Annotated in this window: 107 protein-coding genes, 2 tRNA genes, 2 pseudogenes and 1 other annotated feature; of the genes and pseudogenes, 50 read left to right on the top strand and 61 right to left on the bottom strand. The window is 65.8% G+C overall.

Annotated features, from left to right (window positions below; translation table 11 throughout):
* The 3 genes and pseudogenes from IR187_RS08800 to IR187_RS08810 form a co-directional block, all read left to right on the top strand.
* Positions 1-549 (top strand): annotated as a pseudogene (locus IR187_RS08800) (RDD family protein); the annotation flags it as partial.
* 4 nt (positions 550-553) lie between these two features.
* Positions 554-1,225 (top strand): nitroreductase, encoded by a 672-nt coding sequence (locus tag IR187_RS08805; RefSeq protein ID WP_228765668.1) that lies wholly within the window; start codon positions 554-556, stop codon positions 1,223-1,225.
* Positions 1,226-1,227: 2 nt separating this feature from the next.
* On the top strand, positions 1,228-1,734 hold the full coding sequence (locus IR187_RS08810; protein WP_228765669.1) for a hypothetical protein: 507 nt from the start codon (positions 1,228-1,230) through the stop codon (positions 1,732-1,734).
* Positions 1,735-1,880: 146 nt separating this feature from the next.
* Here the strand turns inward: IR187_RS08810 and IR187_RS08815 are convergent, their stop codons facing one another.
* On the bottom strand, positions 1,881-2,315 hold the full coding sequence (locus IR187_RS08815; protein WP_194954243.1) for a hypothetical protein: 435 nt from the start codon (positions 2,313-2,315) through the stop codon (positions 1,881-1,883).
* Between the two features lie 107 nt (positions 2,316-2,422).
* Between IR187_RS08815 and gyrB the strand changes: the two genes are divergently transcribed.
* Positions 2,423-4,999, top strand: coding sequence for a DNA topoisomerase (ATP-hydrolyzing) subunit B (gene gyrB / locus IR187_RS08820; RefSeq protein WP_194954244.1), 2,577 nt, complete (start codon positions 2,423-2,425; stop codon positions 4,997-4,999).
* A 153-nt stretch (positions 5,000-5,152) separates the two neighbouring features.
* The gene (locus IR187_RS08825; RefSeq protein ID WP_228765670.1) at positions 5,153-5,539 is read left to right on the top strand and encodes a septal ring lytic transglycosylase RlpA family protein; all 387 of its coding nucleotides are present in this window, start codon (positions 5,153-5,155) and stop codon (positions 5,537-5,539) included.
* A gap of 42 nt (positions 5,540-5,581) precedes the next feature.
* Here IR187_RS08825 and IR187_RS08830 read toward each other — a convergent pair whose 3' ends face one another.
* Positions 5,582-6,511, bottom strand: coding sequence for a glutaminase (locus IR187_RS08830; RefSeq protein WP_194954246.1), 930 nt, complete (start codon positions 6,509-6,511; stop codon positions 5,582-5,584).
* A gap of 97 nt (positions 6,512-6,608) precedes the next feature.
* Here IR187_RS08830 and IR187_RS08835 point away from each other — a divergent pair, with 97 nt between their 5' ends.
* Genes IR187_RS08835 through IR187_RS08845 form a run of 3 tightly spaced genes read left to right on the top strand, consistent with a single transcriptional unit; the run spans position 6,609 to position 7,869 of the window.
* Positions 6,609-7,082 (top strand): VOC family protein, encoded by a 474-nt coding sequence (locus IR187_RS08835; RefSeq protein ID WP_194954247.1) that lies wholly within the window; start codon positions 6,609-6,611, stop codon positions 7,080-7,082.
* Complete coding sequence (locus IR187_RS08840) at positions 7,079-7,405, top strand: ArsR/SmtB family transcription factor (RefSeq protein WP_194954248.1); 327 nt, start codon at positions 7,079-7,081, stop codon at positions 7,403-7,405. Before IR187_RS08835 ends, IR187_RS08840 begins: the two co-directional genes overlap by 4 nt.
* Positions 7,402-7,869 carry an SRPBCC domain-containing protein gene (locus IR187_RS08845; RefSeq protein ID WP_194954249.1) on the top strand — a complete coding sequence of 156 codons (468 nt, stop codon included), beginning with the start codon at positions 7,402-7,404 and terminating at the stop codon, positions 7,867-7,869. The genes IR187_RS08840 and IR187_RS08845 overlap by 4 nt, the downstream gene beginning before the upstream one ends.
* 37 nt (positions 7,870-7,906) lie before the next feature.
* Here IR187_RS08845 and IR187_RS08850 read toward each other — a convergent pair whose 3' ends face one another.
* Complete coding sequence (locus tag IR187_RS08850) at positions 7,907-8,323, bottom strand: contact-dependent growth inhibition system immunity protein (RefSeq protein WP_194954250.1); 417 nt, start codon at positions 8,321-8,323, stop codon at positions 7,907-7,909.
* 264 nt (positions 8,324-8,587) lie between these two features.
* Here IR187_RS08850 and IR187_RS08855 point away from each other — a divergent pair, with 264 nt between their 5' ends.
* The 5 genes from IR187_RS08855 to IR187_RS08875 all read left to right on the top strand — a co-directional run bounded on the left by IR187_RS08855 (position 8,588) and on the right by IR187_RS08875 (position 18,814).
* On the top strand, positions 8,588-10,996 hold the full coding sequence (locus tag IR187_RS08855) for a ligase-associated DNA damage response DEXH box helicase (protein ID WP_194954251.1): 2,409 nt from the start codon (positions 8,588-8,590) through the stop codon (positions 10,994-10,996).
* An 84-nt stretch (positions 10,997-11,080) separates the two neighbouring features.
* A complete protein-coding gene (locus tag IR187_RS08860; protein ID WP_194954252.1) occupies positions 11,081-12,115 on the top strand; it encodes a retroviral-like aspartic protease family protein in 1,035 nt (344 codons plus the stop codon).
* A 40-nt stretch (positions 12,116-12,155) separates the two neighbouring features.
* On the top strand, positions 12,156-12,893 hold the full coding sequence (gene pdeM / locus IR187_RS08865; RefSeq protein WP_194954253.1) for a ligase-associated DNA damage response endonuclease PdeM: 738 nt from the start codon (positions 12,156-12,158) through the stop codon (positions 12,891-12,893).
* Between the two features lie 138 nt (positions 12,894-13,031).
* Positions 13,032-15,779, top strand: a complete 2,748-nt coding sequence (locus tag IR187_RS08870; protein ID WP_194954254.1) for a TonB-dependent receptor — start codon at positions 13,032-13,034, stop codon at positions 15,777-15,779.
* 248 nt (positions 15,780-16,027) lie between these two features.
* Complete coding sequence (locus tag IR187_RS08875) at positions 16,028-18,814, top strand: TonB-dependent receptor (RefSeq protein WP_194954255.1); 2,787 nt, start codon at positions 16,028-16,030, stop codon at positions 18,812-18,814.
* 105 nt (positions 18,815-18,919) lie between these two features.
* Here the strand turns inward: IR187_RS08875 and holA are convergent, their stop codons facing one another.
* The 4 genes from holA to IR187_RS08895 are packed head-to-tail and all read right to left on the bottom strand — an operon-like array spanning position 18,920 to position 23,571.
* Positions 18,920-19,951 carry a DNA polymerase III subunit delta gene (holA, locus tag IR187_RS08880; protein WP_194954256.1) on the bottom strand — a complete coding sequence of 344 codons (1,032 nt, stop codon included), beginning with the start codon at positions 19,949-19,951 and terminating at the stop codon, positions 18,920-18,922.
* 6 nt (positions 19,952-19,957) lie between these two features.
* A complete protein-coding gene (lptE, locus tag IR187_RS08885; protein ID WP_194954257.1) occupies positions 19,958-20,497 on the bottom strand; it encodes an LPS assembly lipoprotein LptE in 540 nt (179 codons plus the stop codon).
* Positions 20,497-23,046, bottom strand: a complete 2,550-nt coding sequence (leuS, locus tag IR187_RS08890) for a leucine--tRNA ligase (RefSeq protein ID WP_194954258.1) — start codon at positions 23,044-23,046, stop codon at positions 20,497-20,499. The genes lptE and leuS overlap by 1 nt, the downstream gene beginning before the upstream one ends.
* 51 nt (positions 23,047-23,097) lie before the next feature.
* Positions 23,098-23,571, bottom strand: a complete 474-nt coding sequence (locus IR187_RS08895) for a DUF3576 domain-containing protein (protein ID WP_194954259.1) — start codon at positions 23,569-23,571, stop codon at positions 23,098-23,100.
* 279 nt (positions 23,572-23,850) lie between these two features.
* Between IR187_RS08895 and IR187_RS08900 the strand changes: the two genes are divergently transcribed.
* Positions 23,851-24,564 carry a hypothetical protein gene (locus IR187_RS08900; protein WP_194954260.1) on the top strand — a complete coding sequence of 238 codons (714 nt, stop codon included), beginning with the start codon at positions 23,851-23,853 and terminating at the stop codon, positions 24,562-24,564.
* Between the two features lie 70 nt (positions 24,565-24,634).
* On the opposite strand, the gene IR187_RS08905 is transcribed toward IR187_RS08900, so the two are convergent.
* Complete coding sequence (locus tag IR187_RS08905) at positions 24,635-25,297, bottom strand: thiamine phosphate synthase (RefSeq protein WP_194954261.1); 663 nt, start codon at positions 25,295-25,297, stop codon at positions 24,635-24,637.
* A 56-nt stretch (positions 25,298-25,353) separates the two neighbouring features.
* Here IR187_RS08905 and IR187_RS08910 point away from each other — a divergent pair, with 56 nt between their 5' ends.
* Together IR187_RS08910 and IR187_RS08915 are read left to right on the top strand one after the other, a co-directional pair.
* Positions 25,354-26,016 (top strand): YggS family pyridoxal phosphate-dependent enzyme, encoded by a 663-nt coding sequence (locus IR187_RS08910; protein ID WP_194954262.1) that lies wholly within the window; start codon positions 25,354-25,356, stop codon positions 26,014-26,016.
* 79 nt (positions 26,017-26,095) lie between these two features.
* Positions 26,096-27,019, top strand: a complete 924-nt coding sequence (locus IR187_RS08915; RefSeq protein ID WP_194954263.1) for a hypothetical protein — start codon at positions 26,096-26,098, stop codon at positions 27,017-27,019.
* A 37-nt stretch (positions 27,020-27,056) separates the two neighbouring features.
* On the opposite strand, the gene IR187_RS08920 is transcribed toward IR187_RS08915, so the two are convergent.
* On the bottom strand, positions 27,057-27,569 hold the full coding sequence (locus IR187_RS08920) for a DUF4402 domain-containing protein (RefSeq protein ID WP_324187672.1): 513 nt from the start codon (positions 27,567-27,569) through the stop codon (positions 27,057-27,059).
* A 151-nt stretch (positions 27,570-27,720) separates the two neighbouring features.
* Here IR187_RS08920 and msrB point away from each other — a divergent pair, with 151 nt between their 5' ends.
* Positions 27,721-28,128 (top strand): peptide-methionine (R)-S-oxide reductase MsrB, encoded by a 408-nt coding sequence (gene msrB, locus IR187_RS08925; protein ID WP_194954264.1) that lies wholly within the window; start codon positions 27,721-27,723, stop codon positions 28,126-28,128.
* Between the two features lie 72 nt (positions 28,129-28,200).
* Positions 28,201-30,375 carry a transglycosylase domain-containing protein gene (locus IR187_RS08930; protein ID WP_194954265.1) on the top strand — a complete coding sequence of 725 codons (2,175 nt, stop codon included), beginning with the start codon at positions 28,201-28,203 and terminating at the stop codon, positions 30,373-30,375.
* Positions 30,376-30,428: 53 nt separating this feature from the next.
* Here the strand turns inward: IR187_RS08930 and IR187_RS08935 are convergent, their stop codons facing one another.
* The 7 genes from IR187_RS08935 to IR187_RS08960 all read right to left on the bottom strand — a co-directional run bounded on the left by IR187_RS08935 (position 30,429) and on the right by IR187_RS08960 (position 37,051).
* Positions 30,429-30,737, bottom strand: a complete 309-nt coding sequence (locus tag IR187_RS08935) for a hypothetical protein (RefSeq protein ID WP_228765671.1) — start codon at positions 30,735-30,737, stop codon at positions 30,429-30,431.
* Between the two features lie 207 nt (positions 30,738-30,944).
* Positions 30,945-31,019: transfer RNA gene (locus tag IR187_RS08940), tRNA-Glu, on the bottom strand.
* A 51-nt stretch (positions 31,020-31,070) separates the two neighbouring features.
* A tRNA-Glu gene (locus IR187_RS08945) sits at positions 31,071-31,146 on the bottom strand.
* Between the two features lie 92 nt (positions 31,147-31,238).
* Positions 31,239-33,008: a single-stranded-DNA-specific exonuclease RecJ gene (gene recJ / locus IR187_RS08950; RefSeq protein ID WP_194954267.1), complete on the bottom strand. Its 1,770-nt coding sequence runs from the start codon at positions 33,006-33,008 to the stop codon at positions 31,239-31,241.
* Entirely contained in the window at positions 33,005-34,537 is a 1,533-nt protein-coding gene (locus IR187_RS08955) for a PH domain-containing protein (protein ID WP_228765672.1), read from the bottom strand. Before IR187_RS08955 ends, recJ begins: the two co-directional genes overlap by 4 nt.
* Positions 34,534-35,064 carry a PH domain-containing protein gene (locus tag IR187_RS16760; protein WP_228765673.1) on the bottom strand — a complete coding sequence of 177 codons (531 nt, stop codon included), beginning with the start codon at positions 35,062-35,064 and terminating at the stop codon, positions 34,534-34,536. Before IR187_RS16760 ends, IR187_RS08955 begins: the two co-directional genes overlap by 4 nt.
* Before the next feature lie 25 nt (positions 35,065-35,089).
* Positions 35,090-37,051, bottom strand: a complete 1,962-nt coding sequence (locus IR187_RS08960; protein WP_194954268.1) for an alkyl/aryl-sulfatase — start codon at positions 37,049-37,051, stop codon at positions 35,090-35,092.
* A gap of 66 nt (positions 37,052-37,117) precedes the next feature.
* Between IR187_RS08960 and IR187_RS08965 the strand changes: the two genes are divergently transcribed.
* On the top strand, positions 37,118-37,606 hold the full coding sequence (locus tag IR187_RS08965) for an NAD(P)H-dependent oxidoreductase (RefSeq protein ID WP_194954269.1): 489 nt from the start codon (positions 37,118-37,120) through the stop codon (positions 37,604-37,606).
* A 24-nt stretch (positions 37,607-37,630) separates the two neighbouring features.
* Here the strand turns inward: IR187_RS08965 and IR187_RS08970 are convergent, their stop codons facing one another.
* Positions 37,631-39,127 carry a SulP family inorganic anion transporter gene (locus tag IR187_RS08970; RefSeq protein ID WP_194954270.1) on the bottom strand — a complete coding sequence of 499 codons (1,497 nt, stop codon included), beginning with the start codon at positions 39,125-39,127 and terminating at the stop codon, positions 37,631-37,633.
* Between the two features lie 60 nt (positions 39,128-39,187).
* Positions 39,188-39,243 (bottom strand) — a sequence feature (sul1 is cis-regulatory element that is thought to sense ions involved in sulfur or methionine metabolism; They are found in Alphaproteobacteria).
* 59 nt (positions 39,244-39,302) lie between these two features.
* Entirely contained in the window at positions 39,303-40,274 is a 972-nt protein-coding gene (glpX, locus tag IR187_RS08975; protein WP_194954271.1) for a class II fructose-bisphosphatase, read from the bottom strand.
* Between the two features lie 113 nt (positions 40,275-40,387).
* Here glpX and IR187_RS08980 point away from each other — a divergent pair, with 113 nt between their 5' ends.
* Positions 40,388-40,801, top strand: coding sequence for a hypothetical protein (locus tag IR187_RS08980; protein ID WP_324187673.1), 414 nt, complete (start codon positions 40,388-40,390; stop codon positions 40,799-40,801).
* Here IR187_RS08980 and IR187_RS08985 read toward each other — a convergent pair.
* Complete coding sequence (locus IR187_RS08985) at positions 40,798-42,117, bottom strand: homoserine dehydrogenase (RefSeq protein WP_194954273.1); 1,320 nt, start codon at positions 42,115-42,117, stop codon at positions 40,798-40,800. The two genes, IR187_RS08980 and IR187_RS08985, sit on opposite strands and share 4 nt — an antisense overlap.
* Positions 42,118-42,227: 110 nt before the next feature.
* The gene (locus IR187_RS08990; protein WP_228765674.1) at positions 42,228-43,037 is read right to left on the bottom strand and encodes a hypothetical protein; all 810 of its coding nucleotides are present in this window, start codon (positions 43,035-43,037) and stop codon (positions 42,228-42,230) included.
* A 339-nt stretch (positions 43,038-43,376) separates the two neighbouring features.
* Here IR187_RS08990 and IR187_RS08995 point away from each other — a divergent pair, with 339 nt between their 5' ends.
* The 5 genes from IR187_RS08995 (at position 43,377) to IR187_RS09015 (ending at position 47,164) form a co-directional block, all read left to right on the top strand.
* Complete coding sequence (locus IR187_RS08995) at positions 43,377-44,033, top strand: energy transducer TonB (RefSeq protein ID WP_194954274.1); 657 nt, start codon at positions 43,377-43,379, stop codon at positions 44,031-44,033.
* 61 nt (positions 44,034-44,094) lie between these two features.
* Entirely contained in the window at positions 44,095-44,907 is an 813-nt protein-coding gene (locus IR187_RS09000) for a MotA/TolQ/ExbB proton channel family protein (protein WP_228765676.1), read from the top strand.
* 127 nt (positions 44,908-45,034) lie between these two features.
* On the top strand, positions 45,035-45,553 hold the full coding sequence (locus IR187_RS09005; RefSeq protein WP_194954275.1) for an ExbD/TolR family protein: 519 nt from the start codon (positions 45,035-45,037) through the stop codon (positions 45,551-45,553).
* 36 nt (positions 45,554-45,589) lie between these two features.
* On the top strand, positions 45,590-46,015 hold the full coding sequence (locus IR187_RS09010) for an ExbD/TolR family protein (RefSeq protein ID WP_194954276.1): 426 nt from the start codon (positions 45,590-45,592) through the stop codon (positions 46,013-46,015).
* Between the two features lie 567 nt (positions 46,016-46,582).
* Positions 46,583-47,164 (top strand): superoxide dismutase family protein, encoded by a 582-nt coding sequence (locus IR187_RS09015; protein ID WP_228765678.1) that lies wholly within the window; start codon positions 46,583-46,585, stop codon positions 47,162-47,164.
* Positions 47,165-47,168: 4 nt separating this feature from the next.
* On the opposite strand, the gene IR187_RS09020 is transcribed toward IR187_RS09015, so the two are convergent.
* Complete coding sequence (locus IR187_RS09020) at positions 47,169-48,776, bottom strand: MFS transporter (RefSeq protein WP_194954277.1); 1,608 nt, start codon at positions 48,774-48,776, stop codon at positions 47,169-47,171.
* 106 nt (positions 48,777-48,882) lie between these two features.
* On the opposite strand from IR187_RS09020, the gene IR187_RS09025 reads away from it, so the two are divergent.
* On the top strand, positions 48,883-49,365 hold the full coding sequence (locus IR187_RS09025) for a low molecular weight protein-tyrosine-phosphatase (RefSeq protein WP_194954278.1): 483 nt from the start codon (positions 48,883-48,885) through the stop codon (positions 49,363-49,365).
* On the opposite strand, the gene thpR is transcribed toward IR187_RS09025, so the two are convergent.
* Entirely contained in the window at positions 49,278-49,889 is a 612-nt protein-coding gene (gene thpR, locus IR187_RS09030; RefSeq protein ID WP_194954279.1) for an RNA 2',3'-cyclic phosphodiesterase, read from the bottom strand. The genes IR187_RS09025 and thpR overlap by 88 nt on opposite strands.
* Positions 49,890-50,027: 138 nt before the next feature.
* Between thpR and IR187_RS09035 the strand changes: the two genes are divergently transcribed.
* The gene (locus tag IR187_RS09035) at positions 50,028-50,756 is read left to right on the top strand and encodes a Bax inhibitor-1/YccA family protein (protein ID WP_194954280.1); all 729 of its coding nucleotides are present in this window, start codon (positions 50,028-50,030) and stop codon (positions 50,754-50,756) included.
* 76 nt (positions 50,757-50,832) lie between these two features.
* A complete protein-coding gene (locus IR187_RS09040) occupies positions 50,833-51,729 on the top strand; it encodes a DUF2785 domain-containing protein (protein ID WP_194954281.1) in 897 nt (298 codons plus the stop codon).
* A gap of 53 nt (positions 51,730-51,782) precedes the next feature.
* Here IR187_RS09040 and IR187_RS09045 read toward each other — a convergent pair whose 3' ends face one another.
* Positions 51,783-52,418, bottom strand: a complete 636-nt coding sequence (locus IR187_RS09045; RefSeq protein WP_194954282.1) for a glutathione S-transferase family protein — start codon at positions 52,416-52,418, stop codon at positions 51,783-51,785.
* A gap of 104 nt (positions 52,419-52,522) precedes the next feature.
* On the opposite strand from IR187_RS09045, the gene IR187_RS09050 reads away from it, so the two are divergent.
* Entirely contained in the window at positions 52,523-53,284 is a 762-nt protein-coding gene (locus tag IR187_RS09050; RefSeq protein ID WP_194954283.1) for a competence/damage-inducible protein A, read from the top strand.
* Here the strand turns inward: IR187_RS09050 and IR187_RS09055 are convergent.
* Positions 53,257-54,507 carry a TCR/Tet family MFS transporter gene (locus tag IR187_RS09055; protein WP_194954284.1) on the bottom strand — a complete coding sequence of 417 codons (1,251 nt, stop codon included), beginning with the start codon at positions 54,505-54,507 and terminating at the stop codon, positions 53,257-53,259. The two genes, IR187_RS09050 and IR187_RS09055, sit on opposite strands and share 28 nt — an antisense overlap.
* A gap of 60 nt (positions 54,508-54,567) precedes the next feature.
* Between IR187_RS09055 and IR187_RS09060 the strand changes: the two genes are divergently transcribed.
* Positions 54,568-55,356, top strand: coding sequence for a transglutaminase-like domain-containing protein (locus IR187_RS09060; RefSeq protein WP_194954285.1), 789 nt, complete (start codon positions 54,568-54,570; stop codon positions 55,354-55,356).
* An 18-nt stretch (positions 55,357-55,374) separates the two neighbouring features.
* On the opposite strand, the gene IR187_RS09065 is transcribed toward IR187_RS09060, so the two are convergent.
* A complete protein-coding gene (locus IR187_RS09065; RefSeq protein ID WP_228765680.1) occupies positions 55,375-55,512 on the bottom strand; it encodes a hypothetical protein in 138 nt (45 codons plus the stop codon).
* 152 nt (positions 55,513-55,664) lie between these two features.
* Here IR187_RS09065 and IR187_RS09070 point away from each other — a divergent pair, with 152 nt between their 5' ends.
* Positions 55,665-55,955 (top strand): hypothetical protein, encoded by a 291-nt coding sequence (locus IR187_RS09070; RefSeq protein ID WP_194954286.1) that lies wholly within the window; start codon positions 55,665-55,667, stop codon positions 55,953-55,955.
* Positions 55,956-56,209: 254 nt separating this feature from the next.
* Here the strand turns inward: IR187_RS09070 and IR187_RS16765 are convergent, their stop codons facing one another.
* The 8 genes and pseudogenes from IR187_RS16765 to IR187_RS09105 form a co-directional block, all read right to left on the bottom strand.
* Positions 56,210-56,581: a hypothetical protein gene (locus IR187_RS16765; protein ID WP_228765682.1), complete on the bottom strand. Its 372-nt coding sequence runs from the start codon at positions 56,579-56,581 to the stop codon at positions 56,210-56,212.
* 41 nt (positions 56,582-56,622) lie between these two features.
* A pseudogene (locus tag IR187_RS17160) lies at positions 56,623-56,874 on the bottom strand (transposase); the annotation flags it as partial.
* 124 nt (positions 56,875-56,998) lie between these two features.
* Positions 56,999-57,355: an SMI1/KNR4 family protein gene (locus IR187_RS09080; RefSeq protein WP_194954287.1), complete on the bottom strand. Its 357-nt coding sequence runs from the start codon at positions 57,353-57,355 to the stop codon at positions 56,999-57,001.
* 266 nt (positions 57,356-57,621) lie between these two features.
* Positions 57,622-57,897: an HU family DNA-binding protein gene (locus IR187_RS09085; protein WP_088440085.1), complete on the bottom strand. Its 276-nt coding sequence runs from the start codon at positions 57,895-57,897 to the stop codon at positions 57,622-57,624.
* Positions 57,898-57,992: 95 nt separating this feature from the next.
* On the bottom strand, positions 57,993-59,453 hold the full coding sequence (locus IR187_RS09090) for a S41 family peptidase (RefSeq protein ID WP_194954288.1): 1,461 nt from the start codon (positions 59,451-59,453) through the stop codon (positions 57,993-57,995).
* A 142-nt stretch (positions 59,454-59,595) separates the two neighbouring features.
* Positions 59,596-60,300: an RlmE family RNA methyltransferase gene (locus tag IR187_RS09095; protein ID WP_194954289.1), complete on the bottom strand. Its 705-nt coding sequence runs from the start codon at positions 60,298-60,300 to the stop codon at positions 59,596-59,598.
* Positions 60,297-61,400 (bottom strand): Ppx/GppA phosphatase family protein, encoded by a 1,104-nt coding sequence (locus IR187_RS09100; RefSeq protein WP_194954290.1) that lies wholly within the window; start codon positions 61,398-61,400, stop codon positions 60,297-60,299. Before IR187_RS09100 ends, IR187_RS09095 begins: the two co-directional genes overlap by 4 nt.
* A gap of 226 nt (positions 61,401-61,626) precedes the next feature.
* On the bottom strand, positions 61,627-62,022 hold the full coding sequence (locus IR187_RS09105) for a glycine zipper 2TM domain-containing protein (protein ID WP_194954291.1): 396 nt from the start codon (positions 62,020-62,022) through the stop codon (positions 61,627-61,629).
* A gap of 164 nt (positions 62,023-62,186) precedes the next feature.
* Between IR187_RS09105 and IR187_RS09110 the strand changes: the two genes are divergently transcribed.
* Positions 62,187-63,185, top strand: coding sequence for an esterase-like activity of phytase family protein (locus tag IR187_RS09110; protein ID WP_194954292.1), 999 nt, complete (start codon positions 62,187-62,189; stop codon positions 63,183-63,185).
* Between the two features lie 37 nt (positions 63,186-63,222).
* Here IR187_RS09110 and rpmB read toward each other — a convergent pair whose 3' ends face one another.
* The gene (gene rpmB, locus IR187_RS09115; RefSeq protein WP_194954293.1) at positions 63,223-63,516 is read right to left on the bottom strand and encodes a 50S ribosomal protein L28; all 294 of its coding nucleotides are present in this window, start codon (positions 63,514-63,516) and stop codon (positions 63,223-63,225) included.
* Positions 63,517-63,657: 141 nt separating this feature from the next.
* On the opposite strand from rpmB, the gene tadA reads away from it, so the two are divergent.
* Both tadA and IR187_RS09125 read left to right on the top strand, forming a co-directional pair.
* Positions 63,658-64,113, top strand: coding sequence for a tRNA adenosine(34) deaminase TadA (gene tadA / locus IR187_RS09120; protein WP_194954294.1), 456 nt, complete (start codon positions 63,658-63,660; stop codon positions 64,111-64,113).
* A gap of 90 nt (positions 64,114-64,203) precedes the next feature.
* Positions 64,204-64,614: a hypothetical protein gene (locus IR187_RS09125; RefSeq protein WP_194954295.1), complete on the top strand. Its 411-nt coding sequence runs from the start codon at positions 64,204-64,206 to the stop codon at positions 64,612-64,614.
* Positions 64,615-64,652: 38 nt separating this feature from the next.
* Here the strand turns inward: IR187_RS09125 and IR187_RS09130 are convergent, their stop codons facing one another.
* Positions 64,653-65,357 carry an NAD-dependent deacylase gene (locus tag IR187_RS09130; protein ID WP_194954296.1) on the bottom strand — a complete coding sequence of 235 codons (705 nt, stop codon included), beginning with the start codon at positions 65,355-65,357 and terminating at the stop codon, positions 64,653-64,655.
* A gap of 118 nt (positions 65,358-65,475) precedes the next feature.
* Here IR187_RS09130 and dapB point away from each other — a divergent pair, with 118 nt between their 5' ends.
* The 3 genes from dapB (at position 65,476) to IR187_RS09145 (ending at position 68,696) form a co-directional block, all read left to right on the top strand.
* Complete coding sequence (gene dapB, locus IR187_RS09135; RefSeq protein ID WP_194954297.1) at positions 65,476-66,210, top strand: 4-hydroxy-tetrahydrodipicolinate reductase; 735 nt, start codon at positions 65,476-65,478, stop codon at positions 66,208-66,210.
* On the top strand, positions 66,207-66,863 hold the full coding sequence (gene nth, locus IR187_RS09140) for an endonuclease III (protein ID WP_194954298.1): 657 nt from the start codon (positions 66,207-66,209) through the stop codon (positions 66,861-66,863). The genes dapB and nth overlap by 4 nt, the downstream gene beginning before the upstream one ends.
* Before the next feature lie 459 nt (positions 66,864-67,322).
* Positions 67,323-68,696 carry a M20/M25/M40 family metallo-hydrolase gene (locus tag IR187_RS09145; protein ID WP_194954299.1) on the top strand — a complete coding sequence of 458 codons (1,374 nt, stop codon included), beginning with the start codon at positions 67,323-67,325 and terminating at the stop codon, positions 68,694-68,696.
* A gap of 34 nt (positions 68,697-68,730) precedes the next feature.
* Here IR187_RS09145 and IR187_RS09150 read toward each other — a convergent pair whose 3' ends face one another.
* Positions 68,731-69,321 (bottom strand): TetR/AcrR family transcriptional regulator, encoded by a 591-nt coding sequence (locus IR187_RS09150; RefSeq protein ID WP_194954300.1) that lies wholly within the window; start codon positions 69,319-69,321, stop codon positions 68,731-68,733.
* A gap of 33 nt (positions 69,322-69,354) precedes the next feature.
* Between IR187_RS09150 and IR187_RS09155 the strand changes: the two genes are divergently transcribed.
* Both IR187_RS09155 and IR187_RS09160 read left to right on the top strand, forming a co-directional pair.
* Positions 69,355-70,521 carry an aromatic ring-hydroxylating oxygenase subunit alpha gene (locus IR187_RS09155; RefSeq protein WP_194954301.1) on the top strand — a complete coding sequence of 389 codons (1,167 nt, stop codon included), beginning with the start codon at positions 69,355-69,357 and terminating at the stop codon, positions 70,519-70,521.
* 94 nt (positions 70,522-70,615) lie between these two features.
* Positions 70,616-72,220, top strand: coding sequence for a phytoene desaturase family protein (locus IR187_RS09160; protein WP_194954302.1), 1,605 nt, complete (start codon positions 70,616-70,618; stop codon positions 72,218-72,220).
* A 7-nt stretch (positions 72,221-72,227) separates the two neighbouring features.
* On the opposite strand, the gene IR187_RS09165 is transcribed toward IR187_RS09160, so the two are convergent.
* The 6 genes from IR187_RS09165 to IR187_RS09190 all read right to left on the bottom strand — a co-directional run bounded on the left by IR187_RS09165 (position 72,228) and on the right by IR187_RS09190 (position 83,851).
* Complete coding sequence (locus IR187_RS09165) at positions 72,228-73,532, bottom strand: amino acid permease (protein ID WP_324187674.1); 1,305 nt, start codon at positions 73,530-73,532, stop codon at positions 72,228-72,230.
* A 4-nt stretch (positions 73,533-73,536) separates the two neighbouring features.
* Positions 73,537-75,921: a TonB-dependent receptor gene (locus tag IR187_RS09170; protein ID WP_194954303.1), complete on the bottom strand. Its 2,385-nt coding sequence runs from the start codon at positions 75,919-75,921 to the stop codon at positions 73,537-73,539.
* A 154-nt stretch (positions 75,922-76,075) separates the two neighbouring features.
* Positions 76,076-77,890, bottom strand: coding sequence for a tetratricopeptide repeat-containing sulfotransferase family protein (locus IR187_RS09175; protein ID WP_194954304.1), 1,815 nt, complete (start codon positions 77,888-77,890; stop codon positions 76,076-76,078).
* An 8-nt stretch (positions 77,891-77,898) separates the two neighbouring features.
* The gene (locus IR187_RS09180) at positions 77,899-79,521 is read right to left on the bottom strand and encodes a DsbA family protein (protein ID WP_194954305.1); all 1,623 of its coding nucleotides are present in this window, start codon (positions 79,519-79,521) and stop codon (positions 77,899-77,901) included.
* A 55-nt stretch (positions 79,522-79,576) separates the two neighbouring features.
* Positions 79,577-80,980, bottom strand: coding sequence for a M48 family metalloprotease (locus IR187_RS09185; protein WP_194954306.1), 1,404 nt, complete (start codon positions 80,978-80,980; stop codon positions 79,577-79,579).
* A gap of 195 nt (positions 80,981-81,175) precedes the next feature.
* Positions 81,176-83,851 carry an Rne/Rng family ribonuclease gene (locus IR187_RS09190; RefSeq protein ID WP_194954307.1) on the bottom strand — a complete coding sequence of 892 codons (2,676 nt, stop codon included), beginning with the start codon at positions 83,849-83,851 and terminating at the stop codon, positions 81,176-81,178.
* Positions 83,852-84,507: 656 nt separating this feature from the next.
* On the opposite strand from IR187_RS09190, the gene IR187_RS09195 reads away from it, so the two are divergent.
* The 6 genes from IR187_RS09195 to IR187_RS09220 all read left to right on the top strand — a co-directional run bounded on the left by IR187_RS09195 (position 84,508) and on the right by IR187_RS09220 (position 92,692).
* On the top strand, positions 84,508-85,719 hold the full coding sequence (locus IR187_RS09195) for an N-acetylmuramoyl-L-alanine amidase (RefSeq protein WP_228765686.1): 1,212 nt from the start codon (positions 84,508-84,510) through the stop codon (positions 85,717-85,719).
* 70 nt (positions 85,720-85,789) lie between these two features.
* Positions 85,790-87,043: a D-arabinono-1,4-lactone oxidase gene (locus IR187_RS09200; RefSeq protein ID WP_194954309.1), complete on the top strand. Its 1,254-nt coding sequence runs from the start codon at positions 85,790-85,792 to the stop codon at positions 87,041-87,043.
* On the top strand, positions 87,040-88,176 hold the full coding sequence (locus IR187_RS09205; protein WP_194954310.1) for a DSD1 family PLP-dependent enzyme: 1,137 nt from the start codon (positions 87,040-87,042) through the stop codon (positions 88,174-88,176). The genes IR187_RS09200 and IR187_RS09205 overlap by 4 nt, the downstream gene beginning before the upstream one ends.
* A gap of 83 nt (positions 88,177-88,259) precedes the next feature.
* Positions 88,260-90,776: a penicillin-binding protein 1A gene (locus IR187_RS09210; RefSeq protein ID WP_194954311.1), complete on the top strand. Its 2,517-nt coding sequence runs from the start codon at positions 88,260-88,262 to the stop codon at positions 90,774-90,776.
* A gap of 72 nt (positions 90,777-90,848) precedes the next feature.
* Positions 90,849-91,976 (top strand): peptide chain release factor 2, encoded by a 1,128-nt coding sequence (prfB, locus tag IR187_RS09215; RefSeq protein ID WP_194954312.1) that lies wholly within the window; start codon positions 90,849-90,851, stop codon positions 91,974-91,976.
* The gene (locus IR187_RS09220) at positions 91,976-92,692 is read left to right on the top strand and encodes a class I SAM-dependent methyltransferase (protein ID WP_194954313.1); all 717 of its coding nucleotides are present in this window, start codon (positions 91,976-91,978) and stop codon (positions 92,690-92,692) included. Before prfB ends, IR187_RS09220 begins: the two co-directional genes overlap by 1 nt.
* Before the next feature lie 142 nt (positions 92,693-92,834).
* Here the strand turns inward: IR187_RS09220 and IR187_RS09225 are convergent, their stop codons facing one another.
* From IR187_RS09225 to IR187_RS09255, 7 genes are all read right to left on the bottom strand, one after another.
* A complete protein-coding gene (locus IR187_RS09225) occupies positions 92,835-93,200 on the bottom strand; it encodes a DsrE family protein (RefSeq protein WP_194954361.1) in 366 nt (121 codons plus the stop codon).
* Complete coding sequence (locus IR187_RS09230; protein WP_194954314.1) at positions 93,188-93,937, bottom strand: HesA/MoeB/ThiF family protein; 750 nt, start codon at positions 93,935-93,937, stop codon at positions 93,188-93,190. Before IR187_RS09230 ends, IR187_RS09225 begins: the two co-directional genes overlap by 13 nt.
* A 3-nt stretch (positions 93,938-93,940) precedes the next feature.
* Entirely contained in the window at positions 93,941-94,480 is a 540-nt protein-coding gene (dut, locus tag IR187_RS09235; protein WP_194954362.1) for a dUTP diphosphatase, read from the bottom strand.
* On the bottom strand, positions 94,452-95,714 hold the full coding sequence (gene coaBC, locus IR187_RS09240; RefSeq protein WP_194954315.1) for a bifunctional phosphopantothenoylcysteine decarboxylase/phosphopantothenate--cysteine ligase CoaBC: 1,263 nt from the start codon (positions 95,712-95,714) through the stop codon (positions 94,452-94,454). Before coaBC ends, dut begins: the two co-directional genes overlap by 29 nt.
* Before the next feature lie 58 nt (positions 95,715-95,772).
* Positions 95,773-95,937: a type II toxin-antitoxin system CcdA family antitoxin gene (locus tag IR187_RS16995; RefSeq protein WP_194954316.1), complete on the bottom strand. Its 165-nt coding sequence runs from the start codon at positions 95,935-95,937 to the stop codon at positions 95,773-95,775.
* A 43-nt stretch (positions 95,938-95,980) separates the two neighbouring features.
* Entirely contained in the window at positions 95,981-97,525 is a 1,545-nt protein-coding gene (ubiB, locus tag IR187_RS09250; RefSeq protein WP_194954317.1) for a 2-polyprenylphenol 6-hydroxylase, read from the bottom strand.
* A gap of 139 nt (positions 97,526-97,664) precedes the next feature.
* Entirely contained in the window at positions 97,665-98,402 is a 738-nt protein-coding gene (locus IR187_RS09255) for a class I SAM-dependent methyltransferase (protein WP_194954318.1), read from the bottom strand.
* A 94-nt stretch (positions 98,403-98,496) separates the two neighbouring features.
* Here IR187_RS09255 and mutM point away from each other — a divergent pair, with 94 nt between their 5' ends.
* The 3 genes from mutM (at position 98,497) to dnaA (ending at position 101,622) form a co-directional block, all read left to right on the top strand.
* A complete protein-coding gene (gene mutM / locus IR187_RS09260; RefSeq protein ID WP_194954363.1) occupies positions 98,497-99,309 on the top strand; it encodes a bifunctional DNA-formamidopyrimidine glycosylase/DNA-(apurinic or apyrimidinic site) lyase in 813 nt (270 codons plus the stop codon).
* A gap of 186 nt (positions 99,310-99,495) precedes the next feature.
* Positions 99,496-99,759, top strand: coding sequence for a 30S ribosomal protein S20 (rpsT, locus tag IR187_RS09265; RefSeq protein ID WP_194954319.1), 264 nt, complete (start codon positions 99,496-99,498; stop codon positions 99,757-99,759).
* A gap of 498 nt (positions 99,760-100,257) precedes the next feature.
* Positions 100,258-101,622 (top strand): chromosomal replication initiator protein DnaA, encoded by a 1,365-nt coding sequence (gene dnaA, locus IR187_RS09270; protein ID WP_194954364.1) that lies wholly within the window; start codon positions 100,258-100,260, stop codon positions 101,620-101,622.
* A 65-nt stretch (positions 101,623-101,687) separates the two neighbouring features.
* On the opposite strand, the gene IR187_RS09275 is transcribed toward dnaA, so the two are convergent.
* The gene (locus IR187_RS09275) at positions 101,688-102,230 is read right to left on the bottom strand and encodes a winged helix-turn-helix transcriptional regulator (RefSeq protein ID WP_194954320.1); all 543 of its coding nucleotides are present in this window, start codon (positions 102,228-102,230) and stop codon (positions 101,688-101,690) included.
* 200 nt (positions 102,231-102,430) lie between these two features.
* Here IR187_RS09275 and IR187_RS09280 point away from each other — a divergent pair, with 200 nt between their 5' ends.
* Complete coding sequence (locus tag IR187_RS09280; RefSeq protein WP_194954321.1) at positions 102,431-102,805, top strand: VOC family protein; 375 nt, start codon at positions 102,431-102,433, stop codon at positions 102,803-102,805.
* Complete coding sequence (locus tag IR187_RS09285; RefSeq protein WP_194954322.1) at positions 102,802-103,287, top strand: hypothetical protein; 486 nt, start codon at positions 102,802-102,804, stop codon at positions 103,285-103,287. Before IR187_RS09280 ends, IR187_RS09285 begins: the two co-directional genes overlap by 4 nt.
* 346 nt (positions 103,288-103,633) lie before the next feature.
* Here the strand turns inward: IR187_RS09285 and IR187_RS09290 are convergent, their stop codons facing one another.
* The 11 genes from IR187_RS09290 to IR187_RS09340 all read right to left on the bottom strand — a co-directional run bounded on the left by IR187_RS09290 (position 103,634) and on the right by IR187_RS09340 (position 112,166).
* Positions 103,634-105,010, bottom strand: coding sequence for an ammonium transporter (locus IR187_RS09290; RefSeq protein WP_194954323.1), 1,377 nt, complete (start codon positions 105,008-105,010; stop codon positions 103,634-103,636).
* A 17-nt stretch (positions 105,011-105,027) separates the two neighbouring features.
* The gene (locus IR187_RS09295; RefSeq protein ID WP_003043080.1) at positions 105,028-105,366 is read right to left on the bottom strand and encodes a P-II family nitrogen regulator; all 339 of its coding nucleotides are present in this window, start codon (positions 105,364-105,366) and stop codon (positions 105,028-105,030) included.
* A gap of 411 nt (positions 105,367-105,777) precedes the next feature.
* Positions 105,778-106,473, bottom strand: coding sequence for an endonuclease/exonuclease/phosphatase family protein (locus IR187_RS09300; RefSeq protein WP_194954324.1), 696 nt, complete (start codon positions 106,471-106,473; stop codon positions 105,778-105,780).
* Between the two features lie 4 nt (positions 106,474-106,477).
* Positions 106,478-106,723 (bottom strand): putative signal transducing protein, encoded by a 246-nt coding sequence (locus IR187_RS09305; RefSeq protein ID WP_194954325.1) that lies wholly within the window; start codon positions 106,721-106,723, stop codon positions 106,478-106,480.
* Positions 106,723-107,289, bottom strand: a complete 567-nt coding sequence (locus IR187_RS09310) for a pyridoxamine 5'-phosphate oxidase family protein (RefSeq protein WP_194954326.1) — start codon at positions 107,287-107,289, stop codon at positions 106,723-106,725. The genes IR187_RS09305 and IR187_RS09310 overlap by 1 nt, the downstream gene beginning before the upstream one ends.
* A 27-nt stretch (positions 107,290-107,316) precedes the next feature.
* Positions 107,317-107,892 (bottom strand): DUF924 family protein, encoded by a 576-nt coding sequence (locus tag IR187_RS09315; protein ID WP_194954327.1) that lies wholly within the window; start codon positions 107,890-107,892, stop codon positions 107,317-107,319.
* Between the two features lie 91 nt (positions 107,893-107,983).
* Positions 107,984-108,385 (bottom strand): hypothetical protein, encoded by a 402-nt coding sequence (locus IR187_RS09320; RefSeq protein WP_194954328.1) that lies wholly within the window; start codon positions 108,383-108,385, stop codon positions 107,984-107,986.
* 83 nt (positions 108,386-108,468) lie between these two features.
* A complete protein-coding gene (locus tag IR187_RS09325) occupies positions 108,469-109,677 on the bottom strand; it encodes a hypothetical protein (RefSeq protein WP_194954329.1) in 1,209 nt (402 codons plus the stop codon).
* Positions 109,678-109,835: 158 nt separating this feature from the next.
* Positions 109,836-111,278: a metalloprotease TldD gene (gene tldD, locus IR187_RS09330; RefSeq protein WP_194954330.1), complete on the bottom strand. Its 1,443-nt coding sequence runs from the start codon at positions 111,276-111,278 to the stop codon at positions 109,836-109,838.
* A 42-nt stretch (positions 111,279-111,320) separates the two neighbouring features.
* Positions 111,321-111,800, bottom strand: a complete 480-nt coding sequence (locus IR187_RS09335) for a DUF4402 domain-containing protein (RefSeq protein WP_194954331.1) — start codon at positions 111,798-111,800, stop codon at positions 111,321-111,323.
* Between the two features lie 168 nt (positions 111,801-111,968).
* Positions 111,969-112,166 (bottom strand): zinc-finger domain-containing protein, encoded by a 198-nt coding sequence (locus tag IR187_RS09340; protein ID WP_194954332.1) that lies wholly within the window; start codon positions 112,164-112,166, stop codon positions 111,969-111,971.
* Between the last annotated feature and the right edge of the window lie 8 nt (positions 112,167-112,174).

Consider the following 112,174-nt stretch of genomic DNA (forward strand, 5'->3'; position numbering starts at 1 on the left):
ACCCGCGTCGTCGCGCGCGACGGCGGCCGCCTGACCGCCGATGCGGTGGTCGCGCGCAACCTGATCCGCGAGCTCGAGCTGTTCCTGCCGCTGATGATGCTCGGCGTGGGCGCGGCCGAGGATGCGGTGTCGGGGTGGACCATGGCGGCGGGGGTGCTGTGGTCGCTGACGCTCAGCCTGTTCCTGCTGTTCAACCGCGACCGGATGCGGATGGGCGACCTGATCGCCGGGACGTGGGTGGTGATGGCGCAGCGGGTGAAGCTCGACGCCGACATCGCGACCGGCAGCGCGGGCGATGCGATGCAGTTCAGCGAGGCCGAGCTGTCGGTCTACGGCATCTTCGAATTGCAGGAGCTCGAACGGGTGCTGCGCGGCAAGGATGCGCGCGCGATGCGCGAGGTCGCCGACACGATCCGCGCCAAAATCGGCCGCCCGGTCGCCGAAGAGGATGACGTGTTCCTGCTCAGCTACTATCGCCAATTGAAATCCCGGCTCGAACGCAAATTGCTGTTCGGCAAACGGCGAGAGGATAAATATGCCAGCGACTGACCCGATGTCCGTAACCGCCGCGCTGCATCAGCGCCGATCGATCCGCAAATTCACCGACCAGCCCGTCGATCCCGCACTTCTGCGCGACATTTTCGCCGCGGCGCAGCGCGCGCCGTCAGGGGGCAATCTTCAGCCCTGGCAAGCGACGGTGGTCACCGGCGACCGCTGGGCGGCGGTCAAGGACGCGGTCGCCGCACGGCTCGCAATGGGGCGCGAGGGCTATGAGCCCGAATATGACATTTATCCCAAAGGGCTGACCGATCCGTGGGAAACCCGGCGCTTCGGGGTCGGCGAGGGGCTTTACGCCGCGCTCGGCATCCCGCGCGAGGACAAGGCGGGGCGGCTCGCTCAGTTCGTGGAGAATTACCGGGGTTTCGGCGCACCGGTGATGCTTTTCCTGCACTGCTCGCGCATCATGGGGCCGCCGCAGTGGTCGGACATGGGCATGTGGCTGCAATCGGTGATGCTGCTGCTCGTCGAATATGGCCTTGCCAGCTGCCCGCAGGAATGCTGGGCGATGTATGGCCAGACGGTGCGGGAGACGCTGGCGCTGGGCGACGACCAGATTTTGTTCACCGGGCTGGCGATCGGCTATGCCGACGAAGGCGCCGCGGTGAACCAGTGGCCGGTGCCGCGCGTCGGACTGGACGAAGTGATCGATTGGCAGGGATTTTGAATATGGATCGGCAGGCGATGTGGACACGATATGGGCTGATGGTGCCCGTGATGCTGGCGGTCGCCGGTTGCGCCGCGGTGCCGACCCCAGCCGCGCCCCCGCCGCAGCCCGCCCCGGTTGCCGCCGCGCCAGCCCCGGCGCCGCTGCCGACTCCGAGCCGCGGCTGGGAAGAACGCGCCGTCGATGCGGGTAGCTGGCGTTATGACGCGGGCAGCCGCGCTGCGACCTTCGTTCCGACCGGCAGCGCTAATCCGCTGCTGACGATGGCGTGTAGCGGCGGCGGCATTCGCCTGACTTCGGCGCTTACTGGCGATGTCAGCCTGCGGACCAGCGCCGGAACCGACCAGATCCGCTTCGATGGCGGCAGCGCGACGTTGCCCAGCCGCGACCCGCGGCTCGACCGCATCGCGTTCAGCCGCGGCCGCTTCGCGCTCGAAACGCCGGGGGGCGGCGCGCTGACGCTGGCGGTGCAGGCCGAGATCGGCCGGGTGATCGAGGATTGCCGGTAGAAAGATCCTCCCTGTCGCGTAGCGATGGGGAGGTGGCAGCGCGAAGCGCTGACGGAGGGGCGATTACACTACCGTCGCGGCCCTTCCACCCCTTGCTTCGCAAGCGGTTCCCCTCCCCATGGCTTCGCCACAGGGAGGATTGGCGGTTATCCCCCCAACTCCACCGTCCCGCCGCGGATCCATCCCCAGCGGCACGGCCCCTGATATTCGCGAGCGCTCGCCACCGACTTGCCAACCCCGCACATGTCGGGATCGGTCCCGGGAGCGGCGAACACCACCCCGAACCAGGCGTCGTCGTCGGTCGCCTCGCACAGCGACAGGCGTGCCCCGCCGGCCAGTTTGGCCTTGACCGCGCGCGTTTCGCCCGGCGCCCAGTATACATCGGTGCCACCCGCATTGACCCGGCTGATGCTCGAGCAGGCGGGCAGGCTCGGCCCCTCGGTGCCGATCATCACCGCGCGCGTCGCGAGCGGTTCGCCGGCGACCGCGGGCGCGTTTTCGGGTGGCGGTGCGGGCTGGCTGCATGCGGCGAGCGACAGGACGGCGAGCGCCGCAACGGCGGAAAGCGAAAGCTGTTTCATGGCGCCGAATCTAGCGGCCGCGCCGCGGCGGCGCAACGCCCCCTGCCAAAGCAGCAAGATCCGCATTTTCGCTTGGGTTTTGCGGCCCCCGACCCTATATAATCGATATGACGGACACGCCTGAAACCAGCGCGCCGAGCGCGCCTTCCAACCAGCCCAACACCAACGCCTATGGCGCCGATTCGATCAAGGTTCTCAAAGGCCTGGACGCGGTGCGCAAACGGCCGGGGATGTATATCGGCGACACCGACGACGGGTCGGGGCTGCATCACATGGTGTTCGAGGTCAGCGACAATGCGATCGACGAGGCGCTGGCGGGGCATTGCGACCTGGTCCTGATCACCTTGAACAGTGACGGATCGGTCAGCGTCGAGGACAATGGTCGCGGTATTCCGACCGGCATCCATGCCGAAGAAGGCATTTCGGCGGCCGAGGTCATCATGACCCAGCTTCACGCGGGCGGGAAGTTCGAGAACACCAGCGACGACAATGCGTACAAGGTGTCGGGCGGTCTGCACGGCGTCGGTGTGTCGGTGGTGAACGCGCTCAGCGAATGGCTGGAACTCACGATCTGGCGCGACGGCGAAGAGCATTGGATGCGCTTCGAACATGGCGATTCGGTTGCGCCGCTCAAGGTCAACGGGCCTGCTCCGGCGGGAAAGAAGGGAACGCGCGTGACCTTCATGGCGTCGACCGACACGTTCAAGAACGTCACCGAGTTCGATTTCGAGAAGCTCGAACATCGCTACCGCGAGCTCGCCTTCCTCAATTCGGGCGTCCGGATCAAGCTGGTCGACGCGCGCCACGCCGAGCATGTCAGCCATGATCTGTTCTACGAGGGCGGCATCGCGGCGTTCGTCAAATATCTCGACCGCAACAAGAATCCGCTGCTCCCCGATCCGATCGCGATCAGCAGCGAGCGCGACGGCATCGGCATCGACGTCGCGCTCGAGTGGAACGACAGCTATTACGAAAATGTGCTGTGTTTCACCAACAACATCCCGCAGCGCGACGGCGGCACGCACCTTGCCGCTTTCCGCGCGGCGCTGACGCGCACCTTGAACGGCTATGGTGAGAAGTCGGGCATCCTCAAGAAGGAAAAGGTCAGCCTGACCGGCGAGGATATGCGCGAAGGGCTCACCGCAATCGTCTCGGTCAAGCTGCCCGACCCCAAATTCAGTTCGCAGACCAAGGACAAGCTGGTGTCGTCCGAAGTCCGCCAGCCGCTCGAAAGCCTGATGGCCGACCGGATGACCGAATGGCTCGAGGAAAATCCCGCCTATGCCAAGGCGGTGATCCAGAAGGTCATCGACGCCGCCGCGGCGCGCGAGGCCGCGAAAAAGGCGCGCGAGCTGACGCGGCGCAAGGGCGCGATGGACATCGCCTCGCTGCCCGGCAAGCTCGCCGATTGCCAGGAACGCGACCCGGCAAAGTGCGAACTCTTCCTGGTCGAGGGCGATTCGGCAGGCGGATCGGCGAAGCAGGGCCGCGACCGGCATGTGCAGGCGATCCTGCCCTTGAAGGGCAAAATCCTGAACGTCGAGCGCGCGCGCTTCGATCGCATCATCTCGTCGAAGGAAGTCGGCACGTTGATCCAGGCGCTCGGCGCCGGCATCCGCGACGAGTTCAACATTGAAAAGCTGCGCTATCACAAGATTGTGATCATGACCGACGCCGACGTCGACGGCGCGCATATCCGCACGTTGCTGCTCACCTTCTTCTATCGCCAGATGCCCGAGATCATCGAGAACGGGCACCTCTACATCGCCCAGCCGCCGCTCTACAAAGTCGCCAAGGGGCGGAGCGAGGTCTACCTCAAGGACGACAGCGCGCTCGAAAATTATCTCGTCGACGGCGGCATCGACGCGCTGATGCTCGAAACCACCGGCGGTGCGCGGTCGGGCGCCGATCTGCGCAGCCTGATCGAACATGGCCGTCGCCTGCGTGCGCTGATGCGCTATGTCCCGCGCGGCCATAATTACGAGCTGGTCGAGGCGCTGGCGCTGAACGGCGCGCTCGATCCGGCGCTCGACAGCGCGGGCCGCACCGCCGCCGCCGCGCGCGCCGCCGAATGGCTCAACGCCGCCGAACGCGCGCTGACCGGCGGCGCCGAGGCGAAATGGACGATCACGGCCGCGGGCGGCGGCTACACACTCGAAAAACGCTGGCGCGGGGTCAGCGACCATCATGCGATCGACGCCGCGTTCCTGGCAAGCCAGGAGGCGCGCCGACTCCACACGCTCGCCGCCGAACAGGCCGAAACCTATGCCCATCCGGCGCGACTGGTAAAGGGTAGCAGCGCCGCGGCGCTCGCCGCCGATGCGGCTGCGATCGCCGCGGCCGAAGCCGCCGAGGACGATGCCGAAGCGAGCGACAGCGACCTGCCCGCCGCCACTGTCGGGAAGGTCACGCCGATCACCCGCCCGTCGGAGCTGCTCGAGGCGATTTTTGCGCATAGCCGCAAGGGCTTGGCGATCAGCCGCTACAAGGGGCTGGGCGAGATGAATGCCGAGCAGTTGTGGGAAACGACGCTCGATCCCGCGAACCGTTCGCTGCTGCGCGTCGAGGCCGAACAGGCCGATGTCGCGCATGAAATCTTTGAGCGGCTGATGGGCGACGAGGTCGAGCCGCGGCGCGAATTCATCCAGACCAACGCGCTGTCGGTGGCCAATCTGGACGTGTGATTTCGCCGATCGTTCCACTGGAACGGCCCCGAAAATGCACGTCCGGACGCAAAATCATGTCCGTTTAACGCGCGGCGGCTTGCTCCGGCACGCCGCCGCTGCTCTTGGCGCCTCCTCTGACAAGGGGATGATGTCATGCGGGCCTTTTCCGCCATGCTGATACCGCTTCTGCTGACCGTTTCGGCGGCGGCGCAGGAAGTCGAGATTGCCGCGAACCCGATCGCCGAGATTGCCGAGGCCACCGAAATCGATGGCGGTACGGCGAGCTATTACGGTCGCGAGCTGGCGGGCAACCGCACCGCGAGCGGCGAGCGCTTCGATCCCGGCCAGCTGACCGCGGCGCACCGCACGCTGCCGTTCGGCAGTTTGGTGCGCGTTACCAACATGGCCAATGGCGACAGCGTCGTCGTGCGCATCAACGACCGCGGCCCCTTTCATCGCGGCCGCGTGATCGACGTCAGCCACGCCGCCGCGCGCGAAATCGGCATGCACCGCAGCGGTACCGCGCGCGTGAAACTGGCGCTGCTCGCCGACGATTGAGAACGGACGCTAGCCCAGGACTGGGGACACAGCCCGCCCACCTCAATCGAACACCGACCACCCCGCCGCATAGGCAAAATGTTCGAGTGCCGCGGCGCCCGCCAGCGACGTTCCCGCTTCGTTAAGCCCCGGTGACCAGACCGCGATCGACCCCTGTCCCGGCGCGATGCAGAGGATGCCGCCGCCGACCCCGCTCTTGCCCGGCAGGCCGACGCGAAAGGCGAATTCGCCCGAATTGTCATAATGGCCGCACAGCATCATAATCGCGTTGATGCGCCGCGCGCGGTGCGGCTCGATCAGCTGCTCGCCGGTCAGCGGGTCGTGGCCCTCCATCGCCAGGAACAGCCCGGCGCGCGCGAGCTGGCGGCACGACATGGCGATCGCGCACTGGCGGAAATAAACGCCGACCACCGTTTCGACCGGATGCCTGAGGTTGCCAAAGGCGTCCATGAAATGCGCCAGGCTGCGGTTGCGCGCGCCGGTTTTGGATTCGGACGAAGCGACGTCAAAGTCGATCGCGACACTGTCGTCGCCCGCCCGCGCGCGCATGAAGTCCACGATTTCGTCGGCCACCGCATCGCAGCTCCGTCCGTCGATCAGCCGGTCGGTTGTCGCGATCGCCCCGGCGTTGATCAGCGGGTTGCGCGGGATGCCATGCTCGCTTTCGAGCTGGACGACCGAATTGAACGCGCTGCCCGACGGCTCGCGCCCGACGCTGGTCCACAGGTCGCTGCCGACGCGGCGTAGCGCGAGCGCCAGCGTGAACACCTTCGACACCGACTGGATCGAAAAGGCCTCGTCGGCATCGCCCGACGTGTGGACGGTGCCGTCGGGAAGCGCGAGCGCAAAGCCGAGTTTCGCCGGATCGACCTTGGCCAGCGCGGGAATATAGTCGGCGACCTTGCCCCGCCCGCAAAGCGGGAGTGCCGCCTGATAGGCTTCGCGGACGGATTCTTCGATCGATTGGGTCATGGCTCGGCTCTATCATCTTTTTTGCAAAATATTATTTTCAATTTTCAGAAATTATTCTAACGATGAGAAATCAAATCTCGAATCAAAGGAGAATCCGGTGACCGAAGCGCAACGACCGAAGGGGCTGGCGAGCACCGTCTGCTATCGCGATCCCAACGCCGCCTATCGCTGGCTGGAGGAGGCGTTCTGTTTCGAACCGCTCTTCGCCCTCGTCGATGCCGACGGCAAGCTTGCCCATGGCGAAATGACCTTTGGCGCGTCGGTCGTGATGGTCGGCTCCGAATGGTCCGACGATCATAAAAGCCCGCAATCGATCGGCGGCAAGAATACCCAGTCGGTGAGCGTCCAGCTCGCCCTCGGCGAAGACATCGACGCGCATTGCGACGCTGCGCGCGCCGCGGGCGCCGAAATCGTCGCGCCGCCCGCCACGCAATTTTACGGCGACCGCACCTACCGCGCCAAGGATCCCGAGGGGCATATCTGGTCGTTTGGTGTCACCGTCGAGGCGAAAACGCCGAGCGAATGGGACGCCGCGGGCGGCTTCACCACCAAGACGCGGCTCGACGATTGAGCGCGGCGCTCGACCGGACGCTCGGCGCGCTCGCCGACCCGGTACGGCGGCGCGCGATCGAACTGCTCGGCCGGCGACCGCGCAGCGCGGGCGAGCTCGCGCGCGAACTCGGCCTCGCGCCGCCCGCGATGAGCCGGCACCTGAAGGCGCTGAAGGACGGCGGGCTGGTCGAGGACGGCCACCCCGCGTTCGACGCGCGCGTGCGCATCTATTCGCTGAAGGGCGGCGCGACCGCCGAACTCAAGCAGTGGCTTGCCGAAACCGAGGCGCTGTGGACGCACCAGCTTGCCGCGTTCAAGGCGCATGTCGAGGGCGGCGAATGAGCGCCGCGGTCATCGTCGCGCTGCGCGTCGCGGCGACGCCGCAGGCGGCGTTCACCGTCTTCACCCGCGACATCGGCATCTGGTGGCAAAGCCATCCGCTGTTCCAGCTCAGCCGGCGCGGCGACGGGACGCTGCGCTTCGATCCCGCGGGCCCGGACGGCCGCCTCGTCACGCGCTTCGACGACGGCTGCGAGTGGGAAATCGGCCCCGTCCGCCACTGGCTGCCCGGCGAGCGGCTGGCCTTCGGCTGGCGCCTGCCGAGCTTCAGCGACGATCAGGCGACCGAGGTCGATGTCCGTTTCGAAGCGATCGGCGCCGAAACGCGCGTCACGGTCGAACATCGCGGCTGGGACAGCATCCCGCAAAACCATGTCGCGCGCCACGGCTTCGAACTGATGCTGCTCCAACGAAGGTTGGGCGAGCATTGGCGGGGGTTGCTGAAGGCGATGGCGGCGGGGGTGTGAGCGAAGGCCGGTATGGGGTGGGAAGCGGACGTAACATTCAGGAAATCATCCCGCCTTCGCCAGGAAGATCAAGACTTGCCCGAAAAGCCTCATTTTCCTCCGGTCCACTGTTGAGCGCTCGCTGATAAAGCGAAGCCAGTTGTGCACGATAATTGGGACGAGCGGCCCAGACCTCAGGTTCGCATCGAAGGAAACTGGAGAGGACGTCGCCCGGGTAATAACCTCCGTCGAACAAAGGATTATTTTCCAGCTTCGGCCAAACGAGATCGAGGATGTAAGGAAACCCATCGCGTTGCATCACGAGGCGACCGATTTCGTCGTCGGACAAATCGCACAACGGCTTCTTCCACGATCTAATGACCCACTCGATCAGTGGCGTCTCCGCGACGTCAGGATCACCAGCACGGAGGCCGGTAAGATCTTCTAGCGTTTTGGTCGGGTCGAACAGTTTCATCGCTTCATTCAGCCGATTTTCTGGATGACCGCAATTGCTCGAAATGCGGCATTCTGTAAAATTCGCGCAGAGGCGCAGAGATCGCAGAGGAGAATGCGCTTCTGCTCTGCGATCTCTGCGCATTTGCGCGAATCCTGTTCCAACACGACCCTTCGGGCAAAAGACCGAAATCGGTCGCTTCCAGCCATTTATCGCCCTGACCAACTTCCTCTGCCCTCATCCGAAACGCTTGCCCCCGCGTCCTGCGACCGCCACATCGTCCACATGCGCCTCCCCGCCGCCTTCACCGACTGGTTCGCCGCGCGCGGGTGGCGGCTGCGGCGGCATCAGGCGGATATGCTCGCGGCAGCCGAACGCGGCGATCATGCGCTGCTCGTCGCCGCGACGGGCGCGGGCAAGACGCTTGCGGGTTTCCTGCCCAGCCTCGTCGATCTCGCCGCGCATCCCTCCGACCGGCTGCACACCCTCTATGTCTCGCCGCTCAAGGCATTGGCCGCCGACGTCGAGCGCAATCTGCTCGGCCCGATCGCCGACATGGGCCTCGCCATCAGCGTCGAAAGCCGCAGCGGCGATACCAGTTCGGACAAAAAGGCGCGCCAGCGCAGTCGCCCGCCCAACATATTGCTGACCACCCCCGAATCGCTGTCTTTGCTGATCTCCTATCCCGACAGTTTCACGATGTTCGCCGACCTCCAGACCGTCGTGATCGACGAGATTCACGCCTTTGCACCGGGCAAGCGCGGCGACTTGCTCAGCCTCGCGCTGGCGCGGCTCCAGCATATCGCCCCCGGCTTACGCCGCGTCGGCCTGTCGGCGACGATCGCCGACCCCGACCAGTATCGCGCCTGGCTCGCGCCCGACGCTGACGCGGACAAGGTCGCGCTCGTCGCGGGCGAGGCGGGGGCCGATCCCGACATTTCCATCCTGCTGCCCGAGGGTGCGGTGCCCTGGGCGGGGCATTCGGGGCGCTGGGCGGTGCATCAGGTGATGGCGGAGGTCGCGCGCAACCGCACGACGATCATCTTCTGCAACACGCGCGGGCTGGCCGAGCTGATCTTTCAGGAGCTGTGGAAGGTCAACGACCTCAGCTTGCCGATCGCAATCCATCACGGCAGCCTCGACCGCGAGGCGCGTCAGCGTGCCGAGGCGGCAATGGCCGAAGGGCGGCTGCGCGCGCTCGTTGCGACCTCCAGCCTCGACCTCGGGCTCGATTGGGGCGATGTCGATTGCGTGATCCAGATGGGCGCGCCCAAGGGGTCGTCGCGGCTGCTCCAGCGGATCGGGCGCGCCAACCACCGCCTCGACGAGCCGAGCAAGGCGCTGATCGTGCCCGGCAACCGCTTTGAGTATCTGGAGGCACAGGCGGCGTTGGATGCCGTCGAAGCGGGCGAGCGCGATGCCGACCGCTTTCGCCCCGGCGCGCTCGACGTGCTGGCGCAGCATGTCATGGCGATGGCGTGCGCGGCGCCGTTCCGGGAGGACCAACTGCTCGCCGAAATCCGCGCGGCGGCGCCTTATGGCTGGATCGACGCCGCGCTGTTCACCCGCCTGCTCGGCTTTGTCCGCGACGGCGGCTACGCGCTCAAAAGTTACGACCGCTTCCGCCGCCTCGCGCCCGACGGGCAGGGCGGGTGGCGCATCGCGCACCCCCGACTGGCGGCGCAGCACCGGCTCAATGCGGGGATCATCGTCGATGCGCCGACGCTCGATGTACGTTTCAAGAACGGCCGCCGCCTCGGCAGCGTCGAGGAATATTTCGCGAGCACGCTGGTCCCCGGCGACACTTTCGCCTTTGCGGGGCTCAGCCTGGAGGTCGAGGGCATCCGCGATACCGACATCCTCGTGCGCGCGACGAGCAAGCCGGCGCGCATCCCGTCCTATGTCGGCGCGCGGATGGCGCTGTCGACGCGGCTCGCCGACCGGGTGCGTGGCTTCCTTGCCGACCCGGCGAGCTGGGCACGCTTTCCGGACGATGTCCGCTTCTGGCTGGAAATGCAGGCGCTGCGCTCGGTACTGCCGCGCCGTGGGGAACTGCTCGTCGAAACCTTCCCGCACGAGGGCAATCATTATCTCGTCGCCTATCCGTTCGAGGGGTGGAACGCGCATCAGTCGCTCGGCATGCTGATCACCAAGCGGATGGAGCGCGCCGGCATGCAGCCGCTGGGCTTCGTCGCTTCCGACTATGCGCTGGCGATCTGGTCGCTCCAGCCGGTGACGCGCCCCGAAACGCTGTTCGACGCCGAAATCCTGTCGGACGAATTTGTCGAATGGGTCGAAAATTCGCACCTGCTCAAGCGCGCCTTCCGCGAGGTCGCGGTGATCGGCGGGCTGATCGAGCGCCAGCATCCGGGCAAGCGCAAGACGGGCAAGCAGGTGACCTTTTCGACCGACCTCATCTTCGATGTGCTGCGCAAATATGAACCCGACCATCTGCTGCTCGAGGCGGCGTGGGCCGATGCGCGCGAGCGGTTGACCGACGTCGCGCGGCTCGGCGACCTGCTCGACCGCGCGGCCGGAACGATGGTTCACCAGAAGCTGGAGCGGATCAGCCCGCTGGCGGTTCCGGTGCTGGTGCTGATCGGGCGCGAAAGCGTGGCGGGCGCCGATGTCGACGATGCGCTGCTCGGCGAGCTGGCGGACAGTCTGGCCGATGCCGCGATGCGCGCCGACTGAGCACCGCGGGCAGGATGCCGACATCGCTTGCCGCACCCCGGCAAGAGGCGTAGGATGACGCAAACCATACCGAGGATGCCCGCGATGACCCACCTTTTGAGGCGGTCGATGTTCTGGACGGCGCTGTTTGTCGCACCGGTACCGGTCGGCGCCAGCCCGACAGAGGCCACTCCGCCGCCACCCGCTCCCGTGCAGGCCGAGCCGCCCGCCGCACCCGAGATGGCCAGCGAGATCGTGCCGTTCATTCAGCCGTTCGACCTGGATGCGACGCGCCGCATGTCGGTGCAGGTGACGATCGGCGGCCAAGGCCCCTTTGCCTTTCTGGTCGATACCGGCGCCGAACGGACGGTGATCGCCCGCGAACTGGCGACCCGGCTCGGGCTGGTCGAAGGCGCCAGGTTGCGCATGGCGACGATCGGCGGATCGGCGACGGTGCCCAGCTTTCGCGTCGCCGCGCTGCAGATGTCGAACCTCCACCTTGCCGCGGTCGATGCGCCGGCCTTTCATGGCCGCCACATCGGGGCGGCGGGGCTGATCGGTGTCGACATGCTGGAGGAACGGCGGGTGCTGATCGATTTCCGCAAGGAGAGGATGGAGATTCGCGAAACGCGGCGGCGGGCGCCGCCGATCATCAACGACGACGACGCGATCATCGTGACGGCGCGCAATTCGGCGGGGCGTCTGATCCTATCAGACGCGCGGTTAAGCGGCCGGCGCATCGATGTGATCGTCGATACCGGCGCACAGACCAGCGTCGGCAATCTGGCGCTGCAAAAATTGGTCACGGAGCGGCGCGCCAACCGTTTTCCCTTTGTCGCGACCGAATTGACCGCCGTGACGGGCGAGGACGTCCCCGCCTTGCGCACCACGATCAAACGCATCGTCATCAACGGCATGGACGTCAATGACCTGAACGTCAGCTTTGCCGACAGCCAGGCCTTTCGCGTCTTGGGGCTGAGCGAACGGCCGGCGCTGCTGCTGGGGATGGATGCGCTGTCGCTGTTCGACCGGATCGAGATCGATTTCCCGAACAAGCGCGTGGTGTTCGACCTGCCCGACGCGGCGCAACGTCCGACTGTGCCGCGGTTCGCCGCCAATATCGCGGGTGAGGGCGGATAGTGCGCTTGCCGCACCGGCAAGCCCTTGCCATAGCGGCGCCATGTCGGTCGCTCCGATCTTCACCTTTGCCGGTCAGGAATTCCGGATGCTGGCCGACCGCGCGCTGTTCTGGCCGCGGCACCGCGTCCTGATCGTCGCCGACCTGCATCTGGAAAAGGCCAGCTGGTACGCGGCGTCGGGACAGCATCTGCCGCCCTATGACAGCCATGACACGCTCGACCGGCTGGCACGGCTGGTCGCCGAAACGGACGCGCGGGCCGTGTGGTTCCTCGGTGACAGTTTCCATGACCGCAACGCGGCGCGGCGGATCGCGCCCGCGGTGGCCGCGCGGCTGCATCGTCTGGCGGCGGCGACCCGGCTGCTGTGGATTGCGGGCAATCACGACGGGCTGAGCGGCGGTGCCTGGGGGGGCAACATCGCCGACGAACATGTCGTCGACGGCATCGTGTTCCGGCACCAGAGCTGGTCGGACGAAACACGCAGCGAAATATCGGGCCATTTTCACCCCAAGCTGCGCACGAACGTCCGCGGCCGCCATCTGTCGCGCCCCTGTTTTGTCGGCGACGCGCAGCGGTTGATTCTGCCCGCCTTTGGCAGCCTGACCGGCGGAATCGCGGTCGACGATGCGGTGATCGCCGAAAATTTTTCCAGCCCCTATCAGGCGATGCTGGTCGCCGGAGGTCGTCGTCTGTGTTTTCCCTGCCCGGGCCGGCCGCGCGATGACGCTACGGCAAGCCGCCCCTTGCGCCGCGGCGCCGCGTCGGAGGGCGTTCGATAGCGCCCTGCGGCGCTGTGGCGAAAAAACATCACCCCCGTAAAAACGACGCAATTACGTGCGTTTCGCTGGATCGTCGGCGCAATTCGATTATGTTCCGCGCGCAACGAGAATAATGAAATGTTGAGAGGAGTGCCCGATATGAAATCATCTTCCCTTCGTGCTGCCCGCTTGCTGCGCACCAGCGCGCTTGGCGTGTCGCTCGCCGTCGTCGCCGTGTCGGCGCCCGCCTTTGCCCAGGACGCCGCCGACACTGCCGCCGATGACGGCAACAGCGACATCGTCGTCACCGCACAGGGCCGCGCCCAGCGGCTGGCCGACGTGCCGGTCGCCATTTCGGCGGTCAACGCCGAAACGCTGCAGAACAGCGGCGCCAACGACATCCGCCAGCTGAACCAGGTGGCGCCCTCGCTGCTCGTCTCATCGACCGGGTCGGAAGCCAATGGCTCGGCGCGTATCCGCGGCATCGGCACCGTCGGCGACAACCCCGGCCTTGAAAGTTCGGTCCCCGTGTTCATCGATGGCGTTTACCGGTCGCGTTCGGGCATCGGCCTCAACGAGCTCGGCGAAATCGACCGCGTCGAAGTGCAGCGCGGCCCGCAGGGCACGCTCGGCGGCCGCAACTCGTCCGCCGGTCTGATCAGCATCTATTCCAAAAAGCCGAGCTTCACCTTTGGCGCCACGGGCGAAGTGACCTATGGCAATTACGACTTCTGGCGCCTGGGCGGCAGCGTCACCGGACCGCTCGGCGACACGCTGGCGGCGCGGATCGACGGGGTCTGGGTCAAGCGCGACGGTTTCTATCGCGACACCACGAACAACACCGACGTCAACGACCGCAATCGGTATTTCCTGCGCGGCCAGTTGCTGTTTGAACCGACCGACGCGCTGTCGATCCGGCTGATCGCCGATTATACCTATCGCGACGAGAAATGCTGCGCGGCGACCTATATCGACAACAGCGTCAACCCGTATATCGGCGATCTCAACAACCCGTCGACGCCGCTGACGCCGCTCCAGCCCAACGGCAACAACATCATCAACGTGCTGCGCGACCTCGGCCAGCCGCTGTCGGCGTTGAACCAGGGCTATGGCCGCGCGATTTCGGTCAGCCCGGGCCGCAGCTTCGCCGGCGAAACCAAGGATTATGGCTTCTCGGGCCAGATCGACTATGATTTCGGCGGTGCGACGCTGACTTCGATCACCGGCTATCGCCAATATCGGTCGAGCCAGGCGTCGGACACCGACTATGGATCGGTCGATATCCTTTATCGCGCACCAAGCGACGACGCCTATCGCCAGTTCCACACCTTCACGCAGGAACTGCGCCTCAATGGTGAAGCTTTCGATGGCAAGCTCGACTGGCTGATCGGCGGCTTCTACGCCAATGAAAAGCTGACCGTGCGCGACAATCTGCGCTTCGGCAATCAATATGGCCGCTTCGCAACGTGCCGCCTGATTTCGGGTGGTGGCTTGGCCGGTCTCTATTCGCCGACCAGCCCGTCGTGCATCATTCCCGGCGTCGGCCCGGCAACGATCACCGGCGCCTTTGGTGCGGCGGCTCCCGCGATCCTCGGTGCGCTCACCGCACTCGACGGCATCAACGATCGTGGCAGCACCAACGACCGCTATTTCCAGAACGGTACCAACTGGGCGTTGTTCACGCACAATATCATACACATCACCGACAAGCTCGATCTGACGCTGGGCGCGCGCTACACGAACGACAAAAAGAAGTTCAGTGCGACCTTTGGCAACGACAACACCGGCTGTACGACGGTGCAGGGTCTGGTCGGCGGCTTGACCAGCGTTCCGGCGCTTGCGGCGGTGACGCAAGGCCTGATCGGGCTTGCCTGTCAGGGCAATTCGACGGCCGAACTGAACGGTGTGTCGATTCGCGACAAGCGTAGCGAAGACGAATGGACCGGCACCGCGATCCTGTCGTACAAGCCGATCGACGACCTGCTCCTCTATGCCAGCTTCGCGCGCGGCTACAAGGCGGGCGGATTCAACCTCGACCGTTCGGCGCTCAAGCCGCCGCTGGTGACCTTCGCTTCGGTCGGCGGCGCGCAAGCGCTGGTCGGCAATCTGCAGTTCGACCCCGAAAAGGTCGACAGCTACGAACTGGGTGCCAAATACTCGACCGGTCCGTTCAGCCTGGGTCTGTCGCTGTTCCGGTCCGATTTCCGGAACTTCCAGCTCAATACCTTCAACGGCACGGTCTTCCTGGTCCAGAATATCAACGGCTGTAAGGCCGATCTGGGCGGCGGCGACCGCGACACCAGCGCCGCTACGGGTGCCTGTGCAGCGGATAATGTCAGCTGGGGCGTGCGGGCCGAGGGTGTCGAGATCGAGGCATCGCTGGTTCCGGCGCGCAATTTCCGGATGGCGGCCGGCCTCACTTATGCGAACACCAGCTATCGCAACAATCTGGTCGGCACGCGCCTCGGCGCGCCGCTCGACCCGGCGCTGCGCAAGCTGCCCGGCGACAATCTGTCGAACGCGCCCGAACTGGTCGCGACCGGCAGCGTCACCTGGACCCCCGAACTCGGCAGCAGCGGCCTGACCGGCCTGGTTTATATCGATGGTCGCATGACCAGCGATTACAACACCGGTTCGGACCTGTTCCCCCAGAAGGAGCAGGATGGCTATGCGCTGTTCAACGCCCGCGTCGGTATTCGCGGCCGCGACGAGAAATGGGGCATCGAAGTCTGGGCGCAGAACCTGTTCAACAAACAATATGCACAGGTTGCGTTCAACTCGCCGTTCCAGGCGGGCACGACGGCAGCCCCGTTTGTCGATCCGCAATATCCGGGCGGGCGTCAGATTTTCTCGCAGTTCCTGGCCGAACCGCGGACTTATGGCGTGACGCTGCGCGGCAAATTCTGACCGCATAACATCGTCAAGACAGGGAGGGCGGGGCCGGCGGTCCCGCCCTCTTTTTTTGCCCGTCGCGCGGTGATCCGCGTCAACCTGTCACCCCTGACAGCTGTGGCCGAAAAGTCGCGCCTTTGCGCCAATGACGCTACGGTATCGGCTTGTGCTGGCCAGTCCCCGCCGGGTCGTGATAGACAGCAGTCAACGATCAGAAAGACCGCTCTCCCGCAAATGACAGACGATTGAGGAGGGCTATTGTCATGAAAAATTCGATCAAGCGAACCACACGGTTCCTGTGCGGCGGGGCGACCGGCCTGTCGTTGGGATGCGCGCTGCTGGCGACGCCGGCCATGGCGCAGGAGGCGGGGGCCGACACCAGCGATGATACCATCATCGTCACCGCCACCCGCCGCAGCGAGGCGCTGTCCGATGTGCCGATCGCGGTGTCGGCGGTGACCGGCGAAACGCTCGAAAAGACCGGCGCCACCGACGTGCGCGCGCTGGGTCAGGTGGCGCCGTCGCTGCTGGTGTCGGGCGCCACCAGCGAAGTGAATTTCACGGCGCGCATCCGCGGCATCGGTACGGTCGGCGAAAACCCCGGCCTCGAAAGCTCGGTCGGGCTGTTCATCGACGGCGTGTATCGCAGCCGTACCGGCGTTGGCCTGTCCGAACTCGGCGATATCGAGCGGGTGGAGGTGCTGCGCGGGCCGCAGGGAACCTTGTTCGGTCGCAACTCGACCGCCGGCCTGATCAACATCGTGACCAAGGGGCCGGATCTCGGCGGTTTCGGTGCCAAGGGATCGGTCAGTTACGGAAATTATGACTATTGGCGCATCGACGGCATGATCAATGCGCCGCTGGGCGAAAAGGCGGCGCTCCGCATCGACGGCGTGTGGCAACAGCGCGACGGCTTTATCAAAAATGCAACGCCGGGCGAGCCCGACATCAATGACCGCGACCGCTGGCTGGCGCGCGGCCAGCTGCTGCTCGAACCGAGTGAGACGGTGAAACTGCGCCTGATCGCCGATTACAGCGAGCGCAAGGAAAACTGCTGCGGCGGGGTGCTGCTGAATCCTGTCCGCAATCTGGCGCGCGGCGCCGACGGTTTCCCCGTCGCCTCGGCCAACACGCTGTTGCCGATCCTGCAGATTCTGGGATCGAACCATCAGGTGCCGCCCTTGGGGACCAGTTTTGTGCGCCGACAGGCGACGACGCCGGGGGTGACCTATCGGTCTGATACCAAGGACTGGGGTGCCTCTGGCGAGGTCAACTGGGATCTGGGCGGCGCATCGCTGACGTCGATCACCGCTTATCGCGACTACAAGAATGCGCAGGGACAGGACGCCGATTTCAGCGCGCTCGACGTCTTGCGCCGCACCGACCTCGACCGCCGCTTCCGCCTGTTCACGCAGGAACTGCGCTTGCAGGGCGAGGCGTTCGACGGGCGGCTCGACTGGCTGGTCGGCGGCTATTACGCCGACGAAAAGCTCGATGTCGATGACGACATTGTTTACGGCAATAATTACGAACAATTCGCCAACTGCCTGTTGTTTGCGAGCGCGCTGCCATCGGCGGTGCTGCCCACCAATCCCTTCTGCGTCAATGTGCCGGTCGTCCAGGGAACGATCGGCGCGCTGCCGCCCGGAGCGACGCGCAGCCTGCTCGAAGCGTTGATTGCCAACCCTGCGCGCCCCGGTTTCGGATCGCTCGCCGCGGCGCTCGGCCAGCCGACGCTGGCGATCAACGGCACCGGCAACCAGGGGTCGCGGTTTGCCCAGCGCAGCCGCAATTATGCGATCTTTACGCATAACAGCTTCGACATCGTCCCCGACGCGCTGACCTTGACGATCGGTGCGCGTTATACCAGCGAGCGCAAGACGCTGGATGCCGACGCCAATTTCAACAACGCCATCTGTCCGCTGATCGTCAATTCGCCGTTCCAGTCGCTCGCGACACTGCCCTGCGTCATTAACGGCACCGCGCCCGATCTGCCCCGCGGCAGCGCAGGCACGGTGTTCAAGGACAATGAGTGGACCGGCACCGCGGTGCTCAGCTGGAAGCCGACTCCTGATCTGCTGGTTTATGGTTCGGCATCAAAGGGGTATAAGGCGGGCGGATTCAACCTCGACTTTTCGGCGCTCGACCGCACCTGCAACGTCGCCTTCGACACCGCATGCGCCGCGCGGCTGGCGCTGCCCGCGAATAGCAGCGGTAACGGCCGCCCCGAAGCGAGCGACCTGCAATTCGCCAGCGAAAAGGTCGACGCCTATGAATTGGGGATCAAATATGACGGTCCCGGGTTCGACCTCAACATCGCCGCTTTTTACCAGGAATACAGCAATTACCAGCTGAACACCTTCAACGGCGTCAATTTCGAGGTCACCAATATCCAGGCGTGCAAGGACGATCTGGGCGGCGCCGACAGCGACGGGTCGGCCGCGACCGGTGCCTGCGCCGCCAACCGCCTGAAACCCGGCGTGCGGTCGAAGGGGATCGAAATCGAGGCGTTCCTGCGCCCGGCGCGTTATGTGTCGGTGAACATGGGGCTGACCTATGTCGATACGCTCTATCGCCGCAATCTGGTCGGTACCGGCGGTCGGCCGCTGTCGCCCGTCCTGTTCCAGCTGCCCGGCCGCGGGGTGTCGAACGCGCCGCGCTATGTCGCGACCGCGGGGATCAGCTGGACGCCGCCGATCGGCGGATCGGGAATGAGCGCGCTCGTCTATCTCGACACCCGCCTGCAAAGCGACACCAACACCGGGTCGGACCTCGACGTCGAAAAGATCCAGGACGGCTTTGCGGTCTTCAACGGACGGCTTGGTCTCTATGGCCCGGATCGTCGCTGGGGTGTCGAACTGTGGGGCCAGAATCTGTTCAACAAGAAATATTACCAGATCGGCGCCGACATGCCGCTCCAGGGTGGAGGCACCTTCCGCGCCGTCGCTGCACCCGCCGCCAGCGGGCTCAGCGGCACCGCGAACCAGCTGTTCGTCGGCTTCCCCGGCGAACCGCGCACCTATGGTGTGACGCTGCGCGGCCGGTTCTGAGGTCTCTCCCCCTCTCCCTATGGGGAGGGTTGGCGGGGGTCTGTTGCAGCCGGGCACTGTTGCGACAGACCCTTCGCATTCAGGCGCGACGGCAAGCGCCGGACCTTACCGCGCGCGTGCGGCCTGGTGCGCAATGTCGGTCATCAGCTTGCGGAACAGCACCGCGCCCGCCGTCCCCGATGATTTGAGCGCGCGCTCGCAGTCGAGCAGGCGGCTCATCAGCCGCGCGATGCGCAGCGAATCCCAGATGCGCAGCTGCGCGGTGACCGCATCGCGCTCTTTCCAGAACACTCCGCTGCTTTTCGCCGCGACCACGGTCGCCGGATGCGCGCCGGCATCGACCTCGGCGCGCAGCCGCGCCAGCGCCAGCGCGCGGATCGCGAGCGCGCGGATGATCCGGATTTCGGCGACGCCGACCGCCGCCGCGGTCGCGAGCATATCGGGCAGCTCGCGCACCTTGCCGCCCAGCGCCACATTGATGCACGCGCTGACGTCTTCCTCGTGCGTCGCGGCGCCCAGCGCGGCGATGTCGGCGGCGGCAACCTGGCGCTGGCGATCGGGTGCGGCGTCGAGGTACAGCGCCATTTTTTCGATCTCGCGCCGCATCAGCGCCTGGTCGCCCGACACCAGATCGACCAGCAATTGCGCCTCGGCATTCGCCAGCCGCAATCCCTGCTCCTCCGCGGCAGCGATCGCGATGCCGACCAGCGCGCGGCGATCGGGCTGGTAACAGATGGCAGCGACGGCATGGTCCGACGCTTCGACCAGCTTGACCAGTTTCGATTTGGCGGTGACCGATGCACCGGTCGCAACGACCGGATTGATCGCATTGTCCGCCGCCAGCAACGCCTCGACCGCTGCCAGCGCATCGTCGCCGCTGCCGGCGAGTTCGAGGCGGATGATCCGGGTCGACGAAAAAAGCGACATCGACGCCGCTTCGGCGGCGAGCAACGAGGGATCCTGCGCGAGCTGCGATCCCGACAGGTCAACCCGTTCGGCATCCTTGCCCGCGAGCCCGACCAGATGGTTCGCGACCGCCGCCATCGTCGCTTCGTCGGGGCCGGTGAGCAGATAGAGGCGGATTGCCGGACCGAGCCGCGACTGGCGCTCCAGATCGGTAGGCTTGACCGTTTTCATCGCCGCTCAGGGCGTCGGTGCCGACGCGCTGGCGGGGCGACCGCCGCCGCGGTCGGCAAAGACGGCAAGCCGCGCGACGATCTGGTCGGAAATTCCCGAGGCGAGCCGCTCGAGCGCCGTGGTCTCGGCGGCGATCGTGGCAAATTCGCTGCCGACCACATCGATCCCGGCGTCCTGCGCGGCGGTTGCGTCGAGCAGTACCTCGCCGGTCGCGGTATCGACCAGTTGATAGCGGGCGCGCAGCGTCCGGCGCTCGCGCGTCACCGCATCGTCGGCCCGGACGCCAAAGCCGGTGATCGAATCTTCGAGCCGGACATCGAGCCGCAGGCGCTTGCCTGCGCCCTGTCCGCCCTGCGTCGCCTGTAACCGGTCGCGCAGCGCGTTGCGGACCAGCCAGCCGCTATGCCCCTCGATCGGCGCGACGTCGACATCGGCCAGAACCTGCGCGACCGCCCCCTGGCTGCCGCCCGCATAAACGGGACGCAAACCGCAACCACCAAGGGCGAGCGAGGCCGTGACGAGGGCAGAGACGAAAAGCGTACGCATCAGGGAACGATATTCACCAAACGGTCGGGGACCACAATCACCTTCTTCGGGGCAGCGCCGGCGAGCAACTCGACGATGCGCGGGCGCGCCAGCGCCGCGGCTTCGAGCGCCGCCTTGTCGGCGCCCTTGGCCGCGGTCATCGTATCGCGCAGCTTGCCGGCCATCTGGATTGCGATCGTCACCTCGTCGTCGACGAGCAGCGCCGGATCGGCGGCGGGCCATGCGGCGTCGGCGATCAGCGGGGTCGTGCGCTGGCTTGCCGGGAGCGCGGCCCACGCCTCTTCGGCCAGATGCGGCATCATCGGCGCGACGAGCAGGATCAGCGTGCGGCACGCCTCGGCACGCGTCGCCGACGGTTTGGCCTTTTCGATGTCGTTGGCGAGCGCGTGGATTTTCGCCACCGCCTTGTTGAAGCCCAGCGCTTCGATGTCGGCCGCAACCCCGGCGATCGCCTGATGCAGCTTGCGGGCGAGTCCCTTGTCTTCCGAACCGTCGCCGACATTTTCGGTGTCGCCAAACAGGCGCCACAGCCGCTGGACAAAGCGCCACGCACCCTCGATTCCCGCCTCGCTCCACGGCAGGTCGCGCTCGGGCGGGCTGTCGGACAGCATGAACCAGCGCGCGGCGTCGGCGCCATATTGGTCGAGGATGGCGTCGGGATCGACGACATTCTTCTTCGACTTCGACATCTTGATCACGCGGCCCACCTCGACCGGCGCACCGTCGGCTTCGAGCGTCGCGCCATCGGCCGAGCGGACAATCTCGTCGGGGGTGAAGTATAACGGCGGCAGGCCTTCGCCCTGCGCGCGGCTGTAGGTTTCATGCGTTACCATGCCCTGCGTGAACAGGCTCGCGAACGGCTCCTGGATGTCGATCATGCCCAGCTTGTTGAGCGCGCGCGTCCAGAAGCGCGCGTAGAGCAGGTGGAGGATCGCATGTTCGATGCCGCCGATATATTGATCGACGGGCAGCCAGCGGCGGATGACGTCGGGGTCAAAGGGCTTGTCCGCGGGCGCCGAGGCGAAGCGCAGGAAATACCAGCTCGAATCGACGAAGGTGTCGAGTGTGTCGGTCTCGCGCACCGCCTCGCCGCCGCAGCTCGGGCAGGCGACATGCTTCCACGTCGGATGGCGGTCAAGCGGATTGCCGGGGACCGAGAAGTCGGCATCGTCGGGCAGGACGACCGGCAGCTGGTCCTTGGGCACCGGAACGAGGCCGCACGCCGCACAGTGGATGAAGGGGATCGGCGTCCCCCAATAGCGCTGGCGCGACACGCCCCAGTCGCGCAGCCGCCATACCGTCGTGCCCTTGCCCCAGCCTTCATGCTCGGCGCGCGCGATGACCGCGGCCTTCGCTTCGTCGATGCTCATCCCGTCGAGGAAATGGCTGTTCACGAGCTTGCCTGGGCCGGTATAGGCTTCGGTGCCGGTGAAATGCTGCGCCGTCTCGTCGCCGTCGGCGATCACGCGGTGGACCTGCAACCCATATTTATGCGCGAAATCAAGGTCGCGCTGGTCGTGCGCGGGGCAGCCGAAGATCGCGCCGGTGCCATAGTCCATCAGCACATAATTGACGACCCAGACGGGCAAGTGCCAGTTGGCATCGAGCGGATGCTCGACCGCCAGCCCGGTGTCGAAGCCCAGCTTCTCGGCGGTGTCGATCTGCTCGGCGGCGGTGCCCTGACGACGGCATTCGGCGATGAACGCCGCGAGCTCGGGCGAATCCTTGGCCAGTTTTTCGGCCAGCGGATGATCGGGCGAAATCGCGGCAAAGCTGGCGCCGAACAACGTATCGGGACGCGTCGTGAAGACGTCGAACCCCGGCGCGCCGCCCGCGAGCTTGAACGAAAACTCCAGCCCCTGCGACTTGCCGATCCAGTTCTCCTGCATCAGCCGGACCTTGTCGGGCCATTTATCGAGGCTGCCCAGCCCTTCGAGCAATTCGTCGGCGAAGTCGGTGATCTTGAGGAACCACTGCGACAGTTTCTTCTTCTCGACCAGCGCGCCCGAGCGCCAGCCGCGCCCGTCGATCACCTGCTCGTTGGCGAGCACGGTCATGTCAACCGGGTCCCAGTTGACGTAGCTTTCCTTGCGATAGACGAGCCCCGCGGCGAACAGGTCGAGGAACAGCGCCTGTTCCTGCCCGTAATAATCGGGTTCGCACGTCGCGAGTTCGCGGCTCCAGTCGATCGCGAGACCGAGCCGCTTCAGCTGGCCGCGCATCGCGGCGATATTGTCGCGCGTCCAGCCGCCGGGATGCACGCCCTTTTCCATTGCGGCATTTTCGGCGGGCATGCCAAAGGCGTCCCAGCCCATCGGGTGGAGCACGTCGTGGCCGGTCATCCGCTTGAAGCGCGCGAGCACGTCGCCCATCGCATAGTTGCGGACATGGCCCATATGGATGCGCCCCGACGGATAGGGGAACATTTCGAGGATATAGGCCTTGGGCTTTTCCCCGCTGTCGGTCGTGGCAAAGCTGTTCGCCGCCTCCCACGCTTGTTGCCAGCGGGCGTCGGCGGCGAGGGCGCCGAAGCGCGGTTCGCGGGTCATGTCGTGCTACCCCGTTGTCTGGTTGGCGGGCGCCCGGCAGGCGCCGCGCGATTATTCCTTGAAGGCGCTGCGGCGCAGGTCGCGGGCGCGGGTCAGGATGATTTCCTCCAGCTTCTGCACGGTCGCCGCCTGCACCGGCGCATCGACCCAGCCGCCGCCCTGTGCCACCTGGCGCGAGGCCGCGACGCGCAGCGCATCGGCGCGCAGGTCGCGGTCGAGAATCGACACGGTAACCTTCATCCGCTCGCCGGGATTGGACGGATTGGCGTACCAGTCGGTGATGACGACGCCGCCCGCGCTGTCGGCCTGAAGCAGCGGCATGAACGACAGGGCGTCGAGCGACGCGCGCCACAAATAGCTGTTGACGCCGATCGTCGTCACCTGGCTGGCGGCCAGGTCGGCGCGTGGCCGGCTCTTGCTGGCGCAGGCCGAAAGCCCGATCGCGGCAAGCCCGAGCAGCGCATAGGCGGCCACACGGCGACCGCGCGCGGCGCCGGTATGGGCAAGGACGGAAAGCTTGGACATGCCGATAACACCTTATCTCTTGAGCGCTGCGGGACAAGGTCGTCGCGCCGCACTGGCCGTTATTGCCAGCGTCTCTATCGCCCTTGCCCGCGTCGGGCAAGCACGGCAATTTCGCGCTGCCGCCCGTTCAGATTCTGCTCAGAATCGCTCGCCACTGTGACGCCGACGCAACAATGTCGGGGAAAAGCCGTTTGGTTTTAATAATTTTCCGGGAATCACTGGCAAAATTATGACAGCAGGCCTATCTCCAGAATCACTTGGGGTTGGAGTCGCAGGGACATGACGCGGAAACCGCGGCATTTTTGGAAAGGTAGCCTCACCGCTTTGGCGGTGGTTTCGCTTGCCTTGCCGCCCGCGCTCGCCGCCATGTCGCGTTCGGAACGGATTCGCGACACCGCGCTGTCGGACACGCTGCTCGGCCAGTTCACCCCGGCATCGGGTGATCCGCGGCTGATTGCGCGCTATCAGAAAATGTCGGCCGAACAGCGCAGCAGCTTTACCTTCACGCCCGCGCTGACCGACCAGAGCCGCAAGAATCGCGCGATCACCGTGGTGATCCGCGCCCGCGACGACGCATCGAGCGCCGCGCGCACCTCGGCCATCGCTGCCGGGCGCACCACACCGATCGCGATTACGCCGGTCGCCTATGATCTGGGCGCGTCGGTCGGGTTCGAAAAATTCGTGACGCCGTCGCTGCCGCGTGGCGCCGACCTGCGCAACCTGCCGGTCGCCAAGGCCCCCGAGCAGGCCGAAAAGAAATCGCGTTTCGCGACGCGGATGGTCAACCGGCCCGCCGACCCGAGCGGCGCGACCGACCGCATCACCGCACCGGGCGAATCCCCCGTGGTCGATGTCGTCAGCAGCTATCGCCTGACCAAGAATATCGATGTCACCGCCGGTGTGCGCTATCGCAGCGACGACCGCGTCGAACCGCTGACCGATGCCCGACGCGACAGCCAGGCGGTCTATGTCGGAACCGCCTTCCGCTTCTAAGTCTGCATTGCTATTCGGGTTATAGCGGCCTGCAAATGGCGACCTTTCGCGCTTCCGGTGCTCACGCACCTTAAGTGCGCTGCGCTCCGGGTCGCGGAACGCCACCATTTTCGACTCGCCCTGACCCAAATATCGACGCAGCCTTTGCCCCGCGCCGGGCGGCCTTTTGCTCCCACGCATCGATTGCGGCCCAGCCGGGGTTGAGTCCGCCTGTCCGCCGGATGAGTTGACGCGCGCGCGCAGCGGCCATCCCGCCGAGCGCGATCGGCTGGCCGCCCGCGAGCCGCGCCAGCCGTAGCCACGCGGCCAGTCCCAGCGCCTTGGCCCCGGGATGCGACCGGGTCGGGTGGAGCGGCGAGATGAACACGCCGTCGGCCTTGGCGCGGCGCGCGCGGCGGGCCTCGCGCGTGTCATGCACCGGCATCGTCAGCCGCAAGCCGAGCCGCCGTGCCTGCGCCGCGCGGCGCGCGTCATGCTGGCGCAGGTGGACACCGTCGGCGCCCCACCGCCGCGCCACATCGGGCGCCCCGGCGAGCAGGATCGTCAGCCCGCGCGCCCGCGCCACACGGATCAGCCGCCGCAACAGGCGCCAGCGCGCGCCGCGGGCCAGGCTGTCGTGCCGCAGTACGATCCCGCTGCCCGGCGGCAGTAACGCCGCCAATCGCACCACACCGATCGCCAGCCGCTCGTCGCTGAACAGCCATTGCGGCGGCAGGGGGTGGCGTCGGACCATCGCCCTTTCTATAGGCGCGTCGCGGGCGCACGCAACGCGCCGGGACGGGATGATCGATGAGCGACGCGGCGGACAGGCTGAACGAGATAAAGACGAAGATCACCAACGCGGCGGCGCGCGCGCACCGCAAGGCCGACGACATCTGCCTGATCGCGGTGTCTAAAACGCACGATGCCGCCGCGATCCGGCCGTTGATTGCCGCGGGCCAGCGCCATTTCGGCGAAAACCGGGTGCAGGAGGCCGCGGCGAAATGGCCCGAGCTGCGCGCCGAAACCCCCGACATCAAACTCCACCTGATCGGCCAGTTGCAATCGAACAAGGCCGACGAAGCGGTGGCGATGTTCGACGCGATCCATTCGGTCGATCGTTCGTCGCTGGTGCAGGCGCTGGCAAAGGCCTGCGACAAGGCGGGCAGGCAGCCGCAGCTGTTCGTACAGGTGAATATCGGCGACGAAGAGCAAAAGGGCGGCTGCAAGGTCGCCGACCTGCCTGCGTTGCTGGCCGAAGCGAAAGCGGCAGGCCTCAAGATCGAAGGCCTGATGGCCATCCCCCCCGCGGACATCGAACCCGCGCCCTTCTTTGCGTTGCTCGACGAACTGGCCGAGCGTCATGCGCTGACGGGGCGATCGATGGGGATGAGCGGCGATTATGAAACCGCGGTGATGCTGGGCGCGACGCACGTGCGCGTCGGAACGGCGTTGTTCGGCACGCGGGATTAGGTAGGTCATTTTGGCCGATTACCAAGATCGCAAGCCGGAGTAGAACTGGGCCAATAGACTTGTGGGGGGAGGTACGGTGATGACGCTCGTAGCAAGCCTGTTGCTATTGACATCATTCGATCAGGCACGAGCCACCGCGCTCGAGGCCTCGCTGCCCCCGACATCGAAAGCGACCGAATGTCATGAACCAGAAGGGTGGAATGAGGTAGCGCAGCGTAATCCACGCTATGTGGTCTTCGGCGAAATCCACGGCACGCAACAAGGACCGGAATTCATCGGCAGCTTGGCCTGCGCCCTAGCCACCAAGGGAGAGCGAGTTCTGGTTGCCGTCGAAAAAAGCGCGACGGATGATCCGGCTCTGCAAACTGCGTGGGCACTGCCCAAGGATCAGTTCCAAAAGTCTCTCGGGGACATTGGGTGGACCGGTCGACAGGATGGCGTGGCCAGCCAGGCGATGTTCGCGATGCTCGTAGGATTGCACGGCCTGAAAGAAAAAGGTTTACCCATCGGCATTGTCGCGTTCAACGGTGATCGCGATGCGGCTCAGTCCCAGCGCTTTGCTGATTTGGCCGGGCAAGGGCCACATGAAGCGGCGCAGGCGGAGAATATAGTTCACGCCGCTCAGCGGGCCAATTATGATCGGGTGCTGATCCTCGTCGGCAATTTCCACGCTCGGAAGCGAACGGTTGATTGGGGTGGTGCCCGGTTCGACCCAATGGCGGCGCGGCTCAATCGTTACGACAATACTTTGGCGCTGAACATGCGCTATGCGGCAGGAACCAGCTGGAACTGCGTTCGCAAAGCGGCGGCAGCGGTTGATGATGGGAAACCTCTCACCGATGAAGGGCTAGACTGCGGCATCCACCAGATACGGGGTAGCGCAGACCTTGGCCGCTCACCTTTTGTCGAACTCGTTGCCACTGAAAATAGGGCAGCGGACGACTATGACGGTTTCTTCTGGGTCGGGCCGGTCACTGGCTCTCCACCATTCGCCGCACAATAAGTCGCCGCCGATTGCAAGAGGAACGGCATCAACCGCCCTATTGATACTCCACGGTCACCGGAATCCGCCCGCGATAATCGCCGTCGTCGAGGCCCGCGATCTGTAACCGCCCGCCGAAGCGGAATTGCAGGCGGCCGTCGGGGCCGAGGCGGGGTGCGGCGCTGAGATCGGTCGCAAGGCCGGTGACGCGGGCGGTGCGGCCGTGGCTGCCCTCCAGATCGACGCTGGCCGGCAGGATGACGCGCACTTCGGCGCCCGGTTCGCCGCGAACGGTGACCGTGCCGGTGAGCGCGAAGCCGCCGAGGTCGATGACATCGCCGCGCAGGCGCCGGGCGCCCGTCACGGGGTCGACTTCAATTTCGCCGCCGCCCGCGCCGACCGCGATGCGGCCCATGTCGAGCCGCGTTTCGACCTCGACGCGCAGCGGCACCGCCGAATCGCGGACCCGCGCTGCCCCGGGGGCGTCGGCGGCGCAAAGCAGGCACGGCGCCGCCCTGACCGGCGGGCTGGCGAGCGCCAGCAGCAATCCCAGGACAAGACGCAGCTTCACGCCCAAAGCCTTAGGCGATCATGGTTAAACGCGCGTAAAAATAGGATGCGGGGCAGGGTACCGACCTCTTGCAGCATGTCACCCCAGACCCGATATCGGGTGCGACCGGCGATCCGGGCGATGCTCGCCAGCCGCGCAGGAGATATCCAGCATGACCAACCCGACCCCCGGCAAACCGCTCGACCCGATGGCGCACCATGTGCTGCGCGAAGGCGGCACCGAACGCGCGTTCACCGGCAAATATACCGACCACAAGGGCGACGGCGTCTATCGCTGTGCCGGATGCGGCGCGCCGCTGTTCGACAGCCGGACCAAATATGACAGCGGATCGGGCTGGCCGAGCTATACCGCGCCTGCCGGCGAGGCGGCGGTGACCGAACGGACCGACACCAGCCACGGCATGATCCGCACCGAAGTGCGCTGCACGGCGTGCGAGGGACATCTGGGCCATGTGTTTCCCGACGGACCCGGACCGACGGGGCTGCGCTACTGCATCAACAGCGCGGCGCTTGACTTCGCCGAGCGCGGGCCGGATGACGCAGGCTCCGGCAACGACTGATACGGTCGGCGCCCGGCGGCGGCGCTATCAGCTGACGCCGCAGGGGCGTGGCGAGGGAAGGAATAAGCAGCTTTGCGTCGCGAACGACAGTCGGCTTCGCCCGGAAAATCGGCCACCGGAAAATCTGCGCGCGCGCCGGGCGGCGGTGAACCATCGCGCTTTCGTCTGTGGACGCGGCGCCTGTTCCGCTGGGGACTGGCGCTGGGGCTGGTCGCGTTTGTCGCGGTCGCGGTCGCGGTCGGCCTGGCGGTGCAGCGGATGCCGAGTTTCGAGGAACTGAAGAAATCCCCCGCCGGTCAGACGATCCGCGTCCGCGCTGCCGACGGCACCGTGTTCCTGTCACTCGGCCCCAATTACGGCCGCTGGCTGACGCTGCGCGAAACGCCGCAGGTGATGCAGGACGCCATGGTCGCGGTCGAGGACCGACGCTTTCGCTATCACCCGGGGCTCGACCCGGTGGGCATGGCGCGCGCCGCGGTTGTGGCCGTGCAGAACCGCGGCAGCGGCCGCCGCTTGCAAGGCGCATCGACGATCACCCAGCAGCTGGCGCGCAACGTCTTTCTGTCGAACAGCTATGACTTCAGGCGCAAGACGCGCGAAATGATCCTCGCCCTCGCGCTCGAATGGAAATTTTCGAAGGACGAAATCCTCGAACTTTATCTGAACAAGGTCTATTTCGGCGGCGGCAGCTATGGCATCGACGCGGCGTCGCGGCGTTTCTTTGGCCATAGCGCGACCGAAATGTCGCTGTCCGAGGCGGCGGTGGTCGCGGGGCTGGTCAAGGCACCGTCGCGCTATTCGCCGACCGCCGATGCCTCGGCCGCGCTGGGCCGCGCCGGGGTCGTGCTCGGCGTGATGGTCGATGCCGGGGTGATTACGCAGGCGCAGGCCGACAGCGCCAAGCCGGCCGATGTCCAGCTGGCGCAGGAAACCGGGCAGAACAGCGCGCGCTATTTCACCGACTGGGCGCTGCCGCAGCTCGACATGCTGATCGACGAGGGCAGCGAAGCACTCGACGTCTATACGACGATCGACCTCAATATGCAGCGCGCGGCGACCGCCTCGATCCAGGCCAATACACCGGCCGGGGTGCAGGGCGCGCTCGTCTCGCTCGACCGCGACGGCGCGGTGCGCGCGATGGTCGGCGGTACCGACTATGTCAGCTCCAACTACAATCGCGCGACGCAGGCGCTGCGCCAGCCGGGGTCGGCGTGGAAGTTGTTCGTCTATATGGCGGCGCTGGAGGCGGGGTATAAGGTCGGCGATCCGGTCGTCGACGAACCGGTGACGATCAACGGCTGGAGCCCACGCAACTCGTCGGGGCGTTTTGCGGGCGCGATGGATCTGCGCAGCGCCTTTGCCTATTCGGTCAATACCGTCGCCGCCAAGCTGGGTGACGAAATCGGCTTTTCGGCGGTCGCCAACATGGCGCGGCGGTTCGGCATCACCACCCCGATCAACACCCACCCGTCGATGGTACTGGGCAGCGCCGAGGTGCGGGTGATCGACATGGCCGCGGCCTTTGCCGCGGTGGCGCGCGGCGGGGTTTCGGTCGAACCCTATGGCATCACCAAGGTGACAACCGCCGACGGGCGGCTGCTGTACCAGCGCCCCGCCGAGCGCGGCCAGGTGCTGGTCGACAAATGGGTCGCCGCCGGGATCACCGACCTGCTGCAAACCGCGGTGAACACCGGGACCGGCCGCGCGGCGCAGATCGGTCGTCCGGTGGCGGGCAAGACCGGAACGACGTCGAGCAACAAGGATGGCTGGTTTCTGGGCTTTTCCAGCGGGTTGACCACCGGCGTCTGGATGGGCCGCGACGACGCGAAAGCCGTCGGGGGACTGCAGGGCGGGCGAGCGCCGGCCAAAGCCTTTGCCGATTATATGCGCATCGCGGTGGCGCGGCGCCCGGTGGAACAGTTCGACACCGAAGTCGTGCTGCCCGAATGGCAGCTGGAGGACGAGGGTGACGCCTATATGGGCGAGCCGGGAGAGGACGGGCTGGTCGACGACAATGGCATGCCGATCGAACTGCCCTATGACATGCGCCCTCCCGAAGCGACGGCACCGCCGCCGCCCGAACCGGGGCCGGTCCTCGACCAGCAGTGGATCGAGGAACAGACAGGGCGGCGCGGCGCCAACGACAATGGCGCACCGCCGCGCGGAGGCGGTCAGCCGAAGGTCCAGCCGCCGGTGGTGAAAGCGCCGCCGAACCGCACGCAGCCGCAACCGGGCGATTTCAACTAGGGTCCTGACCCTAGGTTCTGACCCTGGCTTCAACGCATATGTTCGCGCCGCTCCTATTGCGGGCAAAAACGGCGATACTTCCCTTTGGCGCTGCCCCACATCGCGCCGGCCAGACAGCCCTCCCGGTTCTGCCTGAATGACAGCGTTCCGACGTCGGGATGCCGCATTTTCATTTCCAATATGTCGCCGTTCGAGCTGCGATCGGCTTCATACAGCCATTCGCGGTCATTGAAATGGCCGACATATTTCACGTGGCTGTCGTCGATGAACTGCAGATATTCGCCGGTCTCTGCATCGACATAGCGCTGGCCGGGCCCCGCGCAGGCTCCAAGCGCGGCGAGCGCCGCGGATGCGACCAACATCCGCCCCGTGCGGGACAAGCCCGCCGCACATTTGTTGTAAACAGCACATATCGGCATGACGATTCTCCTTTCGCTTGCCCGCGCAGGTTAGTCGCCTTGCGGACGCGACGTCTTGACGGGAATCTCAAGAATTTCTGATGCTGTTCCGGCGGATGGCGCGACCGGTCGGTGGGCGGTCGATCGCGGGGAGGATATGAAAAGATCCCTTGGTGACCCCTACGGGAATCGAACCCGTGTTTCAGCCGTGAGAGGGCCGCGTCCTGACCGCTAGACGAAGGGGCCGCTGGGTCGGGAATTTTCGGAGCAACAGCCCGCCGACCGCGCGCCTGACCGTGGTGACCCCTACGGGACTCGAACCCGTGTTTTCGCCGTGAAAGGGCGACGTCCTAGACCGCTAGACGAAGGGGCCGTCGTTCGGTGAAGCGGCGCCTTAGACTCGCTTGTTCATACGGTCAAGCGCGCTGGCGCGCCGTGCGCGTAAAAATGTTGCGCGATGCCGGGTCATTCGGCCCAGGCGGCGTCCTCCAGATGCAGCTCGGCGGCGGGGCGGCTGCCCCAGTCGTCGCGTTTGGCGCGGCCCGCGAGCCATAATTTGCGCCCGCCGCGCGCGTGGAGCAGGGTCTGGCCGAGCTCGGTTTCGGCGCTGCGGAACGCCATCGCCTTGAACCGCGCGCCATCGTCGCCGACGACGATCAGGCGGACATGGTCGGTGCCGACGATGCTGGCCTCGACGATTCGCACCGGCCCGGTCGCGACGCGCGGTGCGGGCCAGCCGGCACCATAGGGACCGGCGCTTTCGATCGCGTCGCACCATAAGGGCGAAATGCCGCGCGGCGCGAGCACCGCGTCGATCAACAGCGACTTGTCACCGCTCGCGCGTTCGACATCGGCGGCGAGCCGGTCGTTCAGGAAGGCGCCGAGCGCATCGACCTTGTCGGCGGCGACGGTCAGCCCCGCCGCCATCGCATGGCCGCCGCCCGCGACGAGCAGCCCGCTTTCCTTTGCGGCGAGGATCGCTGCGCCCAGATCGACGCCGCTGATCGAGCGCCCCGATCCCTTGCCGACACCCGCGTCATCGACCGCGATGACGATCGCGGGGCGGTGCAGCCGCTCCTTCAGCCGTCCGGCGACGATGCCGATCACCCCGGGGTGCCAGCCCTGCCCGGCGACGATCGCGACGGGCGCGTTACCGCAAGCGGTGCTCGCCGCCATTGCCTCTTCAAGCACCCCCGCTTCGATCGCGCGGCGTTCCTCGTTCAACCGGTTGAGTTCCTGCGAAATCTCGGCGGCTTCCTGCGGATCGGACGTCGTCAGCAAGCGCACGCCAAGGTCGGACTTGCCGACGCGCCCGCCGGCGTTGATCCGCGGACCGAGCGCAAAGCCCATGTCGCTGGCGGTCGGCGGCTTGGTCAGCCGCGCCGCGTCCATCAGCGCCGCCAGCCCGGTGTTGCCGCGCCGTGCCATCACCTTCAGCCCCTGCGTCACCAGCGCGCGGTTGAAGCCGGTCAGCCGCGCGACATCGGCGACGGTGCCGAGCGCGACCAGGTCGAGCAGGTCGATCAGCGCGGGCTCGTCGCGGCCTGCGAAAAAGCCACGCGCGCGCAGGGTGCGGAGCAGCGCCGCGCCGAGCAGGAAGGCGACCCCGACCGCGGCCAGATTGCCGTGGATCGCGGCGTCAGGCGCTTCGTCGAGCCGGTTGGGATTCACCAGCGCCAGCGCCGCAGGCAGCATCGTCGCACATTGGTGGTGGTCGACGACGATCACCTCGACCCCCGCCGCATTGGCTTCGGCGATGGCCTCGAACGCCTGCGCGCCGCAATCGACGGTGACGACCAGCTTCGATCCCGCCTCGCCGATCTTGACCAGCGCCGCGCCCGAGGGGCCATAACCCTCCATCAATCGGTCGGGGATATAAGCGCCCGCGGGCAGCCCGAGGCCGCGCAGCAGCCGCACCAGCAGCGCCGCCGACGTCGCGCCGTCGACATCATAATCGCCAAAGATCGTCACCGCCTCTTGCCGTTCGACCGCATCGGCCAGCCGCGCTGCGGCGGCGTCCATGTCGCGGAACAGCGACGGGTCGGGCATGAAACCGCGCAAGGTCGGGCTGCGCTGGCGGTCGAGATCGTCGCGGTTCACCCCGCGGGCGAGCAACAGCTGGGTGACCAGATCGTCGGGGGCGAGATTTTCGGACGCCATATCGGCGCTCGCGCGGCGCCAGTGCCACGGCTGGCCGAGGATCGAGCGGGTGATGCCCAGCGCCGCTTCGTTCATGCGCGGGCTCGCGCGGTCAGGATGCGGTCGCGCAGGTCGCGCGCCGTCGCCAGCGGGATCGCCGGGATTTCATGGCTGGCGAGCGAACTGCCGCCGGGAACCCCGAACACCAGGGTCGCGAGGCCGAGCGGACGCAGGATGAAATCGCTCTTGAGGTCGACGCTCTGCACCGATGCGTGCGGCAGCAACGTCAGCCTGGGTTTCCAGAAACCGCGGCGGATCGCGACCTGTTCGCCAAGGTCGGTCCAGCGATGGAAACGCACCCCGAACAGCGCCGCCGCACCAATCGCCAGGCCGACGACCGGCCCGAACCAGCCGAGCGCCTGCCCGAACGCCACCGCGACCAGCCCGCCGGTGCTTGCGGCCAGTGCGCCGACGAGACCGCCGAGCGCGATGACGCTGTGGCTTTGCTGCCACGCGACATCGGGGGCAGGGCGCGCGATCGCGACTTCGGCCAGCACCAGATCGATGTCATCGAGCTTGGCGAACGGCACGACCTGATGGTCGCGTTCCTTCTCGCCGTCGCTCGCCAGGCTTTGCAGCCTGAGTTCGTGCCAGCCGAACAGGCGGCGGAACCAGCCGGTCAGCAGGATCGCCGCCTGCACGCGCTTCACCGGCACCGCGACGTCGGTGCGCGTCGTCAGCCCGCGGGTACGGCGCAGCGCGCGCGGTTCGCGGGTCAGGCGGAAATCCCAGTTGGCGAAAAACATCGTCACGATCCCGCTCGCGAAACCGATGAGGAGCAGCGACAATGCAGCGCCGATTGCGGCGACCCAGCGATGCGCGACGACCCATTGTTCGAGGCCGTAGCGTTCGGCCAGACCGGTCCAGTCGCGGATGCTGAAGATATTGAAATCAAAGGGCAGGAAATCGTCGAAAAACTGCATCGCCGCACCGACAACGGCGAGCGCGGCGAGCGAAAAGTTGAACAGGCCTGCCAGAAGGAGCTGACGCGGGGTCATCGCGAACAACAACCGGTCCCCGTGCTCCGCTGCCGTCTCGGTCGCATCGCTTGCCGCTGCGGCCGTGGTCGGCATCGCGTCGCTGCGGTGCGCGCGGATCGTCGTGCGCAGCGCCTGCGCCGCATCGAGTGCGATCGCGTCGAGGTCGGCGTCATTCTCCTTGCCGCCGGCGCCGGTTTCGAACCCGACCTTGGCGATGCCCAGTGCGCGCGACACCAGCCCCTGTTCGATGCTGACGTCCTGAATGCGGTCGAACGGGATGGTACGGTGCTGGCGCGACAGGACCCCGCTTTCGATCACAATCTCGTCGTCGCCGACCAGAAACCGGAAGCGCAACCAGTGCAACCACGCCGCGACCAGCGAGATCAGCAGAAAAGCCAGCAGCGCCGGGACGATCCACACCCAGTTGCCGGTAAAGCCCAGCGCCGCGACCGCGGGCAGGAAGTTCACACTGCGCGGCCCCAGCTTGACGATCGCCAGCGCCAGCGTTGCCGGGTGCAGCCGCTGCCAGTTCGCGTCGTCGTCGATGGTCGGGGCGGCGGGTGCCGCGGCGGCGGCGTCGCTCATGCGAAATCGGTCTGGATATGGCGGCGGATCGTCTCGCGCATCGCGGCGGCCAGGTCGGCGGGCAGGCCGGGCAGGGTGACGGTGCTGTTGTGCGTCCCCGATGTGTGGACGATCAGGTGCGACAGGCCGAACCAGCGCTCGACCGGACCCTGCCCGACATCGATATGCTGAACGCGCACGAACGGCACGATGGTGTCGGTGCGGAACAACCAGCCGCGCGCGACGCGCAGTTGTCCTTCGCCGATCTTGTATCCCCAGCGCGCGACGCGCCGCGACGGAAAGGTCAGGATGACAATGATCGCGATCAGCCACGCCAGCGCGGTGATCAGCCCGTACGGCCCCTCGATATGGCGGATCAGCAGATAATCGAACACGCTCGCCCCGATCGCCAGCGGGATCAGGTTCAGCGCCGTCGCGATGCGCAGCACCTGGGCAAAAGCGGGATCGACCGGATCGAGCCCCTCGGCGGCGTTCAGCGCTTCGGGATCGAACGGGTCGGTCTGGTGGACAGCGGGGGTGTCGGTCATGCGTCCCCGTTACCGTGTCTGGGGCCTAGGGCACAACCACATTGAACCGCGGGTCCGCCGGAGGATGCAGCGCGAACCACGACAGGAACGCCACGGTGTCGCCGTCGATCCGGATCGCGCCCGACTGCATCAGCGCCGGAAACTGCGCCTGCCCCAGCATCACATCGTCGAGCGTCCGGCGATCGAGCGTCACGGTTGCGGTCGGCGCGGGCGCGGTCACGCCATAGCGCGGCACCTCGACCCCGCCGCCGACGACGATCGCCACCATCTCCTTGCTGTCGGGCAGCACGAACTGGAAGGTGCCGTTCAGCGCTGCACCCTTTTCGGCGTCGAAACGTGTCGCCAGCGCGTCGAAGAAAACGCTGGTGGGGATCGCGCTGACGAAGCTGCGGCTTTGCCCGTTGCCGGTGACATTTTCGATCGCGGTGCCGCGCAGCGTCGCCGCGGCGGCAAGATAATAGTTCCGCCAAGCGCCCGATTCGGCCTGATACCCCAGCTGGTCATACGCCGAAGCCAGCGCCGCGCGCGCTGCTGCGTTATCGGGCTGGGCAAACACCAGCTTGTTCAGCAATTCCGCCGCCCAGCGATAGTCGCCCGCCGCGATCGCCGCGCGGCCGGCGGCCAGCAGCTTGTCGGCGCCGCCCGCCAGCGCGACATATTTGGGCGCCGACTGCTCCGGGGGCAGCGGGTTGAAATTCGCCGGATTGCCGTCCCACCAGCCGAAATAGCGCTGGTACACCGCCTTCATGTCGTGGTTGAGCGTGCCATAATAGCCGCGCGTCCCGAAATCGCGCCCCTGCACCGGCGCATCGGGGGTCGCGTCGGCCAGTTCGTGCAGCGTCGCGCCGCGGTTGGCGAGGAACAGGGTGCGGTCGTGGACATAACGATAGACGTCGCGCTGGTTGGCGAGCAGCGCCGATACGTCGCCCGCGCCCCATGTCGGCCAGTGGTGCGACGCCAGCGCGACCTCGGCCTGGCCGCCCCATTTGACCAGCATCGCGTCGATAATCTTCGACCAGCGCAGCGCATCGCGCACCTGCGCGCCGCGCAGGGTCAGCACATTGTGCAAATTGCGGGTGACGATCTCGGTCGTGTGCAGCGCCTTGTACGCCGGGATATAGAACACAAACTCCGACGGCGCTTCGGTGCCGCCCGCGTCGAGGAAATCGAACGCCAGCCCGTCGATGCTGAGGGTGCCGCCGCCGGTGCCGACCACCTCGGTCGGCTCCATATAGCCGATCGTCCCCGACGACAGTTTCGGCCCCAGCCCGGTATCGACCTGCCCCGCGGGTCCGGGCGGCAGGATCGCGCCGAACATATACAGCGCGCGCCGCCCCATCGCGGTCCCGGCGAGGACGTTTTCGGCGGTCGCTTCCTCCGAAAAGCCATGCGGCGCGATGATGCGGATCTTGTCGCGCTTGACCTGTTCGGGCGTGACAATCCCGCCGACGCCGCCGAAATGGTCGCTGTGGCTGTGCGAAAAGATCACCGCCTTGATCGGCCGTTGGCCCGATTTCGCCGCGACCGTATCGGCGAACAATTTCCAGCTCGCCGCGGCGGCTTCCTCGGTCAACAGCGGGTCGACGATAATCCACCCGCTTTTGCCGCGGATGATCGTCATCACCGAAATATCATAGCCGCGCACCTGCCAGATCTTGTCGGGGACGACCTCGAACAGGCCATGGACCGCGTTGAGCCGCGCCTGCCGCCACAGCGACGGATTGACCGTGTCGGGCGCTTCGGCCGCATCAAGAAACGCATAGGGCCGCCGGTCCCACACCGTCTTGCCCTGCTTGTCCAATATGACCCCGTCCGGAATCTCCGCCAGCTTGCCGCGCGTCGCATTCGCCATGTCGCGCGGGTCGTCCAGTGGCAGGCGCTGGGCGAGTGCGGCCTGCGCGGCGCGCGTCGCCTCGCTTGCGGCGTCCTGGGCGATCGCGGCAAAGGGCAGGGCGCTGGCGAGCAGCAGGGCGGTCAATCGGCGCATATCGTCTCTCCCCCATATTTTGACGCCAGCTTGCGCCGCACGTCGCGGCTTGGCAAGCATCGCTGCATGACCGACGCCCCCGCGCTCCTGATCGTCTGGCACAGCCGCACCGGCGGCAGCGCAGCGCTCGCGCACGCCGCCGCCGCGGGGGCCGGGGCGGCGGGGCAGCTGGTCCGCGCCGAGGACGTCACCCCCGACCGTCTCATCGCGGCGGGCGGCTATCTCTTCATCGGTCCCGAAAACCTCGCCGCGCTGTCGGGCGCGATGAAGGAGATGTTCGACCTTTGCTATTATCCGTGCCTCGGCCAGCTCGAAGGCCGCCCCTATGCGACGATCATCTGCGCGGGGTCCGACGGCGAAAACGCCCAGCGCCAACTCGACCGCATCGCGACTGGCTGGCGCCTGAAACGGGTGGTTGAGGGCATGATCGTAAACACCGCCGCACAGACGCCGGAAGCGATCCTGGCGCCAAAGACGATCGGGGCGGACCGCCTCGCCGACGCCCGCGATCTGGGCGCGGCATTGGCGGAGGGGTTGGCGGCGGGCATCTTTTGACCCGTCGGGTTCGACCTGGCGAGGTTAATGCGGGACCAGCCCGATCTCCACGCCGGTCTTGTCGTGCAGCGCGAACTTGTCGACGATATCGGCGCTGGCGCGATTATATCCGACCACATCGACGCTCCGTCCCTCGCGCCGCAACTTGGCGACGATCTTGTCGAGCGCTCCGACCCCCGAAATATCCCAGAAATGCGCCGCCGAAACGTCGATCAGCACATGGCCGACCTCGCTTTCAGTCTGGAACGCGCGGGTAAAACGATCGACCGAGGCAAAGAAAATCTGCCCGGTGACGCGGTACGTCGCGGTGGTGCCATCGGCCGAAAGCTCACGCTCGACCGCGAACATCCGCCGCACCTTGCCGGCAAAAAACACCCCCGAGAGCAGCACGCCCGCCAAGACGCCGAGCGACAGGTCATGCGTCGCCACGACGACGATCACCGTCGTCAGCATGACGATCGACGATGTCGGCGGATGACGGCGCAAATTGGGAATCGAATTCCAGCTGAATGTCCCGATCGACACCATGATCATCACCGCGACCAGCGCGGGCATCGGCACCTGCCCGACGAACGGACCAAGCACCGCCAGCAGGAACAGCAGGAACGCCCCGGCGGTAAAGGTCGACAGCCGCCCGCGGCCGCCCGACGTCACGTTGATCACCGACTGGCCGATCATCGCACAGCCGCCCATGCCGCCAAAGAAGGCCGCGACGATGTTCGCCCCGCCCTGCCCGGCACATTCGCGCTGCTTGTCGCTGTCGGTGTCGGTCATGTCGTCGACGATCTGCGCGGTGAGCAGGCTTTCGAGCAGCCCGACCGCCGCCATGGTGAGCGAATAGGGCAGGATGATCTGGAACGTTTCCCACGTCAGCGGAACGTTCGGCAACGCAAAGGCCGGCAGGCCTTCAGGCAATTTGCCCATGTCGCCCACCGTATTGACCGGCAAGCCGAAACCGATGCTGATCGCCGACAGGATCAGGATCGCGACCAGCGGCGACGGCACCGCTTTGGTCAGGCGCGGTAACAGATAGATGATCGCCAGCCCGCCCGCGACCATCGCATAGGTTTGCCAGCCGACGTTAATCAGCTGCGGCAACTGCGCCATGAAGATCAGGATCGCCAGCGCGTTGACGAAACCAGTGATGACCGACCGCGACACGAACTGCATCAACAGGTCGAGCCGCAGCAGCCCGGCAACGATCTGGATCAACCCCATCAGGATCGTCGCCGCAAACAGATATTCGACGCCATGATCGCGCACCAACGGGATGACGAGAACGGCGACCGCTGCGGTGGCAGCCGAGATCATGCCGGTGCGTCCGCCGGTAAACGCGACAACCATCGCGATCGCGACCGACGCGTAAAGTCCAACGCGCGGATCAACCCCGGCGATGATCGAAAACCCGATCGCTTCGGGGATCAAGGCAAGCGCAACGACGATTCCGGCCAGAATTTCGCGGCGCAGCGAGGCGCCGTCCGTGAACCACTGGTGGCGATACGACGACAAGGAAACAGACATTGAAATTCCACAACAAGGCACATGGCGCCAGCTTGGACGCAGAAATCATATCATGTGTGATGTCGTCCGGCGGATCGGCGGCCGGAATAGCCACCCGGATTTGCACCGGGTCCATGCGATTGCGCGGCACCTAGCCCGGCGTTGCTCGATGCGCAAGCGCATCGGCAACCGGCTCTCAGCTAATGCGGTGCTCGCCCTTCACCCAGCGCACCGTCCCCGAAGATGCGCGCATCACCACCGTTTCGGTGGTCATCACGCCGTCGCGGCGGTGCTTGACGCCGCGCAGCAGCGATCCATCGGTCACGCCCGTTGCGGCAAAGATCACGTCGCCCTTGGCCAGATCTTCCAGGTCATAGACGCGGTCGAGATCCTCGACGCCCCATTTCGCAGCGCGCTTGCGCTCGTCGTCGTTGCGGAACAGCAACCGGCCCTTGAACTGGCCGCCGACACAGCGCAGCGCCGCCGCCGCCAGCACACCCTCGGGCGCGCCGCCGCTACCCATATAGATGTCGACATTGGTGTCGGGATTGGTTGTCGCGATCACCCCGGCAACGTCGCCGTCGGGGATCAGCGCGACGCCGCAGCCCAGCGCGCGCAGCTCGGCGATCATCGCTTCGTGGCGCGGGCGGTCGAGCACGCACACCATCACCTCTGCCGGGGTGCAGCCCTTTTCCTTGGCAACGGCTTCGACATTCTGGCGGATGCTGTTGTCGAAATTGACCACATTGGGCGAGTAACCGGGGCCGACCGCCAGCTTGTCCATATAGACGTCGGGGGCGTTGAGCAGGCAGCCTTCCTCGGCGATCGCCAGCACCGCGAGCGCGTTGGGGCCGGCCTTGGCGGTGATCGTCGTGCCTTCGAGCGGATCGACCGCGATGTCGATCTTCGGGCCTTTGCCCGGCGCGCTGCCGACCTTTTCGCCGATGTACAGCATCGGCGCCTCGTCGCGTTCGCCTTCGCCGATGACGATCGTGCCATCCATATACAGCGTGTTGAACGCGGTGCGCATCGCTTCGACCGCGGCGGCGTCGGCGGCTTTCTCGTCGCCGCGACCGATCAGTTTTGCGGCGGCGATCGCCGCGGCTTCGGTGACGCGCACCATTTCGAGTACGAGCACCCGGTCGAGGTTGCTGCCGCTGGTCGTCATGTCCGCCGATCTCCGTCTTTACATCTTGCCTTGTCGCCCCGCTCGGGCATGGTGCGCGCCATATGGCCGGTCGCTCTGCTTGTCGAGGATGCTTCGCCCGATTCGGAGCCGCTGTGACGCTCCTTTGCGTCGTGCCGGTGACGGCCGCAGCACAGGTGCAGGGGCCACCCGCCCCGCCACCGCCGCGCGACGCCGAAACCGCCGCCGCCAATGCCAAGGAACTGGTCGACCCGATCCGCCGCTGCAAACCCGCCGACGACGGCTCGATCAACGTGTGCGGTACCGATACCCAGCGCCACCGCCTGACCCCCGAACTGCGCGCGATCGCCAACGAAGGCCGCGAGGCACCGCCCAAGCTGCCGCGCGCCGAGGCAAAGGCGATGAGCCTCGACAAGCTGCCGTACAACTGGATGTCGATCGGCGGCCGCTATCCACCCGGCCCCGAATATAATGCGCTGTACGAAATGGCGAAGCGCGCGACCGACCCCGAAACGGGGACGGCGCCGCCGGCAGAACCGGAAGGCTAAAGGGCCAGGATCGGCATCAGCATCGGCGCGCCGACGACATGGTCCGATTTCGCCAGGATCGCGAGCGCCGCATCGATCGCGCGTGCCGGGCCTGCATGGGTGACGAGCACGATGACGACGCCATCTTCCTCGTCGGTCCCGCGCTGGATAAAGCTTTCGATCGACACCCCGGCATCGCGCATCGCGGTGGCGATCTCGGCCAGCACCCCGATGCGGTCCTCGACGATCAGGCGGACATAATGTTTGCCGACCCGCGCGCCGGCGTCGGCGACCGGTGCGGCGTCGAGCGAATCGACCGGCATCGCAAAGGCGGGGCCATATTCGTCGCGCGCGATGTCGATGATGTCGGCGACGATGGCGGAGGCGGTCGGTCCGGCGCCCGCGCCGGCGCCCTCGAAGAACAGGCGGCCGACGAAGTTGCCCTCGGCGACCACCGCGTTGAGCGCGCCGGGCACATAGGCGAGCGGATGGTCGGCGGGCACCAGGCACGGCTGGACATGCTGGTACAGCCCGCTTTCGTTGCGTTCGGCCATGCCGATCAGGCGGACGCGGTGGCCCAGCGCCTCGGCCTCGCGGATGTCGGCGGCGATCAGGTTCCGGATGCCGTTCGCCGTCACCGCGCCGATGTCGAGCCTTGTCCCGAAACACAGCGCCGCCAGGATCGACAGCTTGTGCGCCGCGTCGATCCCGTCGACGTCAAAGGCCGGGTCGGCCTCGGCATAGCCTTCCGCCTGCGCCGCGCCCAGCGCCTCGGCAAAGCTGGCGCCGTTCCGCTCCATCTGCGTGAGGATATAATTGCAGGTGCCGTTGAGGATGCCATAGACGCGCGCGATCTCGTTCGCCGACGCGCCCTCGCGGATCGCCTTGATCACCGGGATGCCGCCCGCGACCGCGGCTTCATATTTCAGCGGCGTGTCGCGCTCTTCGGCGAGTCGCGCCAGATCCAGCCCGTGATGTGCGATCATCGCCTTGTTGGCAGTGACCAGCGCCTTGCCCGCCCCCAGCGCGTGCCGCGCCAGCGTCAGCGCCGACCCGTCGGCGCCGCCGATCATCTCGACGACGACATCGACGTCGTCGGCGGCGACCAGCGCGTCCATATCGTCTTCCCAGCGATAGCGCGTCAGGTCGATGCCGCGGTCCTTGTGCCGGTCGCGCGCCGATACCGCGACGATCTCGACCGACCGGCCGGCGCGACGTGCGATCAGCTCGCGATTCGCCTCGAGCAGCCGCACGACGCCACCGCCGACGACGCCGATCCCGGCGAGCGCAACGCGCAGCGGCGGACGGGGGGCGGTCGGGGCAGGGTGGGGCGACATGCGGGACTCCGTATCCGGGCGCGCGCCATCGCCCGCCCTCCGGTCCGGCCCCTATCGGCTTTTGTCAGCGAAACAAGCCCCGCGCGCCTGGGGCGCCGCGAAGCAAATCTTTACCGCACCGGCGGTTTGCGGGTGCGCGCGCAGTCGCCGAGCGCGCCCAGCACCACGCCATAATCGGACGCCGCCTTGCGGCGATCCTCGGGCGCGGTGCCCGCCAGCTTGTTCAGCGGCAACTGGCGCGGCAGCCCGCAGGCGAGCCGGTACCAGGCGAGCGTATTCCGCGCCGGGACCTCTGCCGACCCGTCGACGATCTCGCCGAACGCTGCCGCCCAGCGGCGCGACCCGTTGGCGGCGGTCAGGACGGTCAGCGATACCGGCTCGCCGGTGCTGGTATCGAGGAACAATTGCGTCTCGCCCTCGCCGGGCAGCGTGCCGGGGACGTGAAAGCCGTTGGCGATGCCGGTGATCGCGGGCGGCGCCCCCGGCTTGACCAGCTCGGTCAGGATCGCGCGCAATTGCGATTCGGTCGCCGCGTCCCAGGGCAACTGCGCGTCGGGCGCGACCAGCCGGATGCTGCTCGTGCTGTTGCTGCCCGCACTCGCGCCCGCGACAGGACGGGCAAAGAGCAGGACGGGCTGTTTCTTCTTGAGCTTCACCGGCTTGCCGCGCGCATCGAGCGGCAGATCGACGAGGTAGTTGACCCGCGCCGCCAGCGGCCCCGCCCCGCGAATCAGGCTGACCACATCGGCCTCGACATAGAATCGGCTGTGGCCGGCCGCGACGCCGACGGCCTGGGCGGGTTTCAGCGCCGCCGCGCTGTGGATACGGGCGTGGAGCGCGATCGGCGCGGCGGTCGCCAGGTCGGCGATATCGGCATAGGTGAAGGGGCCGGTTGCCGTCGCTGTCGGCGGCGTCTGCATCGCCGAAACCGTTGCAAATCCTGGGCTCATGGCCAAAAGCCCGGCCGCCAGTAACGAAGCATGGACGCGCATGGTCGATTCACTTTCCATCATATTGGCGCCGCTCGCGACGCGGAAATTTCCATCATGGGACAAGCCACATTAACCGCTGATAAAGGGTTTGCGAACTTGTCGCCACCGCGATAGGACGGGCGCGAAACGTCCGGCAAAAACATAATAAGCCGAACGAAGCTCCGCCGGGTCTGTGGAACGCATCGGAAATCATCCGGGCATTTGGCAACTGGACCTGTCGGGTGGGAATTGGTGTCAGGATGATCTAGCAAGGAGCGTCGTCCCTGAATGGCTTATGGTGATAATGTCGACCCTAAAAGCAGGGTAGTCTCGATCGTCTTGGTGGGGTTGTTGACGGCGGTGATGGGCTATGGCCTCGTCAACGGCCTGAATATCAGCATCGTCAAGAAGATCGCGGAAAAACTGGACGTCGTCGACGTCGAAGAACCGCCGCCGCCGGAAGAACCGCCGCCGCCGCCGCCGCCGGACAATGTCCTGCCGCCGCCGCCGCCGGTCGTGACGCCGCCGTCGCCGATTCCGCCGCCGGTGACGACCAACACGGTGCAGTCGGTGCCGACGCCGCCGCCCGCGCCGCCGCCTCCGGTTTTCGTGCCGCCGGCACCGCCCGCACCGCCGCCGACGCCCGATCTCAGCGCCGCCGGTTCGCCGCGTGGCAACCCCGCGCGCTGGGCGACGAACGACGACTATCCGGCCCGCGCGATGCGCGAAGAGCGTGAAGGCACGACGGGTTTCTCCGTCAGCTATGACGCGACGGGCAAGATCACGTCGTGCGACATCACCTCGTCGAGCGGCCATGCCGACCTCGATGCGGAAACCTGCAAGCTCATCACGCGCCGCGGCCGGTTCAATCCGGGCAAGGACCGTGCCGGCAACCCGCAGGGTGGCAACTACAGCAATCGTATCCGGTGGCAGATTCCGCGCTGATCCGGCGCGCGACTGTCCATCATCCGAATTTCAGCGAATTTCTTGAGAGGGAATATCCAATATGTTTAATCTGATCGCGAACGCCGCTGCTGCGGCACCGGCCCACGACGTCGGCCTCACCCTGATGCCTGCGGCGATGTGCGTGAAGGAAGAAGGGTCCAACCCCTATGGCATGATCCCCGCGCTCTGCGACGGCGGTATCGTCGGCCAGCTGACCTTCCTGACCTTGCTGATCATGTTTGTCGGCACGCTCTACATCCTGTTCACCAAGCTGTTTGAACAGAATAAGGTGATGAACCAGGGCAAGGCGGTCGATGCCAATTTCTGGCGCGCCCCGACGCTGGCCGAAGGTGCCGCGAAGCTGGAAAAGAACAGCGCCTATCGCCAGGTTGTCGAAGACGGCCTGCGCGCCAATGAAGAGCATAACAAGCTGACCGACCCCGTCGAAGCGCACGACTGGATGCACGGTACGCTCGAACGCTCGCAGAACCACATCAACTCGAAACTCAACGGCGGTCTCGCCTTCCTCGCGACCGTCGGTTCGACCGCGCCGTTCGTCGGCCTGTTCGGTACCGTTATCGGTATTCTGCGCGCGCTGGTGAAGATCGGTGCGTCGGGTCAGGCGTCGATCGACACCGTCGCCGGTCCGGTCGGTGAAGCGCTCATCATGACCGCGATCGGTCTGATCGTGGCGGTTCCCGCGGTGCTCGCGTTCAACTGGCTGCAGAGCCGCAACAAGGCGATCGCCCGCCGCCTGTCGACCTTCTCGAACGACGTGCTCGGTTCGATCATGTCGAACGGCCAGGTGAAGCCGGTTCCGTCGGGTCCGGCACCGAAGGCTGCCGCCCCGGCTGCCGCGCCGAAAAAGGCCTGAGGCGGTATGGGGATGCCCGCCCCGCGCCGCAAGGCGGGGGCGGGACCCACTGGACAGGGCAGGCAGGCCGCCCGGCGTGCAAGCCCGATGTCCGTGACATGAATTTTAGTGACAGGATACTGATCCTATGGCGATGAGTGTAGGCGACAAGGGCGAAGAGGCCCCGATGTCCGAAATCAACACGACGCCGCTCGTCGATATCATGCTCGTGCTGCTCATCATCTTCCTTATCACGGTTCCCGTGGTGCTGGAGACGGTGAACCTCGAGCTTCCCGACGTGGCGTTCGAGGTGACGACGACAAAGCCCGAAAATGTGCTGCTGTCGATCCGCTCGGCGGACACCGATGGCGACGGGCTTCCGAATCCCGAAAGCACCGCTTGCGAAGTCTATTGGGGCCAGACTCCCGTGGATTCGAAGCAGCTGCTGGAACGCGGCCAGAAAAAGCTGGAGCAGCTGATCGAGGATATCGGCGGCGTCGAGAATATCACCGAGGAAAATTTCCCCGAGGTACATATTCGCGGCGACGTGAACACCCCGTATCAGTGCATCGGTGGCGCGATCTACACGATGCAATATGCCGGCTTCCAGAAAATCGGGTTCATCTCTGAACCTGCGGCTGGCTCGGGCACGGTCGGCCGCCTGTAACGGCGTCGGCGATTTTTCGAACGAAGGAATAACCCTATGTCGATGGCAGTTGGAGACCGGGACGAAAACGAACCGATGATGGACATGAACACGACGCCGTTGATCGACGTCATGCTCGTGCTCCTTATCATGTTCATCATCACCATCCCGGTCCAGACCCATGCGGTAAAGATCGACCTGCCGGTTCCGACCGACAGCCAGAGCAATGTCGATCCGGAGAAGAACAAGGTGATGATCGATCCCGCGGGAACGATCACCTGGAACGGTACGCCGATCGACCTGGCGCAGCTGGCGCAATATCTGGAACAGACCAAGGCGCTGCCGGTCGAACCCGAATTGCAGGTCCAGCCCGATCCCTATGCGCGTTACATCGTCGTCGACCGGGTGTTGGCGGTGATCAAGCGCAGCGGCGTCGGCAAGCTCGGCTTTGTCGGCAACGAACAATATGCCCGCGTCTTCTGATCTTTGATCGGGGCCGCTCGGCAAAAATAGAGGGGGCCGCGAAGCAATTCGCGGCCCCTTTTCTGTTCCCGGCAGATGACGAGTTCAAAGGTAAGTTCCCTACCCCATTTCCGTCGTTCGTGACCGATCTGGGTCGAGTGACGCGAATCGACCGGTTGCGGTCTTTTGCCCGAAGTGCAGTGTCAGAACAGGATTCGCGCAGAGGCGCAGAGAACGCAGAGGGGAGTGCGCTGCAACTCTGCGATCTCTGCGCCTCTGCGCGAATTTTATAAAATGCTGCGTTTCGACCGTTTGCGAATGCAATATCCTCCCCATCGACTTGCGATGGGGAGGTGGCAGCCCGCAGGGCTGACGGAGGGGCCGCGACGTTGCTACCCTTCCACCACCGCCTGCGGCGGTCCCCCTCGCCATCGCAAGTCGATGGGGAGGATTATCAACGCCCGATCCCCACCCCAAAACCGACAATGCCCTTGGAACTTGCTTCAAAACGCGCCATCGTCGCGGCGAGGGGATCGAAACGCGCGATCTGACGTTTAGATTCCGATCTTGATGACAGGGAGCAGCATGATGACGACGGGTTCGCACTGTAAGCCGACAATGACCACGGTATCGGCGCTGCTTGGTGCCCTCGCACTCGCGGGCTGCGCCAACATGGGCGGCAAGGCACCCGTCACCAATCTGCCGACCGCCGATGCGCACGCCAATCTGGTCGATGCGCGCGGCGCCGATCGCGGCCGCGTCGATATCTATCGCGACGGTAGCGGGTTGCGACTCGAACTCGTCGCGCGTGGCTTCGGCGCCGGCACCTATGCTATGCACATTCACGAGACCGGGCGCTGCGACGCGCCGAAGTTCACCACCGCGGGCGCCCACTGGAACCCGACCGGCGCCGAGCATGGCCGTGACAATCCACGGGGCGCCCACCATGGCGACCTGCCCAATCTGGTGATCGAGCCCGACACCATCGGCCGCGCGACGCTGCAACTGGTCGGCACCCGCCTCGCGGGCGAGGGCGGGGTGCTCGACGCCGACGGGGCCGCATTCGTGATCCACGCCGGTCCCGACGACATGAAGACTGATCCCAGCGGCAACAGCGGCGACCGCATCGCGTGCGGGGTGATCGTCGCCGGCGGACCTGCCGCCGGCTGATCGTTCAGGCGCCGCGCGCCGCGGCTGCACGCTCCACAAGCGTCGCCTCGGCCTCAGGCAGCGCGCGATAGGCATAGAGGAGCAGCGCGACGGCGACCGGCGCGACGCCGATCAGCGACAATATGCCCGCGCGCAGGTTGCCGACCGGCTGGCCGTTCACCACCGTGCCCGTCAGGTCCGAAATCTGCCCGACCATATAGGGGCCGAACGACAGGCCGATCAGCGTGGTACCAAGGAAAAAGGCGGCGGTCGCGGTGCCGCGCATCTGCGGCAGCACCAGATCCTGCGTCGTCGCCGCCGCCGCGCCCAATGCTGCGGCGCCGAACAGTCCGGCAAGGAAGTTCATCGTATAGAACAGCGGGGCGCTGTCGGTGGTATAGCCGATCCAGATCGGGATGATCGGCGCGACGACGCCGAACAGGATCATCCAGATGCGCCCCGCCGGATGGCGCGCGCGCAGCGCATCGGCGGCGCGGCCGCCGATGATGACCCCGATGAATCCGCTGAGCGCGCCATTGGCGCCCAGGATCGAGGCGAGCTGCTGCTTGGGCAGCCCCAGCACGACCTCGGCATAGGGCGCCGACCAGAAAGCGAGCGCATAGGCGGCGAGGGCGACGAGCCCGTAGCCGATCGTCGTGCAGATGAACGCCGGTGTGCCCCAGATCAGGCGAAAGGTCGCCGGATCATTGGCGCGCAGCGTGCTCGCCCATGAAAAAACGGCATAATAGCCGAGCGCGACCGCCGACCATTGCGGCAGGTTGCCGGTCAGCGCGATCATCCACCAGGCAAAGGCGGCGAGCCCTGCCGCGACGCCGATGTTGATCGCGAGCGCCGCGGGGCCGCGCTGCCATGCGCCATAGAGGGTAAGCGGCGGCACGATCATCGACAGATCCCTGCCGAACTGGCGAAACGGCGTCGGCGAGCTTGTCGCCGGCACGCCGTCCATTGCGCCGCGCACCGGCTCGCGCAAGCTGGCGACCCACAATGCGAGCAGCAGGCCGGGAACGCCGACCGCCAGGAATGCTGCCTGCCAGCCGACGAGCCCGAGCGGCCCGCCCCCGGGATAGGCATTGTTCCAGCTTTCGACGATCACCGCGCCGATGAACAGCGACACGCCGCCGCCAAGGTAAAGTCCCGAGGAATAGATGGCGAGCGCGGTCGCTTTCTGACGCTTCGGGAAATAGTCGGAGATGAGCGAATAGGCGGTCGGGCTGGCGGTCGCCTCGCCGACGCCGACGCCCATGCGCGCGAGCGTCAAGGTCATGCGGTCATAGGCGAAACCCGACAGCGCGGTCATCGCCGACCACAGGGTGAGCCCGATCGACAGCAGCTTCACACGGCTCCAATTGTCGGCCAAGCGCCCGAGCGGGATGCCGAACAGCGCATAAAAGACCGCGAAGGCCGCGCCACCCAGAAAGCCCATATCCGAATCGCTGAGCCCCAGGTCGGCCTTGATGTCGACCGCCAGGATGCTGATGATCTGCCGGTCGATGAAGTTCAGGATATAGACGACGACCAGCACCGACAGCACATACCAGCTGTATCCGGTGGCCTTCGGTTCGGCGGCGGGCGCGGTTTCGGACCCTTCAAGCTGGCTCGCGCTCTCGACCATCTGGCAACCCTCTCCCTGAACCTCTATCTTGTGCGCGCCATGGCTAGCAGAGCCGCGGAAAGGCGCAAGTTGAAAGACGGTTCAACTTTTCGGTGAAGGGCGCAGCGTGGACGACGATCGCGACAAAATCCCCGCCATTTTGTTCCTGTGCCTCGGCAATATCTGCCGCTCGCCCCTCGCCGAAGGCGCGGCGCGCGCCGCCTTCACCGCCGCGGGGATCGACGCCCGGCTTGATTCGGCGGGCACCGGCGACTGGCATGTCGGCCGTCCGCCCGACCCCCGCGCCCAGGCCGAGGCGCGGCGCCGCGGCATCGACATATCGAACCTGCGCGCCCGACAGCTCGCGCGCGAGGATTTCTACCGCTTCGACCTGATCCTCGCCGCCGACACCGCCAATCTGCGCGAGGCTCGCGCGCTGGCGCCCGCCGATGCGACCGCGCGTGTCCGGCTGATGCTCGATCTCGTGCCCGAACGCCGCGGCGAAAGCGTGACCGATCCCTATTATGGCGAAGACGACGGTTTTGCCGCGACATGGGACGATGTCGGTGCAGTCGCCGCCGCACTGGTCGCCGAGCGATCGAGCGGGTAGCGCGCGACGGGATGATAGCGCGACCCGCCATGTCCCATCGCGCTTTCATACAGAATGACGTGGGTGAATTCGAACGGCGGAGTGGCGAGATCGCCGTGCTGCGCCAGAAAGGGCGCGACCGGCCCCGCCGAACGGTTGAGCCGCGCCAGCGTGATATGCGGGACGAAGGCGCGCGTTTCGGACGATACCCCGACGCGCGCGAGCAACTGGTCGACCTTGTGGTGCAACCCGGCCAGCACCGCCGCCGGTTCGACCCCGGCCCAGACGGTGTGCGGCCATCCTCTTCGCTCGAACATCCCCACCCCGGCGATCCGCGCGGTAATTGGGACGGCGTGCAGACTGCCCAGCACCGCGGCGACGTCTTCGCCGCGATGGCGATCGACTTCGCCGATGAAGCGCAAGGTCAGGTGCAGCTGGTCGTCATCCTGCCAGCGGGCCGCCGACAGGCCGTGCATGGCGGTGCGCAGCAGGTTGCGGACGGGGCGCGGCGGGCGCAGCGCGACGAACAGGCGATGGGTGGACATGGCGCGCGCATCATAAGCCAAGGGCATCCGGCAACCACCTAAAGTTGAACGATTTCCGGTTTTGCTTGAAAGGCGGCGACAAAATCACGATATTGGCAGCCACGGCCGGTATGGGCTGGCCGGTTATGGAGAATGACAATGGCGAATTGGAACGACCCCAATATGGCGGCTTCCGGTTTTGGGGCCGGCGCGAACGCAATGGACCAGGCCGTCGATGCCGGCCTGCGGTCGTACATGCTGTCGGTTTACAATTATATGGCGTCGGGCGTGTTGCTGACGGGTATCGTCGCGCTGCTCGCCTTCCAGTCGGGCTTTACCGCGTCGATGATCGGCACCCCGCTGATGTGGGTGGTGATGCTGGCGCCGCTGGCCTTTGTGCTGGTGCTCAGCTTTGGCATCAACAAGCTGTCGACGACGGCGGCGCAGGCGCTGTTCTGGGTCTATGCCGCAGTGATGGGTCTATCGATGTCGACGATCTTCATCGCCTTCACCGGCACCTCGATCGCGACGACCTTTTTCGCGACGGCCGCGGCGTTTCTGGGTCTCAGCCTTTACGGCTACACGACCAAGAAGGATCTGTCGGGCTTCGGCACCTTTCTGATCATGGGTGTCGTCGGCATCCTCGTCGCGCTGCTGATCAACATGTTCGTGCAGTCGAGCGCGCTGGCGATGGCGATCAGCGTCATCGGCGTGCTGCTGTTCGCGGGCCTCACCGCCTATGACACGCAGAAGATCAAGAGCATGTATTTCTATGTCCGCGGGACCGACTTTGTCGGCAAGTCGGTGGTGATGGGCGCGCTGACGCTCTACCTCGACTTCGTCAACATGTTCACCTTCCTGCTCAATCTGCTGGGCAGCCGCGAATAAGCGGACGGACATCGAAGGAAAAACGGGAGCCCGGCGGAGCGATTCGCCGGGCTCTTTCTTTGCGAGGGGGATGAGGATGAAACGGATTTGGGGCGCGGTCGGCACCGCGATGCTGCTGACCGCGATGCCGGGTACCGCAAAGGCTAGCGATACTTGCACGGTTGCGCGGCCCGCCGATGGCGACCTCAAGGCCTTTGCCGGTAGCTATTTTGTAGCGGCGGATGAGGCCGCGATCGACGCGCTGATCGCCTGTCTGGGCGATCCCGACCCCGCGATCCGTGACGATTTCGCCTTCGCGCTGTGGACACAGGGACTGCGCGGCAAGCATCTGAAGCCCGACGGCCTCCGCCATGCGATGCAGCGGTTGACGACGATTCTCGCCGCGCCCGATGACGCAGCGGGCTTCCGTCGTCCGTTCGCGGTGCTGGCCCTGTCGGAAGTCGCGCGCGCTGACCGCGTCGAGCCCTTTCTGACCGACGCCGAATTGCATGCGCTCGCCGAAACTGGCGCGAACTATTTGCGCGGCGTCACCGACTATCGCGGCTTCATCGCAGGCGAGGGCTGGCGGCACGGCGTCGCGCACGGCGCCGACCTGTTGATGCAACTCGCGCTCAACCCGCGGCTGACACGTGCCGATGCCGACCTGCTGCTCGGCGCGGTCGCCGCGCAGGTCGCGCCCGCGGGATCGCACGCCTATGTCCATGGCGAGGCGCGGCGGCTGGCGCGGCCGCTGCTGTTTCTGGCGAAGCGCAGTGACATCGACGATGCGGCGTGGGCAGGGTGGTTTCAAACGCTGCAGCCAGGCGATGCGCCGCGCTGGAAAGCGGCGCATAACAGCGCGGAAGGACTGGCGGCGCACCACAACATCACGGCTTTCGCCGACGCGGTCTATGTCGCGGCGAGCGAATCGCAGGACCCGCAGGTGCGACGGCTGGCGCCGCTGGCTGCGGGATTGCTGAAGGCGCTGCCTTAGCTCACGCAATCGAGCTTTCCATGCCTCGCAATGACGAACCAGAAAGACCGGCCCTAAGCCGGATTCGCCGCCTGCATCTCGGCGATCAGCGCATTGTCGATTTCCTTCGCGCGCTTGTACGCCGCGCGCTCGCGCAAGGGCGCGACATAGGCTTCGAACGCGGGTCGGCTTGGGATGGTGCCGAATTGCAGCCCCCAGTCGATCTGGCTCCCGACATAGACGTCGGCGGCGCTGAAGCGGTCGTTGGCCACATATTCCTTGCCCGCCACCGCACTTTCCAGCGCGTCGAGCGCCATCTCAAGCGAGCCGAACCCCGCCATTTGCTGCTGCTCGCCCTCGGGCTCCAGCCCGAAATGCTTCGATGTGATCGCCTGCTCGACCGGCCCTGCGGTGAAGAACAGCCAGCGATAATAATCGGCGCGGTCGGCGGGGGCGGGCGCCAGCCCGGCATCGGGGAAGGCATCGGCCAGATAGGCGCAGATCGCGGCGCATTCGGTCACCACCTTGCCGTCATGGACGATCGCAGGCACCTTGCCCATCGGATTGACCGCCAGATAGGCGGCGTCCTTCATCGTCGTGCCATAATCGAGGATGCGCGGTTCATACGGCGCGCCGACCTCCTCCAGCATCCAGCGGACGATCTGCCCGCGCGACATCGGGTTGGTATAGAAAATCAGTTCGTCGGCCATCGGGGCTCTCCCTCATGTATTGCGAGTCGAACATGAACATAACAGGAACAAAGATGCAGGTCCACCGCACTTGTTTTGTCACCGCGTCCGGCTAAGGCAAAGCGATGAGCGACGAACGCATCTGGACCGCCGCCGTGCTGGTGATCGGCGACGAGATTCTCTCGGGCCGCACCCAGGACAAGAATATCGCGCAGATCGCGACCTGGCTCGATGCCCAAGGCATCCGCCTGCGCGAAGTGCGCGTCGTCCCCGATGTCGAGGACGAGATCGTCGACGCGCTGAATGCGGTGCGCGCGCGTTACGATTATGTTTTCACGACCGGCGGCATCGGCCCGACCCACGACGACATCACCGTCGATGCGGTGGCGAAGGCGCTGGGCGTCGGGGTGATCATCCATCCCGACGCGCGCGCGATCCTCGAGCGCTATTATGGCGGGCGCGGGCTGGACCTGACCGAGGCGCGGCTGCGCATGGCGCGCACCCCTGACGGCGCCGAGCTGATCCCCAACCGCATGTCGGGGGCGCCGGGCATCCGCATCGGCAATCTGTTCGTGATGGCGGGGGTGCCGCATATCACCGCGGGGATGCTCGACGCGCTGACCGGCCAGTTGGAGGGCGGCGCGCCGCTGGTTGCGCACACCATCGGCGCCTGGTCGCCGGAAAGCGAGGTCGCCGACCTGCTCCGCCAGGGCGAAAAACAATATCCCGGCGTCGTGATCGGCAGCTATCCCTTTTTCCGCGATGGAAAGGTTGGCGCCAATTTCGTGATCCGATCGACGTCGGCCGCCGATGTCGCCGCCTGCGTCGCGATGCTGACCGCGGGGCTGGAAGCCGCGGGTTATGCGGCGACCGACGGCGGCATCTGATCGCCCGCATCGTCGCTGGTCCGCGTCACCCGCGGCAGGCGGCGCAGCATCGCCACCGCGAGCAGGCCGAAGATCGCCGACACGATGAACGCCGCGCCCGGGAAATGCAGCGGGGCGGTGTCGGCGGTGAAATAGGCCATGGTGCCGGTTAGCAGGATCGGCGCGGCAAGCTGGCCCAGTCCCATCGCCATCGCCGAAATCCCCTGAACCTCGCCCTGCGTGTCGGCGGTGGCGCGGCGCGACATCAGCGCGTTCAGCGACGGCTGCACCGGTGCCTGCAACGCGATCGGCAGCAACAGCAGGAACGCGCCCCAGGTCGAGGTGACAAAGGCATAGCCGATATAATTGGCGACCGCGATCAGGATGCCGATCGTCGCGGCGTCGCGCTCGCCAAAGCGCGCGACCATCGGCCCGACGACAAAGGTCTGGCCGAGCGCGATCATCACCCCGACCGCGGCCAGGCTGGCGCCGATCATCCCCGGCGTCCAGCCGAGTTGCGCGATGCAGTAAAAGCTCCACGTCATCGGATAGACCAGGCTGGCAATCTGCCACAAAGTCAGCACGCTCGCGACCCCGCCCATGCCGGGCAGGCCGCGCATCGTCTGGAGCGCGCCGAGCGGATTGGCGCGGCGCCAGCTGAAGGCGCGGCGGCGCTCGGGCGGCAAGGTCTCGGGGAAGATGAACAGGCCATAGAGCATGTTCGCGGCGGCGAGGATGGCGGCGGCGACAAATGGCGCGCGCGGACCGATCTCGCCAAGGAAGCCCCCGATCGCGGGACCGGCGACAAAGCCGATCCCGAACGCCGCACCGACAAAACCGAAATTGCGCGCGCGCTCCTCGGGCTTGGTGATGTCGGCGATGGCGGCCTGCGCCGCCGCATAGCTGCCGCCAAATACTCCGGACAGGGCGCGCGCAATGAATAGCCAGGGCAGCGTCTGAACAATCGTCAGCAGCGCATAATCGATCGCCAGCCCGCCCAGCGACAGCAGCAGCACGCGCCGCCGCCCGAAGCGGTCGGACAGGTTGCCGAGCACCGGGGACGCCAGGAACGTCGCCACCGCCATCACCAGCCCGATCCACGCGCCGACCTCGATCGCGTGCGGCAGATCGATGCGCCCGACCTCCATCACCAGCTGCGGCAACACCGGCATGATGATGCCGAAGCCGACCGCGTCGATAAAGATCGTTGCAACGATGAAGGGGATGGTCCGCCCCGGCGTCACTTGTGCTTTTTCCCTGACAGGTTTAGCGGCACCGAACCCTCCCTCATGCGTTGGCGATAGATGAAACTCGCGATCCGCGCCTCCCTAAAATATCGCCTGCCCCAACCGGTCGACCTGATGCTCCAGATCGAGGCGGCGAACGGCCATGGCCAGCGCGTGCTCGATGCCGCGCTCGACCTTGGCGCGCCCGACGATATCGTCCGCACCCCGTCGGCCGCCGGGATCTGCGATCCGGTGTGGCTGCGCACCGAGGGCGAGCTGGTCGCCGACTATCGCGCCCGCGTCGCGATCGACCGCCCTGATCCCGATCTGGCGACGCTCGCCGCGGTGCCGCTCCACCGCCTGCCCGCCGACGCCGTCCCCTATCTCAACGAATCGCGCTATTGCCCGTCGAACAAGTTTCACGCCTTTGTCGAACGCCGCTTCGGCGACCATGAAGGCGGCGCCAAGGTCGCGCGGATGCGCGACTGGATCGAAAGCCGCTTCACCTATGTCGCGGGGTCCAGCGACGCCGAAACCGGCGCGCTCGACAGCTTTGTCGAACGGCGCGGGGTGTGCCGCGACTATGCGCATGTGATGATCGCGCTGGCGCGCGCCGCGCAGATCCCGGCGCGGATGGCCAGCGTCTATGCGCTGGGGGTCGATCCGCAGGATTTCCACGCCGTCGCCGAAGTGTTCCTCGACGGCGACTGGCACCCCGTCGACGCGACCGGCATGGCGCGCGCATCGGCGATGGCGCGCATCTGCGTCGGCCGCGACGCCGCCGACATCAGCTTCCTGACCGCCTATGGCGCGATCGAACTGGTCGACCAGTCGGTGACGGTTGCCGAGGCGGTCGAGGCGGAATAGGCGGCGCGGGGGCAGGGGTTACGACAGCAACGTCGCTGCGGGGCGATGACGGAGGGCGTCATCGCCGTCCTCGAAAAACGTCCGCTCGCGCCGGTTGCTGCGCTGGGTCACATGATGCGGAATGCCGGGCAAAACCATGCGGGGGAGGCGAGCCATGGCGCGAGGCTATGGAAGTTTGGGGGTTAAGTAAACTGTCACCGTAATTCCAAGGCAGGGACAACAGGATACTTTGACGCTGCCAACAAAGTGCAGGTAATTGTCGACTCCAGCACCGGCAAAGTTATTACCGTAATCCGAGGAAAACCGTGATGCAGACCCCCGACATTGTAGCTGAAAGACAGCGCATCATTCGCGAGGCGCTTCGCACCGAGTGGGACCCGATTGGCGTAGGTCATGTTCCCGAAGCTCACGACGAATACGATTCTTACGCTCCGTTGATCTATAATCTGGTGGTTGGGGACAAGCGCCGCGACGAAATCGTCGATTACCTCTGGTGGCTCGAAACCGAGCAGATCGGAATGCCGGGAGATCGGGAAGGTGTGGAGCGATTTGCGGATCGACTGGTGGGTCTTCGGGCTGATTTTGCGAAGGCAAGATAAAAGCAGGGAATTACGGTGACAGGTGCAATAACCCCTACAATTACCTACAATTACGCCTTACGGTGACAGGTGGCCTTACGGTGACAGGTGCGTTATCCCCGGCCCCGGCCTTACGGTGACAGGTGCGTTATCCCCGAAATTGCACGAGCTGCGGCTCCCTGCTATCGACAGGACATGGCCCGCCTCCCCCGCATGGTTTTGCCCGGAATTACGGCGACAGTTTACTTAAATTACGGTGACAGTTTACTTAACCCCTAAACTCCCATTTCCTTTGGGCCGCGCTTTTTTGGCTTCAGCGCCAGTCCGGTCTTGGCCTCCATATCGTCCAGCCATTGGGGCGACCCGACGGGGCGTCCGACGCTTTCGGCCTTGCGCAGCGCGGCATAGGTAAAGGCCTCGTCGAACGCCTCGTCGAGGAAGGCGGTGAAGTCGCCCACGCGGTCGAGCGCCGGTGCGACAGTGACCACGCCGTCATCTTCCGCGTTGCACAGCGCGCGGGTGCTCGACCATTTCCAGTCGGTCGCCCGCCTGACCAGCCGCGCGCGGACGGGGTTGAGCGCGACATAGCGAAAGGCGGCGACCAGATGGGCCTCGTCCATCGCGACCGAGCGAACCGCCCTTGCCACAGGTGGCCCGTCGTGCGCATCCGCGCGTTGATAAAGCCGGTATAGCGCCGGTGCAGATCGCCAAAGGTCCGGCGAAGCCCGTCCGCATCGCCCGGTACCAGGATGATATGGACATGGTTGGGCATCAGGCAATAGGACCAGATCTCGGTCTGCGCCCGCCGCGCCGCCTCGGCGAGGAGATCAAGATAGACCTCGTAGTCGCCGTCCTCGAAGAAGGTCCGCTCGCGCCGGTTGCCGCGCTGGGTAATATGGTGCGGAATGCCAGGGAGGACGAAGCGCGGAAGGCGGGCCATGCTGAGACGCTATGTAAGTTTGGGGGTTAAGTAAACTGTCACCGTAATTACACCGTAATTAAAGTAAACTGTCACCGTAATTAATTCAATTCCGTAATTCTAAACTGTCACCGTAATTCGTTGATTAGCGCCGGGCATCCAAAAGGGCAGCGTCCATCCAGTTATCGAAATCTCTATATGAATAAGCGCGCCCGGATTCATCGAGAACGAGCATTAAGACATTTGGGTTTCCACTGTGATCGTCGCCATCGAAACAAGCAATATCTCCTCGTCCGTCGTCCACCTTGGCGAACGGTATTAGGTTCCGTCCGTCATGCTCTCGAATGCTATAAAATAGGTCTCCTGCCTCCGACGCAGCGTCTACAAACCACCAAGGCGCGATCTGCGGATAACTGCCCGATTCAGCCATGAAACGAAATTTCTCCGGGTATTTGAAGCCCGGTGGCAGAAGCGTATCCTTGTAAAGCTCGAACGTCGTCATGTGTCTCTCACTTCACTACCGGAATTACGGTGACAGTTTACTTAACCCCTAAATGCTTCATTACGGTAACAAGTGCGTTATCCCCCAATCTCAGGGAAATTTCGCGGGCGCACCAAAAGGGGGCGAGCCGTCCCCGCGCCGCGGCAGGTCGCCGTTGATATGCCGATGTACATGGGTGCCGGCCTGTTGCCGTTATATGGTGGCGTTCGGCAGGGAAAAACTCGGGTCCCGCCAGCCGTGGCGGCGGCGGGACCCGCGCGGGTGGATCAGCCGTTCAGGCGGTCCTTGACGGCCTTGGCGGGGCCAAAGGTCAGCTTCTTGGCGGCCTTGATCTGGATCGTGGCGCCGGTCGACGGGTTGCGGCCTTCGCGGGCCGGGGTCGCCTTGACCTTGAACTTGCCGAAACCGTTGACCGAAACCTCGTCACCCTTGGCGGCGGCGTCGGCGATCGCGGCGAACACGGCGTCGACCGCCTTGCGCCCGTCGGCTTTGCTCAGGTCCAGCGACGCAGCGACGGCGTCCGACAATTCGGCGTGGTTCATTCATTCTCTCCTGACTTCGGCCGGGCCATCCCCGGCCAATGCGCTGCCATAGACGCAGGACACGGGCTTCGCCAAGCCCGTGTTTGCGGGGCCGATCAGAACAGTCCGGGCAGTTCGCGCTGCGCCGCGCTCGGCCGGTCGGGAACCAGCATTTCGGGTTCGGCGGTGATCCGCGCGCTGCTGCTCTGCGCTGCCGGGCCGACGCCGGCCTCGGCAATCCGCGTCGGGCAACCCGCGCCCGACAGAAAGTCGATCGCGCGGCGGACCGAGGCCTCGCGCGCGTCGCCCAGCGGGAAAGCCAGATCATCGCCCGCGGCGCAGCTGTTCGCGATCTTGGGCGCCAGCCCGTCGTAATAATCGCCTGCGCCGGTCGAATTGGCTGTTGCAAAGGCGACGACGCGCATCCGGTCGTCGCATTCGGCCTTGTCCAGCGCGATCTGGCCGACCGGCTTGCCGAACGTATTGCTGCCGACCAACGTCATGTTGGTGCCCAAATAGGGCAGCATCGAATTGATGACGAGTTCGCTGGCCGACGCGGTCGATCCGGTCCCGATAAAGGCGATACGCGTCGGTGCGATCGATTCGGGTTGCGGCGCAAAGAAGCGGTTGCTGTTCTGGCTCGATTTCGACGAGCGGAAAACGGTCTGCGAAAACAACTGGCTCGACGTGCGGTTGCGCCCCAGCAGGTCGCCCATCAGCTCGGCGGTCGAGACGAGGCCGCCGCCATTATAGCGAAAATCGATGATGATGTCGGTCACCCCCTGGTTGCGGAAATCCAGAAAGGCGGCACGCAGCTGCGGGTTTGCCGACGAGATAAAGGTGCGCAGGTTGAGGTAACCATAGTTGCGACCGCCCTCGCTGATAATCTTGGCGCCATAGCGATCCGAAATCGGATCGAGCGCATAATCGGCCTTGGCGACGGTCACGTCGCGCGTTCCGGCGGCGTCGGTGATCCGCAGGACGCGGGTCACGCCGGGGTCGTTCGGGCCCAGCGCGTTGGTGATCCCCGCCGTCCCCTCGGACGCCACGATATTGGCGATGGTGCGGATGTTGCCGCTGTTGGTGCCGATACCGACGATCGCCGTGCCGCGGTCGATCCCCGCGGCAAAGGCAGGGGCGGTTTCATAGGCTTCGGCGATCAGCACCCGCTGGTTCGCCGCGTCATAGACCAGCCGGATGCCGAACCCGGCGCTCGATCCGCTGGCAAAAAAGGCGTTCTCCTCGGCGATCGAGGTGATGTAGGTAAAGAAACGATCCTTCCCCAGCGCGCGCGCCGGGGCGACCAGCGCGTCGATATAGGCGTTGACGCTGCCGAAACTGGCGGGGTTGACACCGCCCGCGACGTCGGCGGGGAACAGATACCATTCGTCGATCACCGCCTTCGCGAAATTCTGCCGCGCGGTCAGCCCGCAGCCCGCGGTGGGTGCCGGGGTCGGTGACGGAGTCGGGGTGACGGTAACCGGCCCGCCGCCGCCGCCGGTCGAACTGCTGCCCCCGCCGCCGCACGATGCCAGCAACAAGGACAGGGCGGACAAGGATGCAACGGCGCGACGCATAGATTTTCCCCAGTGTAATCAAAGTGCCCGGACAATAGGCATATCGCCGCTGAATTGGAAATGAAGAAGCGATGACGGGATGGGACCGAAACCGGTCCCAAGGCAGTCACCCGTTCACTGCGCCAACGGTGACGCCGATGTGTCAGGCGTCCGTTTCCGCGTCCTGCCGTCCCTTGAACCCCTGCGCGATCACATAGAGTTCGGGCGATCCCTTGCGGCTGGCGGGGGGCTTGGCGTGCTTTACCGTGGCAAAATTCTGTTTGAGAATGTTGAGCAGCGTGTGATCGGCGCCGCCCGCAAACACCTTGGCGACAAAGGCGCCGCCCGGCTGTAAATTCTGGACCGCAAAATCGGCGGCGGTTTCGGCCAGGCCGATCGTGCGCAGATGGTCGGTCTGCTGGTGGCCGACGGTGTTCGCCGCCATGTCCGAAATCACCAGGTCGGGGGCACTGCCCAGCGCCTCGATCAGCGCATCGGGCGCGGCATCGTCCATGAAGTCCATTTCCAGGATAGCGACGCCCTCGATCGGCTCGCACGCCAGCAGGTCGATGCCCGCGACGCGCGCGCGCGGGTTCGCCTTGCGCACCACCTGCGACCAGCCGCCGGGGGTGATGCCCAGATCGACGACGGCGCGCGCCTTCCGGATGAATCCGAACTTCTCGTCGAGTTCGATCAGCTTGTACGCGGCGCGCGATCGATATCCCTCGGCCTGCGCACGGCGGACATAGGGGTCGTTGAGCTGGCGTTGCAGCCAGCGCGTCGACGACGTGCTGCGCTTTTTCGCGGTCTTGACGCGCACGTGCAGGCCGCCGCGACCGCCGCCGCTCCCGCGCTTGCCCCCGCTCATGACCGATATTCGCGCCGCGTGACGGGGACGTCGCGCCCCTGCATCGCCAGCGTCCGCAAAATGCCTTCGCGGATGCCGCGGTCGGCGACGCCGACGCGCGCCGCGGGCCACAGGTCGATAATGCTTTCCAGGATCGCGCAGCCGGCGACGACCAGATCGGCGCGTTCGCGGCCGATGCACGCGATCTCGGCGCGGTCCGCCATGCTGGCGTCGGCGAGGCGGCGGCTGATTTCGCGCATCGCATCAGCGGGAACGACCAGCCCGTCGACCGCGCGACGGTCGTATCGCGGCAGGTTCAGGAACACGCTCGCCAGCGTCGTCACGGTGCCGCTGGTACCCAGCAGGCGCAGCGGCTGCCCCGCGAATTTTTGCGCGCGCCCGGCAAAATCGGCAAAGGCGGCGCGTGTCACCTCGCGCATATGGGCATAGGCGGCCTGCCGTCCGGCCAGGCTGTCTTCGGGTAGCGGGGCATGTTCGGTCAGCGACACCACGCCCCACGGAACGCTGGTCCAGTCGTGGATCTTGACGTCATGATCGGAAACATCGACGTGCATCAGCTCGGTCGAACCGCCGCCGATGTCGAAAATCAGCGCCGGCCCTTCGCCCGGTTCCATCAGATTGTGGCACCCCAGCGCCGCGAGGCGCGCCTCTTCGGCGGGCGAGATGATGTCGAGCACGATGCCGGTTTCGCGGCGCACCCGTTCGGCAAGCTCGGCGCCGTTGGCGGCGCGGCGGCAGGCTTCGGTCGCGACCGCGCGCGACAGCGTGACATGGCGGCGGCGCAGTTTGTCGGCGCAGATCGCCAGCGCCGCGACGGTGCGGTCCATCGCCGCTTCGCTGATCCGGCCGCTGGCGTGGAGTCCCTCGCCCAGCCGGACGATCCGCGAAAAGGCGTCGATGACGACCAGCTCGCCATCCTGCGGCCGCGCGATCAGCAGGCGGCAATTGTTGGTGCCCAGGTCGATGGCGGCATAGCTGCGGGGACGGATGAAATGTTGCGCGCGCGCGGCCGGTTCGGCCTTTCCTCGCGCTTTTGCCGCCGGCCCTGTCCGCGAACCCGGCCGCGGCGCTCGCCCTGATGGCGCTGCCATTTGCCGCATGGCTGTACTTACCTGTCTCTCTCACCGATCCGCAAAGCCGGATTGGCACTTGCTGCCGAACCTAGGCGGAGGCGGCGTTGAAGGCAACCCCGCCGCCCCGGCGCGCGGCGCCGACAAGGAAAACCCCGCCCGGCGGGTGCCGGACGGGGTAAGGGAGAGGGAAATTATTGGGGGTCGGGTCCGCCTCTCGATAGCGGCCGTCGTTCCCCGGATCGGTGCTGCCGATTTAACGGCGGCAGCCGTCGTTGCCCTTGTCGATCGCGCGGCCGGCGATGGCGCCGACGGCGCCGCCGATGATCGTGCCGACGGTGCGGTCGCCGCGACCGGCGATTTCATGGCCGGCCAGGCCGCCGGCGATCGCGCCGATGATCGTGCCGCCGGTGCCATTGTCGCACTGGCGATAGTTGCGCTGGTTATAGCGGCGATCCTGGCGGTAATCGCGGCGATCGGCGCGGCGGTCGTAACGACGGTCATAGCGGCGGTCGTCGCGGCCATAGCGCGCGTCATAGCTCGCATAGCCATGGTTGTTGTAATAACCGTTCTGCGCGGCGGCGGGAGCCGCCATGCCCAGCGTCGCGGTGGACATCAGGGCGGCGATCGAGAGGGTCACCATCTTTTTCATCGTCGTTCTCCTTCGTTCGTCGTTCGGCCCTTCTGGGCGTTGTCGATGAAGGGGGTTATGCGCGATTCGCATTGAGTGAAGCCTGAACATCGCTGTTGGCTGGCGTTCAGCTTCGGGTGCCGAAATGCTTTGCTTTTGCCGGCCGTGACCCTAACCCCGCGCCGATGCGCCGCGCGATACTTGCCTTGCTGATCCTTTTATTCGTCGGACCGATACCGTGGACGGTGCAGCGCTTTCCCGTGGACGACCACCGGCAACAGGTGACCGCGCGTCCGCTGCCCGACCGGCCGCCGCCGTCGGGATCGCTGCATTTTGTGCGCGGCTGGCACCTGGTCAGCCCGCACAGCCGCTTCGGAGGTTTCTCGGCGCTCGCGCGCACCGGCCCGGGCGCCTTCATCCTGGTCGGCGACAATGGCTACCGGACACGGCTGACGGTCGATGGAGCGGGGCGGGTCAGCGCGGTCGATATCCGCCCGCTACCGACGCCCGACGGTCGTCCGGCGAGCAAGGCGATGGCCGATGTCGAGGCGTTGTCTGTCGATTCGGTCGGCGACCGCGCGTGGATCGCGCTCGAGGGGATCAACCAGATCTGGCGGCTCGATGCCGGCCTTTTGCACATCGAGGCGCGGCGCAAGCTGCCGCAGCCGCGCTGGCCGGCGAATCGCGGCGCCGAGGCGATGGCGCGGCTGCCCGACGGGCGAATGATCGTCTTTTCGGAGGATGCCGACGACGATCCGCGCGGGCGCGAAGCGCTGCTTTATGCCGGCGACCCCGCGATGCCGGGGCCGCCGCCGCAACGATTCTTCTACGACGCGCGCGGTAAGGGGCTGGTCAGCGACGCCGCGGTGCTGCCCGACGGGCGCATCCTGCTCGTGCACCGCCGCCTCGGCTTCGATCCGGTGTTTACCACCATTCTGGCCGTGGTAGATCCGGCGGACATCCGCACCGACGGGGTCGTGCGCTCGCAAACGATAGGCCGCGTCCCGCGCCGCCTCGCCGAAAATTACGAGGGGGCGGCGGTCGGCGTCGAAGGCGGCCGGACGTACTTGTGGCTTGTCTCGGACGATAATTTCAACCGCTGGCAGCGCAGCCTGCTGCTCCAGTTCGAGCTGGTCGATCGGCCGCCTGTCGAAACGCCGGACAGCAAAAAGGCGGCCCGGTAAACCCGGCCGCCTTTTTGCGTCAGCGATGGAAACGCGCTTAGGCGGCCTTTTCGGCCAGCTTCTTCGCGACTTCCTTCTTCACCTTGCGCGCCGATGCCGACAGCTGGTCGTCGCCGGCCTTCAGCAGCCAGTTGTCGAGGCCGCCATTATGCTCGACGGTGCGCAGGCCGTGCGTCGACACGCGCAGCTTCACGCCCTTGCCCAGCGCATCCGACAGCAACGTCACATTCTGCAGATTGGGCAGAAAGGTGCGCTTGGTCTTGTTGTTGGCGTGGCTGACATTGTTGCCAACCATACGACCCTTGCCGGTCAGTTCGCAGATGCGCGACATGCTGTTTGTCCTCGTACAAAATTTCGGTTCGGCGTCCGGGTGCGTCCCGCAAAATCGGGGGCAGCAGGACCGGAGTGAGCCGGGAAAGGCGCGCGCTTATCGGCTTGCCGCAGATTCGTCAAGGGACTAGCGGGAAAAGCGATGCCACAATTTCCGCTCCCCGAACCGATGCGCGCGGCGCTGGATCTCGCGAAAAGCGCCGCCGCGGCGGGCGAAGTGCCGGTCGGCGCGGTCGTCGTCAAGGACGGGATGATCGTCGGCGAAGGCCATAATGCGCCGCGCACCGCGCACGACCCGACCGCGCACGCCGAAATCGTCGCGATTCGCGCCGCCGCGGCGCGGCTGGGAAACGAGCGGCTCGACGGCTGCGACCTCTATGTCACGCTCGAACCCTGCGCGATGTGTGCGGGCGCGATCGCCCACGCCCGCATCGCGCGGCTTTACTACGGCGCCGACGATCCGAAAGGCGGCGCGGTCGCCCACGGACCGCGCATCTTCGCCCAGCCGACGGTGCATCACCGACCCGAGATCTATGACGGCATCGGGGCAGGGGAGGCGGGGGCGTTGCTCAGGGAATTTTTCGCCGCGCGGCGGTGAAGAAGGGGGTCGGCTTGGGGGTGGGAAATTGACATTCGCCCATTCTCCCTCCTTCTTGCTGTTCCAAAGGATTGTAGGAGCAAGATGGGGATGAGACGCTGCCACCACAACAGCTTCTTATTTGCCGTATCGGCGTCGTTGGCTCTACCGATCGTCGCGTGTGGCGACGCCGAGAAATTACCTGTTGATGACTCACGCCCATCGTTGAGCAATGCCGCTGGCGGATGCTCTGCAGCTAGATTCAGCTACTTAGAAAACCTGAAGGCAGTCCATCACGATAGCGCTGATCCCATCGTAGAAGCTGCATGGATCGCAGCTGCCGATGCCGCTGGAGAGCGACGCGATAGCTTTGCTTCGGAGCATTGTTCAGTGGAAGTTCGCGCCCCTCCTGATAATGTGCGATGTTTTCAATTCTATATGAAGGAACCGGCGCCGGGCGGTGCCATTCAGCTGTGCTTGGATGACAACCGGAAAGTTTCACGCATTCATCTCGATGAATAGGCTTGTGAAGGTCCGCAACTGGTCGTTTCCCGCCGCAGTTAGCCACCCAAAACCTCCTCCACCCATTCGGGTACCAGCCGCGTCGCCGGGCCGTGCCGTGCCTCGGCGAACCAGTAGCTGCCCTGGCTCGGTTCCATGTTCAGTTCCAGCGTCAGCGCCCCCGACTGGCGCGCCTCGCGCACAAATCCGGCGGCCGGATAGACCGCGCCAGAGGTGCCGATCGAAACGAACAGGTCAGCGCGGTTCAGTGCGTGGTAAATCTCGTCCATCCGGTACGGCATTTCGCCGAACCACACGATGTCGGGGCGCAGCGTGCCACCCGCGCCGCAGGCCGGACAGGCGGGCCGATCAAACAGCGGACCGGTCCACGACGTGCGCGCGTCGCACGCGGTGCACCAGGCGTTCAGATGCTCGCCGTGCATATGGATCAGCCGCTTCGCCCCCGCGCGCTCGTGCAGGTCGTCGACATTCTGGGTGACGATGGTCAGCTCGCCCGGCCATTCGGCGTCGAGCCGCGCCAGCGCGCGATGCGCCGCATTGGGCTCCTTCGTCTGGATCGCGGCGCGCCGCAGGTCATAGAATCGCAGCACCAGATCGGGGTCGCGCGCGAACGCTTCGGGAGTCGCGACATCCTCGACGCGGTGCTGCTCCCACAAGCCGCCGCCGTCGCGAAAGGTGTCGATGCCGCTTTCGGCCGACACCCCGGCGCCGGTCAGGATGACGATGTTCTGAACTTTTTCCATATCCAATCCTATCCGTTCGCCTCGAGCGAAGTCGAGAGGCGTTTGGCGCCGGACCAACGTGTCTCGACTTCGCTCGACACGAACGGCTAAAGGAAGGCCGCGTATCAGGGGACGGATCATGACCAGCATCGGCATTATCGGCAGCGAAGGGCGGATGGGCGTCGCGCTCGCCGCGGCGATCTCCGAAGCGGGGCAGCGGCGCTGCGGCATCGACAAGGGTGGCGACGTTGCCCGCCTCGCCGCCGAAGCCGACGTCCTCGTCGATTTCTCCTCGCCCGCCGCGCTCGAAGCCACGCTCGACGCCTGCGTCGCGGCGAAAAAGCCGATCGTCATCGGCACTACCGGGCTCGAGGAACGTCACCACTATCTGATCGACGATGCCGCCGCAGACATTGCGGTGCTCCAGACCGGCAATACCTCGCTCGGCGTCACCCTGCTCGCGCATCTGGTCCGCGAGGCGGCGGCGCGGCTCGACCCCGAATATGATATCGAGATTGTCGAGATGCACCACCGGATGAAGCTCGACGCGCCCAGCGGCACCGCGCTGCTGCTCGGGCAGGCCGCCGCCGAAGGGCGCGGCATCGACCTCGGCAAATGCTCCGAACGCGACCGCGACGGCGTCACCGGCGCGCGCGGCCATGGCAAGATCGGCTTCGCGAGCCTGCGCGGCGGCACCGTCGCGGGCGATCATGACGTGATCTTTGCCGGGCCGGAGGAAATGATCACCCTGTCGCACCGCGCCGAAAACCGCATGATCTTCGCCCGCGGCGCGGTGGAGGCGGCGCTGTGGCTGACCGGGCAGAAACCGGGGCGCTACACGATGCCGCAAGTGTTGGGGCTGCCCGACCAGTGAAAAAGGCCGACATATTCGAATTCTACCGCCGCCTCGCCGAGCTTAACCCCAGCCCCGAAACCGAACTGCAGTTCGGCAACACCTACCAGCTGCTCGTCGCGGTCGTGCTGTCGGCGCAGGCGACCGACGTCGGGGTGAACAAGGCGACGCGCAAACTCTTTCAGCAGGTGACGACGCCGCAGGCGATGATTGATCTGGGCGAGGAGGGTTTGAAAGATCATATCAAGACGATCGGGCTGTTCAACGGCAAGGCGAAGAATGTCATCGCGCTGTCAGAAATCCTCGTCCGCGACCATGGCGGCGAAGTCCCCGCCGACCGCGATACGCTTGTCGAACTACCTGGGGTGGGGCGAAAGACCGCCAATGTCGTGATGAACTGCGCGTTCGGCGCCGAAACCTTCGCCGTCGACACCCATATCTTCCGCGTCGGCAACCGCACCGGCCTTGCCCCCGGCAAGACGGTGCTCGCGGTCGAAAAGGCGCTGGAAAAAACCACCCCCGCCCCGTTCCGCGTCGGCGCCCACCACTGGCTGATCCTCCACGGCCGCTACATCTGCAAGGCGCGCACCCCCGAATGCTGGCACTGCCCGGTCGCCGACTTGTGCCGGTTCAAGCCAAAGACCCCAGCACCGAAGGGGTGGCAGGGGGTCTGAACTACTCCTGTTGCGCACATGTCCGCGTCGGGGTGGGAAGTGGACGCGATGGACGCGGTCCAAACCCCTAAATCCTGTTAGAAGGCTCTCCAAGGAAGCCAACGCTTCGGCACTAACCATCATCTATTGAACATGATCGCGGCTATGCCCATCGCAAAAAAAGCTAGGCCGACCCAGATAATCCCAATTGTATAGTAGGCGAGAAGGGAAAGCATAATCAGCATTGAAATCTTAATAGGGTTTGGAATTGAACTAAATTTCACGCTGTAACCTCCGCCCCATTGTCGCGAGCTTGCCGCTCGCCTCGGCAGATTTGCACGCAGTCATATAATCTTCAAAATATTAAAGATACCTCCTGAGTCCGCAACCGGTCGTTTCCAGAAATGCGGCGTTTGGTCGCAGTGCGGTCACAACGATTGCCACTTGCCGTCTGCCCTTGACCCGCCATAACCCGTTGCCATGCGCACGCCTTACGCCCCGCTCGCCCTCGCTGCCGCTCTGCTCGCCGCTGCGCCCGTTCATGCCAAACCGGCCGACGCCGACACCGCGAAGCAGATTTTGAAAGACAGCATCGCGATCCCGACGGTCGAGGGGCGCGGCAAGGTGCCCGAGCTGGCGGCCTATTACGCCGGGGTGCTGAAGGCGGCGGGCTTTGCCGACGGCGACATCGAAATCACCCCGATGGGCGAAACCGCAACCCTCGCCGCGACGTTCGCCGGCACAACGAAGAAAAAGCCGATCCTGCTGCTTGGTCATATGGATGTTGTCGCGGCCGATCCGAAGGATTGGACGCGCGATCCCTTCGTCCCGGTCGAGGAAAATGGCTATATTTTCGGTCGCGGGTCGGAGGACAACAAGTTCGACATCGCGATGATGGTCGCGACGATGGCGCAACTGAAAAAGGACGGCTTCAAGCCGCAGCGCTCGATCATCCTGTTGCTCACGGGCGACGAGGAAACCCAGATGGTGACGACCCGCGCGCTCGCCGCCAAGTACAAGAACGCCGAATTTGCGCTCAACGGCGACGGCGGCGGCGGGACGCTCGCCGAGGATGGCAAACCGCAATATTACGGGCTGCAGGCGGGGGAAAAAACTTACGCCGACTTCACCATTGAGGTCACCAACCCCGGCGGCCACAGTTCGCGCCCGTCGCCGGTCAACGCGATCGTCCAGCTCGCCGCGGCGCTCGAAAAGGTCGGCGCCTATAAATTCGCGGCGCAGCAAAACGAGCTGACCAGGATCGGCCTGCCGATCGTCGCCGACCAGGTCGGCGGCGACATCGGCGCGGCGCTTAAGGCCTTTGCGGCCAATCCGGCCGACAAAGCGGCGATCGCCAAGATTCGCGCCGATCCCGAATATGTCGGTCAGATCGGTACCACCTGCGTGCCGACCATGGTCAAGGGCGGTCACGCCGAAAACGCGCTGCCGCAGCGCGCGACCGCGAACATCAACTGCCGCATCTTTCCGGGCGTTGCGGTCGAAACGGTGCGCGCCGAGCTCGAACGCGTGATCGGCGATCCGGCGGTCAAGGTAAACACCGATCCCGACGCCAGCGCCAGCGATGCTTCGCCGCTGCGCCCCGACGTGATGGCGGCAGTCAAGAAAGCGGTTCACGCCCGCGCCCCCGGCCTGCCGATCATCCCGTCGATGAGCGCCGGAGCGACCGACAGCTATCATTTCCGTATGCATGGGGTGCCGAGTTATGGCGTCGCCGGGCTGTTCAGCAAAGCGAGCGACAGTTTCGCGCACGGCCTCAACGAACGCGTCCCCGTCGACGCCATCGCGCCCGCGCTCGCGCATTGGGACAGCTTGCTGCGCGATTTGTCGAAGTAAAAGCTCGTCGCCCCCGCGTTCATGGGGGCGGCAGCTAGACCAATGCCTCCACCGCCCGCTCGACCATCGCCACCGCCGCCTCGGCGCCAAAGCTGCCCGCGTCGAGCGACAGTTCGAGCCACAGCCCGTCGACCATCGCGGTCAGCATGATCGCCAGCCGGTCGGCATCGCGCGCGCCGCAAGAGGTCAGCAACTCGCCCAGCCGCGCGCGGTAGCCGGCGTAACTTTCCGCGTGAATATCGGCCATCCGCGCGTCGCTGCGCGCCAGCGCCCAGAAGGCCGTCCACGCCCCCAGCAGCTCGGGATCGGTCACCGGCGGGCGGAAGCTGGCGGTCAGATACGCCGTCAACTTCGCGCGCGGATCGGCACCGGCACCGTCGACCGCCGCGGCGAAAATCGCGTCCATCCGATCGCTCGTCGCCTGATAGGTCGCCGCGACCAGATCGTCGATGCCACCGAAATAATGGCGCAGCAGCCCCGGCGAGACCCCGGCGCGCGCGCAGATCGCGCGGACGTTCGTGCCTGCCAGGCCGACATCCGCCAGACACGCCGCAGTCGCCTCGATCAGGTCCGCCCGGCGGGCATCGGCGCTTTCGCGCGTAAAGGCTTGGCGAGCGGGCTGCATCTTGTTATACGTTTGTACAACAAGGATCGATTCATGGCAACGCTGCGCGACACTTTCGACAACATCGACGAACTTGACGGCTGGTCGCTTCCGGCATGGACCTACAACGACCCCGACTTCTACGCCGCCGAAATGGCGCGCATCTTCCGCCCCAGCTGGCAGGTCGTCTGTCATGCGTCAGACATCCCGAACGCGGGCGACTGGCACAGCATCGACTATTGCGGCGAAAGCGTGATTGTCGTGCGCGGCGCCGACCGCGCCGTCCGCGCCTTCACCAACGTCTGCCGCCACCGCGGCTCGCGCCTCGTCGACGGCAGCGCGGGCTGCGCGAAAAAGCTCGTCTGCCCCTATCACGCCTGGACCTACGACCTCGACGGCCGCCTGACCGGCGTCCCCGACAGTGCCAGCTACCCGACCCTCGACAAGGGCAAGGCGTCGCTGGTGCCGGTCGATCTCGAACAATGGCGCGGTTTCTGGTTCGTGCGTCTGACCGATGACGGTGGCCCCTCGGTTGCGGCGATGATGGCGCCCTATGAAGCGCAGGTCGCGCCCTATCGCTTCGAGGAACTCGGCGCTTTGGGCCGCGTCACGCTGCGCCCGCGCGACGTGAACTGGAAAAATGTCGGGGACAATTATTCCGACGGCCTCCACATCCCCGTCGCCCACCCCGGCCTCACCCGCCTGTTCGGCAAAAGCTATGGCGTCGAGGCGACGACCCACGTCGACCGCATGTGGGGCGACCTGATCGACCGGCCGTCGGTCAATTGGTCGGAGCGGATGTACCAGTGGCTTCTGCCGTCCGTCCCGCATCTGCCCGAGGACAAGCAGCGCCACTGGCTCTATTTCAAACTCTGGCCGAATGTCGCGTTCGACATCTACCCCGATCAGGTCGATTTCATGCAATGGCTGCCGACTGGCCCGACGAGCTGCCTGATCCGCGAAATCAGCTACGTCCTCCCCGATGAGCGGCGTGAGATGCGCGCGGCGCGCTACCTCAACTGGCGGATCAACCGTCAGGTCAATGCCGAGGACACGCTGCTCATCACCCGCGTCCAGCAGGGGATGGCGTCGCGGAGCTTCACCATGGGGCCGCTCAGCGACAAGGAAGTGTGCCTCAAGCATTTCTGCGCCCGGATGCGCGACCTGATCCCCGAATCCCGCCTCGAACAAGCCCCGCGTGCGGGATGGAGCCAAGAATGACCAATCAGCTTTTTCCGTTCGTGTCGAGCGAAGTCGACACACCATGCGGGAACGAGGGGCGTCTCGACTACGCTCGACGCGAACGGAATTTGATATGACCAAGCAATATGATGCCCTGATCATCGGCGCCGGCCACAACGGCCTCGTCTGCGCCTTCTATCTGGCGCGGGCAGGGCTGAAGGTCCGCATCGTCGAGGCGCGTGATGTCGTCGGCGGCGCCGCGGTGACCGAGGAATTTGCGCCGGGGTTCCGCAATTCGGTCGCCAGTTATACGGTCAGTCTGCTCCAGCCCAAAGTGATCGCCGACATGAAGCTCGCCGATCATGGCTATCGCGTGATCGAGCGGCCGATCAGCAACTTCCTGCCGCAGGAAGGTGGCGGTTACCTCAAGCTCGGCGGCGGGCTCGAACGCACGCAAAAGGAATTCGCCCGCTTCTCGGTGCATGACGCGGCGCGCCTGCCCGAATATTATGACATGCTCGAAGGTGTTGCCGATGTGCTGCGCGACCTCGCGCTGAAATCGCCGCCCAATGTCGGCGACGGGTTCAAGACGCTGATCGACGCGGCGCGGCAGGGGCGCGGGTTGACCAGGCTCAGCCTGTCGCAGCAGCGCGACGTGCTCGAACTGTTCACCAAATCGGCGCGCACCTTCCTCGACAGCTGGTTCGAAAGCGAGGCGGTCAAGGCGGCGTTCGGTTTCGACGCGGTCGTCGGCAATTATGCCAGTCCGGATACCCCGGGCAGCGCCTATGTCCTGCTCCACCACGTCTTCGGCGAAGTGAACGGCAAGAAGGGCGCATGGGGCCACAGCATCGGCGGCATGGGCGCGATCACCCAGATGATGGCAAAGGTCTGCACGCAGCTGGGGGTCGAGATCAGCCTCGAAAGCCCGGTATCGCGGGTGCTGGTCGATGGTGGCAAGGCGGTCGGCGTCAAGCTGGTCGGCGGCGAAGAAATCGCCGCTGACCGCGTCATCGCCAATGTCGGCCCGAAACTGCTCTACGAGCGAATGTTTGACGCAGGCGACATCGCGCCCGAGTTCCAGCGCCGGATCAAGGCGTTAAAGGCGGGCAGCGGGACGTTCCGGATGAATGTCGCGCTCAGCGAGCTGCCCAAATTCACCTGCCTGCCCGAACCGGGCGAGCATCATCAATCGGGGATCATCCTCGCCCCGACGCTCGACTATATGGACCGCGCGTTCCTCGACGCGAAGCAATTTGGCTGGTCGAAGCAGCCGATCGTCGAAATGCTCATCCCCTCGACCGTCGACGATAGCCTCGCGCCGCCGGGGCAGCATGTCGCCAGCCTCTTCTGCCAGCAATTCGCCCCCGAACTGCCCGACGGCCGGGACTGGGATGCCGAAGAAGATGCCGCCGCCGACTGCATCATCGACACCGTCGAAGCGCATGCCCCCGGCTTCCGCGCCTCGATCGTCGGCCGCCAGATCCTCAGCCCCAAGGGGCTCGAGCGCAAATTCGGGCTGATCGGCGGCGACATCATGCACGGCAATATGAGCCTCGACCAGCTGTGGTCGGCGCGCCCGGTGCTCGGCAACGGCGCCTATCGCGGGCCGCTGAAGAACCTCTACATGTGCGGCGCGGGCACTCACCCCGGCGGCGGCGTCACTGGCGCGCCGGGGCATAACGCGGCGCAGGTGATCCTGCGGGATCGGGGTTTCTTCGCGCCGCGGTGGCGTTGAGCGGCGATCAGGCGGAGGTGCTGGCGATCCGTGCCGCGGCGAAGCGCGTCCAGGCATAGAGCGGCAGGCCTGCCGCCATCAGCACGAGGCTGAGCGCGCTGACGCTGATCCCGGCACCCCACAAGGTCCACAGCGCATAGGAAAGGCCGAGCAGCGCGACCGGGATCGCGACGCGCAGCCGCAAGGCGGCGGCAGCGCAGGCGAGGTAGAGCCACAGCGTCACCGACGTCGACAACACCGCCATGAAGGTGAACATCTCGCTGGTCGATTTATTGTTGTTCAGCACCACGCATGCGGTGGCAATCAGGCTGGACAGCAAAAGCGAGACAGCCGGGGTGCCGTGCCGGTTCTGCCGCGCCAGCCAGGCAGGCAGCAGACCCCGTTCGGCCAGCCGGGCGGGCTGTTCGGCCTGGATCAACGTCCAGCCGTTGAGCGCGCCGAGCGCGCTGATCGCCGCAAATGCGGCAATCCATGCCCCTGGCCCGGGTCCCCAATAGGTTTCGACGAAAAGCGAGAAGGGCGCTTCCGACGCGGCGACGGCGGCGGGCGGCAGCATCAGTGCGATCGCCGAACAAACGACCAGATAGATCACCCCCGTCGCCAAGGTTCCGATCATCGTCGCGCGCGGGATATTGACCGCCGGCCTGTCGACCTTGGCGGCCGCGACGCTCGCCGATTCGAAACCGAGCAAGGCCCACAGGGTCAGGATTGCCGAACCGCTGACCGCCGTGAGCGACAATCCGTCGACGGGGAAGGGGGTCAAGACGACCGGTTCGCTGCGCGAAAAGGCGATCGGGATCAGGATGATGACGGCCAGCAGCGGGATCAGCTTGATCGCCAGTGTGACGACCTGAAATCCGCCGCTGGCGCGGGCGCCCTGCCAGTTGATCGCGGTAACGATCCAGATCAGCGCGATCGTCGATATGGCCATATGCTGTCCCAGCACCGGCATGAACAGGCTGAGAAAGCTGACCGCCGCGACCGCCAGCGTGACGTTGGCGGTCCATACCGACACCCAATAGGCCCAGCCGATCATGAAGCTGGGGACGCGGCCAAAAGCGCGCTCGACAAACCCCGTCGGGCCGCCGGCGTCGGGGTGGGCGACCGTCAGGCGCGCCAGGACAAAGGCCAGCGCGAGCGCGCCGCCGATGGTGATGACCCAGCCGACCACGCCGTTCCAGCCAAAGGGGGCAAGGCTGGCCGGGAGCAGGAAAACCCCCGAACCGATCATGTTGCCCATGACCAGCGCGATCGCCATCGAAAGGCCAAGCTTGCGCGGCGGCCTTTCGCGGGGATTCGTCGTCGCGGTCACCCGGTCAGAAGTCCTTGCTGACCTTGATTCCGATCAACCGCGGGCGGATGACATTGTCGTAAAAGACGCCGCCGGTGCTGCTGATCCCGTCGGGATCGCCGCAGATCGATTCGCCGCACTGGACCGCGCTGTTGATGACGCCGCGGCTGTTGAACAAATTGGTCGCGAAAAGCTCGCTGCTCCAGCCCTCGCCCTTGATGCCGAAACTGATATCGGCGGTGGTATAGGCCTTGAAATTGCCGACGATGCCGTTCTCGAACGGCCGGAGGTCCGACCGGCGCTTGCCGATATGATTGGCGGCGAACTGGACATGGCCGTCCATGCCGCCGATCGGAAAGACATAGCGCGCGATCGCATTGCCCTTGAATTTGGCGGTGACCGGCAGGCGTGAACCGGCGGGCGCCAGCAGTGCGTTGGTCTGTCCCGGCGGGTCGATCGTGCAATCGAAAGTGGGATTGGCGATGCGGCAGAAATCGCGGCGGATCGTCGCATCGTTATAGCTGCCGCCCAGGCTGAGCGACAAGCCGCCCGACCGATAGTTGAGATCGGCCTCGATCCCGCGGATGCGCGCGATCCCGGCGTTGCGGATTTCGGTGAGTCCGTTGGCGCCCAGGAACGACAGCTGGATGCCTTTCCAGTCCTGCTGGTAAACGGCGCCGTTGAACCGCAGCGGCCCGAACGATGTTTTCCAGCCGAACTCGTAATTGTCGAGGGTATCGGGGCTGTAGGGAGGCAATGTGCCGCGCCGGTTGATCCCCCCCGGGCGGAAGCCGCGCGACCAGGTGCCGTACAGCATGACATCGTCGCTGACCTTGTAGGTCAGGTTGAGCTTGTGAATGAAATCGGTGTCCTTGGTCCGCTTGTCGAGGTTGGTGCAGGGCGAACCGGCGACGATGGTCGGCGCGAAGCAGGCGGCTTCGCCCGTCCGGCTGCTGAACCCTGCCGAATAGCCGAAGAAACCGACCAGGCTGTTGTCGAATTTATACACGCGGCCGCCACCGGTCAGCGTCAGCTTGTCGGTGATGTCGAAACTGACCTCGCCGAATGCCGCATAGTCGCGGTCGATGCGCAATTGCTTGGTCAGCCAGATATTGCTGCCGGTTCCGGTGACGGTGATCGCGTCGGCGATATTGTCGATGATGTAATTCTGTTCGATATTATGCGCCTGGCGCTGCCAGAACAGCCCGCCGATAAAGCGGATGCGCGCGTCGGCGGGCGAAGCGACGCGGATTTCGGCAAAGCTGCGCTTATAGCGGTCGATGCCCTGAATATACTGGTTCGGGTTGACCGGATCACCGTTGTTGTCGGTGAAATAGGCGCCATAGCCATAGAGCGCGTCATAGAAATAGGCGTAGTCGGAATAGTCGCTTTCGGTCTCGGTCTTGCGACGCAGGTGGCCACCAGTCGCAGTCAGGTCCCAGCTGCCGATCTTGCCTTCGATCGTCATCGCGGCCTGGATCCATTTGTCGTCGCCGCGTTCGGGATTATACTGCACCGTTTGCAGTGTGCGGCTCACCGCACTCGACCGCTCCTGCGCAAAGCTGCCATTGGCTTTCTGAATCTGTCCCATCACATTGGGACGGATCGTCCAGTTGTCGTCGAGTTCGATTCCGAGCGCCAGGCGTGCGCCATAGGTATCGACGTCGTTATAGTCCTTTTCGACCAGATTGGCGTTCGACTGGGTGATGCCGCTGGTCGGATAGGTGCGGCTCCCCGCGATATTGTCGATATAGCCGGCGTCGTGGCGATACCAGCCGACCAGACGCAGCGCGGCGCGCTCGCCAAGCGCCGCGTTGACGAAGCCTTCCGCCACACCGCCGATGCCGCCGCGCGACACCGAATTGAGCTCGAGCCCCAGCGAGCCATAGGTGCCGCTGGTGTCGGGCTGGTTGGTGACCAGCTTGATCGTGCCCGCCATCGAACTGGCGCCGTACAGCGTGCCCTGCGGCCCGGCGAGCGCCTCGACGCGCGCCAAGTCATAGGCGTGGATGTCGAGCGCACCCTGGATCGTCGTGATCGGCATTTCGTCCAGATAGGTGCCGACGGTCGGCAGCGACGCCGAGTGGTTGGCATTCTCGCCCGACGCAACGCCGCGGAAATAGACCTGGCTGAATCCGGGGGCGAGCGTCTGGATCGTCACCGACGGCAGAAATTTGACGACGTCCTGAAATTCCTTGACCTGCAACTCGTCGAGCCGCTCGGCCCCGATTGCGGTGATCGCCAGCGGTACGTCCTGCAGATTCTGTTCGCGCTTCGACGCGGTGACGACGATGTCGCGATCGTCGTTGGTCGTCGAGCCCTGCGCCAGCGCCCCGCCCGACGTGCACAGGATCGTGCTGCCCAGCAGCAGTGCGCCGCCGCGTGCCAGCTTTGCCGAAACTTTCATCATGAGACCCCTCTCGAATGACAACTGTATGACGACAGCATGACGCCGCGCCGCGTCAGCACAAGCCTTGTTCGCCGTACCGGTGCATGGCTGCTCGAAAATGTCGCCTGCTGTTGCCGAAAGGCAACATTTTGTCGCCGTCGATCGGTGCTTCGCGTCAGTCGAAGACCTGCGGAACCGCGGGATAATCCTCCAAAACCGCGCCCAGCGCATCCTTCAGCGGGGCGAGCCAGGCTTCGTAGGGTCGCCACTGGTCCACTCCGTCGCGGTTGATCGGACGCCGCACCTGTTCACTCGACGCGGTGCGCACCGCGCGTGCGTTGGTGTGAAACGCCATGCACGCGTCCTCGAACGGCAGGCCGAGATAGCCGAGCATGGCGCGCACCTCCGCCTCGGGATCGCCCAGCAATGCTTCGTGGATGACGCGGTGAACGCGGCCCGGCTGCACGCTGTCGATATGCGCCATCAGGCGGACATAATCGCGGTAATAGGCGCCCATGTCGGCCAGACCATAGCTGAACGCCTGACCCTTGGCATAATGCTGGCGGAAATTGGACCAGCAGCAATCGAGCGGGTGGCGCCGCGCGTCGATGATCTTGGCATTCGGCAGGATCAGCCGGATCAGCGGCACATAGCGCCAGTTGTTCGGTAGCTTGTCGATATAGAATGGCTTGCCGGACTTGCGCTGCACCGCGGTGCGGCGGAGGAAGGCGGCGCCCATTTCGGCCAGCCGTTCGGGCGGTGCGTCGGCGAGCGCGGCGACCCAGTGGCGTCCCTCGCCCCGCGTTTCGCGCCCGAGGCCGAGCGCCAGCGCCGGAATGTCGGGCAGTTCCATCGTGCCTTCGATCGCCGAATGGCTGGCCAATATCTGTTCGATCAGCGTCGATCCGGCGCGCGGCATACCGAGGATGAAGATCGGATCGGGGGCTGGATCGCCGGCGCCCGCGCGGGCGGCAAAAAACTCGGCGGTGCAGGTCGCGATCGCCGCATCGACGATCATCCGCGTATCGGCGGCGTCATAACCGAGTTGGGCGGCGCGGATCGCATTGCCCGCAGCATAGTGACCGAAGGCCGCGTCGGCATTACCCGCATCGTCATACGCCTTGCCGAGCGCGAAATGCAGGTGCAGCCGGTCGTCGTCGCGCGCCGCATCGTCTGGGTTGGCGGCACCCAGCGCCGCCTCCATCGCCGCACGGTCGTCGGCGTCGAACCGGATCGTCTTGAGATTGGCAAGGCTCCACCACAATTCGCCAAGGCCGGGATCGACCCCCAGCGCGTGGCGATAGGCGGCAATGCAGTCCTCCTGACGCCCCACCGTCTTGAGCATATGACCATAGCTCATCCACAGCTTGGCGTGGTCGGGGAAGCGCCGGGTCAATTGTTCGTACAGCGCGATCGCTTCGTCATAGCCGCCGATGCGGCCGAGCGCGGCCGCCTTCAGATTGGCGTGCGCCGGATTGTCGGGGTCCTCGCCCAGCACGGCGTCGAGCGCCGCGACCGCGTCGGCGTAGCGGTTCTGCTTGTAATAGACCGTCGCCAGATTTGCCTGCGCGGCGCCGAAACCCGGCGCCAGTTCCAGCGCCCGCGTCAGCAGCTTTTCGGCGTCGCCATAGCGGCCGATCCGCCCCGCGACTTCGGCCAGCATCCGGATCGCCGCGACATCGGTCGCATCCTCGCGCAGCCGCGCGCGCAGTGCGGCCTCGGCATCGGGCAGCCGGTCTTCGGCCAGCGCCAGCGCCGCGGCGACCATGGCGTCGTCGTGGATCGTTGCCGCGACGGCGGCGAGCGACGCGGCTTGCGCGTCCGCTTCGCGGCCCAGCGCTCTCAGCGCGTGGGCGGCGATACGGTGCGCCGCCGCGGATGTCGGCACCGCCGCGATGATCGCCTGCGCTTGCGCCAGTGCGCTGCCGGGCTCGGCCGCCAGCAACTGGCGGGCGTTGGCGAGCGCCGCGTCGAGCGTGACCGTCGCCACCGGTTCCGTCAGCCCTTGGCCGCGCGGGCCTTGGCGACCGCCTGGCGCAGCGCGTCATAGCCGATCTGGCCCTGCAGCATCTGGTCGCCGACGATCCAGGTCGGGGTGGCGTTGAGCTGCAGCTGCGTCGCGATCGCGAGGTTGCTGTCGAGCTCGCGCTGGAACAAGGCTTCGTTGGCGGTGGCATCGGCGCTGCCGTCGGTCACCACGCCGGCGCGCCGCGCCGCCTCGGCGATCCCCGCGGCGTCAAGCGAGCCGACCGCGAACATCGCATGGTGGAACGCGTCATATTTGCCCTGCCGCGCGGCGGCGAGCGCCATCAGCGCCGCGTCGCGGCTCTGCGGCGCAATGATCGGCAATTCGCGGAACACCACTTTCAGCCTTTTGTCCTCACGGATCAGCCGGTCGACATCGGGGACGCTCGCGCGGCAAAAGCCGCAGGCATAATCGGTGAACACCACCAACGTCACATCGCTGTCGGCGTTACCCGCCCATGCCCCGGCATAGGGTTTTTCGAGCGCCGGGCGGATCGCGCCGATCGCCTTGGCGATTTCGCCGTCCCGCTGCGCTTCCAGCGCTTCGGGAATGATCTGCGGATTGGCCCTGATATAGTCGGCAACGATCGTTTCGACCTCGCCCTTGCTCATGCCCCCGCCCAACCGTCCGCCGAGCCAGAAGGCGGCGGCGAGTAGCAGAACCCCGCCCGCTGCCAGCACGATCCACGTTCGCGTCGATCCCCCGTCCATGCCGTTCCCCTTGAGCTGCGGCAAAGGGCTTGCCGCCATCGCTCGCGCCGCCGATCGTTTCGGCTTGGCCACGGGCAGCGGCGAACGGTCGTCGCCTTCTCCGGACGGCGTCGCAGCCGACAGCTCGGCGCGCGGGGGCACTGCGGCCAGCGTTGCATCACCGGCAAAGAGCGGCAGGTCGGCGCTTGCCGGACTGGCCTGCTGCGTCGCCGCTTCCTCGCGCGCCAGCAATTGTTCGAGCCCCGACGGCGGCGGCACATCCTCGGCGCGCGGCGCCGGGCGCAGCCGGGTCGCCGCTTCGCCCAGACTGTCCTTGATGCTCTCGCTGCCCGATCGGGCGATCTGGCCAACGCTCGCCTTCGTTTTCCCGGCCACTTCGCCCAGTCCGCGTCCGGCTTCGCTCGACAGCTTGCGGGCCTTGTCGCCCAGCGCCAGCCTGTCCCACGCAGCGCCGCTGGCCCGCGCGGCGGTGCGGGCGGCGCTGGCCGATGTGCGCCCCGCGGCGCCTGCGGCCCTGGTCGTCGCGGCCGCGATCTTCGCTGCGCCCTCGCGCGTCCGGCGCGGAATCTCCATCGCTTCGACGCGCGCCGGAAAGTCGGCGCGGTCGCCAAGGTCGATCGTCCAGTCGGCGAAACGCGCGGCACCGCGGCGCAGCGCCTGCCACAGGCGGGCGCTTCCCGCTTTCACCTGGTCCGCGGTGACCACCGGCTTGCGCGCAGGTGTTTCGGGTGCGGCATAGCGCGACACGTCGAGGCCGACGGGCGGCACCTCGCGCGGCTTGGCCAGCCCTTCGTCGCGCGCGACCGGCGCCGATGGCGCGGCGTCCGTCGGCGACGCGGCGTCGCGCAGCCATGGCTGGTAATAATCGTCTTTCTTATCGGTCACTTGTCGCCCTCGAGCCGCGCTGGATCGCGATGCGCCGCCCCTGCCTTACCCGAATCTAGCGCCGTTTGCGCGTGCGTTCCACCTCGGCGCGCGCCACCAGCGAAATATCCTGTGCGCGGATCCAGTCGGGCGAGCCTTGGGGCAAGCCCTGCATCGCCATTTCGGCATTACGCAGCGCCAGCGCCGCCTGTCCACCCTGGAGATTGTAACGCTCCGCCGAAGCGAGCGCGGCGCGCGATTGATCACCCTTGTTCGCATAGACGATGCCGAGCTGGTACCAGGCAAAGGGATTTTTATTGTCGAGCGCGACGGCGGTCCGCAGCACTTTTTCGGCTTCGGCAAAATTGGCCGGGTCTTCGGTGGCAATCAGCGCGTGGCCCAGCGTTGCCGCGATCAGCGGCTGCGACCGCGATTTCGCGACCGCTTCGCGCAGCGGCGGCAAGGCTTCTTTCGGCCGCCCCGATTCGAGCAGGATCTGCCCCTCGAGCTCGAGGAAATAAGGATCGTCCCGATCGGTAGCGAGGAGCGCTTCCACCTCCGCGAGCGCCTTTTGCGGATAGGCGCTGCGATGCCAGGCATAGGCGCGGGCATAGCGCGCCGGGATGCTGGTGTCGGTTTCGGGATATTTGCGCAGCGTCCGGTCGGGGTCGGTCATATAGCCTGACAGCTTGGCCTTCACGCGCTGGAACCGCCGCTCGATATCGGGATCGGCCGGTTTTTCCCACGCCGGATCGATGACATAGACCTCGCGCAGCGTCTGGATGCGGTCACCCGACATCGGGTGGGTCCGCCCATAGGCCTGGTCGTCATCCTGTTTGACGGCATAGCGAAACTCCAGATTCTGGAGCTTCTTGAAAAAGGTCAGGCTGCCGCGGCCGCTGATCCCCGCGGCCGACAGATATTGGGCGCCGGCAGCGTCGGCGGTCGATTCTTGCACCCGGCTGAAGGCGAGGAATTTGCCGAGCGCGGCCTGTTGGCCCGCCATCATGATGCCCATGCCGGCTTCGCCGCCGCCCGCCGCAATCGCCGCCGCGCCGAGCAACAGGCTAAGCAGCGAAATCCCCGTCGCCGCGCTCGCGCCTTCGTTGATGCGGATGGCATGGCCGCCGATGATATGGCCAAGCTCGTGCGCCAGAACCCCCTGAACCTCTTCCGCCGTGTCGGCGGCCTCGATCAATCCGGCAAAGACATAGACATCCTGGCTGCCCGCTACAAAGGCGTTGATACTGCGATCGCCGAGCAGATGAACGCGGACCTGGCCGGGCTGAAGCCCCGCCGCGACCGTCAGCGGGTCCATCATGTCCTGGAACAATTGTTCGGTTTCGGCATCGCGCAGGATCGATTGCGCCATCGCCGGGCGCGCCGCGAAGGCAAGCACCGCCAGCATCGTCAGCAGGATCCGGATTAGATGACGGGGCGCACGCACCGCGCGTGTGCGGTGTAGGGGCAGGGCGGTCATGGCCGCCTCCGTCGCCCGGCGCGTCTGAACCTTGCGTGAAGCCATAGGGACTTATTGGGGGTCCGCGCTCGCGGGTGCAAGCGCGGCGTGCGATTTCTGCGGCCGATGGTTGTCGGGACGACGATGGCCGGGGTTGGCCGGAGGCCCGGCCCCACGCGTGCGAGGAGACCGGGCCTCGCGATCAAATGGCGCGTGTCAGTTGCCGAAGGTTCTTTGCCACCAGCCGCGACGCGGCTCGCCATCGGGGCCGGTACCGCCCGCATCGCCATCGGCTGCGACCGGTTCGGCCTCGCCGGTTGCAACGGCTTCGGGCGCCGCTTCGGCCGCCACCGCCTTTTTGGCGCGGCTGGCGCGCTTTTTGGGAGCGGGCTTGGCGGGTTCGGCCTCGACCTCCGCCGCAGCGACTGTCGTTTCGACCGGGGCCGTCGCCTCGGCGGCTTCCGCGGTTTCGCTCGCTTCGGCTTCGGCCGCAGCCTTGGTCTTGCGCGGCGCGCGCTTGCGCTTCGGCTTTTCCTCGGCAGCGGGGGCTTCATCGGCGACCGGTTCCGCCGCTACGGCATCGGCGACCGGCTCGACGTCGTCTGCCGCTGCGCCGTCGTCGGTCGCATCACTCGCATCGGCCTTTTTGCGTCCGCGACCGCCGCGGCGGCGGCGTGGTTTGGCTTCGGCGGCCTCGGCATCGACGGTTTCGACGGTTTCGCCGGTTCCTTCGGGTGCCGCATCGGCAACGGTATCGGCTTCCGCGTCCTGGCTGTCGGTCGCCTCGCCGCCTTCGGCAATTTCATTACCTTCTTCGTCGCGGCGACCGCGGCGACCGCGGCGGCGGCGGCGGCGGCGCTTGCGGCCTTCACCGTCGGTGTCGCCGTCGCCTTCCTCGCGCGTACGTTCGCGCGGGCGCCGGTCTTCGGCGGCTTCCGCTTCGGTGACGTCTTCATCCTCGTCCTCGGGGATGTCGTCGTCGTCGTCATCCTCAATCGGGGCGATCGGGGCAAAGCTGCGACGCTGGGTCGGCGGCGGGCCGGTGACCTCGACCGCCATGCGCGCGCCCTCGGTCTCGCCGTCGGGCAGGATTTCGACGGTGACGCCGTAGAGTTCCTCGATGTCGCGCAGCTCGCGGCGCTTTTCGTTGAGCAGGTAGAAGGTCGCTTCCTGGCTGGCGCGCAGGGTGATGCGGCTGCCCTTGCCGCGCGCCGCTTCCTCTTCGATCAGGCGCAAAGCGCTGAGCCCCGCCGACGATGCGGTGCGGACGAGGCCGGTGCCTTCGCAATGCGGGCACGGGCGGGTCGACGCTTCGAGCACGCCGGTGCGCAGGCGCTGGCGGCTCATTTCCATCAGGCCAAAGCCCGAAATGCGGCCGACCTGGATGCGCGCGCGGTCGTTCTTCAGCGCGTCCTTCATCGCGCGCTCGACCTTGCGGACGTTCGAGCCATGATCCATGTCGATGAAGTCGATGACGATCAGACCTGCCATGTCGCGCAGACGCAGCTGGCGCGCGATTTCGGCCGCCGCTTCCAGATTGGTGCTGACCGCGGTCTGCTCGATATTATGCTCGCGCGTCGAGCGGCCCGAGTTAATATCGATCGACACCAAGGCCTCGGTCGGGTTGATGACCAGATAGCCACCCGATTTCAGCTGGACGACGGGATTGAGCATCCCCGCCAGTTGATCTTCGACGCCGTAACGCTGATACAGCGACACCGGATCGGCATATTGCTTCACGCGACGCGCGTGGCTCGGCATCAGCAGTTTCATGAACTGCTTGGCGGCCTTATAGCCCTCGTCCCCCTCGACGAGCACTTCCTCGATGTCCTTGTGATAGATGTCGCGGATCGCGCGCTTGACGAGGTCGCTGTCCGAATGGACCAGCGCGGGGGCGCTCGATTCCAGCGTCTTTTCGCGAATCTCGTCCCACAGCCGCGCCAGATAGTCGAAGTCGCGCTTGATCTCGACCTTGGTGCGGCTCATCCCGGCGGTGCGGACGATGCAGCCCATCGTCGGCGGCAGCGCCAGTTCGTCGATCATCGCCTTCAGCTTGCGGCGATCGGCGCCGTTCGAAATCTTGCGGCTGATCCCGCCGCCGTGCATCGTGTTGGGCATCAACACGCAGTAACGACCGGCGAGCGACAAATAGGTGGTCAGCGCCGCGCCCTTGTTGCCGCGTTCTTCCTTGACGACCTGGACCAGCATCACCTGGCGACGACGAATGACGTCCTGGATCTTGTAACGGCGGCGCAGCGACATGCGGTTTTCGCTGTCGTCTTCGTCGCGGCGGCTGCTGCGGCCGCGGCCACCGCCCTTGCGACCATTGCCGCGCCCGCGGCCGCGACCCTTGCGGTCGCCGCGATCGTTCCGACCTTCACGGCCTTCTTCGGACCCTTGGCGGCCCTCTTCGCCGTCGCCGTTGTCGGCGTCGCCCTGATCGTCGCGGTCGTCGTCGTCGCCATCATTGCGCTCGTCACGATCGTCGTCGTCGCGGTCGTGGCGGCTGTCGCCATTGTCGTCTTCGTCATGATATTCGACGTCGGCGACATCGCCTTCCAGCTCGTCGAGGTCGTCCTCCGCGCGCTGCGCGGCGGCGGCAGCATGTTCGGCTTCTTCGCGCAGCAGCGCGTCGCGGTCTTCCTTCGGAATCTGGTAATAGTCGGGATGGATTTCGCTGAATGCCAGGAAACCGTGGCGATTACCGCCATATTCGATGAACGCCGCCTGCAGCGACGGTTCGACGCGGGTAACCTTGGCCAGATAGATATTGCCCTTGAGCTGCTTGTGCTCGGCGGACTCGAAATCAAACTCCTCGATGCGGTTTCCCTTGGTGACGGCGACCCGGGTTTCTTCCCGGTGCCGCGCGTCGATCAACATGCGCGTGGTCATTGGTAACACTCCAAGCGCGCCGCGGCGCGCCATCAAAAAATCCCGCAGACTCCTGTAGTGGAGGGCCGCGGCGGATATGGGTGAAATGGAAAAAATCGTTATTGCCGAAGGCGGCTTGCGTCCGGTCCTGGACGCGCATGCGGTCTTCCCGTCCGGCGAGCGGGGCAAAAGCGCCCGCGTCGGGATGGAAAGAGGGCATGGCAAGCCTCATGCGGCATCAACCTGTTGTGGGATGAGCGGGCGGGCAGGGCGGGCGTATAGGCAAACGCCCCGACTGTCCGGTCAACCGGGTGGGCTGGCGGCGGGTTGCCGACCCCCGCATATCCGGCACCAAGGCGGCCATGTTCCGCAAATTCGCGGAGCAGGCCTTCCCCTCAAAAGGCCGGACGGCAGCGGAAACGGCACCGTCAGTGGGGGTGTGCTAGCATCGGCAGCCGCCGACGGCAACAGCACCCGCGCAGAAAGATGGGAGCGAATGCGGCTTTCGCAAGGGCGCGGGCCGGGCTGAATATACTGAATTGCCGGTTAACCCTACCGGTTGACCGGGGTTTGACGCCCCATGGCTAACAGGCGGTTCACGACATTCTGCCGCTGGGGGCCATATGTTTCGGAATAAGCACTGGACCATCCCGCGGCGGCGGCGGCATAGAGGCGTGATGGGCCTGTTGCTCGTCCTGATGGCGATGATATCGAACCCTGCGGCGGTGCTGGCGGGCCAGATCGGTGCGGTCGAAGTCGGCGATTCGGCCGTCACCTTGCGTTTCGATGGCCTGGTTGCCGGCGCCTCCACCTTTCTGCTCGCGGGTCCAGACCGCATCGCGCTTGACATCGCGGGCGCCGAGCCGGGGCGCTCCTCCGCGGGTGCCGGGCTGGTGCGGGCCGTCCGCCAGGGCCGGCCCGATACGGGCACGGCGCGCGTTGTTCTCGACCTGGCCCAACCCGCAATCGTGACTGGCGCGCGTTTCGCCGCCGACGGTCGCAGCCTGACATTTCAGCTGCGCCCCGTATCGGCCGACGAGTTTCAGCGCGTGTCGCGCGGTCCGCGCACCGAACTGGTGCCGCCCGCAGGTTTCAGCGCCAAGCCGCCCGAAAAGCGATACAGCGTCAGCGTTCCGATTGGAAAACCAAAGCCTGCGGTGGCACTCCCGCAGATCGAGGGACCGGCGGGCGACCGCCTGCCGCTGGTGGTGATCGACGCCGGGCACGGCGGCCATGATCCCGGCGCGATCAGTCCGCACAGCGGCAAGCGCGAAAAGGATATCACGCTGGCTTTGGCGCGCGCCATCCGCGACGAGCTTCTCGCGTCGGGCCGCGTTCGCGTCGCGCTGACCCGCGCCGACGACCGCTATCTGGTGCTGGAAGAACGCTTCGGCATCGCGCGGCGGCTGAAGGCCGACCTGTTCATTTCGATCCACGCCGATGCCGCCGAAAATCAGGAAGCCAGCGGCGCGTCGATCTATACCTTGTCCGAAGTGGCGTCGGACCGCGAGGCGGAGCGGCTGGCGGCGCGCGAGAACAAGGCCAATGTTATCAACGGTGTCGATCTGGGTGCGCACAGCGGCGAGGTGTCATCGATCCTGCTCGACCTGACCCAGCGCGAGACGATGAACATCGCCTCCGATTTTGCCCGCCTGCTCCAGCGCGAGGCCGGCCAGGCGGTCAAATTCCGCAGCCACGCGCACCGTTTTGCATCTTTCGTCGTGCTGAAGGCGCCCGACACGCCGTCGGTCCTGTTCGAAACCGGTTTCATCTCGAACAAGGACGATGCCGAATTTCTCGCCTCGAGCGCCGGTCAGAAAAAGGTTGCTCGCGGCGTGCGCGATGCGGTCCAGCTCCACTTCGCTCGGCAGATCGCCTCCAGCCGATAATTCTTGACCCATCCGCCTGCGCCCGACAGCTTTAAATCGGGCAACGGATGAACGCGGGCGGGAGAGCGGCATGGGTTGGAACAACTGGTCGGGCAGTGTCGCCGCGCCGGTCGGCGTGACGCGCCCCGAAAGCGAGGACGAACTCGCCGGTCTGATCCGCAAGGCCGCCAAGGTGCGCGCCACCGGTGCCGGGCACAGTTTCATGCCGCTATGCGCCTCGGACGAGCTGATTCTGGGCCTCGACGCCCTGCCCGGCCGGATTACGATTGCCGCCGATCGCCGCACCGCGCGGATTCCGGCGGGGTGGAGCATCAAGCGGTTGACGGCAGCGCTTTGGGACGAAGGCCTGGCGCTCGCCAACCAGGGCGATGTCAATCCGCAGTCGCTGGCGGGCGCGATGGCGACCGGGACGCACGGCACCGGCGCCGAACTTGGCAGCCTGTCGACGATGGCGCGCGGTTTCCGGCTGGTCGGGGCCGATGGCGAAGCGCGCTGGTGCGATGCCATAACCAATCCCGATCTGTACGAGGCGCAGCGCCTGTCGCTCGGTATGTTCGGGATCGCGACCGAGATCGAGGTTGGGGTGGTCCCGGCTTTTCACCTGTCCGAGCGCATCGAAAAGCGGCGTTGGGACGAGATTCGCGAAAGTTACGACGATCTCGCGGCGCGGCACCGTCATATCGAATTCTGGTTCTTCCCGCACACCGACCATGTAATCCTGAAAACGCTCGACCCCTGCGACCCCTGCGATCCGCCGCCGACCACCACCGATATGGAGGAAGCGGCTTTCCGGCGGGTGCTGGGCATCGCCGCCCGGGTGCCCTTCCTGACCCCCTGGCTGCAACGCGGCATGATGAAGGCGAACATGAACGGTCACCGCCGCGGCCCGGCGCACACAATCTTTCCGTCCGACCGCACGATCCGGTTCGAGGAAATGGAGTATGAAATGCCGCGCGCCGCCGGAATCGATGCGCTGGCCGAGGTCGTCGGCTGGATCCGGCGGAAGCGCCTGCCCGTGACATTTCCCTTCGAATATCGCACCGTCGCCGCCGACGACATCTGGATGAGCCCGATGAACGGCGGACCCGTCGCCGCGATCTCGATGCACCAATATGCGCCGATGCCGTGGCAAGTGCTTTTCACCGATGCCGAGGCCATATTCCGCGCACATGGCGGTCGTCCGCATTGGGCCAAACGCCACCGGCTGACCCGCAGCGACGTCGACGCGCTCTACCCGATGGCCGAACGCTATCGCAGCGTCCGGCGCGCCGCCGATCCCGGCGGAAAATTCCTCAACCCGCATCTGGAAGCCCTGTTTTCATGACCGACGATCTGACCCTTCACGCCCATTTGGTCGGCCGGCAGGGCAGCCGCGCCGATCTCAATACACCGGTGCTGGTGCTCGATGCCGATGCGTTGGAGCGCAATATCGCGGCGATGGCCGGTCTGGTTGCCGCGCATGGCGTCGGCCTTCGCCCCCATGCCAAGACGCACAAGAGCGTTGAGATCGCCAAGCGCCAGATCGCGGCAGGTGCGGTCGGCGTCTGCTGTGCCAAGATCGGCGAGGCCGAGGTGCTGGCCGCGGACGGGATCGAAGGCATCCTGGTGACGTCGCCCGTCGCGGCACCGCGTGCAATCGAACGGCTTGCGGCGCTGGCTGGCAAGGCGAGGGGATTGATGGCCGTGGTCGATCACCCTGCGGTTGCCGCACGCCTCGATACCGCGCTGGCGGGCCGCCTCGATGTCATCATCGATATCGATCCGGGCATTGCGCGCACCGGCGTTGCCTCGCCCGAGGCGGCGGTTGCGCTGGCTGAGACGATCGCGGCGCTGCCGAACCTCGAATATCGCGGGGTCCAGTTCTATTGCGGTTCGCAACAGCATATCGAGGGTTATACGGAGCGCCGGACCGCGATCGAAGAGCGCACCGCCTATCTGCGGACCGTGATCGCCGCGCTCGCCGCCGCCGGTTTTGCGCCCGAAATCGTCACCGGATCGGGAACCGGCACGCACCGAATCGACCTGGCGCTCGGCGTGTTCACCGAATTGCAGGCCGGAAGTTATGTCTTCATGGACAAGCAATATCTCGATTGCGACCTCACCGGCGACGGATCGGTCCCGTTCGAAACATCGCTTGGCGTCGATTCCCGCGTCGTCAGCGCCAATCACAGCGGCCTCGTCACCATCGACGCGGGCTATAAATCGCTCTCGACCGACGGCGGGGTCGCGGTGGTCCAGCGCGGCGCGCCCGCAACGAGTTTCTTTGCTTTCATGGGCGACGAACATGCGGCGCTGATCGCGCCCGGCATCGGGACCGAACTTGCGCCGGGCGACCCCGTCAGCCTGACCGTGCCGCACTGCGACCCGACCGTGAACCTGTACGATCATTATCACGTCGTGCGGGGTGACACGCTGGTCGCCATCTGGCCGGTCGGCGCGCGGGGAAGGGCGCGATGACCCCGCCGTTCGATGGCGCGGACCATCTCCCCGCCGCAACCATGCTTCCCTTTCGCGGTCGCACGCTTTAGAGGCTTGGCGATATGGCCGCCGAGACCACGTCCCACTTTCGCTATCGCCTGCGCCGTGACAGCAACGCCGTTCTCCACTGGCTGCGCGACATGTGGACGCGGCGCTGGTTCCGCTGGCTTGGCTATCTTGTCCTTGCCGGATTGCTCGCACTGACCCTGATCTGGGCGCTGTTCGCGCGCGACCTGCCGTCGGTTGACCAGCTGCGCGATTATGAACCGCCGCTGCCGACGATGGTCCGCGATGGCGAGGGCAAGCCGGTCCACAGCTATGCGCGCGAACGGCGCGTCCAGCTCGACTATAGCGAATATCCGCAACTGCTCGTGCGATCGTTCCTGGCCGCAGAGGACAAGACCTTCTTCAGCCACGGCGGCATCGATTATCCCGGCATCGCGTCGGCGATTCTCAACAATCTGACCAGCGATGGCCGCCCGGTCGGCGCGTCGACGATCACCCAGCAGGTGGCGAAAAACCTGCTGCTCACCAACGAACTGAGCTATCGCCGCAAAGTGCGCGAGGCGATCCTGGCGATGCGGATCGAAAATGCGCTGAGCAAGGAACAGATTCTCGAACTTTATCTCAACGAAATTCCGCTCGGCCGCCGCGCCTTTGGCGTACAGGCGGCCAGCCGCGCTTATTTCGACAAGGATGTCGACCAGCTGCAGCTCCATGAAATGGCGTTCCTCGCGATCCTGCCCAAGGCACCCGAAAAATATGGCCGCGCGCGCAACGAGGCCGAAGGGTTGGCCCGGCGCAACTTCGTGCTCGGCGCGATGCACGGCAACGGCTGGATCACCGCGGCACAGCGCGACGCCGCGCGCGCCATGCCGCTCGGCCTCACCAACAGCGGCAACACTGCGGTGGCACAGGTCGGCGGCTATTATATGGAAGAGGTTCGCCGCCAGCTGATCGCCCAGTTCGGGGAAACCGCCGAAGACGGCCCGCTCAGCGTCTATGCCGGCGGCCTGTGGGTTCGCACGCCCTATGACGCCAAGATGCAGGAAGCGACCACCATGGCGCTCCGCAAGGGGCTGCAACGCTATGATGCGGGCAAGGGCTGGTCGGGGCCGATCGCGACGATCGAGGCCGACGACCAGTGGCAGAGCCGCCTCGCGTCGAGCTTTATTGGCATTGATTACGATAACTGGCGTGTTGCCGCGGTGCTGTCGAAGTCGGCGGGTGCGGCGCGGATCGGCTTTGCCAACGGCGATACCGGCACGCTTCCCGCCAGCGCCGCGACGATGGGTTATCGCAAGACCGGCGGCAATGCTTTTGCGGCGATGCGCCCGGGAGACCTGATCGCCGTCAAATCGACCGGCGGCAGCAATTACGCGCTGCGTAACATTCCCGAGGTATCGGGCGGCATGGTCGTCGAAAGCCCGCATTCGGGGCGTATTTATGCGATGCAGGGCGGCTTCGACGTGCGTCTCTCGCCCTTCAACCGGGCGACGCAGGCCGAGCGCCAGCCGGGCTCGACGATCAAGCCGTTCGTCTATGCCGCGGCGCTCGACAACGGCATGACCCCTGCGACAATGATCGTCGATGGCCCGTTCTGCGTCTATCAGGGCGCGCGTTTCGGCAACAAATGTTTCCGCAATTTCGGCGGCGCCGGCGGGTCGGGCGAACATACGATGCGCTGGGGGCTCGAACAGTCGCGCAACCTGATGACGGTGCGGGCGGCGAGTCAGGTCGGCATCGAGCCGGTCGTCGAAACGATCGCGACGATGGGGATCGGAAAGCACGAACCCTATCTGTCGACGGCGCTCGGCGCCGGATCGACGACGGTCGAAAAAATTACCAATGCCTATGCGATGCTGGCCAATCACGGCCGCGAGCTGAAGCCGCGGGTGATCGACTATGCGCAGGATCGCCGCGGCAAGGTGATCTTCCCGGCAAACTGGAAGCCGTGCGCGGGGTGCAACAAAAAAGACTGGGACGGCCGCCCGATGCCGCGTTTTGCCAAATCGGGCCGGCAGTTGATGGATCCGATCACCGCCTATCAGGTCGTCCATATGCTGGAAGGCGTCGTCCAGCGCGGTACCGCGGTGCGGCTGCGCGATCTGAATGTGCCGCTGTTCGGCAAGACGGGGACGACCACCGGGCCGAACGATGTGTGGTTCGTCGGCGGCACTCCCGACGTGATCGCGGGTATGTATATCGGTTTCGACCAGCCGCGCAGCATGGGCGGATATGCCCAGGGCGGCAGTTATGCGGCGCCGATTTTCAAGGATTTCGCGCTCGCCGCGCTCGCCGACCGTCAGCCGATCCCGTTCGCCGCGCCCAAGGGCGTGCGGATGGTCCGCATCGATCGCCAGTCGGGTCGCCGCGTTTACGGCAGCTGGCCGGGGACCGATCCCAAGGCGTCGATCATCTGGGAGGCGTTCAAGCCCGAAAGCGAACCGCGCCGCACCATCCGTCAGGAAGAAATCAGGCCGCCGAAAGCGGCGCCCCGTCAGGACGCGCCGGTTCAGCAGGGTAACGGACGCCGCAGCGACAGCGATTTTCTGGAGGATCGCGGCGGCATCATCTGACCTGCCGCGCCTCCTTCCCCTGCGGCTGTTCAGGCCGTAAGGGCGAGGTCAACATTTCTCAGGAGCAAGGACATGCGCGCCGAAGCGCAGGATCATATCGACAAGATTGGCGCCGCGCTGGCGCTGTTGCGGCGTTTCCTCGACTGGGACCGCGCATTGCGGCGGCTCGACGAACTCAACGCCAAGGTCGAGGATCCGACCTTGTGGAATGATGCCAAGGCGGCGCAAGAGGTCATGCGCGAACGCCGCCGTCTCGACGAGGCGATCACCGCGACGCGCGCAATCGAAACCGAATGCGCCGACACCGCCGAACTGATCGAACTCGCCGAAATGGAAGGCGACGAAGCGATGGTCGACGAGGCGGTGGCCTCGCTGGCGGTGCTTGCGGCCCGCGCCGAGGAAGACAAGATCAAGGCGTTGCTGGCGGGCGAGGCCGACGGCAATGATTGCTATATCGAGGTCCACGCCGGCGCGGGCGGCACCGAAAGCCAGGACTGGGCCGAAATGCTCCAGCGCATGTACAGCCGCTGGGCCGAAAAGCGCGGGTTCAAGGTCGAACTGGTCGAATATCAGGCCGGCGAACAGGCGGGCATCAAATCGGCGACGATGCTGGTCAAGGGCGACAATGCCTATGGCTATGCCAAGACCGAAAGCGGCGTCCACCGCCTCGTCCGCATTTCACCCTACGACAGCTCGGCGCGCCGCCACACCAGCTTTTCCAGCGTCTGGGTCTACCCGGTGATCGACGACAATATCGAAATCGAAATCAACGAAGGCGACCTCAAGATCGACACCTATCGCGCCTCGGGCGCGGGCGGCCAGCACGTCAATACGACCGATTCGGCGGTGCGCATCACCCACATCCCGACCGGCATCGTCGTCGCCAGCCAGAACGACCGCTCGCAGCACAAGAACCGCGCGACCGCGATGGGGATGCTGAAGGCGCGGATGTACGAGGCCGAGCTGCAAAAGCGCGAGGCCGCGGCGTCTGGCGAATATCAGGCCAAGACCGAAATCGGCTGGGGCCACCAGATCCGCTCCTATGTTCTCCAGCCCTATCAGCTGGTGAAGGATCTGCGCACCGGCGTCACGTCGACCGCTCCCGCCGACGTGCTCGACGGCGCGCTCGATCCGTTCATGGCGGCGGCGCTGTCGCAGAAGGTGACGGGCGAAAAGGTCGAGGTCGAGGATATCGATTGATGAAGCGATTCGCCGCCCTGCTTGCGTTGTCGCTGCTGCTCGGCGGCTGCGACGCGCCATGGCAGACCGGCGGCGACCGCATCGAAACGGCGCGCGAGTTTCCGCCCGCCGACCGGCCGGTGGCGCCAACCGTGTCGACCAAATGGTCGACCGAGGAAGCGCGCGACCGCGTCAACGAAGCGGAAGACGTGATGAACTCGGCCGACGTCCGGCCCGGAATGACCGTTGCCGACATCGGGGCGGGTGACGGCTATTACACCGTCCGCCTCGCGCCACGGGTCGGTGCTACCGGCCGGGTGCTGGCGCAGGACATCATGCCCGAAGTGATCGAGCGGCTGGCCGACCGGGTTGCGCGCGAACGGCTCGACAATGTGTCGCTGAAACTCGGTGCGGTCGACGATCCGCGCCTGCCCGCGGCCAGTTTCGATCGCGTGTTCATGGTGCATATGTACCACGAGATTGGCGAGCCTTACGCCTTCCTCTGGCGATTGCGCCCGGCGCTGCGTGAAGGTGGGCAGGTGATCGTCGTCGACGGCGACCGCCCGATCGCCGATCATGGCACGCCCTTTCGCCTGCTCGTCTGCGAGTTTCAGGCGGTGGGGTTCAAGCTCCTGTCCTATGACGACAAACAGCATGCCGGGGGTTATCTGGCGCGATTTGTACCCAGCGGGAGGCGACCCGAACCGGGCGCGATCAAGGTCTGCGCCAATCCGTGACCGATTGATCCTCCCTGTCGCGAAGCGATGGGGAGGGGACCATCCGAAGGATGGTGGAGGGGCCGCAACGGTCCGCCATGACCCGTCGGTCAGCGCTGCACGCTGCTACCTCCCATGGCTTCGCCACGGGGAGGATCGGCCTTCAATAAACGATCAACCGATCGTCCCCCGCCACTGCCGCCAGGAAACTGACGACCCCGCCGGCCTTCACGCCCTCCACAATCCGGTCCGCGGTTAAATCGCTCAGCGCCAGCCCCGATTGGCACACGACCATCTCAACCCCGCTCGCCAGCGCCTCGTCGATCAGTTCGCCCAGGCCCGGCAGCCCCGCCGCGCGGCGCGCGGCGTCGCCCGCAAAGCCCGCGGGCGCGCGCAGCATCGCGGCGGCGTCGCCTTGCAAAAATACGCGCGCGGGCTGCCCCAGCGCCACGGCGGCGATTGCGGTCTCCAGCGCCGCACAGAAACGCCGCCCCTCGGCCGAAGCGACGATGATGTTCAGCCCCGGCATATCGGACACTCCGTATCCTTCGCGACCGCGACCTCGCGCCAGCGCCGGTCGAGCATGTCGACGATCGCCAGTCGCCCGGTCAGGGCCGAACCCCAGCCGGTCAGCGCGCGCACCGCCTCCAGCGCCGCCATCGTCCCGACCATCCCCGCCAGCGCGCCCATCACCCCGGTCTCGGCGCAGTTGATCCCGGGCCGGTCGGGATCGTCGCCGACCAGGCAGGCATAGCAAGGGCTGCCCGTGCGCCAGCCCTCGTACAGCGCCACCTGCCCCTCGAACGCCCCGATCGCGGCGCTGAGCAGCGGGGTCCGCAGAGCAACCGCGGCGCGGTTGACCGCCAGCCGGGTCGCGAAATTGTCGCAGCCGTCGAGGATCAGGTCGGCGCCCGTCAGCAGCGCCGCAGCATTCGCATTGTCGATCCGCCGCGCCACCGCGACTGCCTCGACATGCGGGTTGATCCGCTGCGCGGCCGCCGCCGCCACCTCGGCCTTGCCCGCGCCGATGTCGGCATCGGTGAACAGCGGTTGCCTTTGCAGGTTCGACAATTCGACGACATCATCATCGATGATCGTCAGCCTGCCGACCCCCGCCGCGGCCAGATAGGTGATCGCCGGGCAGCCGATGCCCCCCGCGCCGACGATCGCGACATGTGCGGCCTCCAGCTTTGCCTGCCCCGCGCCGCCGAACGCGGGCAGGATGATCTGGCGCGCGTAGCGGTCGAGTTCGGCGTCGCTGAGCAAGCTCTACTCGCTCGATCGGCGGGTCTTGATCCCCGACAGCGAGGCCAGCCCCGCGGCGTCGGCGGTTTCGTCGACGGGTTCGCTCTCGACGCCGGTCGATCCGAAACCGCCCGCGCCGCGTGTCGTTTCGTCAAGCGTCGCCACTTCGGCGAAGTTCGCGCGCTGGACCGGCGCCGGAACCAATTGCGCGATGCGGTCACCGCGCTTCACTTCGAAATTATCTTCGCCCAGATTGGCCAGGATTACCTTGATCTCGCCGCGATAATCGCTGTCAATCGTCCCGGGCGTGTTGAGGCAGGTGATGCCATGCTTCAGCGCGAGTCCCGAGCGTGGGCGCACCTGCACCTCATAGCCCGCAGGGATCGCCATCGCGAAGCCGGTCGCCACCGCATGGCGGGTGCCAGGGCGGATCGTCAGCGACTCCGCCGCGACGACATCCATCCCCGCCGCGCCGTCGCTGGCATAGGCGGGCAGAGGCAGGCCGCCGCCATTGGGCAGCCGCTGGATGCGAATTTCAATCGGACTGGCGGGGGCTACGCGCATCGAGCTCATCGGCGATCTTTTCCATCAATTTGCGGGCGACAGCAGCTTTCGGCAATCGGTCCCAGCTGTCTATCCCGTCTTTGCTAACGATATGCACGCGGTTGCTTTCGCCGCCCATCGGGTCGGCGGACACGTCGTTGGCAACGATCCAGTCGCAGCCCTTCTTCGCCAGCTTCGCCTCGGCATGCGCGATGACGTCATTGGTCTCGGCGGCAAAGCCGATCAGCAGCGTCGGGCGCTCGGCGCTCTTGGCAACCCCGGCAAGGATGTCGGGATTTTCGGTCAGCGCGAGCGGCGGCACCGCGCCGCTGCCGTCCTTCTTGATCTTCTGCACCGATGTGTCGGCGGCGCGCCAGTCGGCGACCGCAGCGACCATTATCGCGGCATCGACGGGTAACCCCTGCCGCACCTCATCGGCCATTTCGACCGCGGTTTCGACATCGACGCGGATCACCCCCGGCGGGGTCGGCAGGTCGACCGGACCGGCGACGAGCAGCACTTCGGCGCCCGCTTCGGCGGCGGCGGCGGCGATCGCAAAACCCTGTTTGCCGCTTGACCGGTTGGCGATGTAGCGCACCGGATCGATCGGCTCGTGCGTCGGACCCGCCGTGATCAGGATGCGTCGGCCGTATAGCGGCCGGTGGTTTGCAGGCGCGAAATCGGGCTGGCCAGTCATCGCGGTGATGGCAGGTCCAGCGGCGAGCGCGGCATCAATCGCGTCCTTGATCGCTGCCGGTTCGGGCAAGCGTCCCGGGCCAAACTCACCGCACGCCATCTCGCCGTCGTCGGGCGCCATCACCGTCACCCCATCGCCGCGCAAGGTCGCGACATTGCGCTGCGTCGCGGGGTGAAGCCACATGCGGACATTCATCGCAGGCGCAGCGAGCACCGGCTTGTCGGTCGCGAGCAGCAGGGTGGTGGCGAGGTCGTCGGCGATGCCCGCAGCCATCTTTGCCAGCAGATCCGCGGTCGCGGGCGCAACGACGACAAGATCGGCCTCGCGGCTCAGCTGGATATGCCCCATCTCGACCTCGTCTTTCAGGTCGAACAAATTTGTGTAAACCTTGTTCTCGGACAGCGCCGCCAGCGTCAGCGGCGTCACGAACTGCTCGCCCGCGCGGGTGATGACACAGCGCACAACATATCCTGCCTTGCGGAGCAGGCGGACCAGCTCGATCGATTTATACGCAGCGATGCCGCCGCCGATGATGAGCAGGATGCGGGGCTTGGTCATATGACCCAAATATCAAAGCTGCTTGGAAAAGCCACGGGGTCCGTTGCGTCCCCACCCATTATTTGCCGAGTGCCTTGCGTAGACGGTGGACGCGTTCTGCCAGGCCGCGTTCGCAAGCCGCGCTAACGTTGATCCCAAGCCTCTTTGCTTCAAGGAGCAACTCGGCGTTGAGCGTTACCTTCGTTGGCCGTTTGCGACGTGAGGATTTGCAGTCAACCGTCATCAATTGGGTCTACAATTGGACGCACCGCCGAACAAGCGGAGCATCATCCGAACCAGACCATTCCCGCGGTTGCAATGGCCCCGCCCGCCAGCGCCGTTAGCACATAACGCCACCACACGTGCCGCTCGCCCTTTTCCCACATCAGCGGGATTTCCGGCAGCGGCGGGGCGGGCGGCGCGGCGCCCTTGCGCGGCAATTGTGCGTCGAGGCGGCGGATGATGTCGGGGATCAGCGCCAGCGTCTTGCCTTGCTCGCGGAGGCCATCGGCGAGCGCGGCTTCGGGGCCGAGTTCGTCGCGAATCCATTCCTTCACGAACGGCCCCGACACGTCCCACATGTTGATCTTGGGATTGAGCATCGTTGCGACCCCCTCGACCATGACCATCGTTTTTTGCAGCAACAACAGGTGCGGCTGCGTCTGCATGTCGAAATCGCGGGTGATCGCGAACAGCCCGTCGAGCATCTGGCCGACCGACAATTCGCTCACCGGCTTGCCGCGCATCGGTTCGCCGACCGCACGCAGCGCTGTCGCGAATTCCTCGACATTGTGGTAATCGGGGACGTACTGCGCCTCGAAGTGGATCTCGGCGACGCGGCGGTAATTGCCCGTGGTCAGCCCATAGAGGATTTCGGCCAGCCAGTAGCGCGCCTGCCGGTTGATCCGCCCCATAATGCCGAAATCGACCGCGGCGATCGTGCCGTCGGCCTTCACGAACAAATTGCCCTGGTGCATGTCGGCGTGGAAAAAGCCCTCGGCGATCGCCTGGCGCAGGAAGGCGTGGACCAGATTGCGGGCGAGTGCCTCCATGTCGTGACCCGCCGCGATCAGGTCGTCGCGGCGCGAAATCTTGATCCCGTCGATCCAGCTCAGCGTCATCACGCGGCTGGTCGTGCGGTCCCAGTCGATTGCCGGGACTTCATAGGTCGGCACCCCGACCATCGCATCGGCGAGTTCGGATGCCGAGGCGGCTTCGCGGCGCAGGTCGAGCTCACGCAAGGTCCAGCGGCGGAAATTGGCGATCACCTGCCGCGGGCGCAGCCGCGATGCTTCGCCGCCGAGCGCCTCCAGATGCGCCGCCGCCCATTCATAGGTTTCGATGTCGCGCGCGAACTGCTTGTCGATGCCCGGACGGCGGACCTTTACCGCAACCTGGCGGCCGTCGGTGGTCACCGCGCGGTGCACCTGCGCGATCGACGCCGACCCCACCGGGTCGGGATCGAATTCGCGGTACAGGCTTTCCAGCGGCACCTCGAACGTCGCCTCGATCTCTTGGCGGATCCGTTCGAACGCGACCGGGGGCAGCGCGTCCTGCAAACTCAGCAGGTTGCGCGCCGCTTCCTCGCCGACCAGATCGGGCCGGGTGGCCAATGTCTGACCCAGCTTGACCGCGGCGGGGCCGATCGCCTGAAAGGCCGCGGCATAGTCGGGGATTTTCGGCTGGATCGTGCCCAGCCGCGCGATCCGGCACAGTCGCTTTACCCCCGGCGGGGTCTGCGGCGCGGTCTCGATCCCGCGCAGCGCCCCGTGGCGCGCCAAAATGCGGCCCCATTTCAGCAGGCGCAGGATATGGGTGACGGGACGGGTCACTTCTTCTCCCCTCCCGCAGGCGGGAGGGGTTGGGGGTGGGCAGCGACGGTGAGAAGACCCACCCCGCTGCGACTAACGAACAAGTTCGTAAGTCTCGCTGCCCCTCCCGCCTGCGGGAGGGGAGAGAAATGGCATTCGGTCATGCCTTCCACCCGCTGTGGATCGCGACCAGCCCGCCCATTATCGGCTCGACCTTGACCGACGTGAAGCCCGCTTCGCCGATCATCTTCGCAAATTCGGGCATCGGCGGGAAACGGCGGATCGATTCGATCAGGTAACGATAGCTGTCCTCGTCCTGTGCGATCAGCTTGCCGAGCTTGGGGACGAGGTGGTGCGAATAAGCGTCATAGGCCTGCGCGAAGCCCGGCCATTCGTTGGTCGAAAATTCGAGGCAGAAAAAGCGCCCGCCATAACGCAGCACGCGGTGCGCTTCTTTCAGCGCCGCGGGAATGTCGGTGACATTGCGGATACCGAAGGCGATCGTATAGGCATCGAAAAACTGGTCGGGGAACGACAAGGTCTCGGCATTCTGCTCGCTCCACACCAGCGAATCGATACCGCGCTGCGCCGCGCGTTCCATGCCGACGCCCAGCATGTCGGGGTTGATGTCGGCGACGGTGATGCTGGCGCCCGACGGCTCCATGCGAAACGCGATGTCGCCGGTGCCGCCCGCCATGTCGAGGATTGCCTCGCCCGCGCGCGGTTTCACGCGGCGGACGAAGCGGTCTTTCCACAATCGGTGCATGCCGCCCGACATGGCGTCGTTCATGATATCATATTTGCGCGCGACGCGGCTGAACACCTCGCCGACCTTGGCGGTTTTCTCGGTCGCGGGAACCTGTTCATAGCCAAAGCTGACGGTTTCGGGGGTGGTCATCGATCGGGCGCCTTTGCGGGGGAGAAGCGAAGTCTGACCGGCCTTTAGCCAAGGGTTGAAGCGCAGGCAAATGGCGCGTAGCCCGAACCGCGACATGCCCGAGCTCCCCGAAGTCGAAACCACCGTCCGCGGCCTGATGCCGCATCTCACCGGCCAGCGGCTGGTGCGCGTGTCGACGCTGCGTCCCGACCTCCGCCGCCCGTTCCCGGTCGATCTGGCGCAGCGGCTGACCGGATCGATCGTCACTGGGCTCACGCGCCGCGCCAAATATGGCATCATCGCGACCGACCGCGGCGACCATATGATCTTTCATCTCGGCATGTCGGGCAGCTGGCGGATCGGCGCGGGCGAGCCCGGCAAGCACGACCATCTGCTGATCGACACCGCCGCGGGGCAGCGGCTGATGCTCCATGATCCGCGGCGGTTCGGGTCGGTGGATCTGGTCGCGGGCGATCCGCTGACAGGCTTTCCGGCCTTTGTCACCCTCGGTCCCGAACCCCTGTCCGACGCTTTCGACGCCGCCTATCTTGGCCGCGCCCTCGCGGGGCGCCGTGCGCCGATCAAGGCGATGCTGCTCGACCAGACGATCGTCGCGGGGCTCGGCAATATCTATGTGTGCGAGGCGCTCAACATGGCGCGCATCCATCCGGCTAAACCCGCCGCCGACGTCTCGCGCGCCAAACTCGCGGGACTGGTCCCGGCCATCAAGGCGGTGCTCGAGGCATCGATCGCGGCGGGCGGCTCGACGCTGCGCGATTATAAACAGCCCGACGGCGAACTTGGCTATTTCGCCAAGGACTGGCGCGTCTATGGCCGCGAGGGCGAGGCGTGCGCATGCGGCGGCCCGATCGCGCGGATCGTCCAGAGCGGACGTTCGACCTTCTACTGCCCGAAATGCCAGCGGTGACGCGCGCATCTGCCGCAAAAATGATTGACCAATGGGGACTGTCTGGCTATGCGCGCACCCTTCGAGCAGGGTCCGGGCTACCGGAACCGGCCGTATCCGGACATTGATTCGCCTCCTTGCGCGATTCGGCTGCTCCGGTGACGCTGCGCTCCGACTGACTTAGACCGTTTGGAAACCGAGGAATTTATGGCCAATACGCCGCAGGCAAAAAAGCGCATCCGCCGCAACACCGCGCGCACCATCGTGAACAAGAATCGCGTTTCGCGCATTCGCACGCTGGTGAAGAAGGTCGAGAATGCGATCGCTGCCGGTGACAAGGATGCCGCTGCCACGGCGCTGAAGGCCGCCCAGCCCGAAATGGCGCGCGGCGTCGCCAAGGGCGTGCTGCACAAGAACACCGTGGCGCGCAAATATTCGCGCCTGACCAAGAGCGTGAACCAGCTCGCCTGATTCCGCTGTCCCGAAAGGGAACAAAAAAGACCCGCGGCGCGCTGCCGGCGGGTCTTTTTTTGTGCCCGCGATTGTGACGCCACGATGGCAATAATGTTGCATCGCGGTAAGTGACGGATTTACCGCGATTCGTTTACCACGCCCGCGAAGTGGCTGGTTAAATCACTGTAAAACAAATACAAATATGTTATTTGACGCAAATCCGGCGACCCCGGCGAGTCAAGATTTTTATTTCAGTATTTTTACATTGCTGCCCCTTGATCGACTCGGCGTGCCCTGACTAGACAAGGGGGTCGTCGGCCTTCGCTGGCGGCCGCCACATCGACATGATTCACGCTTTGTCGGGCCGATCGGTCCGGGAAGGACGCTTGCGCCTGCTGCGCGGGCCGGATCGGCATGTGACGCGGCCGGGGGGAGTGCGGGGGCAGGGGGATCAGGGGGCAGTGCGGCGTGGCGGAAAGCGGGAATCGGGATGGATATGGCGCGGGCGACAAGGCGATGAGCGGCGATGCCGCGACGCTGTGGCCGCGTGTCGCCGAAGGGCTGCGCCGTGACCTCGGCGCCCGCACCTTCGACCATTGGCTGAAACCCGTGCGGTTTGCCGATTTTTGCACCTTGTCGGGCGTCGTCACGCTCGAAACCGCCAGCCGTTTTTCGGCCAACTGGATCAATGAACGCTTCGGCGACCGCCTCGAACTGGCGTGGCGCCAGCAGCTGCCCGCGGTGCGCAGCGTCACCGTACGTGGCGGCGCCGCGGCGAGCGAGCGCGCCGCAGCGCTCGCCCACCCGCCGCTGCCCGCGTTCGACACGTCGGCGACGCAACCTGCCGCCAATCCGGCGCTGCTCGGGTTCGATCCGCGCCTGTCGTTCGAGCGCTTCGTGATCGCGCGCTCGAACATTCTCGCGGCCAACGCCGCGCGCCGCATGGCGATGGTCGAAGCGCCGCAATTCAACCCGCTCTATCTCTGCTCGGGAACCGGCCAGGGCAAGACGCACCTGCTCCAGGCGATCGCGCAGGATTATGCCCGGGCGCATCCGACCGCGACCATCATCCTGATGTCGGCGGAAAAATTCATGCTCGAATTTGTCGGCGCGATGCGTGGCGGCGACATGATGGCGTTCAAGGCGCGGCTGCGCGCCGCCGACCTGCTGCTGCTCGACGACCTGCAATTCGTCATCGGCAAGAATTCGACGCAGGAAGAATTGCTCCACACGATCGATGACCTGATGACTGCGGGCAAGCGGCTGGTGGTCACCGCCGACCGCCCACCCGCGATGCTCGACGGGGTCGAGGCGCGGCTGCTGTCGCGCCTGGCGGGCGGGCTTGTCGCCGATATCGAGGCGCCCGAGGACGACCTGCGCGAACGCATCATCCGCCAGCGGCTGGCCGCGATGCCGATGGTCGAGGTGCCCGACGATGTCGTCGCCTATCTGGTCAAACATTTCACCCGCAACATCCGCGAGCTCGAAGGCGCGCTCAACAAACTGCTCGCCTATGCCGCGCTCACCGGGACGACGATCGACCTTCGGCTCGCCGAGGATCGGCTGGCAGAAAATGTCCGCTGCGCGCGGCCGCGGATCACGATCGAGGAAATCCAGCGCGCGGTCTGCGCGCACTATCGGCTCGACAAGTCGGAAATGGCGTCGAAGCGCCGCGTCCGCGCCGTCGCCCGCCCGCGCCAGGTCGCGATGTACCTCGCCAAGGAACTGACGCCGCGCTCCTATCCCGAAATCGGGCGCCGTTTCGGCGGCCGTGATCATAGCACGGTGATCCACGCGGTTCGCACCGTCGAGGCGCTGCGCGTCGCCGATAGCGAACTCGACGCCGAGATTGCCGCGATCCGGCGCAGTTTGAACAGCTGATCCACAGGGTTATTCCCGCAACTGTCCACAAGGCGGAGAGCCGATCTCAAGACGGCTGCGACAAGTTAGCCGGTGACCGCGGTCGCCATCAATTGTCCGGTGCCGGTCAGCGCGTAACGGCTTGCCGGTGGCCGCAGGTCCAGTAATTCGCGCCGCACCAGCCCTTGTTCTCCCAGCGCCGACAGCCCCTGCGACAGAGCGCGCGGGGTCGCAGGGGCGAGCAGGCGTGACAGCGCGTTAAAGCGGTCGTGGCCCGCGCTGATCCCGGCCACCAAGGGAAGGCTCCATCGCGTCGTCGCGCCGGGCGGCAGGCCGATCTTGCTCTGTGCCGCAGCGATCGTCGCGGCGCGCGCGGCGGCGGCTTTGCCCGCTTCGGTGAGGATATATTCGGGGCGCAGCGGGTGGCCGTGGCCGGGGTTGCGCTGGACCCAGCCGATCGTCGCCGCGGCGCTCAGGGTGCGCGTCAGGCTGTCGCGCGAAAGCCCAAGCCGGTGGAGCAGCTCGACGAACCGCGCGCCGCGATGCGCCCCCAGATCGGCGAGCAGCGGCACCAGCCAGCGGTGGCTGCCGAGCTGGAGCAGGAGCGGAACGGGTGTGCTTGACGGCATTTGCAACTAACTATACAAATCGGACCGTTGAGGCAAGGGGATTGGAGTTCTGGCGCTGATTCTCGAGCACCGTCATTGCGAGCGCAGCGAAGCAATCCAGAGCGGGTTTGCGCCTACTCTGGATTGCCGCGTCGCCTTCGGTTCCTCGCAATGACGACTGCAAGGGCGGGAACGCGGTTTTTCAGAAAGGGAGCAACCACATGACAATCGAATTCGGATCCGAACTCACCTGTTCGATGGGGGTGACCGACATGACTGCGGCGATCGCCTGGTACGAGCGCGTGATGCACTGCAAATTGCTCTACCGCGCCGACGAGATCGGCTGGTGCGAGCTGGCGACCCCGATGGCGGGGGTCAATATCGGGCTCAGCCAGGTTGAGAGCGTCGTGCAGGGCGGCGGTGCGACCAATGTGTTCGAGGTCGCCGACATCGACGCGGCCAAGGCGCATCTCGACGCCGAGGGGGTGCGGCAGGATGGCGATATCCAGCACATCCCCGGCATGGTGAAACTGATCACCTTCTACGATCCCGACGGCAATGCGTTCATGTTTTCGCGCTCGGAAATGGCGGCATGACGGCGCAGTGGGGGATCGCGGCGCTGCTGGCGATTGCGGCCCCCGCGGCGACCGAGGATCCGGTACCGTCGCTGGCCGCATGGCACGGAACATGGACCGGCGAAGGCACGGCGTTCGGAAAAGCGGCGATCGCGACGCTGGTGATCAAGCCGGCGCCCGACAGCGACGCGACGGCGCTCGCCTATCGACTGGCGGTGCCCGGCACGACGCCGATCGAATATGCGGCGGAAGCGATTTGCCGCGTCGATGCCAAGGGCCGGGTGCGCGGCAACTGGACCGACAATAGGGGCCGGACACGCCCGATCGGCGGGCGCGTGGCCGGGTCCGAATGGCACAATCATTGGGGCAGCGCCGACATAGAAATTGGCCGCTCCACCTATGTACTGGAAACGCCCGACCGGATGGTTGTCACCGATTCGGTGCTGCAGGATGACGGCAGCTGGTGCGTCTTTGCGACGCTGCGCTTTCGACGAACGGCCTGAAAACCGGCGCTTTCTTTTGCTCCGAATCGCGCGGACAAAAAAAGAGGGCCGGGACTTGCGTCCCGGCCCAGCCTTTCAGGCTCTCCCCTCCTGAAACTGTTGACGCAATGAATGCCATATTAATGTCATGTTGGGAAGGCCTAAATTTGCGGCAAGCCTGCCTGTTTATTGTGCACCGCAGCGTGGTGGCGCACAGGTCCGATCCGGCTGTTTCGACGGGTCGCCAACGGACAAAAAATGGCCGGGACATACGCCCCGGCCAGTGGTTCGCAGGAGGAACCCGGTGAGGACCCCGCCGCCGTCTTTTGAAAGGAGAGAGACGTGCGGCGACGGGTATCCTGTCTCGTCAATAATTATAGGCGCGTTCGCCATGCTCGCCGAGGTCGAGCCCTTCGCGCTCCACCTCTTCGGCGACGCGGCCGCCGGTGACCAGTTTGGCGATATAGAAGGCGATGGCCGAACCGACGCCCGACCACAGGATCGCGACGAGGACTGACTTGACCTGGATCCACAGCTGGGTGCCAAGGACATAATCGTCGCCCGCCGGCCCGCCGAGCGCGGTCAGCATGGTGAAGGCGGTCAGGACCGATCCGATGATGCCACCGAGGCCATGGATGCCGAACACGTCGAGCGAATCGTCGAAGCCGAGCTTGGGCTTGATCTTCATCACGAACCAGCAGCAGACGACCCCGGCAATCGCGCCGAGCAGGATCGCGCCGAACGGACCCGCGTTACCCGCGGCCGGCGTGACCGCGACCAGGCCGGCGATCGCCCCCGAACAGGCGCCGAGCAGCGAACCCTTGTGGCCGAGTGCGCGTTCGGTGAGCATCCAGAACAGGACACCGGCGGCGGTGGCGGTGAAGGTGTTGATCAGCGCAAGTCCGGCCGACCCGTTGGCTTCGAGCGCCGACCCGGCGTTAAAGCCGAACCAGCCCACCCACAGCAGCCCGGTGCCGATCAAGGTCATGGTCAGCGAGTGCGGCGCCATGATCTCTTTCTGGTAACCGGTGCGTTTGCCGATGATGAAACAGCCGACCAATGCCGCGATGCCCGCGTTGATGTGAACGACGGTGCCGCCCGCAAAATCGAGCGCGCCCCAGCCAAAGATCAGCCCGGTCGTCGCCTCGTCGGCGCCTTCGTACCACACCATATGCGCGATCGGATAATAGACGATCGTCAGCCAGATGACGGCAAAAACCATCACCGCCGAAAACTTCATGCGTTCGACAAGACCGCCAAGCACCAGGGCGACGGTGATCGCCGAGAAGGTCATCTGGAATGCGATAAAGACGAATTCGGGAATTTCGAAACCTTCCGAAAAGGTCGCCGCCGTCGTGTCCTGGGTGACTCCGGCCAGGAAGAATTTGCCCGTTGAAATAAACCGGTTGGCGTCGCCGCCGAACGACAGGCCGAATCCGTAGATCACCCACAGGATCATCGCGAGGCTGGCCACGGCGATGATCTGGGTCAGCACCGACGCCATGTTCTTGGTGCGGACAAGGCCACCATAAAACAGCGCGAGGCCAGGGACGATCATCGCCATTACCAATATGGTCGCGACGATCATCCAGGCGGTATCGCCCTTGTCGACTACGGCCGTGACTGTTTCTTCGGCCACTTCGGTCGCCGCCTCCGCGGCTTCCTGCGCCCACACGGGCATTGCGGCGAACAGCGCGAGGCCGGCGGCCCCCGCGGTCGCCGCCGTCTTTGTCATGAAGTTCATTGCTTCCCCCTTCGTCATCACAGTGCCGCCTCGCCGGTTTCGCCGGTGCGGATTCGCACCGCCTGACCCACATCGAGCACGAAAATCTTGCCGTCGCCGATCGAACCGGTGCCGGCGCTTTGCTGGAGCGTTTCGACCACCCGCGGCGCGAGCGCGTCGTCGCAGACGAGCTCGATCTTCACCTTCGGCACCATGTTGGTGGCATATTCGGCGCCGCGGTAGATTTCGGTTTGCCCCTTTTGCCGCCCGAACCCCTTGACCTCGGTCACGGTCATACCGGCGATACCCAGACCGGTCAGCGCTTCGCGGACCTCGTCCAGCTTGAATGGTTTGATGATGGCCAGGATCAATTTCATGATGCCCCCTTTTGTTTATGGCACCATGTTGCAGTGCAACAGCCGTGCCAGATTGCGCGCGGGGCAGAAAAATTAACATTTTGTGACGACTTGGGAGGTCAATGGCAAAGAATCGGTCGTTTGCTGGGCAATGGAGGCAAGGAATTGCCTAAAATTTAGGCAGTGCGGTTCACTTGTGATGGGCTTATCGGACATGGGAAATGGCTGGTTTCGGCCATTGGTCCTCCCTGTGACGCAGTCATGGGGACGTGGCAGCGCGAAGCGCTGACGGAGGGGCTTTGGCGCGACCGTCGCGGCCCCTCCTCCACCACTTGCTTCGCAAGTGGTCCCCCTCCCCATCGCTGCGCGACAGGGAGGATCGGCTATGTCCCAGCGTTCCAACCGAAAGTGGGACGTCCAAAGCTGTCGCGGTTATCCCGCCGCCCTGAACCGCGCCCAGATCGGCAGATGGTCCGATGCCCGTGCGGCGAGCGCGCTGCGATGCACTCCGGCGTCGATCGTTTCCAGATCGGGCGAGGCGAAGATGCGGTCGAGCTTGGCGACCGGGCGGCGGCTGTGAAAACTGTGGCCGGTGTCGACCAGCCGGTGGCGCTCGCCGAAATCATGGAGGCAGCCGCCCTGGTTCCGCCATTCGTTGCAGTCGCCCATCAAAATCGTCGGCAAATCCTCGCCCTCGGCGACATGGTTCAGGATCGCGCGCGCCTGATGGCGCCGGCGCAGCCCCGAAATGTCGAGGTGCATGCCGACCACCCGCAACCTGGTGTCGCCGATGCGGACCGTCGCCGCGACCGCACCGCGCGGTTCGAGCGTCGGCAGGTGCAGCGCATGGCTTTCCTCGACCTCGGCACCCTTGCGGACGAGCAGCGCGTTGCCGTGCCAGCCGATGCTATGGGGCCGGTTGTCGAGTGCGACCGCCACATAATCGCTATGCTCGTCCAGCATATGCGGCGGGATCGCGCTGGCGCGGGTACCGAAACGCCGGTCGGCCTCCTGCAGCGCGACGATATCGGCGTCGAGCTCTCCAAGGACCGCCAGCACTCGCCCGGGATCGCGGCGGCGGTCGAGCCCGATGCCCTTGCGCATATTGTAACTGGCAACTTTGATCATAGTCTCAGCGGTCTAGCGCTCCAGCCGCCAAGCCGTTCCCGGGATTCTCAAATTCCGCCAGCAATGCGCGCGCTTCGGCCAGATCCTCGTCGAGCACCATGATCCGCACCGGGATCATCAGCCCGACGCTTTCGGCGATGTTCATGCCGGCGTCGAAGCACACCGCATGCACCCCGGCGCTTTCGATCCGTCCGCGCAGCAGTTCGGCCTCCGCGCCATTGGGCAGGCGCACCAGCTCGACCAGCGGCATCAGGCGGTCTCGCCTTCGACGAAGCGGTCGGTCGGACGCGTCGGCAGGCCGTCGATGCTGCGGTCGCGTTCCTTGAACTTTTCGACCCACAGCGCGCGGTCGGCCTGGCGGTGATATTTTTGGAGCGTGTCGCGTTCATGTTGTAGCTCCATCATCGGCACGCCCCAGCCGCAGCTGGTCTGGACGCTTTCCACATCGATGACGAAAATCTGGCGGGTGCCGGGCAGCAGGGTGAAATGCGCCGCGAGTGCGTCCCATTCCTCGTCCTGCGGCAACACCGGCCGACCGCGGCCATAGATGCGCAGGATCAGCGCGCTGCGGTCGAACGCGCAGAACATGATCGTGATGCGGCCGTCGGCGGCAAGGTGCGCGTGGGTTTCGTTGCCCGACCCGCCAAGATCGAGATAGGCGACCCGGCTTTCCGAAAGCACTCGGAAACTGTCGGCATAGCCCTTGGGTGACAGGTTGATCCGCGCGTCCGCGGCGGAGGTCGCGGTGAAAAAGACCGGCTGTTTCTCGATGAAGGCGATGTGCTTGTCGGTCAGCGTGTCGGTGAATTCAGCCATGGTGCGTCTCCGTATCGGGCCGTCCTATCACCAATTTTTGCCCTCTTCTATCGCGGCTTCCTCCTCGGGCCGGGTCGTGCGACCCAGCGCATCGTTGCGGTGCGGGAAGCGGCCGAAGCGGTCGATGATGTCGAAATGTTGCCGCGCATAATCGTGAAAGACCGGGTCCGCGAGCTGGTTCATCAGCCGCAGCGATTCGCGCTGGTCGGCCATATCCTCGCTATGCTCGAAGGGCAGATAGGCAAACTGCCGCCGTTCGTCGGGCCATCCCTGGTCCCACCCTTTCGCGACGATCCCGCGCGCAATCTCGCGCGCAAGGCTGTCGGTGGCGAAGGCGTCGGCGTGACCCCGAAAGATATTGCGCGGCACCTGATCGAACAGGATCGCCGCGGCGAGCGCGGTGTCGGGGTCGGTGAGGAAGGTTTCGGCGGGCTGCGAGCGGAGCGCGTCGTGCCAGTCCCCGGCCAGTTCGCGCACATCGGCGTCAAAATCAGGGCCGCCGCCGTACCAGTCGTCCATGCCATGCGCGTCGAACCAGAAGGCGAGCAGTTGCTTCGCCCAGTTGTGGGGTGGGTTGGCGCTGGTTTCGGAATTGTTCGTCATTACGAGCGAAGCGAAGCAATCTGGAGCGGATTACGCAAGCCCTGGATTGCCGCGTCGCCTTCGGCTCCTCGCAATGACGGAGGAAACGGAATCACTCGCCCTTGACGCGCCGATACGGCACGAACTCGCCGAGCGAGACGAAGCCGCGATAGAAATGGCTGGAGCGATCGACCAGCTGCACCGTGTCGATGCTGCACAACTGGTTGCCGATCGTCTTGGTGACGAGGATGTCGTCGTCGTCGAGCCACTCGGCGCCACCGCGCGGCCGGTTGACCCACAAGGTGTTACCGACGCGGTAAACGATCGCGGTTCGGTCGACGATCTGCGAGCCGCGCGCAATCGACAGCGGGATGCACTGCTGGGCCTCGCCCGCGATGCGCCCTTCGAGCAGCTTGGCAAGCTTCGCTTCGGGCTCGATCTTGTCGCGCGCGACCGCGGCGGGGGAGGCTGCCACCGCCGCGGCGGCCAGGATTGTCGGTATCAGGTGACGCATGGTTCGACTCCGGTCTTCAACATTGCCTACCCAGCACCCAAGCTACTCCGACGCCGGTGAACAGAGGCTGACTGGCCGCGGCGTCAACAGGCGCCGTCGGGTAGCGGAATGCCCAGCGGGCCTTTGCATTTCTTCTTTTTTGCGGGCGCTTCAGCGGTGCCGCCGCCCGTCGCGCCGCTGCCCATCCCGCCGAAATCGACGCCAACCATCAGCATCGTATAGGAACGGAAACGCACTTTGGCGGTCCAGTCGATATTCCATGGCGCGTTGCCTGCGGGTTTCGGGGGATAGGAAAAATTGGCTTCCGGTCCAAAGGCGTTGAGATTGCCGATCATCATCTCACCCGACGCCTTCTTGACCTCGGCGGGGATCTGGCAGCTGGTCTGCGAAGGCGGCATGACGATTTTTTTGGTGACGAGGTTGGCAACGACCGACGGCGGCAACCAATCCCACAATCCGCCGCCAAACTCCTTCGCGTCGCTGCTCGACCACCAGATGATGTCGCCGCCACGTTCCAGCTTGTCCATCCCGCCAAAAGCCCAGGCGGCGTAGCCCGTCGCGGCTTGCAGCGGGCTCCAGCGGATCATCACCGACCCGTCGGTCTGGATCGCGGTCGAAGCCTGCAACCCGGGCATGTAATCCTGCGCCAGCGTGAAGTTGATGTCGGGGCCGACATTGCTCGCGATTCGATGCGCGCCGAGCAGCGAGCTGTCGCGCGACGGCATCTTGTCCGATTTGCCATTCGGCCATTCCATATAGGACCGGCTGTTCGCCGCCGACACTTCGCGGATCACCGGGACCGCGGTCGAAAACAGGCCCGGCGGGATCTGTCCTGCCGCGACCTTGGCGAAATCGATGATGACGGGCTGGCCCGGCCCCGCTTTGGCGCCGCAGCCCCAGTACAGCAGCAGGCGGCCCTTCGGCCGCTCGAAATCGGGACTATATTCGCCGGTCTTGCGCTCGGGGCTGATCAGCGGCACCGACTTGCCGAGTTTGGCGGGCGGCAAAAAGAAATGGTCGCCCTTGGGCGGCGGCGCGGTCGGCACCTCGTTCGATCCCAGCCGCAGGAACAGCTGGCGCGCGATGGCATTGTCGGGCCCGCCGCCGAACATCATGCTCATCGCCCCGCCCATGCCGCCCTTGCCGCCACCCATCGCGGCAAAGCCCGACATCGTCGCGGCGTCCATCTCGTATCGTTCTTTGGGGCCGGTGGTCTTTTGCTGCGCCGCAAGCGGGGAAGCGAGCATCGCCGCGATGGCGGCGGCGGACACGAAACGGAAAGTCGGACGCATAAATTCCTCCCTGCAACCGGAGGCTGTGCCTTCGGCGAAAAATTCATGCGACCCGATTCTGCCTTATGTTTGCGGCAGGTATAGGCCGGAGAAGGCCCGACGCCAAGTGAGCACGGTCACAGGCCACGCCCGCATGGCCGCGCGATCGGCGGCGGACGCTACGCGGTCCCGCCCACCGTCAGCCCGCTGACCAGCAACGTCGGCTGGCCAACCCCCGCAGGGACGCTCTGGCCACCCTTGCCACAGATGCCGATGCCTTCGTCGATCGCCATGTCGTTGCCGATCCCCATCACCTTGGTCAGCACGCTCGGCCCGTCGCCGATCAGCGTCGCGCCCTTGATCGAGTCGCCCAGCTTGCCATTCTCGATCTTGTACGCCTCGGTGCAGCTGAACACGAACTTGCCCGACACGATATCGACCTGGCCGCCGCCAAAGCTCTTGGCAAAAATGCCGTTCTTCACGCGCGACAACAGCTCGGCGGGGTCGTCGTTGCCCCCGCGCATGAAGGTGTTGGTCATCCGCGGCATCGGCGCGTGCGCGAAGCTTTCACGCCGTCCGTTGCCGGTGGGTTCGACCCCCATCAGCCGCGCGTTGAGGCGGTCCTGCATATAGCCCTTCAAAATGCCGTCCTCGATCAGCACCGTTTCGCTGGTCGGGGTGCCTTCGTCGTCGATGCTCAGCGAGCCGCGGCGACCGCCGCCGACCGGGCTGTCCATCGCGCCGTCGTCGACCACGGTGACGCCGGGGGCGGCGACGCGTTCGCCGATGCGGCCCGAAAAGGCGCTGGTGCCCTTGCGGTTGAAATCGCCCTCGAGCCCGTGGCCGACCGCTTCGTGGAGCAGCACGCCGGGCCAGCCGGGGCCGAGCAGCACGGTGAACTCGCCGGCGGGGGCATCGACCGCGCGCAGGTTGACCAGCGCCTGCGCCAGCGCCTCGTCGATCGCGCGGTTCCACTGTGCGGGTTCGAACAGATGGTCGTACATATAGCGCCCGCCGAGCCCGAAAACCCCGCTTTCGCGCCGCCCATTCTCCTCGACCACGATCGAGACGTTGAGGCGGACGAGCGGGCGGATGTCGGTGGCGAGGAAACCGTCGGCGCGAACGATCTCGACCACCGACCAGCTGCCCGCCAGACTCACCGACACCTGCGCGATGCGCGGATCGCGCGCGCGCGCCGCGGCGTCGATTTCCTGGCACAGCGCGACCTTCTTGGCGAAGGGGATCAGGTCGAGCGGATTCGCCTCATCATACAGATGGCGGTTGGTACGCGGCGGCGGGGCGGCGTGCGGCTGGCTGGCGGGGTCGAGCAGCGCCAGTGTTTCGGCGGCGCGGCGGATCGCCCCGGCGCTGATGTCGCTGGCATGGGCAAAGCCCGTCATCTCGCCCGATACGGCGCGCAGGCCGAAACCGGCATCGGTCGAATAATCGGCGGTCTTGAGCCGCCCGTCATCGAACCCGAAGCTCTCGGTCGCGCGATATTGCAGGTACAGTTCGCCGTCGTCGGCTTTGGCGAGCGCCTCGCGGGTCAGCGCCTGCGCCAGATCGGGATCAAGCGCGTCGGCGCGATAGAGGAAGCGGCGGGGGTCGGTGGGACTGGTCATGCCGTGGATATAGGCACGGCGCGCCACACGCGCAAACCGCTGTCAGAGATAATTGACGGTGAGCGTGAAGGTGCCGCTGTAATCGCCTGCGGGCTGGTTGGCAGGGACGGTCAGCGTGCCGCCGATGTAATAGGTCTGCACCCCGCTGGGCAGCAGCGTCGATCCCAGCAGCGCAATGCCGCCGCCGCTGGTGCTCGCGGCGCGAACGAGGCTGGCGGTCATATTGGGGGCGCCGCCGCCGACCCGTGCCAGCGTGACCGACGTGCTGCCCGACACGGTGATCAGCAAGATGCCGCCCGTTCCCTGGAATCTCGCCCGCTGCGCGCCAGTGCCGACCAGCGTGACGCCGCCCGTCGAGGTGCGCGCACCGGAAACGGCGTTGACCGACACGGTGCCGCCAGTCGGGCCGCTGGTCAGCGTGCCGAAATCGAGATCGTCGGTCTTGATCAGCGTGTTGGGGCGAATCACCGCCGCATTGGCGGTGACATTGGTGTCGGCGGCATGCGCCGATGCGCACAGCATCGCGGCCGCCGCCGCAGCGACGATGGTCAGGCCGCGTCCCGCGTCCCGACAGTGTCTGGTCCCTCGAATCCCCACAGATTCTGCTCCTGTCTGACACATTTATGCCAGCGGGGCGTGAGCGGTTGATGCACGGGCGTGGTAAAGAGGCTGTTTACGTTCAGCCGACGATCAACCTTTATCGGCGACCCCGCCGATCAGGATGAAACGCCGGTCGCAATAGCCGCAGTCGACAAAACCTTGGTCCGCATCGATTTCCAGCCATACGCGCGGGTGGCCGAGCGCGGCGTCGGCCAGGCCGTCGCCGGTGCCGTCGCACGCGATGCGGGTTTTCGGGGTGCGGATTGTTTCGGGCGCGGGCTGGGTCATCGATCGCG

The organism is Sphingopyxis solisilvae, assembly GCF_015475875.1.
In the GTDB taxonomy this organism is placed as follows: domain Bacteria; phylum Pseudomonadota; class Alphaproteobacteria; order Sphingomonadales; family Sphingomonadaceae; genus Sphingopyxis; species Sphingopyxis solisilvae.

Bases quoted from the DNA above. Each gene is read 5' to 3' on its own strand.
- IR187_RS08805 (WP_228765668.1), top strand. From the start codon at position 554: ATGTCCGTAACCGCCGCGCTGCATCAGCGCCGATCGATCCGCAAATTC.
- IR187_RS08810 (WP_228765669.1), top strand. From the start codon at position 1,228: ATGGATCGGCAGGCGATGTGGACACGATATGGGCTGATGGTGCCCGTG.
- IR187_RS08815 (WP_194954243.1), bottom strand. From the start codon at position 2,315: ATGAAACAGCTTTCGCTTTCCGCCGTTGCGGCGCTCGCCGTCCTGTCG.
- gyrB (WP_194954244.1), top strand. From the start codon at position 2,423: ATGACGGACACGCCTGAAACCAGCGCGCCGAGCGCGCCTTCCAACCAG.
- IR187_RS08825 (WP_228765670.1), top strand. From the start codon at position 5,153: ATGCTGATACCGCTTCTGCTGACCGTTTCGGCGGCGGCGCAGGAAGTC.
- IR187_RS08830 (WP_194954246.1), bottom strand. From the start codon at position 6,511: ATGACCCAATCGATCGAAGAATCCGTCCGCGAAGCCTATCAGGCGGCA.
- IR187_RS08845 (WP_194954249.1), top strand. From the start codon at position 7,402: ATGAGCGCCGCGGTCATCGTCGCGCTGCGCGTCGCGGCGACGCCGCAG.
- IR187_RS08850 (WP_194954250.1), bottom strand. From the start codon at position 8,323: ATGAAACTGTTCGACCCGACCAAAACGCTAGAAGATCTTACCGGCCTC.
- IR187_RS08855 (WP_194954251.1), top strand. From the start codon at position 8,588: ATGCGCCTCCCCGCCGCCTTCACCGACTGGTTCGCCGCGCGCGGGTGG.
- IR187_RS08860 (WP_194954252.1), top strand. From the start codon at position 11,081: ATGACCCACCTTTTGAGGCGGTCGATGTTCTGGACGGCGCTGTTTGTC.
- pdeM (WP_194954253.1), top strand. From the start codon at position 12,156: ATGTCGGTCGCTCCGATCTTCACCTTTGCCGGTCAGGAATTCCGGATG.
- IR187_RS08870 (WP_194954254.1), top strand. From the start codon at position 13,032: ATGAAATCATCTTCCCTTCGTGCTGCCCGCTTGCTGCGCACCAGCGCG.
- IR187_RS08875 (WP_194954255.1), top strand. From the start codon at position 16,028: ATGAAAAATTCGATCAAGCGAACCACACGGTTCCTGTGCGGCGGGGCG.
- holA (WP_194954256.1), bottom strand. From the start codon at position 19,951: ATGAAAACGGTCAAGCCTACCGATCTGGAGCGCCAGTCGCGGCTCGGT.
- lptE (WP_194954257.1), bottom strand. From the start codon at position 20,497: ATGCGTACGCTTTTCGTCTCTGCCCTCGTCACGGCCTCGCTCGCCCTT.
- leuS (WP_194954258.1), bottom strand. From the start codon at position 23,046: ATGACCCGCGAACCGCGCTTCGGCGCCCTCGCCGCCGACGCCCGCTGG.
- IR187_RS08895 (WP_194954259.1), bottom strand. From the start codon at position 23,571: ATGTCCAAGCTTTCCGTCCTTGCCCATACCGGCGCCGCGCGCGGTCGC.
- IR187_RS08900 (WP_194954260.1), top strand. From the start codon at position 23,851: ATGACGCGGAAACCGCGGCATTTTTGGAAAGGTAGCCTCACCGCTTTG.
- IR187_RS08905 (WP_194954261.1), bottom strand. From the start codon at position 25,297: ATGGTCCGACGCCACCCCCTGCCGCCGCAATGGCTGTTCAGCGACGAG.
- IR187_RS08910 (WP_194954262.1), top strand. From the start codon at position 25,354: ATGAGCGACGCGGCGGACAGGCTGAACGAGATAAAGACGAAGATCACC.
- IR187_RS08915 (WP_194954263.1), top strand. From the start codon at position 26,096: ATGACGCTCGTAGCAAGCCTGTTGCTATTGACATCATTCGATCAGGCA.
- msrB (WP_194954264.1), top strand. From the start codon at position 27,721: ATGACCAACCCGACCCCCGGCAAACCGCTCGACCCGATGGCGCACCAT.
- IR187_RS08935 (WP_228765671.1), bottom strand. From the start codon at position 30,737: ATGTTGGTCGCATCCGCGGCGCTCGCCGCGCTTGGAGCCTGCGCGGGG.
- recJ (WP_194954267.1), bottom strand. From the start codon at position 33,008: ATGAACGAAGCGGCGCTGGGCATCACCCGCTCGATCCTCGGCCAGCCG.
- IR187_RS08955 (WP_228765672.1), bottom strand. From the start codon at position 34,537: ATGAGCGACGCCGCCGCCGCGGCACCCGCCGCCCCGACCATCGACGAC.
- IR187_RS16760 (WP_228765673.1), bottom strand. From the start codon at position 35,064: ATGACCGACACCCCCGCTGTCCACCAGACCGACCCGTTCGATCCCGAA.
- IR187_RS08960 (WP_194954268.1), bottom strand. From the start codon at position 37,051: ATGCGCCGATTGACCGCCCTGCTGCTCGCCAGCGCCCTGCCCTTTGCC.
- IR187_RS08965 (WP_194954269.1), top strand. From the start codon at position 37,118: ATGACCGACGCCCCCGCGCTCCTGATCGTCTGGCACAGCCGCACCGGC.
- IR187_RS08970 (WP_194954270.1), bottom strand. From the start codon at position 39,127: ATGTCTGTTTCCTTGTCGTCGTATCGCCACCAGTGGTTCACGGACGGC.
- glpX (WP_194954271.1), bottom strand. From the start codon at position 40,274: ATGACGACCAGCGGCAGCAACCTCGACCGGGTGCTCGTACTCGAAATG.
- IR187_RS08985 (WP_194954273.1), bottom strand. From the start codon at position 42,117: ATGTCGCCCCACCCTGCCCCGACCGCCCCCCGTCCGCCGCTGCGCGTT.
- IR187_RS08990 (WP_228765674.1), bottom strand. From the start codon at position 43,037: ATGCAGACGCCGCCGACAGCGACGGCAACCGGCCCCTTCACCTATGCC.
- IR187_RS08995 (WP_194954274.1), top strand. From the start codon at position 43,377: ATGGCTTATGGTGATAATGTCGACCCTAAAAGCAGGGTAGTCTCGATC.
- IR187_RS09000 (WP_228765676.1), top strand. From the start codon at position 44,095: ATGTTTAATCTGATCGCGAACGCCGCTGCTGCGGCACCGGCCCACGAC.
- IR187_RS09005 (WP_194954275.1), top strand. From the start codon at position 45,035: ATGGCGATGAGTGTAGGCGACAAGGGCGAAGAGGCCCCGATGTCCGAA.
- IR187_RS09010 (WP_194954276.1), top strand. From the start codon at position 45,590: ATGTCGATGGCAGTTGGAGACCGGGACGAAAACGAACCGATGATGGAC.
- IR187_RS09015 (WP_228765678.1), top strand. From the start codon at position 46,583: ATGACGACGGGTTCGCACTGTAAGCCGACAATGACCACGGTATCGGCG.
- IR187_RS09020 (WP_194954277.1), bottom strand. From the start codon at position 48,776: ATGGTCGAGAGCGCGAGCCAGCTTGAAGGGTCCGAAACCGCGCCCGCC.
- thpR (WP_194954279.1), bottom strand. From the start codon at position 49,889: ATGTCCACCCATCGCCTGTTCGTCGCGCTGCGCCCGCCGCGCCCCGTC.
- IR187_RS09035 (WP_194954280.1), top strand. From the start codon at position 50,028: ATGGCGAATTGGAACGACCCCAATATGGCGGCTTCCGGTTTTGGGGCC.
- IR187_RS09040 (WP_194954281.1), top strand. From the start codon at position 50,833: ATGAAACGGATTTGGGGCGCGGTCGGCACCGCGATGCTGCTGACCGCG.
- IR187_RS09045 (WP_194954282.1), bottom strand. From the start codon at position 52,418: ATGGCCGACGAACTGATTTTCTATACCAACCCGATGTCGCGCGGGCAG.
- IR187_RS09050 (WP_194954283.1), top strand. From the start codon at position 52,523: ATGAGCGACGAACGCATCTGGACCGCCGCCGTGCTGGTGATCGGCGAC.
- IR187_RS09060 (WP_194954285.1), top strand. From the start codon at position 54,568: ATGAAACTCGCGATCCGCGCCTCCCTAAAATATCGCCTGCCCCAACCG.
- IR187_RS09065 (WP_228765680.1), bottom strand. From the start codon at position 55,512: ATGGCTCGCCTCCCCCGCATGGTTTTGCCCGGCATTCCGCATCATGTG.
- IR187_RS09070 (WP_194954286.1), top strand. From the start codon at position 55,665: ATGCAGACCCCCGACATTGTAGCTGAAAGACAGCGCATCATTCGCGAG.
- IR187_RS09080 (WP_194954287.1), bottom strand. From the start codon at position 57,355: ATGACGACGTTCGAGCTTTACAAGGATACGCTTCTGCCACCGGGCTTC.
- IR187_RS09085 (WP_088440085.1), bottom strand. From the start codon at position 57,897: ATGAACCACGCCGAATTGTCGGACGCCGTCGCTGCGTCGCTGGACCTG.
- IR187_RS09090 (WP_194954288.1), bottom strand. From the start codon at position 59,453: ATGCGTCGCGCCGTTGCATCCTTGTCCGCCCTGTCCTTGTTGCTGGCA.
- IR187_RS09095 (WP_194954289.1), bottom strand. From the start codon at position 60,300: ATGAGCGGGGGCAAGCGCGGGAGCGGCGGCGGTCGCGGCGGCCTGCAC.
- IR187_RS09100 (WP_194954290.1), bottom strand. From the start codon at position 61,400: ATGCGGCAAATGGCAGCGCCATCAGGGCGAGCGCCGCGGCCGGGTTCG.
- IR187_RS09105 (WP_194954291.1), bottom strand. From the start codon at position 62,022: ATGAAAAAGATGGTGACCCTCTCGATCGCCGCCCTGATGTCCACCGCG.
- IR187_RS09110 (WP_194954292.1), top strand. From the start codon at position 62,187: ATGCGCCGCGCGATACTTGCCTTGCTGATCCTTTTATTCGTCGGACCG.
- rpmB (WP_194954293.1), bottom strand. From the start codon at position 63,516: ATGTCGCGCATCTGCGAACTGACCGGCAAGGGTCGTATGGTTGGCAAC.
- tadA (WP_194954294.1), top strand. From the start codon at position 63,658: ATGCCACAATTTCCGCTCCCCGAACCGATGCGCGCGGCGCTGGATCTC.
- IR187_RS09125 (WP_194954295.1), top strand. From the start codon at position 64,204: ATGAGACGCTGCCACCACAACAGCTTCTTATTTGCCGTATCGGCGTCG.
- IR187_RS09130 (WP_194954296.1), bottom strand. From the start codon at position 65,357: ATGGAAAAAGTTCAGAACATCGTCATCCTGACCGGCGCCGGGGTGTCG.
- dapB (WP_194954297.1), top strand. From the start codon at position 65,476: ATGACCAGCATCGGCATTATCGGCAGCGAAGGGCGGATGGGCGTCGCG.
- IR187_RS09145 (WP_194954299.1), top strand. From the start codon at position 67,323: ATGCGCACGCCTTACGCCCCGCTCGCCCTCGCTGCCGCTCTGCTCGCC.
- IR187_RS09150 (WP_194954300.1), bottom strand. From the start codon at position 69,321: ATGCAGCCCGCTCGCCAAGCCTTTACGCGCGAAAGCGCCGATGCCCGC.
- IR187_RS09155 (WP_194954301.1), top strand. From the start codon at position 69,355: ATGGCAACGCTGCGCGACACTTTCGACAACATCGACGAACTTGACGGC.
- IR187_RS09160 (WP_194954302.1), top strand. From the start codon at position 70,616: ATGACCAAGCAATATGATGCCCTGATCATCGGCGCCGGCCACAACGGC.
- IR187_RS09170 (WP_194954303.1), bottom strand. From the start codon at position 75,921: ATGATGAAAGTTTCGGCAAAGCTGGCACGCGGCGGCGCACTGCTGCTG.
- IR187_RS09185 (WP_194954306.1), bottom strand. From the start codon at position 80,980: ATGACCGCCCTGCCCCTACACCGCACACGCGCGGTGCGTGCGCCCCGT.
- IR187_RS09190 (WP_194954307.1), bottom strand. From the start codon at position 83,851: ATGACCACGCGCATGTTGATCGACGCGCGGCACCGGGAAGAAACCCGG.
- IR187_RS09195 (WP_228765686.1), top strand. From the start codon at position 84,508: ATGGGCCTGTTGCTCGTCCTGATGGCGATGATATCGAACCCTGCGGCG.
- IR187_RS09200 (WP_194954309.1), top strand. From the start codon at position 85,790: ATGGGTTGGAACAACTGGTCGGGCAGTGTCGCCGCGCCGGTCGGCGTG.
- IR187_RS09205 (WP_194954310.1), top strand. From the start codon at position 87,040: ATGACCGACGATCTGACCCTTCACGCCCATTTGGTCGGCCGGCAGGGC.
- IR187_RS09210 (WP_194954311.1), top strand. From the start codon at position 88,260: ATGGCCGCCGAGACCACGTCCCACTTTCGCTATCGCCTGCGCCGTGAC.
- prfB (WP_194954312.1), top strand. From the start codon at position 90,849: ATGCGCGCCGAAGCGCAGGATCATATCGACAAGATTGGCGCCGCGCTG.
- IR187_RS09220 (WP_194954313.1), top strand. From the start codon at position 91,976: ATGAAGCGATTCGCCGCCCTGCTTGCGTTGTCGCTGCTGCTCGGCGGC.
- IR187_RS09225 (WP_194954361.1), bottom strand. From the start codon at position 93,200: ATGCCGGGGCTGAACATCATCGTCGCTTCGGCCGAGGGGCGGCGTTTC.
- dut (WP_194954362.1), bottom strand. From the start codon at position 94,480: ATGCGCGTAGCCCCCGCCAGTCCGATTGAAATTCGCATCCAGCGGCTG.
- coaBC (WP_194954315.1), bottom strand. From the start codon at position 95,714: ATGACCAAGCCCCGCATCCTGCTCATCATCGGCGGCGGCATCGCTGCG.
- IR187_RS16995 (WP_194954316.1), bottom strand. From the start codon at position 95,937: ATGACGGTTGACTGCAAATCCTCACGTCGCAAACGGCCAACGAAGGTA.
- IR187_RS09255 (WP_194954318.1), bottom strand. From the start codon at position 98,402: ATGACCACCCCCGAAACCGTCAGCTTTGGCTATGAACAGGTTCCCGCG.
- mutM (WP_194954363.1), top strand. From the start codon at position 98,497: ATGCCCGAGCTCCCCGAAGTCGAAACCACCGTCCGCGGCCTGATGCCG.
- rpsT (WP_194954319.1), top strand. From the start codon at position 99,496: ATGGCCAATACGCCGCAGGCAAAAAAGCGCATCCGCCGCAACACCGCG.
- dnaA (WP_194954364.1), top strand. From the start codon at position 100,258: ATGAGCGGCGATGCCGCGACGCTGTGGCCGCGTGTCGCCGAAGGGCTG.
- IR187_RS09275 (WP_194954320.1), bottom strand. From the start codon at position 102,230: ATGCCGTCAAGCACACCCGTTCCGCTCCTGCTCCAGCTCGGCAGCCAC.
- IR187_RS09280 (WP_194954321.1), top strand. From the start codon at position 102,431: ATGACAATCGAATTCGGATCCGAACTCACCTGTTCGATGGGGGTGACC.
- IR187_RS09285 (WP_194954322.1), top strand. From the start codon at position 102,802: ATGACGGCGCAGTGGGGGATCGCGGCGCTGCTGGCGATTGCGGCCCCC.
- IR187_RS09290 (WP_194954323.1), bottom strand. From the start codon at position 105,010: ATGAACTTCATGACAAAGACGGCGGCGACCGCGGGGGCCGCCGGCCTC.
- IR187_RS09295 (WP_003043080.1), bottom strand. From the start codon at position 105,366: ATGAAATTGATCCTGGCCATCATCAAACCATTCAAGCTGGACGAGGTC.
- IR187_RS09300 (WP_194954324.1), bottom strand. From the start codon at position 106,473: ATGATCAAAGTTGCCAGTTACAATATGCGCAAGGGCATCGGGCTCGAC.
- IR187_RS09305 (WP_194954325.1), bottom strand. From the start codon at position 106,723: ATGCCGCTGGTCGAGCTGGTGCGCCTGCCCAATGGCGCGGAGGCCGAA.
- IR187_RS09310 (WP_194954326.1), bottom strand. From the start codon at position 107,289: ATGGCTGAATTCACCGACACGCTGACCGACAAGCACATCGCCTTCATC.
- IR187_RS09315 (WP_194954327.1), bottom strand. From the start codon at position 107,892: ATGACGAACAATTCCGAAACCAGCGCCAACCCACCCCACAACTGGGCG.
- IR187_RS09320 (WP_194954328.1), bottom strand. From the start codon at position 108,385: ATGCGTCACCTGATACCGACAATCCTGGCCGCCGCGGCGGTGGCAGCC.
- IR187_RS09325 (WP_194954329.1), bottom strand. From the start codon at position 109,677: ATGCGTCCGACTTTCCGTTTCGTGTCCGCCGCCGCCATCGCGGCGATG.
- tldD (WP_194954330.1), bottom strand. From the start codon at position 111,278: ATGACCAGTCCCACCGACCCCCGCCGCTTCCTCTATCGCGCCGACGCG.
- IR187_RS09335 (WP_194954331.1), bottom strand. From the start codon at position 111,800: ATGCTGTGCGCATCGGCGCATGCCGCCGACACCAATGTCACCGCCAAT.
- IR187_RS09340 (WP_194954332.1), bottom strand. From the start codon at position 112,166: ATGACCCAGCCCGCGCCCGAAACAATCCGCACCCCGAAAACCCGCATC.